At 65.7% G+C, this 89,248-nt stretch carries 87 protein-coding genes and 2 pseudogenes; 45 read left to right on the plus strand and 44 right to left on the minus strand.

What is annotated here, in order from left to right; translation table 11 throughout:
• Positions 1-254: 254 nt before the first annotated feature.
• On the plus strand, positions 255-602 hold the full coding sequence (locus tag ACIPG5_RS22185) for an HPF/RaiA family ribosome-associated protein (RefSeq protein ID WP_176518352.1): 348 nt from the start codon (positions 255-257) through the stop codon (positions 600-602).
• A 60-nt stretch (positions 603-662) separates the two neighbouring features.
• Here ACIPG5_RS22185 and ACIPG5_RS22190 read toward each other — a convergent pair whose 3' ends face one another.
• Together ACIPG5_RS22190 and ACIPG5_RS22195 are read right to left on the minus strand one after the other, a co-directional pair.
• Complete coding sequence (locus ACIPG5_RS22190) at positions 663-1,073, minus strand: response regulator (RefSeq protein WP_236193928.1); 411 nt, start codon at positions 1,071-1,073, stop codon at positions 663-665.
• A gap of 55 nt (positions 1,074-1,128) precedes the next feature.
• Positions 1,129-1,299, minus strand: a complete 171-nt coding sequence (locus ACIPG5_RS22195; RefSeq protein ID WP_176518351.1) for a Flp family type IVb pilin — start codon at positions 1,297-1,299, stop codon at positions 1,129-1,131.
• 294 nt (positions 1,300-1,593) lie between these two features.
• Here ACIPG5_RS22195 and cpaB point away from each other — a divergent pair, with 294 nt between their 5' ends.
• From cpaB to ACIPG5_RS22235, 8 genes are read left to right on the plus strand one after another with little or no spacing between them, the layout of a single operon-like run.
• Positions 1,594-2,538, plus strand: a complete 945-nt coding sequence (gene cpaB / locus ACIPG5_RS22200) for a Flp pilus assembly protein CpaB (protein WP_401378199.1) — start codon at positions 1,594-1,596, stop codon at positions 2,536-2,538.
• A 17-nt stretch (positions 2,539-2,555) separates the two neighbouring features.
• A complete protein-coding gene (locus ACIPG5_RS22205; protein ID WP_401378201.1) occupies positions 2,556-3,815 on the plus strand; it encodes a type II and III secretion system protein family protein in 1,260 nt (419 codons plus the stop codon).
• Positions 3,812-5,002, plus strand: a complete 1,191-nt coding sequence (locus ACIPG5_RS22210) for a pilus assembly protein (RefSeq protein ID WP_401378203.1) — start codon at positions 3,812-3,814, stop codon at positions 5,000-5,002. The genes ACIPG5_RS22205 and ACIPG5_RS22210 overlap by 4 nt, the downstream gene beginning before the upstream one ends.
• Complete coding sequence (locus ACIPG5_RS22215; protein WP_176510901.1) at positions 4,999-6,255, plus strand: CpaF family protein; 1,257 nt, start codon at positions 4,999-5,001, stop codon at positions 6,253-6,255. The genes ACIPG5_RS22210 and ACIPG5_RS22215 overlap by 4 nt, the downstream gene beginning before the upstream one ends.
• Positions 6,252-7,133: a type II secretion system F family protein gene (locus tag ACIPG5_RS22220; RefSeq protein WP_401378206.1), complete on the plus strand. Its 882-nt coding sequence runs from the start codon at positions 6,252-6,254 to the stop codon at positions 7,131-7,133. Before ACIPG5_RS22215 ends, ACIPG5_RS22220 begins: the two co-directional genes overlap by 4 nt.
• 2 nt (positions 7,134-7,135) lie before the next feature.
• Positions 7,136-8,023: a type II secretion system F family protein gene (locus ACIPG5_RS22225; RefSeq protein WP_176510899.1), complete on the plus strand. Its 888-nt coding sequence runs from the start codon at positions 7,136-7,138 to the stop codon at positions 8,021-8,023.
• Between the two features lie 9 nt (positions 8,024-8,032).
• On the plus strand, positions 8,033-8,734 hold the full coding sequence (locus ACIPG5_RS22230) for a tetratricopeptide repeat protein (RefSeq protein ID WP_176510898.1): 702 nt from the start codon (positions 8,033-8,035) through the stop codon (positions 8,732-8,734).
• A gap of 16 nt (positions 8,735-8,750) precedes the next feature.
• The gene (locus ACIPG5_RS22235) at positions 8,751-9,014 is read left to right on the plus strand and encodes a DUF3613 domain-containing protein (RefSeq protein ID WP_236235299.1); all 264 of its coding nucleotides are present in this window, start codon (positions 8,751-8,753) and stop codon (positions 9,012-9,014) included.
• A 10-nt stretch (positions 9,015-9,024) separates the two neighbouring features.
• Here the strand turns inward: ACIPG5_RS22235 and ACIPG5_RS22240 are convergent, their stop codons facing one another.
• On the minus strand, positions 9,025-9,459 hold the full coding sequence (locus tag ACIPG5_RS22240) for a prepilin peptidase (protein ID WP_236235360.1): 435 nt from the start codon (positions 9,457-9,459) through the stop codon (positions 9,025-9,027).
• Positions 9,460-9,534: 75 nt separating this feature from the next.
• Between ACIPG5_RS22240 and ACIPG5_RS22245 the strand changes: the two genes are divergently transcribed.
• Both ACIPG5_RS22245 and ACIPG5_RS22250 read left to right on the plus strand, forming a co-directional pair.
• The gene (locus ACIPG5_RS22245) at positions 9,535-9,978 is read left to right on the plus strand and encodes a TadE/TadG family type IV pilus assembly protein (protein ID WP_176510896.1); all 444 of its coding nucleotides are present in this window, start codon (positions 9,535-9,537) and stop codon (positions 9,976-9,978) included.
• Positions 9,975-12,620: an ATP-binding protein gene (locus ACIPG5_RS22250; RefSeq protein ID WP_401378210.1), complete on the plus strand. Its 2,646-nt coding sequence runs from the start codon at positions 9,975-9,977 to the stop codon at positions 12,618-12,620. The genes ACIPG5_RS22245 and ACIPG5_RS22250 overlap by 4 nt, the downstream gene beginning before the upstream one ends.
• On the opposite strand, the gene ACIPG5_RS22255 is transcribed toward ACIPG5_RS22250, so the two are convergent.
• The gene (locus ACIPG5_RS22255; protein WP_401378213.1) at positions 12,605-14,560 is read right to left on the minus strand and encodes a pilus assembly protein TadG-related protein; all 1,956 of its coding nucleotides are present in this window, start codon (positions 14,558-14,560) and stop codon (positions 12,605-12,607) included. The two genes, ACIPG5_RS22250 and ACIPG5_RS22255, sit on opposite strands and share 16 nt — an antisense overlap.
• Before the next feature lie 171 nt (positions 14,561-14,731).
• Here ACIPG5_RS22255 and ACIPG5_RS22260 point away from each other — a divergent pair, with 171 nt between their 5' ends.
• Positions 14,732-15,034, plus strand: coding sequence for a DUF3509 domain-containing protein (locus ACIPG5_RS22260; protein WP_236235302.1), 303 nt, complete (start codon positions 14,732-14,734; stop codon positions 15,032-15,034).
• Between the two features lie 3 nt (positions 15,035-15,037).
• Here the strand turns inward: ACIPG5_RS22260 and ACIPG5_RS22265 are convergent, their stop codons facing one another.
• Together ACIPG5_RS22265 and ACIPG5_RS22270 are read right to left on the minus strand one after the other, a co-directional pair.
• A complete protein-coding gene (locus tag ACIPG5_RS22265; protein ID WP_401378216.1) occupies positions 15,038-15,334 on the minus strand; it encodes a hypothetical protein in 297 nt (98 codons plus the stop codon).
• 114 nt (positions 15,335-15,448) lie between these two features.
• A complete protein-coding gene (locus ACIPG5_RS22270) occupies positions 15,449-15,919 on the minus strand; it encodes a phosphate-starvation-inducible protein PsiE (protein WP_176510892.1) in 471 nt (156 codons plus the stop codon).
• A 226-nt stretch (positions 15,920-16,145) separates the two neighbouring features.
• Here ACIPG5_RS22270 and ACIPG5_RS22275 point away from each other — a divergent pair, with 226 nt between their 5' ends.
• Entirely contained in the window at positions 16,146-16,409 is a 264-nt protein-coding gene (locus ACIPG5_RS22275) for a YebG family protein (RefSeq protein ID WP_176510891.1), read from the plus strand.
• Between the two features lie 17 nt (positions 16,410-16,426).
• Here ACIPG5_RS22275 and ACIPG5_RS22280 read toward each other — a convergent pair whose 3' ends face one another.
• Positions 16,427-17,446 carry a Glu/Leu/Phe/Val dehydrogenase family protein gene (locus ACIPG5_RS22280; protein ID WP_176510890.1) on the minus strand — a complete coding sequence of 340 codons (1,020 nt, stop codon included), beginning with the start codon at positions 17,444-17,446 and terminating at the stop codon, positions 16,427-16,429.
• A 124-nt stretch (positions 17,447-17,570) separates the two neighbouring features.
• Between ACIPG5_RS22280 and ACIPG5_RS22285 the strand changes: the two genes are divergently transcribed.
• Positions 17,571-18,377 carry a SirB1 family protein gene (locus ACIPG5_RS22285; protein WP_401378220.1) on the plus strand — a complete coding sequence of 269 codons (807 nt, stop codon included), beginning with the start codon at positions 17,571-17,573 and terminating at the stop codon, positions 18,375-18,377.
• Here ACIPG5_RS22285 and maiA read toward each other — a convergent pair.
• From maiA to hmgA, 3 genes are read right to left on the minus strand one after another with little or no spacing between them, the layout of a single operon-like run.
• Positions 18,371-19,003 carry a maleylacetoacetate isomerase gene (gene maiA, locus ACIPG5_RS22290; protein ID WP_401378223.1) on the minus strand — a complete coding sequence of 211 codons (633 nt, stop codon included), beginning with the start codon at positions 19,001-19,003 and terminating at the stop codon, positions 18,371-18,373. The genes ACIPG5_RS22285 and maiA overlap by 7 nt on opposite strands.
• Positions 19,004-19,015: 12 nt before the next feature.
• Entirely contained in the window at positions 19,016-20,308 is a 1,293-nt protein-coding gene (gene fahA / locus ACIPG5_RS22295) for a fumarylacetoacetase (RefSeq protein WP_176510887.1), read from the minus strand.
• 3 nt (positions 20,309-20,311) lie between these two features.
• Positions 20,312-21,613, minus strand: a complete 1,302-nt coding sequence (gene hmgA, locus ACIPG5_RS22300) for a homogentisate 1,2-dioxygenase (RefSeq protein ID WP_236235307.1) — start codon at positions 21,611-21,613, stop codon at positions 20,312-20,314.
• A gap of 114 nt (positions 21,614-21,727) precedes the next feature.
• Here hmgA and ACIPG5_RS22305 point away from each other — a divergent pair, with 114 nt between their 5' ends.
• Positions 21,728-22,510 carry an IclR family transcriptional regulator gene (locus tag ACIPG5_RS22305; RefSeq protein ID WP_176510885.1) on the plus strand — a complete coding sequence of 261 codons (783 nt, stop codon included), beginning with the start codon at positions 21,728-21,730 and terminating at the stop codon, positions 22,508-22,510.
• 231 nt (positions 22,511-22,741) lie between these two features.
• Here ACIPG5_RS22305 and ACIPG5_RS22310 read toward each other — a convergent pair whose 3' ends face one another.
• The 4 genes from ACIPG5_RS22310 to ACIPG5_RS22325 all read right to left on the minus strand — a co-directional run bounded on the left by ACIPG5_RS22310 (position 22,742) and on the right by ACIPG5_RS22325 (position 25,918).
• Entirely contained in the window at positions 22,742-23,656 is a 915-nt protein-coding gene (locus ACIPG5_RS22310) for an SDR family oxidoreductase (protein WP_176510884.1), read from the minus strand.
• 116 nt (positions 23,657-23,772) lie between these two features.
• Entirely contained in the window at positions 23,773-24,678 is a 906-nt protein-coding gene (locus tag ACIPG5_RS22315; protein ID WP_176510883.1) for an alpha/beta fold hydrolase, read from the minus strand.
• A gap of 177 nt (positions 24,679-24,855) precedes the next feature.
• Positions 24,856-25,542 (minus strand): LrgB family protein, encoded by a 687-nt coding sequence (locus tag ACIPG5_RS22320; protein ID WP_176510882.1) that lies wholly within the window; start codon positions 25,540-25,542, stop codon positions 24,856-24,858.
• On the minus strand, positions 25,532-25,918 hold the full coding sequence (locus tag ACIPG5_RS22325; protein ID WP_236235309.1) for a CidA/LrgA family protein: 387 nt from the start codon (positions 25,916-25,918) through the stop codon (positions 25,532-25,534). Before ACIPG5_RS22325 ends, ACIPG5_RS22320 begins: the two co-directional genes overlap by 11 nt.
• Before the next feature lie 97 nt (positions 25,919-26,015).
• Here ACIPG5_RS22325 and ACIPG5_RS22330 point away from each other — a divergent pair, with 97 nt between their 5' ends.
• Positions 26,016-26,888, plus strand: coding sequence for a LysR family transcriptional regulator (locus ACIPG5_RS22330; RefSeq protein ID WP_236235310.1), 873 nt, complete (start codon positions 26,016-26,018; stop codon positions 26,886-26,888).
• Between the two features lie 43 nt (positions 26,889-26,931).
• On the opposite strand, the gene ACIPG5_RS22335 is transcribed toward ACIPG5_RS22330, so the two are convergent.
• Complete coding sequence (locus tag ACIPG5_RS22335) at positions 26,932-27,387, minus strand: flavodoxin (RefSeq protein ID WP_401378230.1); 456 nt, start codon at positions 27,385-27,387, stop codon at positions 26,932-26,934.
• A gap of 104 nt (positions 27,388-27,491) precedes the next feature.
• Here ACIPG5_RS22335 and ACIPG5_RS22340 point away from each other — a divergent pair, with 104 nt between their 5' ends.
• Positions 27,492-27,920 carry a PAS domain S-box protein gene (locus ACIPG5_RS22340; protein ID WP_401378233.1) on the plus strand — a complete coding sequence of 143 codons (429 nt, stop codon included), beginning with the start codon at positions 27,492-27,494 and terminating at the stop codon, positions 27,918-27,920.
• Positions 27,921-27,979: 59 nt separating this feature from the next.
• Entirely contained in the window at positions 27,980-28,597 is a 618-nt protein-coding gene (locus tag ACIPG5_RS22345) for a hypothetical protein (protein ID WP_176510877.1), read from the plus strand.
• Here the strand turns inward: ACIPG5_RS22345 and ACIPG5_RS22350 are convergent.
• Positions 28,582-29,514 (minus strand): MerR family transcriptional regulator, encoded by a 933-nt coding sequence (locus ACIPG5_RS22350; protein ID WP_401378236.1) that lies wholly within the window; start codon positions 29,512-29,514, stop codon positions 28,582-28,584. The genes ACIPG5_RS22345 and ACIPG5_RS22350 overlap by 16 nt on opposite strands.
• Before the next feature lie 218 nt (positions 29,515-29,732).
• Between ACIPG5_RS22350 and ACIPG5_RS22355 the strand changes: the two genes are divergently transcribed.
• From ACIPG5_RS22355 to ACIPG5_RS22370, 4 genes are all read left to right on the plus strand, one after another.
• Positions 29,733-30,293 carry an antibiotic biosynthesis monooxygenase gene (locus ACIPG5_RS22355; protein ID WP_176510875.1) on the plus strand — a complete coding sequence of 187 codons (561 nt, stop codon included), beginning with the start codon at positions 29,733-29,735 and terminating at the stop codon, positions 30,291-30,293.
• A 76-nt stretch (positions 30,294-30,369) separates the two neighbouring features.
• Positions 30,370-31,062, plus strand: coding sequence for a dihydromonapterin reductase (gene folM / locus ACIPG5_RS22360; RefSeq protein WP_286913139.1), 693 nt, complete (start codon positions 30,370-30,372; stop codon positions 31,060-31,062).
• A gap of 10 nt (positions 31,063-31,072) precedes the next feature.
• On the plus strand, positions 31,073-31,369 hold the full coding sequence (locus ACIPG5_RS22365) for a DUF1244 domain-containing protein (RefSeq protein WP_236235314.1): 297 nt from the start codon (positions 31,073-31,075) through the stop codon (positions 31,367-31,369).
• Complete coding sequence (locus ACIPG5_RS22370; RefSeq protein ID WP_401378240.1) at positions 31,362-31,703, plus strand: HopJ type III effector protein; 342 nt, start codon at positions 31,362-31,364, stop codon at positions 31,701-31,703. The genes ACIPG5_RS22365 and ACIPG5_RS22370 overlap by 8 nt, the downstream gene beginning before the upstream one ends.
• Before the next feature lie 115 nt (positions 31,704-31,818).
• Here ACIPG5_RS22370 and ACIPG5_RS22375 read toward each other — a convergent pair whose 3' ends face one another.
• The 3 genes from ACIPG5_RS22375 to ACIPG5_RS22385 form a co-directional block, all read right to left on the minus strand.
• Positions 31,819-32,727 (minus strand): alpha/beta fold hydrolase, encoded by a 909-nt coding sequence (locus ACIPG5_RS22375; RefSeq protein ID WP_401378243.1) that lies wholly within the window; start codon positions 32,725-32,727, stop codon positions 31,819-31,821.
• A 164-nt stretch (positions 32,728-32,891) separates the two neighbouring features.
• Positions 32,892-34,103 (minus strand): enoyl-ACP reductase FabV, encoded by a 1,212-nt coding sequence (fabV, locus tag ACIPG5_RS22380; protein WP_401378245.1) that lies wholly within the window; start codon positions 34,101-34,103, stop codon positions 32,892-32,894.
• Positions 34,104-34,237: 134 nt separating this feature from the next.
• Positions 34,238-35,092, minus strand: a complete 855-nt coding sequence (locus ACIPG5_RS22385) for a LysR substrate-binding domain-containing protein (RefSeq protein ID WP_286914126.1) — start codon at positions 35,090-35,092, stop codon at positions 34,238-34,240.
• 135 nt (positions 35,093-35,227) lie between these two features.
• Here ACIPG5_RS22385 and ACIPG5_RS22390 point away from each other — a divergent pair, with 135 nt between their 5' ends.
• The 4 genes from ACIPG5_RS22390 to ACIPG5_RS22405 are packed head-to-tail and all read left to right on the plus strand — an operon-like array spanning position 35,228 to position 39,356.
• The gene (locus ACIPG5_RS22390; RefSeq protein ID WP_401378249.1) at positions 35,228-36,268 is read left to right on the plus strand and encodes an agmatine/peptidylarginine deiminase; all 1,041 of its coding nucleotides are present in this window, start codon (positions 35,228-35,230) and stop codon (positions 36,266-36,268) included.
• On the plus strand, positions 36,265-37,161 hold the full coding sequence (gene aguB / locus ACIPG5_RS22395; RefSeq protein ID WP_176510867.1) for an N-carbamoylputrescine amidase: 897 nt from the start codon (positions 36,265-36,267) through the stop codon (positions 37,159-37,161). Before ACIPG5_RS22390 ends, aguB begins: the two co-directional genes overlap by 4 nt.
• A 2-nt stretch (positions 37,162-37,163) precedes the next feature.
• Positions 37,164-38,249, plus strand: a complete 1,086-nt coding sequence (locus ACIPG5_RS22400) for an extracellular solute-binding protein (protein ID WP_176510866.1) — start codon at positions 37,164-37,166, stop codon at positions 38,247-38,249.
• 3 nt (positions 38,250-38,252) lie between these two features.
• Positions 38,253-39,356 (plus strand): agmatine/peptidylarginine deiminase, encoded by a 1,104-nt coding sequence (locus ACIPG5_RS22405; protein ID WP_401378253.1) that lies wholly within the window; start codon positions 38,253-38,255, stop codon positions 39,354-39,356.
• 82 nt (positions 39,357-39,438) lie between these two features.
• On the opposite strand, the gene ACIPG5_RS22410 is transcribed toward ACIPG5_RS22405, so the two are convergent.
• Together ACIPG5_RS22410 and ACIPG5_RS22415 are read right to left on the minus strand one after the other, a co-directional pair.
• Entirely contained in the window at positions 39,439-39,978 is a 540-nt protein-coding gene (locus tag ACIPG5_RS22410) for a cytochrome b/b6 domain-containing protein (protein WP_401378314.1), read from the minus strand.
• Positions 39,978-40,244 (minus strand): PepSY domain-containing protein, encoded by a 267-nt coding sequence (locus ACIPG5_RS22415; RefSeq protein WP_236235322.1) that lies wholly within the window; start codon positions 40,242-40,244, stop codon positions 39,978-39,980. Before ACIPG5_RS22415 ends, ACIPG5_RS22410 begins: the two co-directional genes overlap by 1 nt.
• 191 nt (positions 40,245-40,435) lie before the next feature.
• On the opposite strand from ACIPG5_RS22415, the gene ACIPG5_RS22420 reads away from it, so the two are divergent.
• Both ACIPG5_RS22420 and ACIPG5_RS22425 read left to right on the plus strand, forming a co-directional pair.
• Positions 40,436-41,614, plus strand: coding sequence for an acetyl-CoA C-acetyltransferase (locus ACIPG5_RS22420; protein ID WP_401378256.1), 1,179 nt, complete (start codon positions 40,436-40,438; stop codon positions 41,612-41,614).
• 190 nt (positions 41,615-41,804) lie between these two features.
• The gene (locus tag ACIPG5_RS22425) at positions 41,805-43,292 is read left to right on the plus strand and encodes a methylenetetrahydrofolate reductase C-terminal domain-containing protein (RefSeq protein ID WP_401378258.1); all 1,488 of its coding nucleotides are present in this window, start codon (positions 41,805-41,807) and stop codon (positions 43,290-43,292) included.
• Here the strand turns inward: ACIPG5_RS22425 and yjiA are convergent.
• From yjiA to ACIPG5_RS22440, 3 genes are all read right to left on the minus strand, one after another.
• Positions 43,252-44,229 carry a GTPase gene (gene yjiA / locus ACIPG5_RS22430; RefSeq protein WP_401378260.1) on the minus strand — a complete coding sequence of 326 codons (978 nt, stop codon included), beginning with the start codon at positions 44,227-44,229 and terminating at the stop codon, positions 43,252-43,254. The genes ACIPG5_RS22425 and yjiA overlap by 41 nt on opposite strands.
• Before the next feature lie 72 nt (positions 44,230-44,301).
• Positions 44,302-44,499 carry a YbdD/YjiX family protein gene (locus tag ACIPG5_RS22435; RefSeq protein ID WP_008094130.1) on the minus strand — a complete coding sequence of 66 codons (198 nt, stop codon included), beginning with the start codon at positions 44,497-44,499 and terminating at the stop codon, positions 44,302-44,304.
• Between the two features lie 13 nt (positions 44,500-44,512).
• Positions 44,513-46,579: a carbon starvation CstA family protein gene (locus tag ACIPG5_RS22440; protein WP_176515003.1), complete on the minus strand. Its 2,067-nt coding sequence runs from the start codon at positions 46,577-46,579 to the stop codon at positions 44,513-44,515.
• Positions 46,580-46,743: 164 nt separating this feature from the next.
• Between ACIPG5_RS22440 and ACIPG5_RS22445 the strand changes: the two genes are divergently transcribed.
• Both ACIPG5_RS22445 and ACIPG5_RS22450 read left to right on the plus strand, forming a co-directional pair.
• On the plus strand, positions 46,744-47,106 hold the full coding sequence (locus ACIPG5_RS22445; RefSeq protein WP_176515005.1) for a PilZ domain-containing protein: 363 nt from the start codon (positions 46,744-46,746) through the stop codon (positions 47,104-47,106).
• A 263-nt stretch (positions 47,107-47,369) separates the two neighbouring features.
• Entirely contained in the window at positions 47,370-48,887 is a 1,518-nt protein-coding gene (locus ACIPG5_RS22450; RefSeq protein WP_176515007.1) for a nucleobase:cation symporter-2 family protein, read from the plus strand.
• Between the two features lie 114 nt (positions 48,888-49,001).
• Here the strand turns inward: ACIPG5_RS22450 and radA are convergent, their stop codons facing one another.
• Positions 49,002-50,369: a DNA repair protein RadA gene (gene radA / locus ACIPG5_RS22455; protein WP_176515009.1), complete on the minus strand. Its 1,368-nt coding sequence runs from the start codon at positions 50,367-50,369 to the stop codon at positions 49,002-49,004.
• 177 nt (positions 50,370-50,546) lie between these two features.
• On the opposite strand from radA, the gene mscL reads away from it, so the two are divergent.
• Positions 50,547-50,966 (plus strand): large-conductance mechanosensitive channel protein MscL, encoded by a 420-nt coding sequence (gene mscL / locus ACIPG5_RS22460; protein ID WP_176515011.1) that lies wholly within the window; start codon positions 50,547-50,549, stop codon positions 50,964-50,966.
• Positions 50,967-50,999: 33 nt separating this feature from the next.
• Here mscL and ACIPG5_RS22465 read toward each other — a convergent pair whose 3' ends face one another.
• A complete protein-coding gene (locus ACIPG5_RS22465) occupies positions 51,000-51,776 on the minus strand; it encodes a ferredoxin--NADP reductase (protein WP_176515013.1) in 777 nt (258 codons plus the stop codon).
• 210 nt (positions 51,777-51,986) lie between these two features.
• Here ACIPG5_RS22465 and ACIPG5_RS22470 point away from each other — a divergent pair.
• Together ACIPG5_RS22470 and ACIPG5_RS22475 are read left to right on the plus strand one after the other, a co-directional pair.
• Positions 51,987-52,694, plus strand: a pseudogene (locus tag ACIPG5_RS22470) (autoinducer binding domain-containing protein).
• Between the two features lie 97 nt (positions 52,695-52,791).
• Positions 52,792-53,916, plus strand: a complete 1,125-nt coding sequence (locus ACIPG5_RS22475) for a methyltransferase (protein WP_401378264.1) — start codon at positions 52,792-52,794, stop codon at positions 53,914-53,916.
• A 122-nt stretch (positions 53,917-54,038) separates the two neighbouring features.
• Here the strand turns inward: ACIPG5_RS22475 and ACIPG5_RS22480 are convergent, their stop codons facing one another.
• From ACIPG5_RS22480 to ACIPG5_RS22490, 3 genes are read right to left on the minus strand one after another with little or no spacing between them, the layout of a single operon-like run.
• On the minus strand, positions 54,039-54,194 hold the full coding sequence (locus ACIPG5_RS22480; protein ID WP_081663495.1) for a DUF2474 domain-containing protein: 156 nt from the start codon (positions 54,192-54,194) through the stop codon (positions 54,039-54,041).
• Between the two features lie 8 nt (positions 54,195-54,202).
• Positions 54,203-55,210 (minus strand): cytochrome d ubiquinol oxidase subunit II, encoded by a 1,008-nt coding sequence (cydB, locus tag ACIPG5_RS22485; protein WP_176515016.1) that lies wholly within the window; start codon positions 55,208-55,210, stop codon positions 54,203-54,205.
• A gap of 3 nt (positions 55,211-55,213) precedes the next feature.
• The gene (locus ACIPG5_RS22490; RefSeq protein ID WP_176515017.1) at positions 55,214-56,650 is read right to left on the minus strand and encodes a cytochrome ubiquinol oxidase subunit I; all 1,437 of its coding nucleotides are present in this window, start codon (positions 56,648-56,650) and stop codon (positions 55,214-55,216) included.
• A gap of 343 nt (positions 56,651-56,993) precedes the next feature.
• Here ACIPG5_RS22490 and ACIPG5_RS22495 point away from each other — a divergent pair, with 343 nt between their 5' ends.
• The 5 genes from ACIPG5_RS22495 to ACIPG5_RS22515 all read left to right on the plus strand — a co-directional run bounded on the left by ACIPG5_RS22495 (position 56,994) and on the right by ACIPG5_RS22515 (position 62,268).
• Positions 56,994-58,214: an MFS transporter gene (locus ACIPG5_RS22495; protein ID WP_176515018.1), complete on the plus strand. Its 1,221-nt coding sequence runs from the start codon at positions 56,994-56,996 to the stop codon at positions 58,212-58,214.
• Positions 58,215-58,408: 194 nt separating this feature from the next.
• A complete protein-coding gene (locus ACIPG5_RS22500; RefSeq protein ID WP_176515019.1) occupies positions 58,409-59,704 on the plus strand; it encodes an NCS2 family permease in 1,296 nt (431 codons plus the stop codon).
• The gene (gene trmA, locus ACIPG5_RS22505; protein ID WP_401378267.1) at positions 59,701-60,786 is read left to right on the plus strand and encodes a tRNA (uridine(54)-C5)-methyltransferase TrmA; all 1,086 of its coding nucleotides are present in this window, start codon (positions 59,701-59,703) and stop codon (positions 60,784-60,786) included. Before ACIPG5_RS22500 ends, trmA begins: the two co-directional genes overlap by 4 nt.
• A gap of 53 nt (positions 60,787-60,839) precedes the next feature.
• Complete coding sequence (locus ACIPG5_RS22510) at positions 60,840-61,739, plus strand: LysR family transcriptional regulator (RefSeq protein WP_401378269.1); 900 nt, start codon at positions 60,840-60,842, stop codon at positions 61,737-61,739.
• A 103-nt stretch (positions 61,740-61,842) separates the two neighbouring features.
• Positions 61,843-62,268, plus strand: a complete 426-nt coding sequence (locus tag ACIPG5_RS22515; RefSeq protein WP_401378272.1) for a cupin domain-containing protein — start codon at positions 61,843-61,845, stop codon at positions 62,266-62,268.
• A 116-nt stretch (positions 62,269-62,384) separates the two neighbouring features.
• Here ACIPG5_RS22515 and pcaG read toward each other — a convergent pair whose 3' ends face one another.
• Together pcaG and pcaH are read right to left on the minus strand one after the other, a co-directional pair.
• Positions 62,385-62,990 (minus strand): protocatechuate 3,4-dioxygenase subunit alpha, encoded by a 606-nt coding sequence (gene pcaG, locus ACIPG5_RS22520; RefSeq protein WP_401378274.1) that lies wholly within the window; start codon positions 62,988-62,990, stop codon positions 62,385-62,387.
• 10 nt (positions 62,991-63,000) lie between these two features.
• Entirely contained in the window at positions 63,001-63,720 is a 720-nt protein-coding gene (gene pcaH, locus ACIPG5_RS22525; protein ID WP_176515026.1) for a protocatechuate 3,4-dioxygenase subunit beta, read from the minus strand.
• Between the two features lie 222 nt (positions 63,721-63,942).
• Here pcaH and ACIPG5_RS22530 point away from each other — a divergent pair, with 222 nt between their 5' ends.
• The 3 genes and pseudogenes from ACIPG5_RS22530 to ACIPG5_RS22540 all read left to right on the plus strand — a co-directional run bounded on the left by ACIPG5_RS22530 (position 63,943) and on the right by ACIPG5_RS22540 (position 66,942).
• A complete protein-coding gene (locus tag ACIPG5_RS22530) occupies positions 63,943-64,830 on the plus strand; it encodes a neutral zinc metallopeptidase (protein ID WP_176515028.1) in 888 nt (295 codons plus the stop codon).
• Between the two features lie 327 nt (positions 64,831-65,157).
• Positions 65,158-66,087: pseudogene (locus tag ACIPG5_RS22535) on the plus strand (methyl-accepting chemotaxis protein); the annotation flags it as partial.
• Entirely contained in the window at positions 66,079-66,942 is an 864-nt protein-coding gene (locus ACIPG5_RS22540; protein ID WP_371871963.1) for a methyl-accepting chemotaxis protein, read from the plus strand. The pseudogene ACIPG5_RS22535 and the gene ACIPG5_RS22540, both read left to right, overlap by 9 nt.
• A gap of 117 nt (positions 66,943-67,059) precedes the next feature.
• Here the strand turns inward: ACIPG5_RS22540 and ggt are convergent, their stop codons facing one another.
• The 3 genes from ggt to ACIPG5_RS22555 all read right to left on the minus strand — a co-directional run bounded on the left by ggt (position 67,060) and on the right by ACIPG5_RS22555 (position 70,392).
• Complete coding sequence (ggt, locus tag ACIPG5_RS22545; protein WP_401378276.1) at positions 67,060-68,727, minus strand: gamma-glutamyltransferase; 1,668 nt, start codon at positions 68,725-68,727, stop codon at positions 67,060-67,062.
• A gap of 117 nt (positions 68,728-68,844) precedes the next feature.
• The gene (locus ACIPG5_RS22550) at positions 68,845-69,741 is read right to left on the minus strand and encodes a LysR family transcriptional regulator (protein WP_314615596.1); all 897 of its coding nucleotides are present in this window, start codon (positions 69,739-69,741) and stop codon (positions 68,845-68,847) included.
• Positions 69,742-69,801: 60 nt separating this feature from the next.
• Positions 69,802-70,392: an NAD(P)H-dependent oxidoreductase gene (locus ACIPG5_RS22555; protein ID WP_401378280.1), complete on the minus strand. Its 591-nt coding sequence runs from the start codon at positions 70,390-70,392 to the stop codon at positions 69,802-69,804.
• 158 nt (positions 70,393-70,550) lie between these two features.
• Here ACIPG5_RS22555 and ACIPG5_RS22560 point away from each other — a divergent pair, with 158 nt between their 5' ends.
• Positions 70,551-70,865, plus strand: a complete 315-nt coding sequence (locus ACIPG5_RS22560; RefSeq protein ID WP_236235339.1) for a putative quinol monooxygenase — start codon at positions 70,551-70,553, stop codon at positions 70,863-70,865.
• Here the strand turns inward: ACIPG5_RS22560 and ACIPG5_RS22565 are convergent.
• Positions 70,855-71,619 carry a sulfite exporter TauE/SafE family protein gene (locus ACIPG5_RS22565; RefSeq protein WP_401378283.1) on the minus strand — a complete coding sequence of 255 codons (765 nt, stop codon included), beginning with the start codon at positions 71,617-71,619 and terminating at the stop codon, positions 70,855-70,857. The two genes, ACIPG5_RS22560 and ACIPG5_RS22565, sit on opposite strands and share 11 nt — an antisense overlap.
• 78 nt (positions 71,620-71,697) lie before the next feature.
• Here ACIPG5_RS22565 and ACIPG5_RS22570 point away from each other — a divergent pair, with 78 nt between their 5' ends.
• Positions 71,698-72,582 (plus strand): LysR family transcriptional regulator, encoded by an 885-nt coding sequence (locus tag ACIPG5_RS22570; protein ID WP_401378286.1) that lies wholly within the window; start codon positions 71,698-71,700, stop codon positions 72,580-72,582.
• Positions 72,583-72,598: 16 nt separating this feature from the next.
• Here the strand turns inward: ACIPG5_RS22570 and ACIPG5_RS22575 are convergent, their stop codons facing one another.
• Entirely contained in the window at positions 72,599-73,006 is a 408-nt protein-coding gene (locus ACIPG5_RS22575; RefSeq protein ID WP_401378289.1) for a type II toxin-antitoxin system HicB family antitoxin, read from the minus strand.
• Between the two features lie 232 nt (positions 73,007-73,238).
• On the opposite strand from ACIPG5_RS22575, the gene ACIPG5_RS22580 reads away from it, so the two are divergent.
• Positions 73,239-73,583 carry a cupin domain-containing protein gene (locus ACIPG5_RS22580; RefSeq protein WP_176517464.1) on the plus strand — a complete coding sequence of 115 codons (345 nt, stop codon included), beginning with the start codon at positions 73,239-73,241 and terminating at the stop codon, positions 73,581-73,583.
• 177 nt (positions 73,584-73,760) lie between these two features.
• Here ACIPG5_RS22580 and mmsB read toward each other — a convergent pair whose 3' ends face one another.
• Together mmsB and ACIPG5_RS22590 are read right to left on the minus strand one after the other, a co-directional pair.
• Entirely contained in the window at positions 73,761-74,648 is an 888-nt protein-coding gene (gene mmsB, locus ACIPG5_RS22585; protein ID WP_176517465.1) for a 3-hydroxyisobutyrate dehydrogenase, read from the minus strand.
• A 13-nt stretch (positions 74,649-74,661) separates the two neighbouring features.
• A complete protein-coding gene (locus ACIPG5_RS22590) occupies positions 74,662-76,188 on the minus strand; it encodes a CoA-acylating methylmalonate-semialdehyde dehydrogenase (RefSeq protein WP_176517466.1) in 1,527 nt (508 codons plus the stop codon).
• A gap of 132 nt (positions 76,189-76,320) precedes the next feature.
• Between ACIPG5_RS22590 and ACIPG5_RS22595 the strand changes: the two genes are divergently transcribed.
• Positions 76,321-77,271 (plus strand): LysR family transcriptional regulator, encoded by a 951-nt coding sequence (locus tag ACIPG5_RS22595; protein WP_401378293.1) that lies wholly within the window; start codon positions 76,321-76,323, stop codon positions 77,269-77,271.
• Between the two features lie 94 nt (positions 77,272-77,365).
• On the opposite strand, the gene ACIPG5_RS22600 is transcribed toward ACIPG5_RS22595, so the two are convergent.
• The 6 genes from ACIPG5_RS22600 to recC form a co-directional block, all read right to left on the minus strand.
• The gene (locus tag ACIPG5_RS22600) at positions 77,366-77,854 is read right to left on the minus strand and encodes an OmpA family protein (RefSeq protein WP_401378296.1); all 489 of its coding nucleotides are present in this window, start codon (positions 77,852-77,854) and stop codon (positions 77,366-77,368) included.
• 3 nt (positions 77,855-77,857) lie between these two features.
• On the minus strand, positions 77,858-79,129 hold the full coding sequence (locus ACIPG5_RS22605) for a diguanylate cyclase domain-containing protein (RefSeq protein ID WP_401378299.1): 1,272 nt from the start codon (positions 79,127-79,129) through the stop codon (positions 77,858-77,860).
• On the minus strand, positions 79,126-79,692 hold the full coding sequence (locus ACIPG5_RS22610; protein ID WP_401378302.1) for a YfiR family protein: 567 nt from the start codon (positions 79,690-79,692) through the stop codon (positions 79,126-79,128). Before ACIPG5_RS22610 ends, ACIPG5_RS22605 begins: the two co-directional genes overlap by 4 nt.
• 158 nt (positions 79,693-79,850) lie before the next feature.
• Positions 79,851-81,926 carry an exodeoxyribonuclease V subunit alpha gene (recD, locus tag ACIPG5_RS22615; protein ID WP_401378305.1) on the minus strand — a complete coding sequence of 692 codons (2,076 nt, stop codon included), beginning with the start codon at positions 81,924-81,926 and terminating at the stop codon, positions 79,851-79,853.
• On the minus strand, positions 81,923-85,594 hold the full coding sequence (gene recB / locus ACIPG5_RS22620) for an exodeoxyribonuclease V subunit beta (protein WP_401378307.1): 3,672 nt from the start codon (positions 85,592-85,594) through the stop codon (positions 81,923-81,925). Before recB ends, recD begins: the two co-directional genes overlap by 4 nt.
• The gene (recC, locus tag ACIPG5_RS22625) at positions 85,591-89,064 is read right to left on the minus strand and encodes an exodeoxyribonuclease V subunit gamma (protein ID WP_401378310.1); all 3,474 of its coding nucleotides are present in this window, start codon (positions 89,062-89,064) and stop codon (positions 85,591-85,593) included. The genes recB and recC overlap by 4 nt, the downstream gene beginning before the upstream one ends.
• Positions 89,065-89,248 lie beyond the last annotated feature (184 nt).

The following is an 89,248-nucleotide window of genomic DNA, read 5'->3' on the forward strand; positions in this document are numbered from 1 at the left end:
AAGGCGGACAACCATGGCCTGACAGACCGTGGCACGTTGCAACAAATGTAGGAGCGGATTTATCCGCGATGCGCCGCGCGGGCGGCGCGCGATCTAAACCTCACCACTCACCTCACGCCTTACGATTTTTTTTCAAAAAGGACTTGAATTCATCGCACCGTTGCCTGACCTTAGAGTCAAGAGGCGAAGAAATTCCAGGGGCCTCAAGGGCCTAGGCACGCCTCCATGCGAGCAAGCTGAATAAGGATTGAATCATGCAAATCCAGGTCAACAGCAGCAACCATATCGAAGGCAACATCCGTCTCAACGAGTGGGTCCGCAGTACGCTGGAAGCCACGCTCGAACGTTACGAGGAGGACCTCACCCGCATCGAGGTGCACCTGCGCGACGACAACGGTGCCAAACCCGGTCCGCATGACAAACGTTGCCAGATGGAGGCTCGCCCCAAAGGCCACCAACCGATTTCCGTGACCCACACCGCCACCTCGCTGGACCAGGCGGTCGACGGTGCCGCCAGCAAGCTGAACAATGCGCTGGAGCACTTCTACGGCAAGCTGCGCAGCAAGCGCGGCGTCCTGGAGCTGAACGACCCCGACGCCTGATTGCAACAGCAAAAAAACGCCCGGCCAATGCCGGGCGTTTTTCGTTTCTGGGCAATCAGCTCAGTACTTGACCACCTGCAACAGCGGCTGCGGGAACAGGTTGTCCAGCGTCTGCAGCAGGCGTGCGTAATAGATGGGCTTGCGAAAGAAATCCAGCACCTGCAGGCGCAGCAGGTCACTCACATCATCGGCGCCGGCATGGCCTGACATGACGATCACCGGCAGATGCTGGCGGGCGACGTGATCGCGCATGCGCTTGATCAGGCCGATGCCGCTTTCTTCCGGCATGCGCAGGTCGGTGATCACCAAGGCAACGTCGGGGTGCAGGGTGAGCAGCTGCAGCGCCGCTTTCACCGAGCCTGCGGCCAGGCACGAATACCCTTCGTTCTCCAGCAGTTCAGCCAGCTCCAGCAGGTGCTCTTCCTCATCATCCACCAATAGAATTTGCTGAAGCGAGGAAGAGTTCTGCATGTTCGGCTCCTGTTCATCCACACAGATGATGGCGACACCGGCAACGGCGCGCCGGTTACAGAATTCCCTGGATGGTGGTGAACATCGTCTTGATCTTGTCCGAGATCGGCGTGACGAAGCCCGCCAGCACCACCGCCACCATCGCCGCGATGACCGCATACTCGATACCCGACGCACCGTCTTTACGGCGCAGGAATTGTTTGCAGTGACGGACGAACTGTTTCATGACCAGCTCCTTGCGGCGTCATCGCCGGCGACAATGGCGTCAAAGTGACACCCTTTTGCCATCAAAGAATCGCCAAGCTGGAGGCAACCGCAAATATAAAAAAGCATTAGTCATTTAGTGATAATCCCTAGGGATTAATGCGACGTCTTCACTTAACCAACTGTTTTGATTGGGTTTAGCCAAAAACGCTAAAAAAACCCGCGAGCCTCATGGCGAAAGGCGATGGTTGCACTAACGTGCAATAGCGAAATAGTAACTTTTTGCCAGCATTCGTTCACAGCAGGGAGGCCAGAGATGAGCAGTCGCATGACCATGATTCTGGCTGCGCTCTTCCTGTTTGGCGCACTGCTGGCCGGCTACTGGGGCTTCGTGCTGAGCCGCCCCGCAGAACAACCCGTGCCTGCCGCCACCCCGGCTGAACAACCCATCGCCACGGCGCCAGCCCCTCCCCCGCAACCGCCTGAACCGCTGCGTTCACCCATCGTGGTACTGCGCAAGGCACTCCCGGCCAATACCCCGGTCAGCGCAGACGACGTGCTGCTCGAACGCCTGCAGGTGGTACCCGATGGCGCGTTCCAGGCCATCGACCAGGTCATCGGCCGCACCAGCGCAAGGCCCCTGGCAGCCGGCAGCTGGCTGGACGAATCCAGCTTCGAAAACGGCGGGCCGCTGGCGCGGATGATCCGCAGCCACGAGCGCGCCGTTGCCATTGGCGTGGACGAAGTCATCGGTGCTGCTGGGCAGATGGCGCCCGGCGACTATGTGGATGTGCTGCTGTACCTGCGCGAAGACACCAGCAACCCGCAGTCCTCGGCCCAGGTCGTATTGCCCGCCCTGCGTGTGCTGAGCATCGGCGAGCAGATGGGCGTGGCCAACGACGGGCACCCGGCGCAGAGCGCCGAAGCGCTCAAGGCGCGCCGCGAACAGGGCAACCCGGTGATGGCCTCCGGCACCCGCACCGTGGTGCTGGCGGTGCCCGAAGCCTTCGCCAGCCGCCTGATGCTGGCGGCCCAGGTCGGCACCCTGCGCCTGGCCGTGCGCAGCGCCGACGAACAGCGCCTGGCCAGCTACTGGGCCGAGCACGATAACCAACCCCAGGTTGAAACCCTCAACCGTGAACTCTACCGCTTCAGCCAACTGTCCCAGGCGCCCCTGAGCAAACCCGCCGCCGTCACCGCGGTGGCGGGCATGCAGGTGATCCGGGGCGCACAGGCCGCTGGCGAGAAAAACACCCCCTGACACGGCAAGGATGCAGTATGCGCAGTTCCGAGCGTTGCAGTTCAACACGAGTCTTCTACCGTGCGTGCCTCGCGCTGCTGCTGACCGGCGTGCTGGCCCAGGCCAATGCCGCTGGCAAGGGGTGCGAGGCCTACGCCCAGTTACCCTCGGTGATCGAAATGGACGAAGGCCTGCAGCAAGAGCTGCGCCTGCCGCTGGCGATCAGCCGGGTGGCCGTCGGCGAGCCGAAGGTGGCCGATGTGCAGGCCAGTGGCGAGCGCGCCGTGCTGGTGACCGCCGTGGGCCCGGGCAACACCACGCTGATGCTGTGGACCGCCTGCGCCCCCACGCCGCACCGGGCCATGCTGTTCGTCAAGGGCCGGGCCAGCGTCGACATGGCCGAGGGTGGCCTGCCGCCCTCGCTGGATGCGCAGTTGCCAAGCCAGGTCCAGGCCGACATCCGCTTCGTCGAAGTGCGCCGCAGCAAGTACAAGGAGGCCGGCGCCCGCCTGTTCTTCAGCGGCTCGAACAACAGCTTGATCGGCTCGCCCGGCACGGTACCGGGCACCTCGGTGACACCCGGCGCGGTGCCGATCACGCGCCCGGCCATCCCGCTCGACGACGGTGTGTTCAATATCGTCTGGGGCGGCGGCAGCAGCCGATTCCTGGCGGCCATCAACGCCCTGGAGAACAGCGGCTTCGCCTACACCCTGGCGCGCCCCAGCCTGACCGTGCTCAGCGGCCTGACGGCAAGTTTTCTGGCCGGCGGCGAGATTCCGATCCCGGTGCCCAGCGCCGGCAGCGACAACGTCTCGATCGAGTACAAGGAATTCGGCGTGCGCCTGGCGCTGACGCCAACGGTGGTCAGCCGCGACCGCATCACCCTGAAGATCGCCCCTGAAGTCAGCGAACTGGACTACAACAACGCGGTAAACATCGCCGGCACGCTGGTGCCGGGGCTGAGTGTGCGGCGTACCGACACCAGCATCTCGCTGGCCGATGGCGAGAGCTTCATCATCAGCGGCCTGGTCAGCAACGACACCCGCTCCTCGGTAGACAAGCTCCCAGGGCTGGGCAACCTGCCGATCCTGGGCGCGTTCTTCCGTCAGTCGTCGCTGGTGCGCCAGGAAACCGAGCTGCTGATGATCGTCACCCCGCACCTGGTCCAGCCCCTGGCCGCCAATGCCCGGCTGCCGCAGCTGCCCGGCGAAGGCCTGCGCACCTACGACCCCAGCTGGGGCCGGCTGTTCTTCATGGAAAACGGCAATTTCGATGGCGGCAGCGGGTTATCACAATGAACGAGAGCCTCAACCAGACCTTCCTCGGCATCACCCGCAACGAAGAGGACCTGCAATGGCTACAGGCCGCGCTGGCCCCGCTGGGCCAGGTGATAGGCGCCAACGCCGGCAACCTCGACGAGCTGCTGGCGCTGGTCAACGCGACCTTCAGCAACCTGGTGTTCATCGGCCTTGACCGTGAACAGCTGGTTCACCAGTGCGCCTTGATCGAAGGCGTGCTGGAAGCCAAGCCGATGCTGGCCATCGTCGCCCTGGGCGATGGCATGGACAACCAGTTGGTGCTGCACGCCATGCGCGCCGGCGCCCGCGATTTCGTCGCCTATGGCTCACGCGCCAGCGAGGTGGCCGGGCTGGTGCGGCGCCTGGGCAAGCGCATGCCCACCGTCACCAGCAACCCCACCCTGGGCGGGCTGACCGTGTTGTACGGTGCGCAGACCGGCGCCGACGGCGCGCTGCTGACCACCCACCTGGCGCGGGTGGTGCAGGAAAGCGGGCAACAGACGCTGCTGCTCGACCTGGGCATGCCACGCGGCGACAGCCTGGCCCTGCTTGGGCTGGAGGCATCGTTCTACTTCGGCGATGCCCTGCGCCACCTGCGCCGGCTGGATACCACGCTGATCGACAGCGCCTTCACCCGCGACAAGAAAGGCCTGCGCCTGCTCACCTACGCCGAAAACGACGAGCCGCTGCGCCAGACCAGCGCCGCCGAGCTGTACATGCTGCTCAGCGCCCTGCGCCAGCACTTTCAGCACATCGTCGTGAACCTGACCGGCCACGCCGACAGCGAAGCGCTGCGCACCCTGGTCAGCCACTGCGACAAGCTGATCGTCTACACCGACCAGAACATCCTCGACTGCCGGCGCAACCTGGAAGTGCTCGAGCTGTGGCGTGACCATGGCATCAAGCTGGAGCACGCCAGCCTGCTGGTCGACCGCCACCTGAACAACGTCGCCCCCGACCCCGAAAGCCTGGCCAAGCGCTACGCCCTGCCGCTGCTCAAGGTCATGCCCGACAGCGCCGAGCTTCGCCTGAACGCCAAGAACCAAGGGCTGAGCCTGTTCGAACTGGCCCCGCGGGAAAACCTCACGCAAGCCTTGCGCAGCCTGGGTGAACGGCTGGCACAGCGCTCGGAAAACCTTTCGCCACCGGCCTTCACCTGGCTGCGTCGGCTGTGGGGCAGCAGATGAACGGTGACCAGCCCTTTGGCGGCCAGCAGCATGCTTCGGGCGACCCTTACGCGCTCAAGCGCGCCCTGCACCGCTTTGCCATCGACGCCATCGAAGACAGCGGGCGCAACCTGCTCGAAGGCGCGCGCCCGGCGCTGACCCAGTTCGTTCTGGAGCAGGTGGGCGATTACGTGGCGCGGCTGCGCCTGGCGTTGTCACGCTACGAAATGGAGCGCCTGGCCGAAGAGCTGGTCGACGAGCTGACCGGCTTCGGCCCCCTGGAGGTGCTGCTGCGCGACAGCAGCGTCACCGAAATCCTGGTCAACGGCCCGCACCGGGTGTTCGTCGAACGGGCCGGCCAGTTGCAGCAGACCGACCTGCGCTTCATCGACGCCCACCACGTCGAGCGCGTGATGCAGCGCATCCTCGCCCCGCTCGGGCGGCGCCTGGACGAGTCTTCGCCGATGGTCGATGCGCGCATGCCCGACGGCAGCCGGGTCAATGCGATCATCCCGCCGGTGGCGCTGGATGGCCCGTGCCTGTCGATCCGCAAGTTCCGCCAGGACATGCTCAAGAGCGCCGACCTGCTCGCCACCCGGGCCATCGACCAGCACATCTTCGACTTCCTCGAACGCGCCGTCGGCCGGCGCTGCAACATCCTGGTCAGCGGCGGCACCGGCACCGGCAAGACCACCCTGCTCAACATCCTCAGCCAGATGATCGCCCCGCGCGAGCGCCTGGTCACCATCGAGGACGTGGCCGAACTGCAGCTGCACCACCCCCACGTGGTGCGCCTGGAAACCCGCCCACCCAATGCAGAGGGGCACGGCGAGATCAAGGCCAGCGAACTGATCCGCAACGCCCTGCGGATGCGCCCGGACCGCATCATCCTCGGCGAAATCCGCGGCACCGAAGTGCTCGATGTGCTCACCGCGATGAACACCGGGCACGACGGCTCGATGAGCACCGTGCACGCCAACACCGCCCAGGATGCCCTGCTGCGCCTGGAAACCCTGGTTGGCCTGAGTGGCCGGCAGATCGCCGAAAAGACCTTGCGCCAGATGATCTGCGCTGCGCTGGATGTGGTGATCCAGCTGACCCGCCTGCCCGATGGCCGGCGCTGCGTCAGCGAGGTGCTGGAAGTGGTGGGCGTGCGCGACGACGTGTACGTCACCAATACCCTGTTCCGCCTCGACCGCCGCGGCGGCGACGTCTTTTTGCGCGAAGCGCCCAACCCTGCCGGCAGCAAGCTGCGCACCGAAGGTGTGCCGTGATCGGCCCCCTGCTGCTGGCGCTGGCGCCCCTGCTGCTGGGCGTGTCGCTGCTGCTGTTTCGCAAGGGCCTGTACAAGCGCAGCGAACAGCGCATTCTGCAGCGCCTGGGCCAGGCCTTGCAGGTGGTGCGCAGCGGTAATGCGCGGCGCGACTGGCTCGAGCCAATGTTGCAGCGTGCAGGGCTTGGCGCCAGCGACTGGCAACCGCAGCGCTGGCTGTTCGCCTGGCTGGGCCTGGTGCTGCTGGCGCTGCTGGCCGGCGGCTGGATCGCCGCCCTGATGGTGCTGGTGAGCATGCCGCTGCTGGGCTACTTCACCCTCAGCGCCTTGTACCGCCGGCGTGTGCGCCAGCTGGTCGAGCAGCTGCCGGCGCTGCTGGACTACAGCGTGCGCAGCCTCAAGGCCGGGCGCACGCTCAACGACGCGGTGCTCGGTGGCATCGATGGCACCCGCGAACCCTTGCGCTCGACCATGACCCGGGTACGGCGCAACGTGCAGCTGGGCGTGCCGCTGGACGATGCGGTCAACGAATTCGCCGAGCTGTACGACCAGGACGAACTGCGCCTGTTCGCCATGGGCTTGCGCATCAACCAGCGCTATGGCGGCAACACCAGCGAGCTGATGGAAAACCTGATCAAGCTGATCCGCGAGCGTGAACAAGGCGCCCGCCAGCTCAAGGCCATGACCGGCGAAACCCGTATCACCGCGATGATTCTCGGCGCCTTGCCGCTGTGCATGGCCGGTTATTTCCTGATGGCCAACCCGCGCTACCTGCTGGCCATGTGGCAAGACAGCGCCGGGCAGCTGATGCTGTTGCTGGCGTTCGCCCTGCAGGTGCTGGGCTGCCTGGTGCTGTGGCGCATGATGAGGAGCCTCTGAGCATGGCCTTGCTGATCTGCGCCCTGTGCCTGTTGCTCGCGGCCTGCCTGCTGGGCCTGCAGGCCGCCCGCCAGTTGCGCGCCCGCTACCTGATCGGCAGGCGCCTGCAAGGGCGCCTGGCCCGCGATGAGCGCCTGGGCGACTGGCTGCACTGGCTGGGCAGCAGCCGGCTTGGCCAGCGCCTGCAGAAGCTCGACGGTGAAAGCCAGGCCCTGCTCGAGCGTGTGGGCTGGCGCCGCAGCCGCCAGCGGGCGCTGTTTGCCGCCGTGCAGCTGGGCCTGCCGCTGCTGACGGTGCTGCTGACCGTGCTGCTGCAGCAAGGGGTCAGCAGCGGTGAAGGCATGCACTGGCTGATCTGGCCGCTGTGCGCGCTGGGCGCCAGCTACCTGCTGCCCAAGCGCCTGCTGGCCAGCGCGGCAAAACGCCGCCAGCAACGCATTGCCCTGGAAGTGAGCCTGATGATCCCGCTGCTGCGCATCCTCTTCGAGACGGGCCTGGCGGTGGAGCAGGCGCTGCGCGTGCTGAGCCTGGAAGGCCGGGCGCTGGTGCCGGAAATCAGCGAAGAGCTGCGCCAGGTGTTGCACCGGGTGGACTCGGGCCTGGCGCTCGGGCCGGAGCTGGAAAAGGCCGCAAGCGTGCTGGCCGTGGACGAATTCACCGACACCTGCGTGATCCTCCAGCAATTGCTGACCCAGGGCAGTGGCGCGATGAAGTCGCTGCTGGCGCTCAAGGACCTGCTCGACGACCGGCGCCTGACGCGCATGCAGGAGCGGGTCTCGAAGATGTCGGCAAAGATGTCGGCGGTGATGATGGTGTTCCTCTTCCCGGCGTTGCTCATCGTCCTCGCCGGGCCGGGGTTTTCTGCACTGGCGCGGGCCTTGAGCCCCTGAGGAGATTGGATGAAAGCGATCCTGTTGTTCACAAGCCTGCTACTGCTGGCCGGTTGCGCCGGGCAACAACCCGAAGGGCTGCGCCAGCTGTTCGGCAATACCAGCTGCGCCAAGCCCGACGCCGACCAGCAACTGTCGCTGAACCTGGCCGACGAGATGCTCAACGAAGGCCGCCCGCATGCAAGCCTCGCGCACCTGGAGCAGTTGCCGAACAACCTCGACCAGGTGCGCCTGCGCAAAGCCCGGGTTTCCCGCCTGCTCGGGCGCAGCGAGGCCGAGCCGCTGTACCGCAGCCTGCTGGGCGGTTGCCTGGCCGCCGAAGGCGAGCACGGCCTTGGCCAGCTGGCCTCGGCCCGCGGCGACGACGTGCAGGCCCTGCAGAACCTGCAGCGGGCGGCGCGCCTTGCGCCGACCGACGAGCGCGTGCGCAACGACCTGGGCGTCGTATTGATGAACCTGGGGCGCTATGAACAGGCGCGCTTCGAATTCCTCACGGCGGTCGAGCTCAAGGACGACAACCCGCTGCCGGCGGTCAACCTGGTAACGCTGTCGCTGCTGCAGGACAACTGGCAGCAAGCCACCGACCTGGTCGGGCGGCTGCGGCTCAAGCCCGACCAGTTCGCCCAGGCCCAGGACCGCGCCAGCCAGATCAAGGCCAATGGGCGCGGGCCGCTGGCCTCGGCCACTCGCGCCACCGAAATGGTCAACTGAGGGAACGGCGATGCTGATGATCCGCTCTGCGATGCTACTGGCCTGCTGCGCCAGCGTCTCTCTGGCCTGGGCCGACGACACCCCGCGCCAGCGCCCGTCTACGCTGACGGCGACCGAAACCTTGCTGCAGGTGCAGTCCAGTGGCGAGCAGGCATCGACCAAGTTGCAGGTGCAGACGGCACGCGAGCGCGACCTGTCGAAGCAGCGCTGGCTGGACACCTACAAATACGTCATCCCGGACTTCTATCGCTGGGAGCGGGTGAAGTCGAGCAACAACTGAAGCGCGCCTGTCACGCCAGGCACGCACTGGCCAGCACGAACCCCACCAGCACACAGGGCGCGAACGGCTGCTTGTCGCCCGCCTGCCCTGCCCCGCGCCGCCACAGCCGCCGGGCGAGCGCCCATGCCAGCAAGGCCACGCCGGCGCCGATGAAGGTGCCCAGCACGTGCGCCTGGCTGGTGGCCAAGGCCAGCGCGCCAAGCAACTTGACGTCACCGGCGCCAAAGCGCCCGAGCATGTACCCCGGCAGCGTCAGCAGCAGCACGATGGCCAGCGCCCAGCCGGCATCACTGGCCTGGGCGCCGACCCAGCTGCGCCCGGTCACCAACAGCCAGGCCAGCGCGCACGCGGCGATGCCCAGTGTGAGCAGGTTGGAAATCTGCCGCTCCCGCAGGTCTTGCCCGGCACACAGGGCAAGCCACGCCAGCAGGGCAACGCTAGATATTGGCAATTGGCCATCCCTGTTCGTCGAACGGTTCTATGCTGTTACTCAGGACTCATGGTCAGGGTAGACGCAAGCATGCAAGCAGGCCCGGCAACTCGGCAAAAAGGCGCGGCAGCCCTGGAGTTCGTCGCTGTCTTCATGATCTTTTTCTCGGTGTTCTACGGGCTGGTCAGCTACACCCTGCCGATGCTGATGCTGCAATCGTTCAACCAGGCCAGCAGCGAGGCGGTGCGCCGCTGCGTTGCCCTGGACCCGACCAGCGCCACCTACGCCAACGACGTGCAGGTACTTGGCCGCCAGGTGATCCGTGACCAACTGGCCTGGATGCCCGCTGCGCTGGACTTCCAGCCTGCCAGCGACGCGCAGGTGCAGCTGGATGCGAGCAAGCTGCTGAAAGTGACCATCAACTACCCCAAGGCCAAGCTGACCAACGTCCTGCCGCAGCTGGTCATACCGTTGATTGGCGAAGTGCCGAGGTTGCCGGCAACCCTCAAGGCCGAAGCGAGCCTGCAGCTGTGAGCGGCCTGTTCAACCGCTGGCTGAGCAGCCACGCCGCCGAGCCGGCCGCCGAAATGCCCGCGGCCGTCGGCCTGCAGGTATGGCTTGACGCGCACGGCCAGGTGTTGCGCCTGTCCGGCCCCTTGCGCTGTGTGCTGGCGGTGCCCGAACAGGCCCCCACGCGCCTGCACAGCTACCTGTGCCAGCACAGCTGGCTGGTGCTCGAAGGTGAGCCCGTCGACTGGCAAGGCCAGGCGCTGGACCTGGATTTTCACACCGTGCACGGCCACACCTTGCATACCCGAGGCTCGCTGCAGCGCAACGCAGCCGGCTGGATGCTGCAGCTGTTCGATACCGGCGACCTGCTGCGCCAGGGCAACCAGCAGGACCAGTGGCTGAACCGGCGCCAGCTGGCCGCCGACATCAGCCAGGCGGTGCGCGACTGCAGCGAACCCTGGCTGGCACAGACCAGCGCCGAGCAACTGCAGCACCTGGCCATGCACTGGCAGGCCGGCGCGCTGCGGCTGCTGCTGGCGGACGACGCCGGCTGGCGCACCTATGCCAGCAGCGAAGGCGACTGGCCGTGGCCCGATGACGAACGCCTGCACCCCTGGCTGCAGGCGCTGCCTGCGCGCTTTCAGCACGTGGCACCCGACTCGCCCCAGTGGCAGGCATTGTGCGCAGGGGCGCCGCTGGTTCTGTTGCCGTACAGCCACGGCCACCACGTCCAGGCCTGGCTGCTGTGCGCCGGGGCGCCTGCGGTGCCTGCGCCGGAGGCCGCCACGCTGTTGCTGCAGGCGCTGGTCGAGCCCTTGCTGGCGCGCCTGCGCCAGGTGCAGTTGCAGCAGCGCTCGCACCACCTCGATGAGCTGCAACGGCAACTGGGCGCCGGCTGGTGGGAATGGCCGCTGCAGGGGCCGTTGCGCCTGGACCCGGCCTTGGCCGCCAGCCTCGGCCTGCCCTGCGAGGTGAGCCTCGAGCGCTGGCTGCTGCACCTGCACCCGGCCGACCGCGAGGCCGCGCACATGGCCCTGGAGCAAGCCCGCGACGGCGTCGCCTTGAGCCTCAACCTGCGCCTGCCGGAGGCCGACAGCGCGGCCAGCCCACGCTGGCTGCACTGGGTGGGGCAACTGCAGGGCCGCCAGGTCCAGGGCTTTGTGCTGGACATCAGCGCACTCAAGGCCCAGGAGCTTCAGGCCAATGCCGCCCGCGCCCGGCTGGAAAACCTCATCGCCAGTTCGCCCGCGGTGATCTACATCCAGCGTTACGCCGCCGGCGCCCTGCACAGCGAGTTCTTCAGCGACAGCCTGATGCCCTTGCTCGGCTGGGCCAAGGACAGCGAACTGGCGCGCCAACCCGGCCAGGCGGTGCACCCCGACGACCGCCCGCTGTGGCTGGAGCGCACCCGTGGGTTGCTGCGCGATGGCCAGGTGCGCAGCCGCTACCGCCTGCGCGATCACCTGGGCGGTTACCACTGGGTGCTGGACGAAGCGCGCCTGCTGCGCGACGACCTGGGCCAGCCGGTCGAGGTGGTCGGCCTGTGGCTGGATGTCAGCGAAGCCACCGAGGCTGCCGAACGTGTGCGCCAGAGCGAAGAACGCTACCGGGTGCTGGTGGAAGACTCGCCGGCCATGATCTGCCGCTACCGCCCTGACCTGCAGTTGCTGTTCGGCAACCGGCCGCTGGCCGAGCAACTGGAGTGCACGCCCGAGCAATTAGGCGAGATGAACCTGGGGCAATGGATGTCCGACAGCCAGCGCCAGGCATTCGTGCAGCGCCTGGCAACGCTGACCCCGGCGCAGCCATTGAGCAGCGCAGAGGTGTGCCTGCAACTGCCGGGGCACAGGCACGCCTGGTGGGTGTGGGCCGAGCGCGGGCTGTTCGATGAACAGGGCCAGCTGCTGGAAGTGCAAGCGGTGGGGCGCGACAACACGCAGGTGCGCCAGAGCCAGCAGCAACTGCTGCAAGGCGCCAAGATGGCGACCCTCGGCGAGCTGGCCACCGGGCTGGTGCACGAGATCAACCAGCCGCTGAACGTGATGCGCCTGGCCGTGGCCAACACCCTCAAGCGCCTGGAAAGCGGCGCAGTGGATGTCGACTACCTCAACGGCAAGCTGCAGCGCATCGACGCCCAGGTCGAGCGCGCGGCACGCCTGGTCGAACACCTGCGCACCTACGGCCGGCGGTCCGAGGTCGAAACCCAGGCATTTGCCGCCTGGGCCGCAGTAGACGGTGCCGTGGCGCTGCTGGCGGAGGGCCTGCGCGGCAAGGGCGTGGCCTTGCAGCTCGAACAGCCGCAGCTGTGCCCGCAGGTGCTCGGCCACCAGGACCAGCTTGAACAGGTGCTGATAAACCTGATGGTCAACGCCCGTGATGCCCTGCTGGAACGGCAGGCAGCCTCACCCAGAATCAGCGTGAGCCAGCACATCGAGGGGCAGCACCTGTGCCTGCACGTGCAGGACAACGCCGGCGGCATCGACCCGCGCCTGCTCGAGCGCATCTTCGAGCCGTTCTTCACCACCAAGCCGGCGGGGGCCGGCACGGGGCTGGGGCTGTCGGTGAGCCACGGCATCGTCGAGGCCATGGGCGGCCGGCTGGAGGTGTTCAATACCGGCGAAGGCGCCTGTTTCCGCGTGCTGTTGCCGGCCTACAAGACCAGCTGAGCACGGCCGCTGGAGCAACTGAGGTTGGCGCCGACTTCGGCGTTGACCAGGTCGATGCCCAGCACCTTCAGGAGCACGTTGAGCAAGGGGTCGATCAGCGGGCTGAGCAGGTTCTTGATCAGCGGTTCGAGAATGCCTTTGACCGTGGAGAGCACGTTGCCAACGATCACCAACACCTCCCCCAGGCCGCTGTTGACCGTGGGTTTGAACGCCTGTATCTGCACCCCGAGCAAGGTGTCGCTGAGGCTGCCGACCACGTTGTCGTTGATCGTGCGCATGTTCAGGTAGGCCGGAGGCTGGCCGATGTTGGGCGGCTCGCTGCCCGGTGCCTGGAACACCAGCGGGCGCTCGAGCGGGCCGCTGCCCAGCAGCTTGCTGTCGACACGCAGGCCAAGGCCGCCACCGGCGAACGGCACGCGCGGCTCGCAAGTGCCGAGGATCAGCAGCTTGGTACAGCGTTTGGTGCCGATGTCGATCAACGGCAGGGCCTTGATCGCCGTGGTGCCGGTGGTGAAGAACGCCGTGGGGGAATCGAAGCGCCCCACCGCGATCTTCGCCGCCGCGCTCTGTGCCTGGGTGGTGAGCCGCTTTGGCGAGCAGCTGAAGGTGTTGGACGCTTTCGGGTCGAGGCGTGTGGTGGCTTCGGCGACCTCCAGGCCGATGTCCACCTGCAGCTTGTCGGGCACCAGGACGATGTCGGTGACCGTGCACGGCACGCCCAGCAGGCAGAACACCGAATCCAGTGTCGCGGCCAGGTTCAGGCTGAGCAGGTTGCCGAGCACGTTGGTCAGTGGCGCGGCCAGGTCGAGCACCGCGTTGACCAGGCCCAGCACGGAGTTGAGCAGTGGCAGGTCGAGCGAAATCATCGCCCGCACCTGGGCGGTATGCACCCTCAGCTCATCCTTGCGCGGGTCGCCGACGGCCGAGATCTGCTGTGGCTCGATCACTTTCAGCCGCACCCGGCCATTGACCAGGCCGAGCACGTTGAGCGGCAGGTCGACGTTGGCGGCGCTCTCGCTCGCCGCCAGCTGGATCACCCCCTGCACCAGCTGCAGCAACTGGATGCTGGCATCCAGGCCCGCCTGCGCCGTGCCGTTCTGGATATCGAGGATATCGCCCAGCTGCAGCAAGGTGCTGTTGCCCGCCCCCAGCGCCAGCTTGCCCAGGTTGGTCACCACATCGACCGCAGCGCCGCTTTGCTGCAGCACCTTCACCGCCGCTTGCAGCAGCTGCGTGGCGGTGGCGTTGGCATTGAGCAGTTGCTGGTAGTCACCCACCTTGAGGTTGAGGTCGATGGCCAGTTGGTCGAGGTACTTGAGCAGGTTCAGGTCGGTGGCGGCGATGCCTTTCCAGCCGGCCAGGTCCAGCTGCACGCTGCCGCCCAGGGCGCCGAGCAGGGCATTGAGCAGCACCGACTGGCGTGAATCCACCGTGGCCAGGGTGGTGCGGATGCTCAGCATGGCCTGCGGCGGCAACGGCATGGAGGCCACGGCATGGGCGTGCAAGGTGGTGGTCAGCGGCACCCCGGCGCCTTGCATCAAGGTGTAGATACCACCGGCGACGCTGGTGGTGACGGTGTTGCTGACATCCACCCGGATCGCTTCGTTGCGGGTGTTGTCGCTGGTGAAGGTACGCAGGCTGTTGGCGCCGGTCTGCAAGTAGCCGCAGCTGGCCACCAGCGGGTTGCCGGCGGCATGGCCATTGCGCGTGGCTGCGGTGCGGGCGATGGCCGTGGCCTGCGGGCCGCTGCCGGTGCACACGGCGTACTGGCCGGCCGCCTCCAGCGCCGCCATGTCGGCGATGCGTTGCAGTTTGCGCTGTTCGAGGTAGAGGCGGCCGCTGTCGAGCACCACCAGCAGAAACAGCAAGGCCATGGCCAGGGTGGTCACGGCCATCAGGCCAATCGCGCCGCGTTGACGAGCAGCGGAACAGGGAACCACGGGGCACTCCTTTGCAGGCCTGGGGCCAGCCTTTGCAGCATCGGTCAAGGGAGTGTAGCCCCGGTGATGGCGTATTGCCTTACCCCTTGCATGAAGGTGCCGATCAATGGCCCTGAACCAACCCGGCGTTTGCCCGGTCAACTTCTGCAGTCAACTTTGCAGAGCTGGGCCATGCACAACCCATTCGATCAGATCAGCGCCGCCTTCGCCCCCGAATACCGGGTCAACCTGAGCATCGAACGCCTGGACGGCAGCATCATGCTGACCCTCTCCGACGACGCCGGCGTGGTCGCCAAGCGCCTGATCACTCAAGCCCAACGCAATGACCCGCTGCGCCTGCAGCGGGTCATCGACAGCATTCGCCTGGGCCTGGCCATCGAGCTGGGGCAGAACCCGCTGCAGGTGCTCGCGGCCCTGACCCGCGAGCCGGCCCCTGGCGCACGCCCGTTCGCGGCAGCGCGCATCGCCAACTGAGCGTCAGCCCAAGGTCGTCAGCATCCGCCCGATTTCACGCTCCAGGTCGGCGAGGCCCAGGCCCTTGAACCGGTGCGCGCTGTCGAAGGTGTGCGGTTCATGGAACAGGCCGAACAGGCCCGGGTCGTAGGTCGGTTCCTGCTGCTGCTTGAGCCAGTGGATGGACTCGTCGACCAGTGTGCGGCTAGCCACCACACGCAATTGGACGACGTCGGCGACTTCGGTGACATGCACGGCTTCAGGGTCAAGTTTGAGCGCGTACTTGAGGTGGGCATGGACTTGTTCGATGGTCACGTTCATTGCTGTTCTCCTCCAGCGCCCCTCGATCGCGACCGGATGTCACGATTCGTTGCTGGGCGCCGGCGAAGATTCAACACGGCAGGCCGCAAACCTCGGGCCTAGATAGCTAGCCCCTCACTTGCCGTCTTCGACTTCCTTGCCATTGGCATCGAGCACCTTGGTCGACGGGTAGCGGTAGGAGGCGTAGCGCACCACCAGGATCGCGAAGGCCAGCAGCAGGATGCCGCCGCACACGTACAGAAGGCCCACGTCCGGTGCCTTGTGGTGCGACACATCGCCGATCAGCAGGCGCGTCAGCGCGGTGATCGCCACGTAGAGCAGGAAGCGGATCGGCATGTGGTTGGTCTTGAAGTAGATCCCGACCATCGCCCCCAGCTCCAGGTAGATGAACAGCAGCAGGATGTCATCGACGCTGACCCCACCCTTGCCGAGCATGTCGAGGAAGGTCACCACTGCCGCATAGGCGGTGATGGCGCCAATGCCGAACAGCGCCAGGTAGTGGAACCCCTCGACGCACAGATTGCCCAGCGAATCGGCCGAGCCATGCAGCCCCTTGCGCAGCCTTTCGGCCCATTTGATGTTCACGATGTCCAACTCCCCCGATACGACCTGAAGATGATGCGCCAGCTCTGTGACGCTTGTGCCATGCAGTTAAAGGGCCAGGCCCTCGCCTTGGAAGGCGGCCGATTGCCGCAAGGCACCTGTGGGCTAGGCTTTTTTGCAGCAAGGCTTGCGCCTGGGGCGCCGGGCCATTACTGTATGCGCATACAGTAATCGATCAACCAACCGCAAAAAGGCACAGAGGTGATGAATGGCCGTCGAAGTGGTGTACCGCAGCAGCCGCGACCCGGAGCGCTTGTTCATGGATAAGGCCGAAGCAGATCGTCACGACAAGATGCTCGAGCTGGCCGAGCGCCTGGCCGAGGTGTTGCACAAGGCAGTGCCGTCGCTGACCGAGCAGCAGGTCGAGGAAGCCGGCATCTACATGGCCAAGAACCGTGACGTGTTCGCCCGGGCGTTCAAGAGCCAGCCGGATGCATTGGCCGAGCTGCTCGAAGGGGGCGCTGCGCAATAAGCGCTGCCAGGTGCTTGTCAGCCGTACAGCAGGCGCTCGGCGAGCATCTGCGCCACCCGCGCCGGGGAGCGCTTCTCGGCCTGGGCGTGGGCGAACACTTCGGTCAGCCGCGAGGGAATGCGCGCCAGGTGCGCGGTGATGGTGCCAAGGTCTTCGCCGCGGTGCTTCATCGCCACATAGATGAGCCCACCGGCATTGATCACGTAATCCGGCGCATACAGGATGCCGCGTGATTCCAGCTGGTCGGCCACCTGCAAGGTGGTCAGCTGGTTGTTCGCCGCCCCGGCCACGGCTGCGCAGCGCAGTTGCATCACGCTCTGGCCATTGAGCACCGGCCCTACCCCGCACGGCGCGAAGATATCGCAGGGGGTACTGATCAAGGCGTCGTTGGTGACCGGGTGAGCACCGAACTGCTCGACCGCCAGGCGCACGCGCCCGGGGTCCAGGTCGCTCACCAGCAGTTCCGCGCCCGCGGCGTGCAGCTGCTCGGCCAGGGCATAGCCGACATTGCCCAGGCCTTGCACCGCCACCCGCAGGCCTTCGAGGTTGCCGCTGCCCAGGCGCGCCTGGGAGGTTGCCCGGATGCCGGCGAACACGCCCATGGCCGCATGCGGCGAGGGGTCGCCGGAGGCCGTGGTGCTGGTGACATGGGGTGTGCTCTGGGCGATGCAGTCCATGTCCAGAGTCGAGGTGCCGCTGTCCACGGCAATGATGAAGCGCCCCTGCAAGGTATCGATGAAACGGCCGAACGCCTCGAACAGCGCCGCGCGGTTTTCCACATGCGGGTTGCGCATGATCACGGCCTTGCCGCCGCCCAGCGCCAGGCCGGCCAGCGCTGCCTTGTAGCTCATGCCCTGGGCCAGGCGGATGGCATCGGTCATGGCGCTTTCGTCATCGGCATAGGGCAGGTAGCGGCAACCGCCCATTGCCGGGCCCAGGTGCTCGCTGTGAATCGCCACCACGGCCTTCAGGCCAGTGGGCGGGTCGATAAACAGGTGCAGCGACTGGGTACGGGTGCTTTGCATCAGCGCGAACATCGACGGGCTCCCCAACGAGGTGCTCCTACCAGTATAGGCACGCGGCCATCGCCGGCACGCCGGGCGGACCACTGGACGAATGCCGGCGCCGGGGCTAATACTCAAGGGTGTGTGGAGAACCCCGATGAACCCACGTAAAGCCTGCCTGGCCTGCCTGGAACGCGAACCTGTCGCCCTGTTGGAAGCCGCGTTGTGGATTGCCGCCGAGCACGACCGCAAGGCCGAGCCCGCGAGCGCGATTGCCAGCTTGCATGAGCTGCAGCGTGAGGTCAGTACCCGCCTGCCGATGCTGCCATTGAACGAACTGGCGCAGCCGCTGCTGCGCCAGCTCACCGCGCTGGGCTTCCAGCAAGACGAATTTCACCCGCTGCGCCCACAGGCAGCACTGCTGGACAAGGTGCTGCAACGCCGCCGCGGCCAACCCCTGGCACTGGCCATCATCACCCTGGAGCTGGCCCGCCGCCTGTCGATACCGCTGGAAGGCGTGGCATTCCCCGGGCACTTCCTGCTGCGAGTGCCGGGTGCCGATCATTTGCTCGACCCTTGCGGCGGCCGGCGCCTGTACCCCAACGATTGCCGTGAACTGCTGGCCCGCCAGTTCGGCCCGCATGTGCCGCTGACCGCCGAGCACCTGCGCGCGGCCAGCCCGACGCAGATGCTCCAGCGCCTGTCACGCAACCTGCGCCAGCTGCACATCAGCAACGACGACCACCTGGCTGCGCTGATCGACGCCGAGCGCGTCATGCAACTGGGCCCGGTGCAGGTCAGCGACTACATGACTCGCGCATCGCTATATCAGCACCTGGATTGCCCGCAAGCCGAGCGCTTCGACCTGGAGCATGCACTGCTGCTGACCGACGACCCGGTGCAGCGCCTGAAGCTGTCCGAACGGATCGGCAAGCTCCCGACAGCCAACCACTCGCTTCACTGAGCGGGCGTGTCCACCTGGCAGGCCGGATGCGCCTTGGCGAAGGCCGGGTGCTCGCTTGCCAACGCCGCTACCCGGCGAATGCACGGGTAGCCCGCCAGGTCGATGTTGAAACGCTCGGCCGCGTACAGCTGCGGAATCAGGTACACATCGGCCAGGCCCGGCTCATCGCCGAAGCAGAAACCCCGATCGCCGATCAGTTGCTCCACTGCCGCCAAGCCCTGGCCGATCCACTGGCCGATCCACTGATTGATCTGCCCCTCGTCATGCCCGAGCCGGCGTAGCTCATTGAGCACGCTGACGTTGTGCAGCGGGTGCACATCGCAACCGATGATGGCCGCCACACCGCGCACCTTGGCCCGCGCCTCGGCACCCGCCGGCAACAGCGCAGGCTGTGGATAAGCCTCCTCCAGGTACTCGATGATCGCCGGCGACTGCACCAGCAGCTCACCGCCGTCGGTGCGCAAGGCCGGCACCCGGCCCTGCGGGTTCAGCGCGACATAGTCGCTGCCACGCTGTTCGCCCTTGAGCAGGTTGACAGGCAGGGCCTGGTAACCCAGGCCCTTGAGCGCCAGGGCGATGCGCACCCGGTAGGACGAGGTGGAACGGTAATAGGTGTACAGCTCCATGGCCCTGCCCCCTCAGTTGGCCGCGATGATCTTGCCGCGGCATTCACCGAAGCCGATGCTGGCCACGCCATCGCGCTGGCAGCGGGCGCGCAGGATGATCTCGTCGCCGTCCTCGAGGAACTTGCGCAGCTCGCCACTGGCCAGCTCCACCGGCTGCTTGCCACCCACGGTGGTCTCCAGCAGGCTGCCGAAGGCGTCGGGCGTGGCACCGGACAAGGTGCCCGAACCGAACAGGTCGCCAGGCTGCAACTGGCAGCCGTTGACGCTGTGGTGGGCGATCAGCTGGGCCACTGTCCAGTACATGTTCAGGGTGTTGCTCAGTGCCAGGCGCTGGGCCGGCAGGCCCTGCTCGCGCATGCGCTCGGTGAGCAGCAGCACTTCCAGTTCGATATCGAAGGCGCCGCTGGCCTGGTCGCGTGGGTCCAGCAGGTACGGCAGTGGCTGCGGGTCGCCCTCCGGGCGCGCCGGCTGGGCGCAGCGGAACGGCGCCAGCGCTTCGGCCGTCACCACCCACGGCGAGATCGAGGTGATGAAGCTCTTCGACAGGAACGGGCCGAGCGGCTGGTATTCCCAGGCCTGGATATCTCGCGCCGACCAGTCGTTGAGCAGGCACAGGCCCGCCAGGTGCTGTTCGGCCTCGGCGATCGGGATGGCCTGGCCCATGTCGTTGCCCTGGCCGATCCAGATGCCCAGCTCCAGCTCGTAGTCCAGGCGTGCGCAGGGGCCGAAGCTCGGCTCGCTGTGGCCGGCCGGCAGCGTCTGGCCTTTCGGCCGGCGCACCTCGGCGCCCGAGGGGCGCAGGGTGGAGGCGCGGCCGTGGTAGCCGATCGGCACATATTTGTAGTTGGGCAGCAGCGGGTTGTCGGGGCGGAACAGCTTGCCGACGTTGGTGGCGTGCTGGATGCCTACGTAGAAGTCGGTGTAGTCGCCGACCTTGGCCGGCATGTGCATCTGGCAATCGCTGGCCGGGTACAGCGCCGCGCCCAGTGCAGCCTGGTGCTCGCTGTGTTCGCCCAACAGCGCCTGCAGGCGTTCGCGCAGCGCCACGCGGGCGTTGCGGCCGAGGGCGAAGAAGGCGTTCAGCGCCCCACCACGGGTCGCCTCGACGGCGGCCTTGGCCTGGCCGTCGAACAGCCCGGCGGCCAGCACCGCCTCGAGGTCGAGGATGGCGTCGCCGATGGCCACGCCACAGCGCAGCGCTTCACCCGGGCGGCTGAAGATGCCCAGCGGCAGGTTCTGCAGCGGGAAGTCGCGGTGCCCGTTGGCATGCTCGACCCAGCTACGGGCATTGGCGGTCTGGTTCATCGGTTATCTCCGGTTCGGGTTGAAGGTGCTCGGCAAGGTGGCCCAGCAGCTGTCGTAGTCGGCCTGCAATTGCGGGCATTCGAGGGCCTGGCGGCTCGGGCGCAGCACCTGGCTGGTCTCGAACATGAAGGCCATGGTGTTGTCGATCTTGTGCGGCGCAAGGTCGGCGGCGATGGCTTTTTCGCAGGTGTCGGCATCCGGCCCGTGGGCGCTCATCACCCCGTGCAGCGAAGCGCCGCCCGGCACGAAACCTTCGGCCTTGGCATCGTAGGCGCCGTCGATCAGGCCCATGAACTCGTTCATCAGGTTGCGGTGGAACCACGGTGGCCGGAAGGTGTTTTCGGCCACCATCCAGCGCGGCGGGAAGATCACGAAGTCCATGTTGGCCAGGCCATGCACGCTGGTCGGCGAGGTCAGCACGGTGAAGATCGACGGGTCGGGATGGTCGAAGCTGACCGTGCCCAGGGTGTTGAAGCGGCGCAGGTCGTACTTGTAGGGCACGTTGCTGCCGTGCCAGGCGACCACGTCCAGCGGCGAGTGCTGCAGCTCGCAGGCCCAGTGCTCGCCGAGGAATTTCTGCACCAGCTGCACCGGCCCTTCGGCTTCTTCGTAGTGCGCCACCGGGGTGAGGAAATCGCGCGGGTTGGCCAAACCGTTGCTGCCGATCGGGCCGAGGTCCGGCAGGCGCAGCGGGGCGCCGTGGTTTTCCGCGATGTAGCCACGCGCCTGGCCATCGAGCAGCTCGACGCGAAACTTCATGCCGCGCGGGATCACCGCGATTTCCAGGGGTGCGACGTCCATCACGCCCAGTTCGCTGGCGATGCGCAGGCGGCCGTGTTCGGGCACCAGCAGCAGTTCGCCGTCGGCGTTGAAGAACACCCGGTCCATGGAGCGGTTGGCGCGGTAGATGTAGATGCTCACGCCCGCGGGTTTTTCCGACGGCGCGTTGGCCACCATCGGCAGCCAGCCTTCGATGAAGTCGGTCGGCTCGCTGGGGATCGGCTGCGGGTTCCAGCGCAGGCGGTTGGGGGTGACCGCGCCCAGCGGGCCGCCGAGGGGCTGGCGCTCGAGGCGTTCGAAGCGCGGGTGCAGGGCCGAGGGGCGGATGCGGTACAACCAGGTGCGGCGCAGTTCGCTGCGGGCCATGGTGAACGCGGTACCCGACAGCAGCTCGGCGTACAGGCCATAGGGGGCCTTCTGCGGCGAGTTCTGCCCGACAGGCAATGCGCCGGGCAAGGCTTCAGAGGCGAATTCGTTGCCGAAGCCGCTCAGGTACTGAAGGTCGGGGGACGTGTCGCGGTTCATCGAAGCCTCCGGGTTTTGTTTTTATCGTAATCAGATTACGAATAACGTAATTTGCTCCCTGCATGGCGTCAAGCTATAAAGGCGCGACTCGAAGAATCCGGAACCTCCACGCCCATGGCCAAAGCCAGCTCCCCCACCGACACCGGCAAGCAGAAGGTCCGCTCGGCGGAAGTCGGCACCGACATCCTCAAGGCCCTCGCCGAGCTGTCCCCGTCCACCTCGCTGTCGCGCCTGGCCGAACATGTGCAGATGCCGGCGAGCAAGGTGCACCGCTACCTGCAGGCGCTGATCGCCAGTGGCTTTGCCGAACAGGATGCGGCCACCAATCATTATGGGCTGGGCCGGGAGGCGCTGCGCGTGGGCCTGGCGGCGCTGGGCAGCATCGATGTGCTGAAGGTGGCGGCGCTGCCGCTGTCGCAACTGCGCGACGCGCTCAACGAGAGCTGCTTCATCGCGGTGTGGGGCAACCAGGGCGCCACGGTGGTGAGCATCGAGCCTGCGGTGCGGGCCGTTACCGTGGTGACCCAGATCGGTTCGGTGCTGCCGCTGCTCAGTTCGTCGACCGGGCTGGTGTTTGCCGCCTACCTGCCCGAACGCGAAACCGTGGACCTGCGCGAGCGTGAACTGGCCACGCTGCAGCACACCGCCGCCGACTACGAAGCGCTGCTGGCCGGCATTCGCGAACGTGGCCTGCACCATGTGCATGGCCTGCTGATGCCTGGCGTCGATGCGCTGTCGGCACCGGTGTTCAACGCCCTGGGGCAGATTGCTGCAGTGATGACCGTGGTGGGGCCGACGTCGATCTTCCATGCCGATGAACATGGCCCGGCGGCCCAGCGCCTGCTGGCGGCAGCGCGTGACACGAGCTGGCGCATGGGCCATTCGCCACAGGCCTGAAGCGCCTGGGCACTGTTGCCCGAAACGTAAAGGTGAATGTCATAAGCGGCTATTTTTCCCACAGGATCAAGCGCTTATTCTTAACTCACTGGCCGGCATGAAGGGCACTACCCCCCCAGCTCTTCAGGCTTGCGAGGTTCACCGACGTAGATTTTGAAGCTCCTTGATCTAACGTCTCGATTGGCCGCTGCGATTGCAGCGGCTTTTTTTATGCCCGGTGAAAAGCGGCCCTCACGCCAGCGGATACTTCTGCAGGTTGGCCATCATCTGCTGCAGGGCCTGGATGTTGTCCTGCGGGTGCAGCGCGCCTTCGAAATCGCCAATCTGCGCCCAACTCTCGGCCACCTGCTCCGGGGTGAAGCCTTCACGCGGGTCGAAGCCCACGCCCAGGCTGCGCTCCCAGCGCACCTTGCCAATCCAGCCGCCGCCCACTTCGAACAGCGCCCCGCTGTCCTGGCACTGCTCGCTGCCCAGGTACACCACCAACGGGCTGACCAGCTCGGGCTTGAGGCGCTCGAACACCTGCGGCGGGATCAGCCCCTCGGTCATGCGTGTGCCGCCGGTGGGCGCGATGGCGTTGACCAGCACGCCGTGCTTGCGCCCTTCGATGGCCAGGGTGCGGGTCAGGCCATACAGGCCCAGCTTGGCCATGCCGTAGTTGGCCTGGCCGAAATTGCCGTAGATGCCGGACGTGGAGGCGGTGAAGATCACCCGGCCCCAGTTCTGCTCGCGCAGGTGCGGCCAGGCGGCGCGGGTGACCTTGAAAGCGCCCTCGACATGCACCTGGTAGACCTGCTCCCAGTCGGCATCGTCCATCTTGTGGAAGGTTTTGTCGCGCAGGATGCCGGCGTTGTTCACCAGCACATCGACCCGGCCGAAATCGTCCAGGGCCTGCTCGACGATGCGCGCGCCATCGCTGACCGAATCGTGGTTGGCCACGGCGCTGCCGCCGGCGGCGCGAATCTCGGCCACCACGCGGTCGGCTGCCGAAGCGCTGGCGCCTTCGCCGTGGCTGGAGCCACCCAGGTCATTGACCACCACCCGGGCACCGCGCGCGGCGAACAACAGCGCATGGGCGCGGCCCAGGCCGCCGCCGGCCCCCGTGACGATCACCACACGGTCTTGCACAGATACCGGCTCGTTCATGCCCTTGGCTCCAGGTCAGGTTGAATGCAGCGAGTCTGGGCCAACGCCCAGGCGGCGGACAATCAAGCGCACCCACGCTGAATGCCAGGCGATAACGCAGGCCGATGGTCGGCGGCTCAGGACCAGGCGACTTTGCGTGGCAGGTAGCTGAGCAGCTTTTCGCGAAACGCCAGGTAATGGCGCAGCACCAGCGTCGGGGCTTCGGTATGCGGGTAATGGCCGATGCCTTGCAGCTGCACGGTGTCCGCGTTGGGCACCAGCTGCTGGTAGCGCTCGACCATGCGCGCGCCCGACAGCGGGTCGACCACGCCGTTGATCATGCGCAGGGGCACACCGTCGGCCCGCAGCGCTCCGACCCAGCGTTCACGCTGGGCCCTGCGCTCGGGCACGAAGCTCACCAGCTTGTGCAGGATGCGGGTACCGCCGTGCGCGGCAATCAGGCTCCAGCAGTCGTCCAGGGCACTTTCGCTGGGGTGGGTGCAGGGCCCGTAGATCTGCGTGACATTGCGCACCAGGTCATCGCGCTTGAACGAGCGCCCGAACAGCCAGCCCAGGCGGCTGAGCAGCAGCTTCTGCACCAGCAGCACCTGGCAGCTTTCCGGGAACAAGCCGCTGTTGAGGAACACGCAGCTGGCGATGTCGGCGCGCTGCTCGTGGTGCCGGGCCAGCAGCTCCTGGGCCACGCTGCCGCCATAGTCGTGGGCCAGCAGGTGCACCGGCGCGTCGACCTTGAGGTGGGCCAGCAAGGCCTGCTGCAGGTCGGCCTGCTCCAGCAGGCTGTAGTCGTGGTCCAGCGGTTTGGCCGAGTCGCCAAAGCCCAGCATGTCGCAGGCGATCAGGCGAAAATGCTGGGTCAACGGCGCCCACAGGTAGTGCCAGTCCCAGCTGGCGGTGGGGAATCCATGCAGAAGCAGCAGGGGCTCTCCTTGCCCTGCGGTCCAGTAGCGGATGCTCTGGCCCCGGAACGTGAAACTCTGTCCCCGGGTACGCCAGACGCACAATGGTATCTCGGCCAATGGCATCGTATTCGTCCCGGTTGTCTAGCGTTTGAGGGTGTTGGGCAAGGCTGCGGTCATTGCGTGTCACCTCGGCACATACATGTGCTCTCTGTGTCGAGGCCGAGTCTAATCAGGCGCCCCCTCGCTGAAACTTGCGTTGCCAGCCAGCTTGATGACTGAGCGAGTCAGTGGCACGAACGGTCACAGCAGCATCGCCAGCAGGGGCGCGGCGAACAGGTTGAGCAAACCGGTCAGCACCATGACCAGGCCAGCCACGGAACCTTCTTCGCGGCCCACTTCATGGGCGCGGCTGACGCCGGCGCCATGCGCGCCAACACCGAACAGCGCCCCCCGCGCCAACGCCGAGCGCAGCGGCAGCCAGCGCAGCAGTACACCGCCGAACAGGGCACCGAGCACCCCGGTGAACATCACGAACACCGCGGTCAGCTCGGGCACGCCACCCAGGTCATGGGCCAGCGGCATGGCGAACGGCGTGGTGATCGAGCGCGGCACCAGCGACAGGCTGGTCGCGGCATCCAGCGACAGCAGGTGGGCCAGGCCCCAGGAGCTGGCGATCGACGCCGTGCTGCCGGCCAGCATGCCGAGCAGCAACGCCGGCCAATCGCGCGCCAGCATCGCCCGCTGCTGCCAGATCGGCACGGCGAACGCCACCGTGGCCGGGCCCAGCACGCTCATCAGCCAGTGGGTATTGCGGGCGTATTCGGCATAGGCGGTGTGCAGGGGCACAGCCACCGCCAGCAGCAAGGCGGGCACCAGAATCAGCGGCGACACCAGGTAACGCCCGGTCCGCCGGTACAGCCAGCGGCTGCCCAGGTAAGCGAGCAAGGTCAGCGCCAGCCAGAACAGGGGCATGGGTTCAAGGCTCATGGCGCAACCTCCAGCGGCACACCAGTTCGACGGTGACGGCAGTCACCACCATGACCATCAGGGTGCTCACGGCAATCACCAGCAGGATGCGCCAGCCTTCCTCGCGCACCAGGCTGCCGTAGTCGAGCAGGCTCATCAGTGCCGGGATGAAGAACAACAGCATCTCGGCCATCAGCCAGCCGGCGCCCAGTTGCAAGGTGGCGGGTTTGACCACGCCGCAGGCGAACAACACCAGCAGCAACGCCAGGCCCATCACGCCGCCTGGGATTGGCCAGCCCAGCCAGCCGGCGAGCTGGCCGCCGAACCAGAACAACGCCATCAGCACCGCCAGCTCGGCGAGCAGGCGCAGGGGCTTTTTCAGTAACGCGGGTTTCATGGGGGGGGTCCTCTACAGGCCCTTATTTTAGGATTGGGCTGCCCAGGCCAAAAGCGAATTGTTAGACTGATCTGCATTCCATAATGGAATTCGAATGATGGAATTCAAACAGCTACGCAGCTTCATCGAAGTGGTGCAGCGCGGCGGTTTCACCCAGGCCGCGCAGACGCTGCACATCAGCCAGTCGGCGGTGAGCAAGCAGGTGGCTCAGCTTGAGCAGGCGCTGGGGCAGCCGCTGCTCGAACGCCAGGCCTCGCACCTGCACCTGACGGCAGCCGGGCGCATCGTCCTGGAACGGGGCGAGGCGCTGTTGCGCCAACGCCAGGCACTGCTCAACGAACTGGACGACCTTGGCCAGATGGAACGCGGCGAACTGCGCCTGGGCCTGCCGATGCTGGGCAGCGATGCCTTGTTCGCCGGGTTGTTCGCCGAGTACCGGCGGCGCCACCCGAACATTGCCATTCAACTGCTCGAAGGCGGCAGCCGCACGGTCGAGCAGGCGGTGCACAGTGGCGAGCTGGAGTTGGGCGGCAGCCTGACGCCGAACGACCCGGCGTTCGAATACCAGCCGTTCTGCAACGAGCCGCTGGATGCGCTGTTGCCCACGGGGCATGTGCTGGCAGGGTTGCAAGAGGTCGAATTGCGGCAACTGGCCGACACCCCTTTTCTATTGTTTCAGCGCGGTTTCGTGCTCAATGAACGGCTGCTCAAGGCGTGCCAGCAGCAGGGCTTCACGCCCAAGGAAGGCGGGCGCAGCGGCCAGGCGGACTTTCTGGTGGCACTGGTGGCGGCGGGGCAAGGTGTGGTGCTGCTGCCGCGGGTGGTGGCCAAGGCGCTGGAGCGGCCTGGGGTGGTGAGGTTGCCGTTGCGGGCGCCGGACTACCTGCGCTGGGACATCGCCTTCATCTGGCGGCGTGGTGCGTATCTTTCGCGGGCGGCCAAGGCTTGGCTGGAACTGGTGAAGGGATAGGCCTCTGTGGGAGCCGGCTGGCCGGCTCCCGCAGAAAAATGCGTCAGGCTTTCAAGGCCTGGGCAAAGTCGGCCAGCCACGGCTCGGCATCGGTCTCCGGGGTCACGGTCTCGCTGGCATCGAGCTTGAGCATCGCCAGCACTTCGCGCACGCCCAGCTCGGCGAACAGCTCGCGCATCTGCTCGCCACCGCCGCAGTAGGTATCGCCATAGCTGGAATCACCCAGGGCGATCACCCCACCCGGCAGGCCGCGCCAAGCGGCTGGCAGGGTGTCGCGAATAGTGCTGTACAGCGGCATCAGGTTATCCGGCAGCTCGCCCATGCCAGTGGTCGAAGTCACCGCCAGCAACGCGTCGGGGGCAAAGCCTTCAAGGTCCTGCTGGGTAGCACGGGCAGCGTGCCAGGCTTCAAAGCCTGCGGCCTTGAGCAAAGCCTCTGCATGGCGGGCGACTTCTTCGGCGGTGCCGTACACGGAGCCGGAAATAATGGCGACTTTCATCAAGAAGAGGATTCCGAAACTGAGTGAAAACGTAGGATACTAGCATTCGGCGCTGGCAAAAGGCCGCCTCTACCAAAGTCCCCTTTCCGCTCGATGGCCCGGACATGATCAACGCGCAACTGCTGCAATCGATGGTCGATGCCTCCAACGACGGGATCGTGGTCGCTGAACAGGAAGGCGACGACACCATCCTGATCTACGTGAATGCAGCGTTCGAACGCCTGACCGGCTTCAGCCGCGACGAAATTCTCTACCAGGATTGCCGCTTCCTGCAGGGCGATGATCGCGACCAGCTTGGCCGCGCACGCATCCGCAAGGCCCTGGCCGAAGGCCGCCCGTGCCGCGAAGTGCTGCGCAACTACCGCAAGGACGGCAGCGCTTTCTGGAACGAGCTGTCGATTACCCCGGTGCGCTGCGACGCCGACCAGCGCAGCTATTTCATCGGTATCCAGAAGGACGTCAGCCGCCAGGTCGAGCTGGAACGCGAACTGGCCCAATTGCACGCTCGTCGGAATTCCGACGAGCACCCCTGAACCAAGCGCCCTCGGCACGGTCCATCCCGTTGAAGAAATCGTCACCACCGAGTTCGATCATGCAAGCCGATGCGCTCCTGACCCAGGACGAACTGGATTTTATCCAGGACATGCAGCACTCCCCGCAGTTGAACCTGGCCGACCCGGTGTCGAGCCTGCTGGTCAACGGCGACCATCGCATTCAATCGTTGCTGACCCGCCTGGTCGCCAACGAGCAGGTCACCCTGCAGGCGCAGTTCAACAACCAGCAGATCAGCTTCCCGCTGCAACTGGTCGAAGACGAGTTCCACGCCCTGCACCTGCAGATCGGCTCACCGGAAATCTACGAAGACGGCCCGATGCTGCGCCCCTGGCGCCTGTCGATGGACCAGCCGAGCGCGCTGCTCGATGCCCAGGGCCAGCCCAGCGGCCTGCTGGTACGGGATATTTCCTTCAAGGGCGCGCTGGTGGAGATTCGCGGGCTGGCCCAGGCGCCTTCGCGCTTCGACCTGCATTTCGCCCCCGGCGGCATCCCGGCGATCACCCTGCACGGCAGGCTGCGCCGGCGCATCGGCCCTGAACTGGCCGCCTACGACCTCAGCCGCAGCCCGGCCGAAGAAGTCGAGCGCCTGCGCGAGTACATCCTCCAGGCCCACCGCCAGGCGCACCCGGAACTGCACGCTCAAGTATCGAGCTGACCGGCCAGGTACTGTCGCAAACGCCGCCGCATCAAACCCGCTTCTGCGCCGAGGCACGCCACCGGGCTGCCCGCCAGGCGTTCCTGGGCCCCTTCGGCCGCCTCACCGGCCAACAGCAACGGGCACTGCAGGCCCACCACCAGGCGAGTTAGCCGCTTGGTCAGCTCCACAGAAGGCACATGGTTGGAAAACAGCACCACGGCATCCGGCCCGAGGCGCTCGCTGACCAGCGCCAGTTCTTCCAGCGGTTGCCCTGGCATCAACGTGGTCACCGCCACCTCGTCGCTGGCCAGCAGCAGGCCGTTTACCAGCAACTCCAGCTCCAGGCACAGCCCCGGCAACGGCACCAGCAGCACATGATGGCTGCAACGCTGGCGTGACAGCTGCAAACGGGCGAACACCCGGCCGCGCAGGAACTGGTCGAGAAACAACCACTCGCTAGCCCGGCCAAAGGCCGCCTGCCCTGCCGCCAGGTCGTGCCACACCGGCATGAACACCTCGGCGAACACCTGGTCCAGGCTGAGGGCGGCGAACACCTGGTCGAACAGCCGATCCAGGCCCGCGCTGTCGAAGCGATGCACCGCATCGCGCAAGCGGGCCTGCCAGCCTTTGACGGTGTCGCTCACCAGGGCGTGCTGCGCCACCGCCTGGTCGCGGGCAAGGATGCTGCCGACCTTGCTGACCGCGACACCGCGCTCGAGCCAGCCGAGGATACGGCGGATTTCATCGATGTCGGCCTGCGAATACAGGCGATGCCCGCTTTCGGTGCGGGTAGGCAGGATCAGCCCGTAGCGGCGCTCCCAGGCGCGCAAGGTCACGGCATTGACCCCGGTGAGGCGAGATACTTCGCGGATGGGGAAGAGCTGGTGGTGTTCCACACCGACTTCGACTGGCGAAGTACATCCCTGTTTGTTCATCAGCACTGAGCGGCCTGTGCACGGAAGTTGAACGCGCATTCTACAACGTCAGGATAGACCGCAGGACAACAAGCGTTTGCTACAGGATATTTGCAGAACGCGCCCTGCAGCGGATAATCCGCGCCCGATTCTTGCATGCACGCCTGCGTCGCCCACCACCCCGGGCGCCACAGCCTAGGGGCTAGCTACCCGCCAGCCCCGCCGCCAGGAGATACACGATGTCTACCCCACCCGTCACCTTGCTGGTGTCGCGCCGCGCTGCCCATGGCCGCTACCAGGACCTGCTGGCCTGGCTGCACGAAGGCGAACAACTGGCCACCGACTTCCCCGGCTACCTCGGCTCGGGCATCTTCGCCCCGCCCCGTGACAGCGACGAATTCCAGATCATCTTCCGCTTCAGCGACGAACCCACGCTGCACGCCTGGGAACACTCGGCCTCGCGCCGGGCCTGGTTGCAGCGGGGCAATGGCTTGTTCGAACGCCCCAAAGAGAGGCGCGTCAGCGGCATCGACGACTGGTTTGGCACCAACATGGTGCAGAAGCCGCCACGCTGGAAGCAGGCAGTGGCCATCTGGCTGGCGTTCTTCCCGGTGTCGTTGCTGTTCAATGTGCTGTTCGGCCACTGGCTGGCGCCACTGGAGCTACTACCGCGGGTGCTGCTCAGCACCCTGGCCCTGACCCCGCTGATGGTCTACCTGTTCATCCCCCTTTCCACCCGCCTGCTGGCCAGCTGGCTGCACGCCACCCCAGCACCCGGCGCCGCCCTGCGCAGCCGCTGAGGCCGGGGCTACAAGAGGGAAACAGTTCGGGTATGCTGGGCGGCAACGACAGGACAGACAAGTTGACCGCCCGCACATGAACAGCCCCATTCTCATTACCGGAGCCAGCCAGCGCGTCGGGCTGGCTCTGGCACTTGAGCTGGCACAGGCCGGCCACACCGTAGTCAGCGCCAGCCGCAGCGTGCAACCGCAGCCGGCGCACCCGAACATCGTGCAGTTCCAGGCCGACCTGTGCCAGGCCCCCGACCGCCAGGCGCTGATCGATTTTCTGCAGCAGCATTACGACGGCCTGCGTGCGATCATCCACAACGCCTCGCTGTGGCTCGACGACGGCCTGGACAACCTGGACACCATGTTCCGCCTGCATGTCGAAGCGCCCTACCACCTCAACCTGGCCCTGGGCGAGCTGCTGGCCAAGGTGGACAAGGCCGACATCATCCACATCTGCGACGAAACCTCCTCGCGCGGCAGCAAGAGCCACATCGGCTACGCCGCGACCAAGGCCGCGCTGCAGAACATGGTGCTGTCGTTCGCCGAGAAGTACGCGCCCAAGGTGCACGTCAACGGCATCCTGCCCGGCCTGCTGATCCTCAAGGAAGGCGGTGACGAGGCCTACCGCCAGCAGACCCTGAAGAAGGCCCTGCTGGAATTCGAACCCGGCGCCGGGCCGCTGATCGAGACGGTCAAGTACCTGCTCGCCAGCCAGTACAGCACCGGCAGCCAGGTGGTCATCAACGGTGGCCGCCACCTGAAGAACCGCATGACTTGAGAGAAACGCCATGACCCCGCAACAACAACTCGAGCTCGAGGCCGCCGCCTTCCGGCGCCTGGTCGAACACCTGCAAAAGCGCACCGATGTGCAGAACATCGATTTGATGAACCTGTCCGGTTTCTGCCGCAACTGCCTGTCCAAGTGGTACAAGGCCGCCGCCGACGAGCGCCAGCTCGAGGTCAGCCTGGACGATGCCCGCGAAGCGGTGTACGGCATGCCCTATGCCGAGTGGAAAGCCCAACACCAGAAAGAAGCCAGCGCCGAGCAGCAAGCGGCGTTCGAAAAAGGAAAACCTCGTGACTGACCTGAACACCCTGCGCGCCAGCCTGGCCAGCGGCCAACATGCCTTCGCCGACACCTTGGCGTTCGTTGCCGCCCAATACAGTTACCAGCCCCAGGCCTTCGATAACGGCGGCGTGGAAAACGCCGCCGGGCAGAACGAAGGCTCGTGCAAGACCTTGGGCCTGGCCCTGCTGGAGGGCCTGAGCGACCAGGAGGCCCTGCTGGCCTTTGGCGAGCATTACCGCGATGTGCAGGCCACGCCCGAAGGCAGTGACCATGGCAATATCCGTGCGCTGATCAAGCATGGCCTGGCAGGTGTGAAATTCGCCGAGCTGCCGCTGTCGCGCAAAGCCTGATATCGCCAGGGCCGCGGCGCCGCCCAATCGCTGGCAAGCCAGCTCCCACAGGTTCAGCGTTGGTCGCTTTTCTGTGGGAGCTGGCTTGCCAGCGATGAGGCAGGTGCAGGCAACATCAGCTGATGATCTGCCCCGGCCCTCCTGCCATCACCCTCCCACACTCAAGCCATTGCAACGCCACCGGCCACAGGCTGTCGCGAAACCGGTCGTGGAAAAACGCAAAATGGCCAATCTCCTCAACCGAGATATCCACAGGCGCGATGCGCAGGTGATGGCGCTCGGCGCCTTGCAAATAACCCAATAGGCGTTCAGTCGCCGCCACGGTGCCGAACGGGTCGTCGGTCAGGCTGATGGCCAGGGTCGCTGCACGCACCCGGGCAAAGGGTGCCTCCTCCAGCCCGCGCCCGCTGGGCCGGTGTTCATAGCGCGGGGTACGGGTGGTCCAGTCGTGCACCACGCCGGCCGGGGTGTCTTCCATCCAGCCCAGGCGCTTGCCGGGGAAGTAGCCGAACGCACGGGTCAGCAGCGGCATCACCACGTGCCATTTGCCCAGCAACCGCCAGCGCTGGTCGGCGGCGTAATCGCGCCAGTAGGCGAACTGCGCGCCAACCATCAGCACCCGCCGCACCTGCCCGGCAGAGGGCGCCAGGCCCACGGCGCAACCACCGAAGCTGTGCCCCACCACATCCACCGGCTGGCCGGGGAACGCCTGCGCCGCATGCGCCAGCATGGCCTCGAAATCCAGCCGGCCCCAATCGCTCCATGAAGCCTTGAAACCGCGCAAGGAAGGCGGCCGCGATTCGCCGATGCCACGGTAATCGTAGGTCAGCACATCGAAACCCTGGGCGAACAGGTAGTCGGCAAAGCGCGCGTAGTAGCGGCAGCGTACGGAGGTGGCGGCATTGATGATCACCAGCGGGCGCTGGGGGTTGGCCTGGGCGTGGCGCCAGCAGAAGCCACCGAGGCTGTAGCCGTCGGCTGTGGTCTGGCGAAAAAAAGTGGCCGGTTGGGTGAGGCTGCTCATGGCGCGCTTTCCTTTTGTTGTGCGCCAACGCTAGCAAAAAATCTTGTGCCTGTACCGGCCCTATCGCCGGCAAGCCGGCTCCCACAGGTACACAGCAGGCCTTTGGAGGCGATGCTATTGCTGTGGGAGCCGGCTTGCCGGCGATAGGGCCAGCCCGGTTTTGCTTACAGCTCGATGCAGTCGAAATTCACATCGGTGGCCACGTCTTCGTCGTAGTTGACGTCAGCGCGCTCGAAGCCGAACAGGTTGAGGAACTGCTTCTTGTAACCGGCGTAGTCGGTCAGCGCGAACAGGTTCTCGGTGGTCACGGTCGGCCACAGGGCCTTGCAGGCACCCTGCACGTCGTCACGCAGTTCCCAGTCGTCCAGGCGCAGGCGGCCTTTTTCGTCGACTTGGGCAGGCTGGCCGTCGGCGCGGAACATGCGCTCGCGGAACATGCGGTCGAGCTGGTCCTGGGTGCCTTCGTGAACGCCCTTCTCCTGCATGATCTTGAAGACCATCGACAGGTACAGCGGCATCACCGGAATGGCCGAGCTGGCCTGGGTCACCACCGACTTGAGCACGGCCACGTTGGCGCCGCCTTTCACCTCTTTGGCCAGCTTCTCGTTCAGGCGCAGTGCGGTTTCGTCCAGGTCCTGCTTGGCCTGGCCCAGGGCGCCGTGCCAGTAGATCGGCCAGGTGATGTCGCTGCCGATGTAGCTGAAGGCCACGGTGCGCGCGCCTTCGGCCAGCACGTCGGCGCCGGCCAGGGCGTCGATCCACAGCTGCCAGTCCTGGCCGCCCATGACGGTGACAGTGTCGGCGATTTCCTGCTCGGTGGCCGGCTCGATGCTGGCCTCGATGATGGTGTCCTTGTTGGTGTCGATGGCCGTCGACTTGTACGGCTCGCCGATCGGCTTGAGCGCGGAGCGGATCAGCTCACCGGTCTGCGGCAGCTTGCGCACCGGCGAGGCCAGCGAGTAGATGACCAGGTCGACCTTGCCGCCCATTTCGTTCTTGATCAGCTCGATGACCTTGGCGCGGGCTTCGTCGGAAAAGGCGTCACCGTTGATCGACTTGCTGTACAGGCCCTCGGCCTTGGCGAACTTGTCGAAGGCGGCAGCGTTGTACCAGCCGGCGGTACCAGGCTTGGTCTCGGTGCCCGGCTTTTCGAAGAACACGCCCAGGGTGTCGGCCTTGAAGCCGAAGGCGGCGGTGATGCGTGCCGCCAGGCCGTAGCCGCTGGAAGCGCCGATGACCAGTACCTTCTTCGGGCCATCCTCGCGCACGCCTAGCTTGCGGGTGGCTTCGATCTGGTCACGGACGTTGAGCTCGCAGCCCTTCGGGTGAGTCGTGGTGCAGATGAAACCGCGAACCTTAGGATGAATGATGGCCAATGTCTGTACCTCGTCAGGTTTATGCTGGGGAAGCGCCGCCAGGGGCGCTTCCGATTGATCAGAGGGTGAGACTACCCCCGCAGGTTATCCGACACATATTACGGGCTGATCGGGGGGATTCAAAACTGCCCGCGTCATTCCTGGCCCAGCGCGCCCTTGAGCCATTCGAGAAATTGCCTGGCCAGCGGGTCGCCCTGGCTGTCGCGGTGCACCAGGCAGGCCCAGGCCGGGCCGCGCACCCGCTGCGCCGACAGCGCCTGCAGCAGCCCTTGCTGCACCGCCCGGCGGGCCAGCAGCTGGCTGACCAGGGCAACGCCCAGGCCTTCGCTGGCGGCATCCAGCAGCAGGCCCGGGTCGGAGAAGTTCAGCCCCTTGCCCTGCTGGCCGACATCCTCGCCCCCTTCCAGCTGCCAATGGCTCCAGTCCATCTCGCGTTCGCCGTGCAGGGTGGTGCGGCCAGGGGCCGTGGCCAGCGAGGGGTGGCAGGCCGGGTAGAGGTGGTCCTGGTGCAGCACGCTGAAGCTGCATTCGGCCTGGGCGCTGAGGTCATCACGGATGGCCAGGTCGATGGTCTCGGTGGCCATGTCGGGCACCTCGAAGCTGGTGAACAGCCACAGGTCGACCTCTGGGCAGCGCTGATGGAAATCGGCCAGGCGCGGCAGCAGCCAATGCCGGGCGAATGCCGGCGTGGTGTTGACCACCAGCTGGTTGGGCTTGCGGTACTGGTCGAGGCGGCGAATGCCCACTGCCAGGTGCTGCAGCAGCGACTGGGTGGTGCTGAGCAGGTCGTGGCCGGCATCGGTCAGGCTGACGCTGCGGCCACTGCGGTAAAACAGCGGCTGCTCCAGGTAGGTTTCCAGGCTGCGGATCTGTTGGCTGATGGCCGACTGGGTGAGGTTCAGCGCCTCAGCCGCCTTGTGGAAGCTGCCCAGCCGCGCGGCCGCTTCGAAGCCTCTGAGGGCATTGAGGGGTGGCCAGTGTTTGAGCATGATCGATAAGCCCTGCTGATCAGATATGCGCTAAATCTATCGTTTGTCGCTGCCGCTTCATAGCCATAGCATGGTCACCAACACCCGCGACGGCGGGCTTCGTTGATAAAAATCCTTAATAGATCGGAGTTCTCTATGGACCTGTCCCTCGACAGCGGCTGGCGCATGCCTGCCGAATGGGCCCGCCACGCTGCCACCTGGATGATCTGGCCGCACAACCAGGCCCTGTGGGAAAGCGGCTGGCAGGTGAGCCTGGCCGACGTGCAGCGCGATTTTGCCCGGGTGGCCGCCGCCATCGCTCGCTTCGAGCCGGTGAAGATGGTCGTCGACCCTGCGGCCCTGGCCAGTGCCCGCGCCCTGTGCGGCAGCAACATCGAACTGATCGAGCTGGCCGTCGATGACAGCTGGTGCCGCGACAGTGGCCCCAGCTTCATCTGCCACCCACAGCATGGCCTTGCCGGCCTGAGCTGGCGCTTCAACGCCTGGGGCGGCAAATCCGCCCACGGCCTGGACCGCAGCCTGGGCCGACGCATCCTCGACCACCTGGGCCTGGAGGGCTTCAGCACCGCCTTGTGCAATGAAGGCGGGGCCATTCACGTGGACGGCGAAGGCACCTTGATCACCACCGAATCGGTGCTGCTCAACCCCAACCGCAACCCCGGCATCAGCAAGGCCGAATTCGAGCGCTGCTTCGCCCGTCACCTGGGCATCCGCAAGACCATCTGGCTGCCAGGCGACCCGCAGTACGTCACCGGCGACATGACCGATGGCCATGTGGACGGCGTGTGCGCCTTCGCCCGCCCCGGCGTGCTGCTGGTCGATGCCACCCATGACCAGGGTTCGGTGTACGCCGAAGTGGTGCGGGAAAACCGCCGCGCCCTGGAGCTGGCCAGCGATGCCCAGGGCCGCCGTTTCGAACTGCTCGACCTGTACGAAGCCAGCGCCGCAGTCGACCCGGATGCCGAGGTGTTCTGCGCCTCCTACACCAACTTCTACCTGGCCAACGGCGCAGTCATCATGCCGGCCTATGGTATTGCCGCCGACGACGCTGCCGCCGCGCAGCTGGCCCACGCCTTCCCGGATCGGGAAATCGTGCCGGTGCGCATCGACCATATCGCCCACGGCGGCGGCGGCATCCACTGCATCACCCAGCAGCAACCCGAGGTGCAGCCATGAGCCTGCTGCGCATCGCCACCACCCAGATGCCGTGCAGCTGGAACCTGCCGGACAACCTCGAGCGCGCCGAGCAGCTGGTGCGCCAGGCCGCCGCCCAGGGCGCCCAGGTGATCCTGCTGCAGGAGTTGTTTGCCACGCCCTACTTCTGCATCGAACAGGACCACCGCCACCAGGCCCTGGCCCAGCCCTACGCCGACAGCCCGATCCTGCAGCGCTTCGCCGCGCTGGCCGGCGAGCTGGGCGTGGTGCTGCCGCTGAGCTGGTACGAACGGGCCGGCAATGCCTTCTTCAACTCGCTGACCGTCGCCGATGCCGACGGCCGCCTGCTCGGGGTCTACCGCAAGACCCACATCCCCAACGCCATCGGCTACCAGGAGAAGGAATACTTCAGCCCCGGCGACACCGGCTTCAAGGTCTGGGACACCGCCTTCGGCCGCCTGGGCATCGGCATCTGCTGGGACCAGTGGTTCCCCGAAACCGCGCGCTGCCTGGCGCTGCTGGGTGCCGAGGTGCTGCTGTTCCCCACCGCCATCGGCTCCGAGCCCGGCGCCGCCGAGCTGGACTCGCGCGACCACTGGCAGGTCGCCATGCGCGGCCACGCCGCCGCCAACCTGCTGCCGGTGGTGGCGGCCAACCGTGTCGGCGAGGAAGTCGCCGGCAGCGACCCCGGCCTGTCCATGCGCTTCTACGGCTCGTCGTTCATCTGCGACCACAAGGGCGCGCTGCTGGAACAAGCCGACCGCAACAGCAGCGGCATCTGGCTGCACGACCTGGACCTCGCGCGCATGCGCGAGGACCGCCTGAGCTGGGGCATCTACCGCGACCGGCGCCCGGACATGTACGCGCCGCTGCTGACCCTGGACGGCAACCACTCCCACCTTGCGAGGGCCTGACCATGAAACTGCCTCACCTGGCGGCACTCGCCCTGGCCCTGTGCACCGCCCACGCCCAGGCCGAGCAGCCGACGCTGCGCCTGTACAACTGGGCCGACTACTTCGCCGCCGACACGCTCAAGCAGTTCACGGCCGAAACCGGCATCCAGGTGATCTACGACGTGATGGACGGCAGCGAAGTGCTCGAAGCCAAGCTGATGTCCGGGCGCAGCGGCTACGACCTGGTGTTCCCCGGCGACACCGTGGCCGAGCGCCTGATGCGTGCCGGCAGCCTGCAGAAACTGGACCGTAGCCAGCTGCAAGCGCTGGACGACATCGACCCTGGCCTGCGCAAGCTGCATGACCAGTACCCCAAGGCCAGCCAGGCCACGGTGCCCTACACCTGGGGCACCATCGGCCTGACCAGCAATGCCGGCATGATCCGCCAGCGCATGCCCGATGCCCCGCTGGACAACCTCGATTTGCTGTTCAAGCCGGAGCTTGCCGCCAAGTTCGCCGACTGCGGCATCTCGATCATCGACTCGCCCGACGAAGTGCTGGCCGTGGTGCTCAACTACCTGGGCCGCGAACCGCGCAGCGCCAAGCGCGAAGACCTGGCCGCGGCCAGCGAACTGCTCAAGGCGGTGCGCCCGTACATCCGCAAGTTCCAGTCGCAGCCGGTGACCGAGCTGGTCAACGAGAACCTGTGCCTGTCGCTGGGCTACAGCGGCGACGTGATCCAGGCCCAGCGCACCGCCGAGGCCGCCGGCAAGCAGCTGGACTTCCAGTACCGCGTGCCGCGCCAGGGCACCACGGTGTGGATGGACACCATGGCGATACCTGCCGATGCCAAGCACCCGGAATACGCCTATCGTTTCATCAACTTCGTCATGCGCCCGCAGAACATGGCCGCGATCAGCAACTTCACCGGTTACCCCACGGCCAGTGCCAAGGCGCGCGAGGCGGTCGAGCCGCGGCTGCGTGACAACCCCGATATCTACCTCGACGAAGCCACCTATGCCCGGCTGATCCCGGGCCGCGACATCCCCCAGGCCGACATGCGCGCGCGCATGCGGGTGTGGACGCGCTTCAAGACTGCACAGGACTGACCCATGCCAAGCCGTAGAACCTTCCTGCAACTGTCACTGGCCGCAGGCCTGGGCGCCAGCCTCGGCTTGCCCCTGGGTCTGGCCCGCGCCGACCAGGCGGGCCGCTGGTTCATGCCCGACGAGGGCGAGCCGCAGCAGCGCGCCTTCATCGCCTTCGCAGCGCAAGACGCCATCTGGGAGGACTTCACCGCCGACGTGCAAGCGGCCCTGGGCCGCATCGCCCAGGCCATCGCCCGCTACCAGCCAGTGACCGTGTTCTGCCGCGAAAGCGAGCGCGCGCTGGCCGAGCGGCGCTGCGCCAGCGCCAACACCCAGTTCGTCACCTGCGCGCTGGATGACATCTGGATGCGCGACATCAGCGCCAACTTCGTCGTCGACGAGGGCGATGGCCTGGCCGCAGTGGACTTCAACTTCAACGGCTGGGGCAACAAGCAACGCCACCGCAACGACGCCCAACTGGCCAAGCGGGTGGCCGCCCTGGCCGGCGCGCGCTACCAGCGCAGCGAGCTGGTGGGCGAAGGCGGCGCCATCGAGGTGGACGGCCACGGCACCGGCATCATGACCGAGAGCATCTGGATCAACGCCAACCGCAACCCCGGCTGGAGCAAGGCCGAGGTCGAAGCCGAACTCAAGAAGCGCCTGGGCCTGGGCAAAGTCATCTGGCTGCCGGGCATCGCCGGCGAGGACATCACCGATGGCCATGTGGACTTCTATGCCCGCTTCGTGCGGCCGGGCGTGGTGATTGCCAACCTCGACAACGACCCCGAATCCTTCGACTACGAGGTTACGCGCAAGCACCTGGAGATTCTCAAGAAGGCCACCGATGCCGAAGGCCGGGCCTTGCAGGTGCACCTGGTTTCGCCGCCAACGCGCGGGCGGCGCAACAGGTTCAGCAAGAGCGCCGATTTTGCCGCTGGGTACATCAACTACTTCGTCATCAATGGCGCCGTCATCGCCCCGCAGTTCGGCGATGCCCAGGCTGATGAGAAGGCCCGGGCGCTACTGGCCGCGCTGTATCCAGGGCGCGAGATCGTGCAGCTGGACATCGATGCGATCGCCGCAGGTGGCGGTGGCATTCATTGCGTCACCCACCAGTGCCCGGCCTGACGGGCCTCCTCGCCGGCAAGCCGGCTCCCACATTGATCACCGCTGACCCTGTGGGAGCCGGCTTGCCGGCGATTGCGCCACATCATTGTTCATCAGGCATACGCCGCCGACGCCCGGTCAGCATCGACAACGGCAGGTTCTCGCGCAACCGCACACTCTCGATGATCGCCGCCAGCACATGCACGCAAACCAGCGCCAGCACGGCATCGGCCAGAAAGCTGTGCACCTGCATGGGCCAATCGGCCCCCCATAGCGCGTCAACCTCCTGCGAGGCCCAGCCGGTCAGCCCAAGGCCAGTAATGCCTGCGAGCATCAGCAGCATCACCAGCGCACCAATCGGCGAATGCCCCAAGCGATGGTAGGGCTGGCCCTTGAACAGCGCCCGGGCATGGGCCGCCAGGCGCGCAGGGGTTGGCCAGAAATCGGCCCAACGCGCACTTCGCGGCCCAACGAAGCCCCACACCAGGCGCACCAACACGCAGCCCAACGCGTAGTAACCGAGCCACTGGTGCCAGTCGTCACCCTCTTCGTTGAAAAAATAATTGGCAAAGAACACGGTGGCGAACGACAGGTGGCACAGACGCAACAGCGGGTCCCACAGCGTGACGGTCGCGCGTTGCATCATTTGTGGTATTCGGTCTTGACGGCCTTGCCCGAGACCGGGTCATGGTAGATCTCGACCTTCTTGCCCTCCTTGTCGAACCCGTAGATCTCGTAGCAGTTGCCCTTGGTGACCTGGAACTTGTTGATCTTGTAGCCCTGCTCCTTGAGCTGGGCCTGGAATTTTTCCGGGTCCTGCCAGGTGCTCTTGTCGGCGGTGGTGCATTGCGTGGCGGCGAAGGCGGCACTGCTACCCAGCAGCAAGGTGGCGGCAATCAGCATGCGCATGGCGGTGTGCTCCAATCGGTGGGTTGAAAGACGTGGCGGAACGTTTCCAGCTTAGACGAGGCCGGCAGTGGCCTCGTGGCGGCGGGGCATTCATTTGCTTTCCCGATCAATGGCAAAGAAAAACAAACTTAACAAATCAGCCAAAGCCACCGATGCTGGGGCATTACGCCCATTGCCCGGAGAACAACAACATGAACGACGTGGTCATCGTCGCCGCAACCCGCACCGCCATCGGCAGCTTCCAGGGCGCCCTGGCCACGGTGCCTGCCGTGGACCTCGGCGCTGCCGTGATCAAGCGCCTGCTGGAGCAGACCGGGCTGGACCCGGCCCAGGTCGATGAAGTGATCCTCGGCCAGGTGCTCACCGCCGGTGCCGGGCAGAACCCCGCGCGCCAGGCTGCGGTCAAGGCCGGCCTGCCCTACAGCGTGCCGGCGCTGACCTTGAACAAGGTCTGCGGCTCGGGCCTCAAGGCCCTGCACCTGGCTGCCCAGGCCATCCGCTGCGGTGACGCCGAGGTGGTGATTGCCGGCGGCCAGGAGAACATGAGCCTGGCGCCCTACGTGATGCCGTCGGCACGCACCGGCCAGCGCATGGGCCATGGCCAGCTGGTCGACAGCATGATCAGCGATGGCCTGTGGGATGCCTTCAACGACTACCACATGGGCATCACCGCGGAAAACCTGGTGGACAAGTACGGCCTCAGCCGTGAGCAGCAGGACGCCTTCGCCGCCGCTTCGCAGCAAAAAGCCGTGGCCGCGATCGAGGCTGGCCGCTTCAAGGACGAGATCACCCCGATCGTGATGCCGCAGAAAAAGGGCGAGCCGCTGGTCTTCGAGCGTGACGAACAGCCGCGCCCGGGCACCACGGCCGAGGCCCTGGCCAAGCTGCGCCCGGCGTTCAAGAAGGACGGCAGCGTTACCGCCGGCAACGCCTCCAGCCTCAACGACGGCGCCGCCGCGGTGCTGCTGATGAGCGCAAGCAAGGCCAAGGCCCTGGGCCTGCCAGTGCTGGCGAAGATCACCGCCTATGCCAGCGCCGGCGTCGACCCGGCGATCATGGGCATCGGCCCGGTATCGGCGACCCAGCGCTGCCTGGACAAGGCCGGCTGGCAACTGGCCGACCTCGACCTGATCGAAGCCAACGAAGCCTTTGCCGCCCAGGCACTGGCGGTGGGTAAGGCGCTGGAGTGGGATGCCCAACGGGTCAACGTCAATGGTGGGGCGATTGCTTTGGGCCACCCGATTGGTGCTTCCGGGTGTCGGGTGCTGGTGACCCTGCTGCATGAAATGATCAAGCGTGATGTGCACAAGGGGCTCGCCACGCTGTGCATTGGTGGTGGCCAGGGCGTGGCGCTGGCGATCGAGCGCTGATCTTTCTTCGATAGTGGGGGCCCTATCGCCGGCAAGCCGGCTCCCACATGGCCCCCCTGCGGTGTTCGATAGCTGTGGGGGCCGGCTTGCCGGCGATGTCTCATTCAGAGCAGCAGCCTGCGCCCGCAGGCATGACCTGGCCCGCCACCTGTCGCACAATACCACCCTGATCAATCCAGGTGCCCCAGCCATGAGCCTGCTGAAATCGGCGCTGCGCGATAAAACCTTCGTCTGCGTCATGGAGTTCGTGCCCAAGCCTTCGGCGCAACGCTTCGCCGCCATGCAAGCCATCATGGCCCGCGGGCAGCTGTGTGGCTGGCCCATGACCCTGGCCATCGGCGACCGCGTCGCCAGCCCGCTGGACCTTTCGCCACTGGACGCCCTCGCCAGCTTCGACACGCCTTTGCCCGCCCTGCCCCATTTCTCCGGCAAGGACCGCGAACGCCACCACCTGCTTGCGCAATTGCAGCGCATGGACGCCGCCGGCCTCGATCAACTGCTGCTGCTCACCGGCGACCGCCTGCCCGGCCATCAGCCCGGCGAGCGCCCGGTGCGCTACCTGGAATCGGTCGCCGCCCTGCAGATCGCCCGCCAGGCCTGCCCGCACTGGTTGCTCGGGGCGGCGCTCAACCCGTTCAAATACCGCGAGGAGGAAGGCGGCGCGCAGTACCTCAAGGCGCAGAAGAAGCTCGCGGCGGGGGCCGATTTGCTCATCCTGCAATTGGGCTTCGATGCCGGCAAACACCAGGAGGCGTTGCACTGGATGAGCCGCCAGGCCACGCCAAGACCGCTGCTGGCCTGCCTGATGAGCCTGACCCACGGCCGCGCGGCGATGCTCGACCACGTCGCCGGGGTCACCGTCACGCCGTCGATGCGCGCGCTGCTCGAGGCCGAGGCGGCCGAATCCAAGGCCTTCGCCCAGGCACGCAGCGTCGATCGCCTGGCGTTGCAGATCATCGGGGTCAAGCTGATGGGCTACGCCGGGGTGCACCTGTCGGGCATCCACGCGCTGGAGCAACTGCTGGCGCTGGAGGCGCGCCTGGAACACTGGCAGGCGCGTGTTCAGTCACTGGCGCAATGGGCACCCGCCTGGGCCCAGAGCTGGCAGCTGCCGGGCTTGCCCGCCGTGACCTTCCACCCACCTGCGGCCGATTGGCGCGATGGCCAGTCCGTGGTCAGGGCCTCGGCCGGGGAAGCCTTGCGCTATCACCTGCTGCACGGCGCCCACGCCGCGCTGTTCAGCCGCCACAACTGGCTGAGCAAGGCATTCGGCTGGGCCGTGCGCCGGCCCGTTTGGGCGACGGGCAGCGGCGCGCGGTTGCTGCACGGGCTGGAGCGCAGCGTGAAGCGGCCGCTGCTGGGCTGCGATACCTGTGGCCGCTGCCGCCTGGAAGACACCTTGTACATCTGCCCGGAAACCTGCCCCAAGGGCCTGGCCAACGGCCCCTGTGGCGGCACCGCGCTGAACCGCTGCGAGTTTGGCGACCGCGAGTGCATCCACAGCGTCAAGTACCGCACCGCCAAGGCCGTGGGCCAAGCCGCCGTGCTCAGCGAGCGGCTGATCCCGTGCATCGAAGTCGAAAGCCGCCACCGCAGCTCCTGGCCACAGTGGTTCGAGGCCTCGCCAACACCCCGGCTCAACCCTCAGCCAGCGCCTCGAAGCCAGCCCGAATCGTAGCTTCGGGCAGTTCATCGGCGATGAACACCATCACGCTTTCACGCGCCTCGCCCTCGGCCCACTCGGCGTCCCAGTCGAAGCCGTAGAGCTTGAGCACACCCTGGAACACCAGGCGGCGGTCTTCGCCGGCAATGTTGAGCACGCCCTTGTAGCGCAGCAGTTGCGTGCCGTGGGTTTCCAGCAGCTGGTTCATGAAGTCGCTGAGGCGGTCGATGTCCAGCGGGGTTTCAGTGCGCAGCACCAGGGTCGAGATGCGGTCTGGCGTGGCGGGCTTGAGCACCGGGCGCAGGCTCGGCTTGAGGTTGGCGCCCAGGTCGGGGTTGAGGTTGAAACCACGCACATCGAGCAGTTCGGCCAGGTCGATGAGGCCTTGCTCGACAACGCGGATAGCCGCCCGGCCATTGATCCGCCCCAGGCGCTCCTGCAGCGCCGCCACCGCTGCCGGCTCGACCAGGTCGGTCTTGCTCAGCAGCAGGCGATCGGCAAAACCGACCTGGGCCTGGGCGATGGCCTGGGCCAGGTGCAGCTCGGCATGGGCGGCGTCCACCAGGGTGATGATGCCGTCGAGGATGTAGCGCTCGCGCAACGTTTCGTCGATGAAGAAGGTTTGCGCCACCGGCGCCGGGTCGGCAAGGCCGGTGCACTCGATCACCAGGCGGTCGAAGGCGATTTCGCCGGCATCCAGGCGTTCGAGCAGCAGGTACAGGGCGCGGGTCAGGTCGCCATGGATGCTGCAGCACACGCAGCCGTTGGCCAGGGTCATCACCTGCACCGGCTCGTCGCCCAGCAGCTGGCTGTCGATGCCGGCTTCGCTGAATTCATTTTCGATCACGGCGATCTTCAGGCCGTGCTCGGCCTTGAGCATGTACTTGAGCAAGGTGGTCTTGCCGGCACCCAGGAAGCCGGTGAGGACGGTGACGGGAATGGGCGTTTGCACGCAGGTATCTCCTCGGGCTGAAAATGACTGTGGGAGCCCACAGGCTCCCACAGGGTCACGCATGTCGCAGGTTCAACAGCACTTGGGCCCGGACTTGCCGCCGTAGCGCGCTTCCTGGCGTTCGCGGAAGAACGCCTCGTAGCTCATCACCGGCTTGTCCGGGTGCTTGGTCTGCATGTGTTCGACATAGTTGTCGTAGTCGGGCATGCCGACCATCAGGCGGGCTGCCTGCCCCAGGTACTTACCCAGTCGACCCAGGTCGTTGAACATCGCAGCAGTCCTCTCAAGCGTCAGGCAGAGCCTGGAACGGGGTTTCCTTGTCGGTGCGTTCCTTGCGGCCGAGGGCGGCGTAGCCGACCTTGACGGCGAAGAACAGCACGCTGAACACCACCAACAGGAACAGCACGGTCAGGCCGGCGTTGGTGTAGGCGTTGAAGATCACGTGCTGCATCTGCCCGATGTCCTTGGCCGGGGCCAGCACTTGGCCGGCGTCCAGCGCGGTGCTGTACTTCTTGGCCAGGGCCAGGAAGCCAACGGCCGGGTTCGGGTCGAACAGCTTGATCAGGCCTGCGGTGGTGGTGCAGATCAGCAGCCACACGGCCGGCAGCAGGGTGACCCAGACATAGCGCTGGCGCTTCATCTTGATCAGCACCACGGTGCCGAGCATCAGGGCGATACCGGCCAGCATCTGGTTGGAGATGCCGAACAGCGGCCACAAGGTGTTGATGCCACCCAGCGGGTCGATCACGCCCTGGTACAGCAGGTAACCCCACAGTGCCACGCAGCCGGCAGTGCCGATCAGGTTGGCGGTCCACGACTCGGTGCGCTTGAGGGCCGGCACGAAGCTGCCCAGCAGGTCCTGCAGCATGAAGCGCCCGGCACGGGTACCGGCGTCCACCGCGGTGAGGATGAACAGCGCCTCGAACAGGATCGCGAAGTGGTACCAGAAGGCCATGGTGTTCTCACCCGGCAGCACCTGGTGCAGGATCTGCGCGATACCTACCGCAAGGGTGGGTGCACCACCGGCGCGGGCGAGGATGGTGTGCTCGCCGATGTCGCGGGCGACCGCTTCGAGCTGCTCCGGGGTGATCAAAAAGCCCCAGCTGCTGACCGTCTGCGCCACCGAGGCGACGTCGGCACCGACCACCGCGGCCGGGCTGTTCATGGCGAAGTACACGCCCGGCTCGATCACCGAGGCGGCGACCATGGCCATGATGGCGACGAACGACTCCATCAGCATGCCGCCGTAGCCGATGTAGCGGGCGTTGGCTTCGTTGTCGAGCAGCTTGGGCGTGGTGCCCGAGGAGATCAGCGCGTGGAAGCCGGACACCGCACCACAGGCGATGGTGATGAACAGGAACGGGAACAGGGTGCCCTTCCAGACCGGGCCGGTGCCGTCGGTGAACTGGGTCAGCGCCGGCATTTTCAGCTCGGGCATGGTCACCAGGATGCCGATGGCCAGGGCAATGATGGTACCGATCTTGAGGAAGGTCGACAGGTAGTCACGCGGCGCCAGCACCAGCCAGACCGGCAGCACGGCGGCAACGAAACCGTAGCCCACCAGCATCCAGGTGATCTGCACGCCGGTGAAGGTGAATGCCGGGCCCCAGACCGGATCTGCGGCAATCTGGCCCCCCAGCCAGATCGACCCCAGCAGCAGCAGCACGCCGACCACCGAGATCTCGCCGATGCGGCCCGGGCGGATGTAGCGCATGTAGATGCCCATGAACATCGCGATCGGGATGGTCGCCATCACCGTGAACATGCCCCATGGGCTCTCGGCCAGGGCCTTGACCACGATCAGCGCCAGCACCGCGAGGATGATGATCATGATCAGGAAGCAGCCGAACAGGGCGATGGTGCCGGGGATGCGGCCCATCTCCTCGCGCACCATGTCGCCCAGCGAGCGGCCGTTGCGGCGGGTGGACAGGAACAGGACCATGAAGTCCTGTACCGCACCGGCCAGCACCACGCCGGCGATCAGCCACAGTGTGCCGGGCAGGTAGCCCATCTGCGCGGCGAGTACCGGGCCGACCAGCGGGCCGGCGCCGGCGATGGCGGCGAAGTGGTGGCCGAAAAGAATGTGCTTGTTGGTCGGGACGTAGTCCAGGCCGTCGTTGTTGAGCACCGCGGGGGTAGCTCGACGTGGGTCCAGTTGCATCACCTTGGTGGCGATGAACAGGCTGTAGTAACGATAGGCGACCAGGTAGATGGCGACCGACGCGACCACGATCCACAAGGCGTTGATCGCCTCGCCGCGACGCAGGGCAACCACACCCAGCGCGCAAGCCCCTATGACTGCCAGCGCCAGCCACGGAATGTGGCGTAGCAGGCTATTATTGTTGTTCATGGTTTACTTCCAGCTGGTGGATTGGAAAAGACCGCCCATCGAGTCTAGGGCGAGTCATCGCGCATTGCCACACTTGCTTTGGACTAGAGCCTCTGCGGCCAGATTGCGGTACCTGATGCACATACCCACTAACTATAGTCAGGATGTCACCCGAGGACCCGCCCATGAGCGATCACGACGAACGCAGGCGCTTCCAGCGCATCGACTTCGACGCCCCCACCGAACTGCGCCAGGGCGACCGCCGCTGGCCGGTAAAACTGCTTGATCTGTCGCTCAAGGGCCTGTTGGTCGAGTGCCCCAGGCCATGGGACGCCGACCTGAGCCAGGACTTCGATGCGATCATCCACCTCGACCGCGCCGTGCGGGTGCAGATGCAGGTGGAACTGCGCCATGAAGAGCCCACCCGGCTGGGCTTCGTCTGCCTCTACATCGACATCGAGTCGATGTGCCACTTGCACCGTCTTGTGGAACTGAACGTGGCCGACAGCACCGAAATGATGCGTGAGCTGCGCCAACTGATCGAATAATGGAATGTCTTAGCTAGCTAATAGCTTTCCCACCTTGCGTTTCCTGTCTACCCAGACAGCTTTAAGCCTGGGTAGCAGCACTTTGTACACAGCCCTCTAGCACAGCTTTCAGCGACTTGGTACGCGATCTGCATTGCGGTTCAGGCCACACCGCAACGCTGCCTGTGCGCGCTCCGATCAAAATATTGTATACAATTCCTGTAGCAATCATTTGCAGGAAGTGTCTACAGTAGCGGCACAACAATAAACAGAGAGCCTGCTCAATGACTACGTCCCCTAGCACGTCTCCCGCCAAGCGCCCCGAGGACGAAAACCTCGGCCTTGGTGCCAACCTGGCATATGGTCTGCAGCACGTGCTGACCATGTATGGCGGGATCGTCGCGGTACCCTTGATTCTCGGGCAGGCCGCCGGCCTGAACGGTGCCGAAATCGGCATGCTGATCGCAGCTTCGCTGTTTGCCGGCGGCCTGGCCACGCTGCTGCAGACGCTGGGCCTGCCGTTCTTCGGTTGCCAGTTGCCGTTGGTACAAGGCGTGTCGTTCGCAGGCGTTGCGACCATGGGTGCGATTCTCAGCAGCGAGGGCGGTGGTGGCCTCCCCGGCGTGCTGGGTGCGGTCATGGCGGCCTCGTTGATCGGCTTCCTGATTACCCCGGTGTTCTCGCGCATCACCAAGTTCTTCCCGCCGCTGGTGACCGGCATCGTCATCACCACCATCGGCCTGACCCTGATGCCCGTGGCCGCACGCTGGGTGATGGGTGGCAACAGCGCATCGCCGGAGTTCGGCAGCGTGGCCAACATCGGCCTGGCGGGGCTGACCTTCGCCATCGTGCTGCTGCTGAGCAAGCTGGGCAGCGCGACCATTTCGCGGCTGTCGATCCTCCTGGCCATGGTCATCGGTACCCTGATTGCCTGGGCGCTGGGCATGACCGACTTCAGCAAGGTCGCCGAAGGCCCGATGTTCGCCTTCCCCACGCCGTTCCACTTCGGCATGCCGACCTTCCACATCGCCGCGATCCTGTCGATGTGCATCGTGATCATGGTGACCCTGGTGGAAACCTCGGCCGACATCCTCGCGGTGGGTGAGATCATCGACACCAAGGTCGACTCCAAGCGCCTGGGCAACGGCCTGCGTGCCGACATGGCGTCGAGCATCCTGGCGCCGATCTTCGGCTCCTTCACCCAGAGCGCCTTCGCCCAGAACGTCGGCCTGGTGGCCGTGACCGGGGTCAAGAGCCGCTATGTGGTGGCCACCGGTGGCGTGATCCTGGTGGTGCTCGGCCTGCTGCCGGTGATGGGCCGGGTGATCGCCGCGGTACCGACGCCGGTATTGGGCGGCGCAGGCATCGTGCTGTTCGGCACGGTGGCGGCCAGCGGTATCCGCACCCTGTCGAAGGTCAACTACAAGAACAACGTCAACCTGATCATCGTCGCCGCCTCGCTGGGCTTCGGCATGATCCCGATTGCCGCGCCGACCTTCTACCACCAGTTCCCAAGCTGGTTCGAGACCATCTTCCACTCCGGTATCAGCTCTTCGGCGATCATGGCCATCCTGCTGAACCTGATCTTCAACCACTTCACCACCGGCAACTCGGACCAGCAGTCGGTGTTCGCCGCCGCCTACGAGCGCACCATCCAGTACTCGGACATCTCGGAGCTGCGCGATGGCGACTACTTCAAGGATGGCAAGCTGTTCGATGCCGATGGCAACGAAGTGCCGGTCATGGAACTGGACGAGCATGGCAATGCGGCGCCCAAGCGAACGCCGGTCGCCGAGCATTGACCACTGACTGAGTGGTAACCGAGGGGAGCCGATGCGCATCGTCGGCTCCCCTTTTTGTTTGCCTGCACTGGCCAGTGTGGGAGCCGGCTTGCCGGCGATAGAGCCGCGAGTGAATTACTCGAACAAGGCGTCCAGGGCCTGTTCCAGGCGGGTCACGGCAATCACCTGCAACCCCGGCGGCGGCTCTTTCGGTGCATTGCCCTTGGGCACGATGGCGCGCTTGAAGCCATGCTTGGCCGCTTCCTTCAGGCGCTCCTGCCCGCTCGGCACCGGGCGCACCTCGCCAGACAGGCCGATTTCGCCGAACACCAGCAAGCCATGGGCCAACGGCCGGTTGCGCAGGCTGGACATCACCGCCGCCAGCAAGGCCAGGTCGGACGCGGTCTCCAGCACCTTCACCCCGCCCACCACGTTGAGAAACACGTCCTGGTCATGGGTGGGGATGCCGCCATGGCGGTGCAGCACCGCCAGCAGCATGGCCAGGCGGTTCTGGTCCAGGCCCAGGGTGACGCGCCGTGGGTTGGCCAGGTGGCTGTCATCGACCAGCGCCTGCACTTCCACCAGCATCGGCCGGGTGCCTTCCCAGGTGGCCATCACCACGCTGCCCGGCACTTCTTCCTGGGTACGGTTGAGGAAGATCGCCGAGGGGTTGGAGACTTCCTTGAGGCCGCGGTCGGTCATGCCGAACACACCCAGCTCGTTGACCGCCCCGAAGCGGTTCTTCACGGCGCGCAACAAACGCAGGCGGCCATCGGACTCGCCTTCGAAATACAGCACGGTGTCGACCATGTGCTCCAGCACTCGCGGGCCGGCCAGCGAGCCTTCCTTGGTGACGTGGCCAACCAGGAAGATCGCCGTGCCGCTCTGCTTGGCATAGCGCACCAGCAGCGCCGTGCTCTCGCGCACCTGGGCCACGCCACCGGGGGCCGACTGCAGTTGCTCGGTGAAGATGGTCTGGATCGAGTCGATGACCATGACCCGCGGCTTCTCCAGCCGCGCCGTGGCGATGATGGTTTCGATGCAGGTTTCGGTCATCACCTTGAGCTGGTCCTGGGGCAGGCCCAGGCGCCGCGAGCGCATGGCCACCTGCTGCTGCGATTCCTCGCCGGTGACGTACAGCGCCGGCATGCCCACGGCGATGTTGCACAAGGTCTGCAGCAGGATGGTCGACTTGCCGATACCCGGGTCGCCGCCAATCAGCACCACCGAGCCATCCACCAGGCCACCGCCGAGCACGCGGTCCAGCTCGGTGCTGCTGGTGGTGAAGCGCGGGATTTCCTCGACGCTGACCTCGGCCAGGGTCTTGATCTGCGCCTGCTGGCCGGTCCACCCGGCACGCCCGCTGGGCGCCGCGGCGCCGGCGCTTTCGATCATGGTTTCGACCAGGGTGTTCCAGGCCCCGCATTCGCCGCACTGGCCGGCCCATTTGGGGAAGGTCGCGCCGCATTCGGTGCAGCCGTACAAGCGCTTGGCCTTGGCCATGGGCAGGTTCTCCTGGAAAAAACCGCCATGATAGCCGACAGCGACGTGCCTCGAACGCCTCGAGGAGCGACAAAACTATTCGTTCTAAGCGCAGTCACTACCCCTGAACACCACGCATGAAGCGTTTTAGTGGCTTACACTGCGTTAACCTCACCATTTGCAACAAAGGAATCGAAAATGGGCATGATCAGTGAGTTCAAGGCCTTCGCGGTCAAGGGAAATGTCGTCGACATGGCGGTCGGTATCATTATCGGCGCGGCGTTCGGCAAGATTGTCTCCTCCTTCGTCGGTGACGTGGTCATGCCGCCACTGGGGCTGTTGATCGGTGGCGTGGACTTCAGTGACCTGGCCGTTACCCTCAAAGCCGCCGAAGGCGACGCACCGGCGGTGGTGCTGGCTTATGGCAAGTTCATCCAGACCATCATCGACTTCCTGATCGTGGCGTTCGCCATCTTCATGGGCGTCAAGGCGATCAACAAGCTCAAGCGCGAAGAAGCCGTGGCCCCGAGCGTGCCGCCGGCGCCGACCCCGCAGGAAACCCTGCTGACCGAGATTCGCGACCTGCTCAAGACGCAGAACCAGAACCGCCTGCCCTGACGTGAAAAGGGGCGCCTTGCGCGCCCCCTTCGCTTACCAGTAGTTTTCCACCGCCACCTGCCCTGGGCGCTTGCTCAGGCTCAGTTGCAGGTCGCGTGCCTTGAGCACCTTGCGTGTGTCGTCGATCATCTGCGGGTTACCGCACAGCATGATCCGCGAGTGCTCGGGCGACAGCTGCAACCCTGCCGCCTTCTCCAGCTCGCCGTTCTCGATCAGGGTGGTGATCCGCGCGTTCAGCGCACCTGGATGCGGCTCGCGCGTGACCACCGGGATGAACTGCAGTTTGCCGGCAAACTCGGCCAGGTAGTCGCGCTGCTCCAGCCCGGCGATGTCGTCGACGTAGGCCAGCTCCTTCGCCTCGCGCACCGAATACACCAGCTTGATGTTGTCGAAGCGCTCCCAGGCCTCGAAGTCCTGCAGGATCGACATGAAGGGCGCAATGCCGGTACCGGTTGCCAGCAACCACAGGTCGCGGCCGCCGACGAAGCGGTCGAGGGTCAGGTAGCCGAATGCCTGGCGGTCGATGAACAACGTTTCACCCTCACCCAGGCGGCTCAGTTCACTGGTGAACTCCCCACCCGGCACGACGATGGAAAAGAAGTCCAGGTACTCGTCATGGGGCGCGCTGACCATCGAATAGGCGCGCCACACCACGCTGCCATCGGCCTTGGTCACCCCCAGCCGGGCAAATTGGCCGGCACGGAAACGGAACCCTGGATCGCGCGTGACCCGCAGGCTGAACAGGTTGGGCGTCAGCGGCTGGACATCGAGCAGGGTCTGGCGGGTGTACTTGTCGGCGCTGGCGGTCATGTGGGGCTCCAAGAAAGGCATGCGCCAAGTGTCTCGCAAAGCGGCCAGGATAAAAACCGTTGGAGTGTAGGGGCACCGAAAATCGCGGGCTGAAACGTTTGCACAAAAACCGTGAGCGCTATAACAAAAAAACCCTACACAACCGTCAGGCTTTTCCTACAATCTGACGGTGCTAACGGATTGGATCCGTACGGACCAAGGGAGTAACAGATGCTTCTCTGGAATCAAGAGCATCTCCAGCAACTGAGCAGCGAGAGTACGCCACAGCGAGTTTTCGACCTGGCAGTGCAGCTGGCACAGGACCTGGAGATGGAGTTTCTGGGCCTGAAACTTAGCCTGCAACTGGCGGCACAATCGCCCAAGGTCTTCCTGTACAGCAACTATCCGCCCGAGTGGATCGAACGCTACCAGCGCGACGACTTCTACAAGCAGGACCAGGCAGCCGTGCGCAGCCACAGCTCGACCATGCCCGTGCTGTGGAGCGACGACCTGTACCGTGAAGCGCCGCAGTATCGCGAGGAAGCCTGCGGGCACGGCCTGCGCCATGGCTGGACCCAGTCACTGCATGACCTGCGCCACAACGAAAGCCAGATCAGCGTTGCCAGGCCGGTGGGCGAAGTCAGCATGGGCGAGCTTTATGACAAGGCCGGCAAGGTGCAGTGATTGTGCCACACCTTGCACGCGATCATCTGCGAGTACCACCAGAACCAGCTTTGCCCGCCGACGCCGAAGATGTCCGAGCGCGAGCTGGAAGTGCTGAAGTGGTCTGCTGCAGGCAAGACCGCCGCCGACGTGGCCTGCATCCTGTCGTTGTCGCAAAGCACGGTGAACTTCCATATCCGCAGCGTCATCAGCAAGACCAATGCCTCCAACAAGGCAGGGGCGATCGCCATCGCCGCCATGCGCGGGCTGATCTAACAGCCATTTCTGCGACCTTGCGCAAAGCTCTGTAGAATCGCGTACCCAAACCCGTGGCGATCCGCCGACGGGCAGATCCGTACCCGAGCCAGACGCCATGCCCCTGTTGACCACCCCCTACGCCGAACTCGACCTGATCCGCCAGCCGGATCAGGCCAACGACCCCCTGCAGGCCTTCGATGCCGCCGACGAGTACTTGCTCGAGCAACTGCACGGGCAAGCACCGGGGGCCGATTGCCGGGTGCTGGTGCTCAACGACAGCTTCGGCGCCCTGGCCGCCAGCCTCGAAGGCCACGTGCAGGTGGTCAGCAGCGGCGACTCGCACCTGGCGCGCATGGCCCTGGAGAAAAACCTCGCCCGTAACGCCAAGGCCTTCGACAGCGTGCCGTTCGTGCCGGCCAGCGAACACTGGCAAGGCCCGTTCGACCGGGTGTTGCTGCGCGTACCCAAGACCCTGGCCCTGCTCGAAGAGCAGTTGATCCGCCTGCAGGGCCACCTGGCCCCCGGTGCCCAGGTGATCGCCGGCGCGATGATCAAGCACTTGCCGCGCGCCGCGGGCGACTTGCTGGAGCAGTACATCGGCCCGGTCCAGGCTTCGCTGGCGCAGAAGAAGGCGCGCCTGCTGACTGCCACCCTGGCCGCGCGCCCGGCTGCCGTGTCGCCCTACCCCAGCCGCTACCGCCTGGATTCGCCAGCACTCGAGCTGCTCAACCATGCCAACGTGTTCTGCCGCGATGGCCTGGACATCGGCACCCGCGCCTTTCTTCCACACCTGCCGAGCGGCCTGGGCAACGCCCGCGTCGCCGACCTGGGCTGTGGCAACGGCGTGCTGGCCATCGCCAGTGCCCTGGCCAACCCCGAGGCGCACTACACCTTGGTGGACGAATCGTACATGGCCGTGCAATCGGCCCGGGAAAACTGGCAGGCGGCCTTGGGTGATCGGGAAGCGACGGTGATGGCGGGTGACGGCCTGGCTGGGGTGGAAAAACAGTCGCTGGACGTGGTGCTGTGCAACCCGCCGTTCCACCAGCAGCAGGTGGTCGGCGATTTTCTCGCCTGGCGCATGTTCCAGCAGGCGCGCGAGGCGCTGGTGGTGGGGGGAGCGTTGTATATCGTCGGCAACCGGCACCTGGGCTATCACAGCAAGCTGGCGCGGTTGTTCCGGGGGGTGGAGCAGGTGGCGGCGACGCCGAAGTTCGTGATTCTCAAGGCCCGCAAGTAGGTTTCAAGGGCCCAATCGCCGGCAAGCCGGCTCCCACAGGTACTCCACGGTGTTCAAGCCTTGTGGGGTACCTGTGGGAGCCGGCTTGCCGGCGATTGGGGCGCAAAGCGCCCCCTTCCCTATCAATGGGTGGTCAGCCCGGCGGCGCCCATGAACAGGCGCATCACATACGCCGCCACCCCCAACGCTGCCACGCTCATCGCCCAGATCAGCAGCAACCAGCCCAGCCGCTGCCACAAGGGTTTCTTCTCTTCCAGGCCATGCTTGCCAGTCATCATGCGCCCTCCTAGTGATAGCCGTCTTCGTGGGTGACCTTGCCGCGGAACACGTAGTAGCTCCAGAAGGTATACCCAAGGATGAACGGCAGGATGAACAACGTGCCCACCAGCATGAAACCTTGGCTCTGCGGCGGAGCGGCAGCGTCCCAGATCGAGATCGACGGCGGGATGATGTTCGGCCACAGGCTGATGCCCAGGCCGCTGTAGCCAAGGAAGATCAGCACCAGGGTCAACAGGAACGGCGTGTAGTGGGCATTGCGTGCCACCGCCTTGAGCAGGCCGTAGAAGGTCACCAGCACCAGGATCGGCACCGGCATGAACCAGATCAGGTTGGGCATGCTGAACCAGCGGTCGGCGATTTGCGGGTAGGCGATCGGCGTCCACAGGCTGACGATGCCGATCACCACCAGCAGCACCAGCGCCAGTGGCTTGGCCAGGTCATGCATCTGCTGCTGCAGCGGCCCTTCGGTCTTCATGATCAGCCAGGTGCAACCGAGCAGGGTGTAGGCCACGATCAGCCCCAGGCCGCTGAACAGGCTGAACGGGGTCAGCCAGTCGAGCGTGCCGCCGGCGAAGTGGCGGTCCACCACCTTGAAGCCCTCGATGAACGCGCCCAGCGCAACGCCCTGGAAGAAGGTCGCCACCAGCGAGCCCCAGATGAACGCCTTGTTCCAGATATGCCGCTTGTGCGCCTTGGCCTTGAAGCGGAACTCGAATGCCACGCCGCGGAAGATCAGGCCGATCAGCATCAGGATCAACGGCAGGTAGAGCGCTTCGAGCACCACCGAGTAGGCCATCGGGAAGGCGCCGAACAGGCCGGCACCGCCGAGGATCAGCCAGGTTTCGTTGCCGTCCCACACGGGGGCGACGGTGTTCATCATCACATCACGGTCCTGCTCGCCCTTGACGAAGGGGAAGAGCATGCCGATGCCTAAGTCGAAACCATCCATCACCACGTACATCATGACGCCGAAGATGATGATCACGGCCCAGATCAGCGGAAGGTCGATACCCATGGCTCAGTTCTCCTTGCTCAGGCTGGGGGCTTTGGCGTCGTGGCCATCATCGGCGGCGGACAGCGGCCGTGCCGGTGTGCGTTTCTGGCCGGGGCCGCCTGGGGTGTGCTCGTCGCCCTCGCCGGTTTTCGGCCCTTTGCGCACCAGGCGCATCATGTAGCCCAGGCCCGTGCCGAACAGCGCGAAGTAGACCACCACGAACGCCACCAGGGTGAAGCCGAGCTGGGTATAGCTATGGTTGGACACCCCCTCCGAGGTGCGCATCAGGCCGTACACCACCCAAGGCTGGCGGCCGATTTCAGTGGTGAACCAGCCTGCCAGGATGGCGATCAGGCCGGACGGGCCCATCCACAGCGTCAGGTACAGGAACGGACGCGAGCTGTACAAGGTGCCGCGCTTGCGCAGCCACAGGCTCCACAGGCCGACCAGGATCATCAGCATGCCCAGCCCGACCATGACCCGGAACGACCAGAACACGATGGTCGAGTTGGGCCGGTCCTCGGGGGCGAATTCCTTCATCGCCGGCACCTGCTTGTCCAGGCTGTGGGTGAGGATCAGGCTGCCAAGCGCCGGGATCTCGAGCTTGAAGTGCGTGGTCTCGGCCTTCATGTCCGGGATGCCGAAGAGGATCAGCGGGGTCGGCTCGCCCGGCACGTTTTCCCAGTGGCCTTCGATCGCGGCAATCTTCACCGGCTGGTGCTTGAGGGTGTTCAGGCCATGGAAGTCGCCGATCACGGCCTGCACCGGGGCGACGATCAAGGCCATCCACATGGCCATCGACAGCATCTTGCGAATCGCCGGGTTGTCACGCCCGCGCAGCAGGTGCCAGGCCGCCGAGGCGCCGACGAAGAACGCCGTGGCGACGAACGCGGCCGTGGCCATGTGCATCAGGCGGTAGGGGAACGAGGGGTTGAAGATCACTGCCAGCCAGTCCACCGGCACCACGCGGCCATCGATGATTTCGTGGCCTTGCGGCGTCTGCATCCAGCTGTTGGAAGCCAGGATCCAGAAGGTCGACACCAGCGTGCCCACCGCCACCATCACCGTGGCGAAGAAGTGCAGGCCGCGGCCCACTCGGTTCCAGCCGAACAGCATGACGCCGAGGAAGCCGGCTTCGAGGAAGAAGGCAGTCAGTACTTCATACGTGAGCAACGGCCCGGTGACGGCGCCGGCGAAGTCGGAGAACCGGCTCCAGTTGGTGCCGAACTGGTAGGCCATGACCAGGCCGGAGACCACGCCCATGCCGAAGTTGACGGCGAAGATCTTCGACCAGAAGTGGTAGAGGTCACGGTAGACCTGGTTGTGGCTCCTCAGCCACAGGCCTTCGAGGACCGCCAGGTAGCTCGCCAGGCCAATGGTGATGGCCGGGAACAGGATGTGAAAGGACACGGTAAATGCAAACTGGATTCGGGCGAGATCTAGGGCCTCTAAACCGAACATAGTGCTTCCTCTTCAGATAATCCGGCGTTCGGGCTCGTGGCCCTGGCGCCTACTGCCCCCACGGTTATCGAGTGCGGCGCGTTGGAATTGTTCTGTGCAATCGCAGGGAATCGGGCCCAAAGGCCAATCGTTGAAACTGGAACGATTGATCCAGATCAACGAATGCTAGGAAGCATAGTCCCGAATGGCCCGCCGGGACGTGTGGTTGATTGCCGCGTGACCGGTTGCCCCACCCCCTGTTGCCGCGCCTGAAAAAGTGCCGACCCCGGCAAACAGTAACGGTTTGTTACAAACAGATGATACGCTGCCGGCCCCTCTACTGCGCCGAGGCCACAGGTTTCCGATGTCCGATTCCACACCGCAGTTGTTGCGCCAGCACCGCCCGTTCATGGCCTTCTGGCTGGCCCGCGTGTTCACCGCCAGCGGCTTTCAGATGCTCACCGTGGCCATCGGCTGGCACCTCTACCAACTGACCGGCAATGTGCTCGACCTGGGCCTGGTGGGCCTGGTGGAATTTGCCCCGCGAGTGCTGTTCATGCTGCACACCGGGCATGTCGCTGACCGCTATGACCGGCGCAAGGTGGCCGCGCTGTGCCAGACCTTGCAGGGGCTGATCGCCCTGGTGCTGGCGCTGGGCAGCGCCACCGACAACGTCAGCCGCGAGCTGATCTTCGCCCTGGCCTTCCTGCTCGGCGCCGCCCGCTCGTTCGAGATGCCGGCGACCCAGGCGCTGCTGCCCAACGTGGTGCCGCCGGGGCTGTTCCCGCGGGCGGTCGCGGCATCGGCGTCGGCAACCCAGGCGGCGACCATCGTCGCCCCGGCGGTGGGCGGCTTCCTGTATGCCTTCGGCAGCATTTGGGTATACGGCCCTACGGTTGCGCTGTACGCCATCGCCTGCGCGCTGATGCTGGGCCTCGACTCGCGCCAGCAGGTGCCCCAGCGCGGCCGTGCCAGCCTGGAATCGCTGCTGGCCGGCATCCGCTTCATCCGCAGCCGGCCGGACATCCTCGGGGCGATTTCCCTCGACCTGTTCGCCGTGCTGCTGGGCGGCGCCACCGCGCTGTTGCCGGTGTTCGCCAAGGACATTTTGCTCACCGGGCCCTGGGGCCTGGGGCTGCTGCGCTCGGCGCCGGCGGTGGGGGCGTTGCTGATGTCGTTGTGGCTGGCGCGCTTCCCGGTCGAGCGCAAGGTCGGGCGCACCATGTTCACCGCCGTGGGGGTGTTTGGCGTGGCGACCATCGCCTTCGGCCTGTCGACCTCGTTCTGGTTCTCGCTGGCGGTGCTGGTGGTGCTGGGCGCGGCGGACATGATCAGCATGGTAATCCGCGGCGCCTTCGTGCAATTGGAGACGCCCGATGAGATGCGCGGGCGGGTGAGCGCGGTGAACGGGTTGTTCATCGGTGCCTCGAACCAGCTCGGCGAGTTCGAATCCGGGGTCACGGCGCACTGGTTTGGAACAGTGCCGGCGGTGGTGTTGGGGGGCGTGGGCACCTTGGTGGTGACCGGGGTGTGGATAAGACTGTTCCCGGGCCTGGCCAGGCGCGACCGCCTGCACAATGGCTGATGGCCCTGACGCCTGCAAGCACCGCGCAGGGCTTGCCGGCGATAGGGCCCAACGGCCATAGGCCCCTGCCATCCTTGCTGGTATGATGCGCGGCTTTTTTCCTCCCCACACAAAACCACGGCAACCGGTACGGTCTGTGCTTTGCTGATGGGGTCGATACATTCACGGCGCCGGGGGCGCCTTGGGGAGCGGGCATGCTGGAAAGGCTGTTTCAACTAAGAGCACACAACACCAACGTGCGCACCGAGATACTTGCGGGCGTCACCACCTTCCTGGCCATGGCCTACATCCTGTTCGTCAACCCGAGCATCCTCGGCGAAACCGGCATGGACAAGGGCGCGATCTTCGTCGCTACCTGCCTGGCCGCGGCCATCGGTTCGACCACCATGGGCCTGATCGCCAACTACCCGATCGCCCTGGCGCCGGGCATGGGCCTGAACGCCTTCTTCACCTACACGGTGGTGCTGCACATGGGCCACACCTGGCAGGTGGCGCTGGGCGCGGTGTTCCTGTCGGCGGTGATGTTCTTCCTGCTGTCGATCTTCCGTATCCGCGAATGGATCGTGAACAGCATCCCGCTGCCCTTGCGCTCGGCCATCGCCGCGGGCATCGGCCTGTTCCTGGCGTTCATCGCCCTGCATAACGCCGGCATCGTCGTCGATAACCCGGCTACCCTGGTGGGCCTGGGCGACCTCAAGCAGCCGGCGCCGATCCTCGCCACCCTGGGCTTCTTCCTGATCGTCGGCCTGGAAGCGCTGAAAGTGCGTGGTGCGGTGCTGATCGGCATCCTCGCGGTCACCGTCGCTTCCATCGCGATGGGCGTGACGCCATTTGGCGGGATCGTCTCCATGCCGCCGTCGCTGGCGCCGACCTTCCTCCAGCTGGACATCGCCGGTGCTCTGGACGTGGGCCTGGTCAGCGTGATCTTCGCCTTCCTGTTCGTCGACCTGTTCGACAACTCCGGCACCCTGATCGGCGTGGCCAAGCGCGCCGGCCTGATGGGCAAGGACGGCCACATGCCGAAGATGGGCCGTGCCCTGATCGCCGACAGCACCGCGGCCATGGCAGGTTCGCTGCTGGGCACCTCGACCACCACCAGCTACATCGAATCGGCCGCGGGCGTGAGCGCCGGTGGCCGCACCGGCCTGACCGCCATCGTGGTCGCCGTGCTGTTCCTGCTGGCGCTGTTCTTCGCCCCGCTGGCCGGTAGCGTGCCGGCCTTCGCCACCGCACCGGCGCTGTTGTTCGTTGCCGTGCTGATGGCCTCGGGCCTGGCCGAAATCAACTGGGACGACGTCACCGAGGCCGCACCGGTGGTGGTCACCGCCCTGGCCATGCCGCTGACCTACTCGATCGCCAACGGCATCGCCTTCGGCTTCATTGCCTGGACTGCCGTCAAGCTGATCTCCGGCCGCCACCGCGACCTGAACCCGGCGCTGGTGATCCTCTCCATCCTGTTCGTGATCAAGCTGGGCTGGTTCAACGCATGAGTGCTGTCTTCGACCCAAGCGCCTACGACGCGCAGCTTCAGGCCAAGGTCGCGCGCCTGCGCGATCTGCTGGCCCCCTTCGGCGCGCCGGAGCCGGCGGTTTTCGACTCGCCGCGCGAGCACTATCGCCTGCGCGCCGAGTTCCGCCTGTGGCGTGAAGACGGCCAGCGCCACTACGCGATGTTCGCCCCGGGCGATAAGCACAAGGCCATCCTGATCGATGAATTCCCCATCGCCAGCGAGCGCATCAACCAGCTGATGCCGCGCCTGAAGGCGGCCTGGCAGGCCAGCGAGGCCCTGAGCAATCGGCTGTTCCAGGTGGAGTTCCTCACCACCCTGGCCGGCGATGCGATGGTCACCCTGTGCTACCACCGCCCGCTGGACGAGGCCTGGGAAGTGGCTGCGCGCGAGTTGGCCGAAACGCTGGGCGTGAGCCTGATCGGCCGTTCCAAGGGCAAGCGCCTGGTCATCGGCCGCGATTACGCGGTGGAGAAGCTCGACGTCGCAGGCCGTGTGTTCAGCTATCGCCAACCGGAAGGCGCGTTCACCCAGCCCAACGGCGCGGTGAACCAGAAGATGCTGAGCTGGGCATTCGAGGCCATTGGCGAGCGCGACGACGACCTGCTGGAGCTGTACTGCGGCAACGGCAACTTCACCCTGCCGCTGGCCACCCGCGTGCGCCAGGTGCTGGCCACTGAAATCAGCAAGACCTCGGTCAATGCCGCACTGAGCAACCTCGACGAGAACGCGGTAGCCAACGTGCGCCTGGTGCGCCTGTCGGCCGAAGAGCTGACCCAGGCCCTGAACGAGGTGCGCCCGTTCCGCCGGCTGGAAGGCATCGACCTGAAAAGCTACGACTTCGGCACCGTGTTCGTCGACCCGCCGCGCGCCGGCATGGACCCGGACACCTGCGAACTGACCCGGCGTTTCGAGCGCATCCTGTATATCTCGTGCAACCCCGAGACCCTGGCGCAGAACATCGCCCAGCTGCAAGATACCCACCGTATCGAACGCTGTGCGCTGTTCGACCAGTTCCCCTACACCCACCACATGGAAAGCGGGGTGCTGCTGGTTCGGCGCTGATCCGCGATGCCGTGGGGCCTGCCCGGCCCCACGGCACGCCGCCAGGAGAGTGGATGGACCAGTTCAGTGCCATGCAAAGCTTCCGCCGGGTCGTCGACCTCGGCAGCTTCAGCGCCGCCGCCAGCCAGGCGGGCGTCTCCCACACCGTGCTGTCGCGCCAGGTCAAGCAGCTGGAACGCCAGCTCGGCACGCAATTGCTCACCCGCACCACCCGCCGCCTGCACCTGACCGAGGCCGGCGCGCTGTTCTATCGCCACTGCGTGCAGATCCTCGAGCAGATGCAGGCCATGGCCCTGGAGCTTTCCGAACACCAGCAACAGCCCAGCGGCACGCTGCGCCTGGGCGTGGCCACGGCGTTCGGCGAGCTGGAGCTGGGGCGCTGGTTGCCGGATTTCGTCGAGCGCCACCCGCTGCTGCAGATCGAACTGCACTGCAGCGATCGCTTCATCGACCTGCTGGAGGAGCAGATCGATGTGTGCCTGCGGGTCACCGACCACTTGCCCGACTCCAGCCTGGTGGCACGCCGCCTGGCGAGCAGCGAGGTGATGCTGGTGGCCGCCCCGGGTTACCTCGAACGCCACGGCGCGCCGGGCAACCCCGACGCGCTGGCCAGCCATGCCCTGCTCGGCTACAGCCAGCTGCTGCACCCTCAGCGCCTGCAACTCACCAGCGCCGGTGGCGAACAGCGCGACATCCACATGCCACGGCGCCTGAGCGCCAACTCGCCGATGGCCCTGCGCGCCGCTGCCATCGGCGGCCTGGGCATTGCCAGCTTCGATCGCTTCATCGTCCACGATGCCCTGCAGGACGGGCGCCTGGTGCCGGTGCTGGAGCACTGGAAGCTGCCCGCGCGCAGCCTTTACGCGGTTTATCCACAGAGCCGCTACCTGGCGCCCAAGGTGCGGGCGTTGCTGGACTATGTGCAGGTTTACTACGCGCAAGCGAGGTGGTGATTTGTGCGATATGTGCACAGGTCATGGCTGAGTTGGCAGGTATTTGTGCGCGGCTTGTTTGATTAGCCTTCGTTGCACTTTCACTCAACGAAGGAGTTTCACCATGAAAACAGTCATCGCGGGTTTGCTGCTCACCACCCTGGCCGTCGGCGCCCATGCGGCGGAAAAAACCATTTCGGTGACCGACAGCGCGGCCTTGAAATGGCAGGACGTGCCCAATACCAAAGGGGCTGTCAGCTATGCCAACGTCGAGGGCGATATCTTCGGCAAGGGGCCTTACTCGGCCTATGTGAAGTTCAGGAAGGGGACTGATAATGGCCTGCACCAGCACAGCCAGACGTTGCCGACGGTGGTGCTGAGCGGGACCTTTTATGCGGTGATCGATGGCAAGCGCACCGAGTATCCGGCGGGGGCTTACTACAAGTTGCCGGCAGACTTGGTGCATGAGAGTGGCTGTACTGCTGCGGCGGATTGCCTGTTGTTTCAGTATCAGGCCGACGCGTTCGACTTGAAGCCGGTGAAGGGCTGAAATCCTGGGGCTGCTTTGCAGCCCTTTCGCGACACAAGGCCGCTCCTACAGGCGCCGCGCTCATCTGTAGGAGCGGCCTTGTGTCGCGAAAGGGCCGCAAAGCGGCCCCACCCCCATCAGAAGTCGAAGAACACCGTCTCCCCTTCCCCCTGAATCCGGATATCGAACCGATACGCCGTTTTCCCCTCCACTTCACAGCGCTCTGCAATCAATGTCTCACGCCGCTGCGGCTGCTCGATCAGGTTGAGCACCGGGCACTTGGCGTTGGCCTCGGCCTCGTCATCGAAATACAACCGCGTATGCAGGTGAATGTTGATGCCGCGGGCAAACAGGCTGAGGTTGATGTGCGGCGCCATCGGCACGCCCGCCGCATTGTTCACCACACCTGGCTTGACCGTGTGCACAGTCCATTCGCCGGCATCGAAGGTAGTGGCGGTACGGCCAAAACTGTTGAAGGCGTTTTCCAGGTGGTAGGCATCCTGGTACTGGCCATCGGCATCGGCCTGCCAGATTTCCAGGAACGAATCACGCACCAGGTGGCCATTGCCGTCATACACCTGGCCGATCAGCAGGATATGCTCGCCCGCAGCATCCGGCTTGGCCAGGCGGTTCCAGATTTCCTGGTCGCGGGTCGGGTTGCCGGCCGCTTCCAGGGCCAGGCCGATGTGCACATAGGGGCCGGCGGTCTGCGAGGGGGTTTCCGGCAGCAGTTCGATTGGCATGGCGGGGTCCTCAGCAGTTTTCGAAGTGGGTCTTGCGCTGGCCGCGCAGCACGATGTCGAAGCGGTAGGCCAGGCAGTCCATGGGGTTGGCATGGCTCATGTCGAGCTTGGCGATCAGTTGCTGCACCGCGTCGGGGTTGGCGATCGACTTGACGATCGGGCACATCGGGATCAGCGGGTCGCCCTCGAAGTACAGCTGGGTGATCAGCTTGGTGGCGATCGACGGGCCGCTGATGGCGAAGTGGATATGCGCCGGGCGCCAGTCGTTCGGGCCGTTGCGCCATGGGTACGGGCCGGGCTTGATGGTGCGGAAGCTGTAGTAGCCGTCGCGGTCGGTCAGGCAACGGCCGACGCCGCCGAAGTTCGGGTCCAGCGGCGCCAGGTAGCGGTCGTTCTTGTGCCGGTAGCGGCCACCGGCGTTGGCCTGCCACATCTCCACCAGGGTGTTGGCCACCGGCTTGCCGTACTGGTCGACGACCCGGCCGGCGACGATGATGCGTTCACCGATCGGCAGGCCACCGTTGTTGAAGTTCAGCAGCAGGTCATGGTCATGGGCGCCGAAGCCCAGGTGGGAAAAGTCGGGGCCTGTGGTTTCGCTGATCGACTGGGGAATGCTGACCAGCGCCTGGCGCGGTGAGCGGGCGATGGATGTCTTGTAGTCGGGCGTCAGGGCCTTGGGGTGCCAGTTGCGATCACGGATCACGAAGCGGCTGGTGTCCTGGGCGGGCATGCCGGGTTCCTCTCTTGGAATTATGGATATTTCCCATCGGGGCTTCTTCGAAGCCCAATCGCTGGCAGGCCAGCTCCCACAGGGACTTGCAGTTTCAGATAGGTTGCGGGGGATGAACATTGAATTCAGGCATCAGAGGCATAACCAAATGGTTATGAATTAGTGCCTTTGGCCGCAGTGAACTAATCTATTGCTTTGTGTTTCACGCTCTGGAGAGCCCTTATGGAATGGCGAAAAGGCCGACGCAGCGACAACGTGGTCGATGCCCGTGGTGAAGGTGGCGGCGGCGGTGGCATGCGCTTTGGCGGCGGCAAGGGGCTCGGGCTTGGGGCGATCCTGCTGATCGTCGGCATCGGCTGGCTCACCGGCCAAGACCCGCTGCAGATCCTCGGCCAGCTCACCGGCCAGATGGAGCAGCAACAGCCCGCTCCCAGTGGCGCCAGCAACCAGGCGCCCGCGGCCAATGACGAACAGGCGCAATTCGTCGCCTCGATCCTGGGCGACACCGAAGACACCTGGAAGGCCCTGTTCTCCCAGGCCGGCAAGCAGTACCGCGACCCCAAGCTGGTGCTGTTCAGTGGCCAGGTGAATTCCGCCTGCGGTTTCGCCTCGGCGGCCGTGGGCCCGTTCTACTGCCCGGCGGACCAACGGGTGTACCTGGACATGTCGTTCTTCCGCGAAATGGAAACCCGCTTCGCCGCCGCCGGCGATTTCGCCCAGGCCTATGTGATCGCCCACGAGATCGGCCACCACGTGCAGACCTTGCTCGGCGTTTCGGCCAAAGTCGACGCCGCACGGCGCAACGGCCAGCGCATGGAAGGCGACAACGGCCTGCTGGTGCGCCAGGAGTTGCAGGCCGACTGCCTGGCCGGGGTGTGGGCCTACCAGGCGCAAAAGCGCTTGAACTGGCTGGAGCCAGGTGACGTCGAGGAAGCGCTCAATGCCGCCAATGCCATTGGTGACGACCGCCTGCAGCAACAGGGCCAGGGGCGTGTGGTGCCAGACTCGTTCACCCATGGTACGTCGGCCCAGCGGGTGCGCTGGTTCAAGGCCGGGTTCGCCCAGGGTGAGGTGAACAGCTGCGATACCTTCAGCGCGCGCAGCCTTTGACATTGCGTGGGGCCGCTGGGCGGCCCATTCGCGGGCAAGCTCGCTCCCACATAGAGTTACATTTCTGCTGAAAAAGCGTTTCAGCTTCCCCTTCCCTTGCCGATAACCCCTGCACGATTGAGCGGGCATCCAGAACAACAACGCCTCGCGATCGACGATCAAGTGAGCGAAAATTTTCTGGAGAGCGTGCATATGAACAGGTGGTTCGCCAACATCAGCGTCAACCTCAAACTCGGCCTGGGCTTCGGCCTGGTGCTGGTCCTTACCGGCCTGCTGGCCCTGACCGGCTGGACCAGCCTGGGCAGCCTCATCGACCGCAGCAACTGGATGGGCGATATCGCCCAGCTCAACAAGGACCTGACCGACCTGCGCATTGCGCGCCTGCAGTACATGATCGCCAACGGCGACGACGCCGCAGCCGCCAACACCCAGGCCAAGCTCGATGCCTTCAGCAAGCAGCAGGCCTACCTGGCCAGCACCTTCAAGAGCCCGGAGAACGTCAAGCTGCTCAACGAACTGGGGCAGACCATCAGCGAGTACAAGCTCTCGCTGAACAAGATGCGTGCCGGCTACGACAACACCCAGGCCGCCCGCGACGCCATGAACCTGTCCGCCGGCAAGGCCGACCAGGCCATGGACAGCCTGGCCCAGGACGTCATGTCGCGCCCTGAAGCCGACGGCGTGCGCCTGGCCCAATACCAGCTGATCAGCAAGGCGCGCCAGCAACTGCTGCAAGTGCGTATCGACGTGCGCGGCTACATTGCCGACAACACCGCGGCCAACGAACAAGCCGCGCTGCGCCAGCTCGATGCGGCGCTGTCGGAAACCGCCGAGCTCAAGCGCCAGCTGCCAGCCGAAGCCACCCGCGTGCAGCAATTCGAGCAATCGGTGCAGGCCTACCGCGATGCCGTGCGCCAGTTCCGTGATGCCGTTGCCGCGATCACCACGGCGCGCGCCGAAATGACCGTGCAGGGCGCCGATATCGTCAAGCGCAGCGACGCGCTGTACAAGATCCAGCTCGAGCGCCGCGACGCCGAAAGCGCCCAGGCCCGCAGCCTGCAGGCCATCGCCACGCTGCTGGCACTGCTCGCCGGCGTGCTCGCCGCGGTGCTCATCACCCGCCAGATCACCCGCCCGCTGCAAGAGACCCTGCACGCCGTGGAGCGCATCGCCGGCGGCGACCTCACCCACGACCTGCGCGTCACCCGCCGCGACGAAATCGGCGTGCTGCAGCAAGGCATCGCGCGCATGGGCACCACCCTGCGCGACCTGATCAGCGGCATCCGCGATGGCGTCACGCAGATCGCCAGCGCCGCCGAAGAGCTGTCGGCGGTGACCGAGCAGACCAGCGCCGGCGCCAACAGCCAGAAGGTCGAAACCGACCAGGTCGCCACTGCCATGCACGAAATGGCCGCGACCGTTCAGGAAGTGGCGCGCAACGCCGAGCAGGCTTCGCACGCCGCCACCGGCGCCGACGACGAAGCGCGGGCGGGCGATCGTGTGGTCGCTGAAGCGATCAGCCAGATCGAGCGCCTGGCCGAAGAAGTGCACCGCTCCACCGAAGCGATGAACCTGCTGCAACAGGAAAGCCAGAAGATCGGCAGCGTCATGGACGTGATCAAGTCGGTGGCCGAACAGACCAACCTGCTGGCGCTCAACGCCGCCATCGAAGCGGCTCGTGCCGGCGAGGCGGGCCGTGGTTTTGCCGTGGTTGCCGATGAAGTGCGCGGCCTGGCCCAGCGCACCCAGAAATCCACTGAAGAGATCGAGGAGCTGGTCGCCGGCCTGCAGCACGGCACCCAGCAAGTGGCCAATGCCATGCACGGCAGCCGCACCCTGACCGACAGCAGTGTGGAGCTGGCGCGCAAGGCCGGGGCTTCGTTGGAAAACATCACTGGCACGGTGTCGAGCATCCAGTCGATGAACCAGCAGATTGCCGCGGCGGCCGAGCAGCAGAGTGCGGTGGCGGAAGAGATCAGCCGCAGCATCCTCAATGTGCGGGATGTGTCGGAGCAGACCGCGGCGGCCAGTGACGAGACGGCGAAGTCCAGCGTGGAGCTGGCTCGCCTGGGTGGGCAGTTGCAGATGCTGGTGAGCCAGTTCCGCGTCTGAGGTTGGGGTTTTGGGGCCGCTTTGCGGCCCTTTCGCGACACAAGGCCGCTCCTACAGGTCAGCGCATGGCTGTAGGAGCGGCCTTGTGTCGCGAAAGGAGGGCAAAGCCCTCCCAGATTACTTGACGATCATCCCCACCCCACGCCCACGCGGGTCGGAAGCGGTCTCCAACTGTGCCCCATTGACCCGGATCGCCTGGATATCGCCCATCTCCCAGCCCTGGTCCTCCAGCACATAGCCCATCTTCTTCAGCTCATCGGCCACCGGCCCGGTCAACGGCGCATAGCTGTCGAAGTAGATGGTGTCCTTGGGCAGCAGCTGATGGTGCACGCGCTGCGCCGCCACCGCCTTGTCCAGCGGCATGCCGTAGTCGTACAGGTTGTTCATCACCTGGAAGATCGAGGTGAAGATCCGCGAGCCACCCGGCGTGCCGATCACCAGCTCGACCTTGCCATCGCGGGTCATCAGGCTCGGGCTCATCGACGACAGCATGCGCTTGCCCGGCTCGATGGCATTGGCATCACCGCCGACCACGCCAAAGGCGTTGGCCGCACCTGGCTTGGCGCTGAAGTCGTCCATCTCGTCGTTGAGCAGGAAGCCCGCGCCCTTCACCACCACGCCGCTGCCGTAGTCGAGGTTGAGGGTGTAGGTGTTGCTGACGGCGTTGCCCTGCTTGTCGACGATCGAGAAGTGCGTGGTCTGGTGCGGCTCCAGGCCCGGCTTCACATCATCGGTTGCGGAAATGGCCTTGGGGTTGACCTGGGCGGCGCGCTTGGCCAGGTAGTCCTTGGCGATCAGCTGGTCGACCGGCACCTTGGTGAAGGCCGGGTCGCCCAGGTAGTCGGCGCGGTCGGCGAACACCCGCTTCTCGATCTCGGCCAGCAGGTGGATGTACTGCGCCGAGTTGTGCGCCACGCCCTTGAAGTCCGCCGCGCGGTCTTCCTTGATGCCCAGCAACTGGGCCAGGGCGACGCCGCCGGAGCTCGGCGGTGGCGCCGTGTACACCACGTTGCCGCGCCAGCTCAGGGCCATCGGCTCGCGCCACACGGCCTTGTAGTCCTTGAGGTCTTCCTTGGTGATCAGGCCCTTGTCGGCCTGCATCTGCGCCACCAGCAGGTCGGCGGTCTTGCCCTGGTAGAACTCGCTGACGCCCTTGTCGGCGATGCGTTCGAGGGTCTGGGCCATTTCCGGCTGCTTGAACAGCTCGCCCACCTTCATGTTGCCGAAGTAGTCGTTGAAGTTGGTGGCGGTCTTGAACAGGCCTTGGGCATCGTTGCGGTACTGGTACTGTTTTTCGGCGATCTTGAAGCCGTTTTTCGCATAGCCGATGGCCGGGGTCAGCAGCTCGCTCCAGGGCAGCTTGCCGAACTTCTGGTGCGCTTCCCACAGGCCCATCACCGTGCCCGGCACGCCGGCGGCACGGACGCCGACCAGGCTGAGGTTCTCGATGACCTCGCCTTTTTCGTCCAGGTACATGTTGCGGCTGGCAGCCTTGGGCGCCACTTCGCGGTAGTCGAGGAAGTACGGTTTGCCGTCGACGAACAGGGTCATGAAGCCACCGCCGCCGATATTGCCGGCCTCCGGGTAGGTCACGGCCAGGGTGAAGGCGGTGGCCACCGCGGCGTCCACCGCGTTGCCGCCCTTCTTCAGGATATCGGCGGCTACCTGTGCGCCATATTGATCGGGCGCGGCCACCGCGCCACCTTCCAAGGTCACCGCATAGGCCGAAGAACAGCTCAGGATCGCGGCCCCGAGCGCCAGGGACTGGAACAGGACAATACGCATGACACTTCCTTGGTGTTGTTTTTGTTGATCAGTCAGTAAGGCCGAAGCCGGCCGACTGTGCAATCACACGTAGGAAATTTCGCCGCCCTTGGGCAGGATCTGTCGCGTTCAGGCAACTCAGCAAGCGTACATGGCCAGCTTGCGCTGGATGAAATCGAGGAAGCACTGGATGCGCAGGGCCAGTTGCGTGTTGCGGTAGTACACGGCGTGGATCGGCTGGCGGTAGCCGTTGTTGGCCTCGTCGAGCAGCACCTGCAGGCGCCCGGCGCGGATGTCTTCGTGGGTCATGAAGTGCGACAGGCTGACGATGCCCTCACCGGCCAGCGCCAGCTGGCGCAGGGTTTCGCCGCTGGAGGCCAGCAGCGCCGGGCGGATCGGCCAGCGGTCGCCCTGGGCATGGCGCAGTGGCCAGTGGTTGAGCGATTCGGGCTGGCTGAAGCCGAGCAGGCAGTGCTGGCTGAGGTCTTCGACACGCGCGGGCGTGCCGTGCTGCTCCAGGTAGGCCGGGCTGGCCAGCACCTGCACCGGGCTGCAGCCCAGCGCGCGGGCATGCAGGCTGGAGTCGGCCAGCTCGCCGATGCGGATGGCAACGTCAGTGCTCTGCTCCAGCAGGTCGATGATCAGGTCGTCGGTGTTCAGTTCCAGCTCGATACCGGGGTACTGGCGGCGAAACTCGCCGATCCACGGCAGGATGGCATGCAGCATGAAGGGGGCAGCCGCATTGATGCGCAGGCGGCCGGAGGCGGTTTGCCGGTGCATCGACAGGCGCTCCTCCATGTCGTCCATCTGCTCCAGGATCAGCCGCGAGCGCTCGAGGAAAAAGCGCCCTTCCTCGGTCAGGTCCATGCGCCGGGTGGTGCGGTTGACCAGGGTGGTACCGAGCTTGGCCTCCAGGCGCGACAGGGTGCGGCTGACCGCCGAGGGCGTCTGGCCGATCTGTTCGGCGGCCGCGGAGATCGAGCCGCAGTCGATCACGGCGACGAATACCTGGAGTTCTTCGGATCGGGTTTTCACATGGCCGCCTGTGTCTGCTGTTCGCGCTGATAGATAGCCGCTTGCTGGCAGCAAGTCCAGTCAAACAGCCTGGCCGAACACCTTGTCCAGGTGCGCCTCATAGGCTGCCAACGCTGCCGGTACGTCCGGGCGCTTCATCACATCCACCGCGAGGAAGGTCGGCAAGCCGCTCATGCCAAGGAACTGGTTGGCCTTGTGGAACGGGTAGTACACCGCATCCACACCCTTGCCTTCGAAGAAGTCGCTGGGGTCGTCGAATGCCTGCTGCGGCGCGTTCCAGGTCAGTGACAACATGTACTGCTTGCCTTGCAGCAAGCCGCCGCTGCCGTATTTTTGCGATGCATCGGAACGGGTGCGGCCATCGTTGGCGTAGAGCCTGCCGTGGCCGGCGGTGAAGACCTCGTCGATGTACTGCTTCACGGTCCAGGGCGCGCCCATCCACCAGCCGGGCATTTGATAGATGATCACGTCGGCCCAGAGGAATTTCTCCACCTCGGCCTGTACGTCGTAGCCACCGTCGATGAAGGTTTGCTGCACGTCGAAACCGGCACGGTCCAGGTGCGCCAGCGCGGCGTCGTGCAGGGTCTGGTTGAGGCGGCCGTCGGAGTGGGCGAACTGTTTGCCGCCATTGAGCAGAAGAATCTTTTTCATGCTGACCTCGCGTCAAGGAATCAATGGCCGGCAGATTAGGCATTCGTGGGCACGGGAAACAGCAGGTGCGGGGCAAAATACAATTGACCTGAAGTCACGAATGCACGAACTATTCTTGCCGTAGAATCGTTTCATCTTCCTCCCACGAGTCGTTACCCATGAGTGAGCAACACGCCTTCATCCTCAAGGCCAAGACCCGCCCAGAAATGGCCGAAGCTTTCGAAACCCTGTTCCGCGCCTATGTGGAACCAAGCCGCCAGGAACCCGGCTGCATCGAGTACCACATGCTGCGCGACAAAGAGGACCCGAGCCTGTTCGTGTTCTATGAGGTGTGGGCCGACAAGGCCGCCCTGGACGTGCACTCGGCGCTGCCGCACATGGCCGCGTTCTTCGAAAAGCGCATGGACTACCTGGAGCGCGATTTCGACATCCAGATGATCGAGATGCTCAGCGCCTCCTCCGCTAGCCGTTGACCATCAGGTGGCCGCCCAGCACGGCCAGGCCGATGAAGAAGCAGCGTTTGAACAGCGCCGCACTGATGCGCTGGCGCAACCACTGGCCGGCCAGCATGCCCAGCAGTGCCGGCGCCAGCATCAGCAGTGAAGCCCCCAACGCCTGGCCGCCCAGGGCATCCTGCCCGGCCAGGCCGCAGGCCAGCGCCACGGTGGACACGGTGAACGCCAGGCCCAGCGCCTGGATCAACGCATCGCGGTTCAGGCCCAGGCTCTGCAGGTAAGGCACGGCCGGTAACACGAACACGCCAGTGGCTGCAGTGACCACACCGGTCAGCAAGCCGCACAGCGGCCCGAGCCAGCCTTCCCGGTTCGCGGCCACCCGTAGTTGTGGGCCAAGCAGCCCGTACAGCGCGTAGATCACCAAGGCGCCGCCCAGTGCGTGCGCGGCCCAAGGCCCACTGTCGATACCCAGCCAGGTACTGCCGGCCAGCGTGCCGACGAAGATCATCACCAGCATCGGCCCCAGCCGCCGCAACAATGCCGGCAGGTGCCCACCGGCTGCCAGTTGCCAAAGGTTGGTGAGGGTCGAGGGCACGATCAGCAGTGCCGCAGCCTGCGCCGGGGGCATAGCCAGCCCGAGCAGGCCCATGGCGATGGTCGGCAGGCCAAGGCCGATCACCCCTTTGACCGCGCCGGCCAGCAGGAAGGTAACGATCACCAGCACAGTGAGCGCCGGGCCTATGTTCTGGTAGAAAGCGATCAAGGTATTCATGGCCGCCATCATGGCCTGCGCCGAGCGGGCTGAAAATCTGCCATATACTCAGCCAGACTCTTGCCAGGACAGAGGCTGATGCACTTCGACCTGATTGACCTTGCGCTGTTCCAGCACACCCTGGAATGCGGCAACATCACTGCCGGCGCACGCCGCAGCCATCTTTCGCTGCCCGCGGCCAGCGCGCGCATCCGCGCCATGGAAGCCTCGCTGGGTACCGCGCTGCTCGAACGCAACCGCCGCGGCGTGCAGCCAACCCCCGCAGGCCAGGCGCTGCTGCAGCATGCACGGCAGATCGGCCAGCAGGTCGAACGCCTGCAGTTCGACCTGGCCCAGTACGCCCAAGGCCAGCAAGGCCAGGTGCGGCTGCTGTGCAACACGGCGGCGTTGACCGAATACCTGCCGGAGCTGCTGGCCAGCTACCTTGCCGACAACCCTGGGGTGAGCGTCGATGTGCAGGAGCTGCCGAGCCTTCGCATCGTGCAGTCGATCACCCAGGGCATGGCCGACCTGGGCGTCATCTCCACGGCCGCGCCCAGCACGCACCTGCAGACCCTGCCATTTCGCGACGACCCGCTGGTGCTGGTGACCCCGCTCGATCACCCCCTCGCCGCGCAGCCAGCGCCAAGCTTCATCGACAGCCTCGCCCATGGCCATGTCGGGCTGGGCGCGAACAGTGCCCTGGCGCTGTACCTGGAGGAACAGGCCCTGCGCGAAGGGCGGCGGATGCAGGTGCGGGTGCGGGCCGAAGGGTTCGATGGAGTGATCCGCATGGTGGCAGGTGGGGCCGGGGTCGGCGTCGTGCCGATGGCATCGGTGAAGCGTTGGCAGGGCGTGCTGGGGCTGCATTGGGTAGCGCTTGCAGAAGCGTGGGCCAACCGGCGGCTGTTGTTGTGCGCGCGGGATTTTGCCGGGTTGCCGGGGTATGCAGCGGGGTTGGTCGAGCGCTTGGTCAGGGTTTGAGGACCAGGCGCCACGTTCAGTGCGCGAGCGCCAACTCGCGCAACGCGGCCGTGGCCAGGAAGCCGGATCGGGAGGCATACCGAGCGTCACGCTTAACTTTCTCATCGATTCGCTGCAACAGGTTTTCCGGCAATGTCGCATTGAAGCGCACGGCCTTGCCCAGGTACGGGGTCACATCGAAATCCACGACAGCCCAGACGCCGCCCGCGTAATCGGGATTGGCCACGTGAACGTCAACTTCCTGTGCTTGCGGCAGTGCCTCGTTATCAGCCACCAACCCTTCAAAATGCAGCGCCAGCGCCTCCTGAACATTCTCCAGCGCTTGGGCGACGCTCTCCCCGGCGGAAAAGCAGCCAGGAACATCGGGAACGGTCACTCCGTAATCGGAGTCGGTGTCTTTGTGCAGTACGACCGGGAATTTCATTGTGCGTCTCCACTAATGTGCGAGCGGTTGAATCCACTAAGCGCAGTACACACTATGCACACATTAGGCGACCAGCGGATGGATAGGGTAGATAGGTAGGGTCATGCCTAAAGCCTTGTAGGAAACTGAGACATAGCGCGGCCAGACAGCTAAAGGTCGAGCCCAGGCAACTGCGGCGTAGCCAATGGCCCTATGGTGACCCGTCATTCAGCCAGTCACCAGGAGTTGTGCCATGTCCGATTTCATCACCGTTATGCGCGAAACCTGCCCCACGCCGGTCGTGGACGCGACCAAGTGGAAGCGCATCGGCGGCGACCCGCACACCGTCAACCTCAATGCCTACCTGTCGGCCGACGGCAGCAAGATCATGGGCACCTGGATCTGCACGCCCGGCAAGTTCGAAGTCAACTACGAGAAGTGGGAGTTCTGCCACTTCCTCGAGGGCTACTGCATCATCACCCCGGAAGGCGAGGCGCCGAAGCATTTGAAGGCGGGTGATGTGTTCGTGATCGAACCGGGGATGAAAGGCACCTGGGAAGTGGTCGAGACCGTGCGCAAGTATTTCGTCTTCGCCTGACAATCTGGCCTTATCGCCGGCAAGCCGGCTCTCACAGGGACCAGCGCTGTTCATGTGGGAGCCGGCTTGCCGGCGATAGGGCCGCCCAGACAAAAAAAATCGCAGGTCAGGCGCCCTTCCCTCTGGTGCGCAGTTACAGAGGGAAAGCCGTCCGGCCCGCGATGAAGTCCTCGCTCGTCAATCCTTCTTGCGGTACCCCTCGACGATCGCCGAGAAGTCCTTGCCACCTTCACCACGCAGGCTCATGGCCTGGTACAGCTGCTGGGCCACGGCGCCGAGGATCACCGGCTGGTGCGCCTGGCGTGCGGCCTCGGTGGCCAGGCCCAGGTCCTTGAGCATCAGTTCGGCGCCAAAGCCGCCGGTATAGCCGCGCGATGCCGGCGCCGTGTCGATGATGCCCGGCCATGGGTTGTAGGTGTCGGAACTCCAGCAACGGCCGGTCGAGCTGTTGATGATGCCGGCCAGCACCTTGGTGTCGATGCCCAGCGCATTGCCCAGGGCCATCGCCTCGGACACGCCGATCATCGAGATGCCCAGCAGCAGGTTGTTGCAGATCTTGGCGATCTGGCCGGTGCCGACCTCGCCGCAATGCACGATGTTGCGGCCCATCTGCTCCAGCACCGGCTTGAGCGTGGCGAACAGCTCGGCGCTGGCACCGACCATGAAGGTCAGGGTGCCCGCCGCCGCGCCACCGGTGCCGCCGGAGACTGGCGCATCACCCATGTCCACACCCTTGGCCGCGGCGGCCTTGGACACTTCCCGGGCGGTCTGCGGGTCGATGGTGCTGCAGTCCACGGTGGGCGTGCCGGGGCGCACGCCGGCCAGCACGCCGTCGTCGTTGAGGTAGACGCTGCGCACATGGGCCGCAGCCGGCAGCATGGTGATGACCAGCTCGCTGCTGGCCGCCGCTTCCTTGGGCGAGGCGCTGACCTGCCCGCCCAGTTCGGCGAGCTCGGCCAGCACGGTCTTGTTCAGGTCGAACAGGTGCAACTGGTGCCCGGCCTTGATCAGGTTGCGGGCCATGGGCGCGCCCATGTTGCCCAGGCCGATGAATGCGATACGCATGGCGAACTACTCCTTAGCGCAAGCTGATGGTGGTGTTCACACCGTCGTTGACGCTGTCGTCATCGAACCAGCGGGCGGTGACGGTCTTGGTCTGAGTGTAGAACTGCACCACTTGCTTGCCGTATGGGCCGAGGTCGCCAAGCTTGGAGCCGCGCGAACCTGTGAAGCTGAAGAACGGCACCGGGACTGGAATCGGGATGTTGATGCCGACCTGGCCGATGTCGATTTCGCTCTGGAACTTGCGCGCCGCCGCGCCGCTTTGCGTGAACAGGCCGGTGCCGTTGCCGAATGGGTTGGCATTGACCAGGGCGATGGCCTCGTCGAGGGTGTCGACTTCCAGGGTCACCAGCACCGGGCCGAAGATTTCCTGGGTGTACACCTGCATGTCGGTCTTGACCCCGGAGAACAGGGTCGGGCCGACGAAGTTGCCCTGCTCGTAGCCCGGCACCTTCACGTCACGGCCATCGAGTTCGAGCTTGGCGCCTTCCTTGATGCCGCTTTCGATCAGGCCCAGCACGCGCTCCTTGGCCCGCTTGGAAACCACCGGGCCAACGTCGGTGCCCGGCTCGCTACCGGCATTGACCTTGAGCTTGCTGGCCGCCGCCTTGATGTCCGGCAGCCATTCCCGCGCCTTGCCCACCAGCACCGCCACCGAGGTGGCCATGCAGCGCTGGCCGGCAGCCCCGAAGGCGGCCCCGACCAGGGCGTTGATGGTTTGCGTGCGGTTGGCATCAGGCAGCACCACAGCGTGGTTCTTGGCGCCCATCATCGATTGCACGCGCTTGCCGTGCTGGCTGCCCAGGTTGTACACGTGGGTGCCGACTTCGGTGGAGCCAACGAAGGAAATCGCCTTGATGTCCTTGTGGGTGCAGATCGCGTCCACCACTTGCTTGCCGCCGTGCACCACGTTGAGCACACCGGCCGGCACGCCGGCTTCCAGCGCCAGCTCGACCAGCATCATGGTCGACAGCGGGTCCTGTTCGGACGGCTTGAGCACGAAGGTGTTGCCGCAGACGATCGCCATCGGGAACATCCACAGCGGGATCATCGCCGGGAAGTTGAACGGGGTGATGCCGGCGCACACGCCGATCGGCTGGCGCAGGGTGTAGGTGTCCACGCCACCGGCGACGTTCTCGGCGAACTCGCCCATCTGCAGGGTGCCGATGGAGGCCGCGTGCTCGACCACTTCCAGGCCGCGGAAGATGTCACCTTCGGCATCGGCCAGGGTCTTGCCCTGCTCGGCGCTGAGGGTCTGGGCGATGCGCTTGGTGTGTTCGCGGATCAGCGCCTGCAGCTTGAGCATGATGCGCATGCGCGCGCCGATCGGGGTGTCGCGCCAGGTCTTGAAGGCGCGCTCGGCGGCAGCCACGGCGGCGTCCACTTCTTCGACGGTGGCAAACGGCACCCGCGCCAGCACTTGCTGGGTGGCCGGGTTGACGATGTCGCGCCACTCGGTGGTTTTCGATTCGACCCACTGGCCGTCGATCAGCAGCTTGACCTGCTCGACCTGGGTCTTGGTGGGGGACTGTGGTGCGTTCATCTGGGTTCTCCTTGGAATTATTGTCAGGACGAGATCGCCAGCGCCGGGCAAACGCGAGGTGGCGTCGTGGGGCTTTTTTCGAGTATAGATGTGCAAACATCCAACAAGAACGCACAAAAAAACCGGATCAACATGCAAAAAGACCTGACCTCCCTCAGTGCGCTGAACTGGGACGACCTGAAGTTCTTCCTCGAGGTGGCGCGCACCCGCAAGGCCAGCAGCGCCGCCAAACGGCTGAGCGTCGACTACACCACGGTGTCGCGGCGCATCACCTCGCTGGAGGGTGCGCTGGGCACATTGCTGTTCGAAAAGTCCCGCACCAACGGCTTCGTGCTGACCGCCGAGGGGCAGCGCCTGCTGGGCTATGCCGAGTCGATCGAAAGCACCCTGCACATGGCCTGCGAGCAGGTATCCGGCTCGGGCGTGGCGCTGTCGGGGCATGTGCGCATGGGCTGCACCGAGGGCTTCGGCAGCTTTTTCGTCACCCCGCAACTGAGCCATTTCGTCGACGCCTACCCGGCGATTTCGGTGGACATCCTGCCGCTGCCGCACTTCATCAGCCTTTCAAAGCGCGAGGCGGATATCGTCATCGCCCTGGAGCGGCCGGAACATGGGCCCTATGTGTGCTGCAAGCTGTGCGACTACCGGTTGCGGCTGTATGCCACCCAGGGCTACCTGGACAGCCACGCGCCGATCCGCCAGGTCAGCGACCTGGTGGGCCACCCGTTCATCAGCTATGTGGACGACCTGGCGTTCAGCTCGGAGCTGCTGTACTTGGCCAACCTGATCCCCAATGCCAGCGCGCACCTGCGCAGCACCAGCGTGATCGCCCAGTACACGGCGGCGTTGCAGGGGCGCGGCTTGGCGATCTTGCCGTGCTTCTTGGCGGCGCAGGATCCGCGGCTGGTGACGGTGTTGCCGGAGGAGATCGAGGTGACGCGGCAGTTCTGGATGTACTGCCGGGAGGATTTGCGCAAGTTGAAGCGGATTACCCTGTTATGGGATTACATCCGTGGGGTGACCGAGGCGAATGCGCCGTTGTTGATGGGCGAGACCCGTGAGATGCGCTTCGCCCAAGATTGAAAGGGCTGCCCCAAGAAGTTGGACACCAATCCAACCCTTGGGGGCAGTCCACTCGGTGGGAGCCGGCTTGCCGGCGATGAACGCAACGCGAATCTCAGTAGGACGCCACCACGATCGACACCCGGCGGTTCTCGGTACGCCCGGCAATGGTCCGGTTGTCCGCCACCGGCTGGCTGCTGCCCAGCCCGCGGGTGACGATGTTCTGCGCCGGCATGCCGACGCCGATCAGCGCCTTGGCCACACTCTGCGCGCGGCGCTCCGACAGTTGCTGGTTGTACGCCGCCTTGCCCGAAGCATCGGCATGGCCGTCCACCCGCACACCCTGGATCCCTACCCCCAGCAACGCCTTGCCGATGCGCTCGACAATCGCCTCGCTCGGGCTGTTGAGGCTGTCCAGGTCGCTGCCGAACAACACCTTGCCCGACAAGTCGAACGCCCAGCCCTCCTCGGTCGGGGCAAAGCCTTCGCGCTTGAGCACGGCAATCTGCTCGGCGGTGAGCCCCTTGGGCGTGCTCTGGCAGCCGCTCAGCGCCAGCAAGGCCAGCAGGATTGCGAGGACGGGATAACGCAAACGATGAATCACGGTTCAGCTCCTGTTCTTGAACTCGGCGGCGGACCGTTCCGTCTGCGCCGCTTGCCATTGGCCACGGCGCTTGCGCTTGGCCTGGTACATCGCCGCATCGGCGGCATTGAGAAGGCTGGCAGGGTCGCTGCCATCCTCCGGGTAATAGGCGATACCGACGCTCAGCGAGGTGGTCAGGGTGCCGCCCTCGTCCAGCTGCATCGGCAGCTGCATGCTGGCGATGATCTTCTCGGCGATGCGTTCGGCGTCCTCGCGCGACTGCAGCGGCGTGAGCAAGATCGCGAACTCATCACCGCCCAGCCGCGCCACCAGGTCGTGCTCGCGCAGTTGCGCGCGCACGCGGTCGGCGATGTTGATCAGCACCTCGTCGCCCACGGCGTGGCCGAGGCTGTCATTGATCTGCTTGAAGTGGTCGCTGTCGAGGAACAGCAGCGCCAGGTGGTCGCGCTGCCGGGCAGCGTTGCGCAGGCTGCGGTTGAGCCGGCCTTCGAAGAAGGCACGGTTGGGCAGGCCGGTGAGGCTGTCATGGCTGGCCTGGTGCGCCAGCACCGCATTTTCGTTCTGCAGGTGGCTGTGCCAGACCTCCAGCTCGTCGAGCAGGGCATTGAAGTCGTTGCCCAGTTCATTGAGCTCGGCGATCGGCGCTTCCGGCACGCGCCGGTCGAAACTGCGCTCGCGGCGGGCGGCGTGGGCGACGCTGGCCAGGCCGCGCAATGGGCGGACGATATCGCCGAGCATGCGCTGCGACAGGTACAGGGCGACGAAGGCGCTGAGCACCGTGCAGAACAGGATGCCGGCAAGCCCGCCAAGCAGGAACAGCAGCAGGCTGCGGCCCTGGGCGATCAGCTCGATGTGCCCCACCTGCTGTTGCTGGTGATAGATCGGCAGGTTGACCGGCTGGTCCAGCAGCGCCGTGGCGACCTGGGCTTCCAGGTGCGCGAGCATGCCATCGTCGCTGCGCTGCCAGTGCGCCAACGCCTCGCCGTCGTTGTTGAACACCTTGGCGTCCGCCACCTCCTCGGTACCGGCGATCAGCGCCAGCGCTTCGTTGGCGGCGGCGCTGTCGTCGAAGACCACGGCGGCTTCCACGGTGTAATTGATGGAGCGGGCAATCAGGTGCACGTTGTGGTTGGCGTAGACACGCAGGGCCAATACGCCCAGCAGGGTCAGCGAGATGCCGGCAAGGCCCACGGCCAGCAAGGCCACGCTGAGGTGGCCACGGCCCAGCACCGAGCGCAGGGTCGGGCGCACCACCGGCTTTTTCCCCACCTTCATGGTTGCACCGCCCGGCGCCGCGACAGCTGCAGCACGCTGGGGTGGATACGCACGCCGGAGCGCGCCACGGAGTCCAGGTTGACCTCGAAGGCCACTTGCTGGTCGCTGACCCGCAGGCAGAACAGGCTGCCAACGGTGCAGGGGTCGTCGGCTTCGCTGATGCTCAGCACCGGGTGACCGTTGATGGCCTGGAACAGGCGGTCACGCTGGCCGGGGTCGAGCTTGCCGATGTAGACGGCGTCGCAGGCCTCGGCGAGCTGCCGGTCGTCGGCCAGCAGGCGGCGCACCAATAGCGGTTGGCCAGCCCGTTGCACGTTGCTCTTGATCAAGTCGTCGGCATATTCGGTGGGGCCGACCAGGCACAGGCGCAAAGGCGTCGGCTCGGTCGGCCAGCGGGCGTAGCTGAGAATGCCCAGCACCACCTGGGTCACGGCCTTGGCGCGTTGCTGGGCTTGGGCGGAAGTGGCGGAGCCGTCCGCGAGGGCGGGGCCGGCCAACAGCAACAGGGCGGCCAGCAACAGAGAAAGCGCACCGCCTGTCAACCGCTCCCTGGCCCCTGTCATGTGAGAATTCTCTCAAAACCCTATATGAACTCGGCGCAACGATAGCACAACGCTGGCCTCCTGGAGGAGCGCAGCCTTGTGTCGTCTTGGATGGCCCCATCGCCGGCAAGCCGGCTCCCACCGGGTACTGGGTGGGGCCTGGCTTGCCGGCGACGGGCTCAGAGCTGCTCGAGCATGAGGCCGGAAATACGCCGGACCTTGCGCAACACAGCCTCCTCGAAAATGCCTTGGCGTGGCTCGATCAGGCTGAAGCAGTGCTTGGCCCGGGTGATGCCGGTGTACACCAGCTCCTTGGTCAGCACCGGGTTGAGCGCATCCGGCAGCACCAGCGCAGTGTGGCTGAACTCCGAGCCTTGCGACTTGTGCACGGTCATGGCGAACACGGTTTCCACCTCGTTGAGGCGGCTGGGCAGGACGAAGCGCACGCCGCCGTTGCCGTCGTTGCGCGGGAAGGCCACGCGCAGCAGCGGCTCGCCCTGCTCGTCGGGCAGGCGCAAAGCGATACCGATATCGCCGTTCATCAGCCCCAGGCCGTAATCGTTGCGCGTGACCAGCACCGGGCGCCCTTCGTACCAGGGTTGCTGGCTGTCGATCAGCCCGGCGTTGTGCAGCACCCGCGCCACCCGCTCGTTGAGCCCTTCCACCCCCCAGGCGCCCTTGCGCACCGCGCACAGCAACTGAAAGTCTTCGAAACTGTGCAACACCTTGGCCGCCCATTGCTCCCAGCGCGGGTCGTCGAAAGGAGTGCCGGGTGCCGGGCGCAAGCGGCCGATGGTACGCAGGTAGCTGCGATAGCCCTGCGGCCCGTCGGCGCCGCGGTTCAGGCCATCGAGCAGCAGGCGGTCGAAGGCGCGGTCCTGCTCGCCGCGCAGTGCCAGCCCGAACACATCGCTGGGCGGCAGGGTCAGCAGGTCGCGCGCCGCCTGCGCTTGCTGACGGTTGACCAGGCGGGCCAGCTGGCCGATGCCACTGCCTTCGCCAAAGCGCCGGGAAAAACGCAGCATCACCACTTGCTGGGCCAAGGGCTGGCGCTGTTCATCACCGGCCTTGAGGCCACTGCCGGCCAACGACTGGCCGCCGATCTGCTCCAGCCAGGCTTGGGTCTTTGGCGAATAGCAGCCCTCTTCGGCATCACGGCACAGGTCGCCCAGCACCGCGCCGGCTTCGACCGAGGCCAGCTGGTCCTTGTCGCCGAGCAGCACCAGGCGGGCCTTCGGTGGCAAGGCATCGAGCAGGTTGGCCATCATCTCGAGGTCGATCATCGAGGCTTCGTCGACCACCAGCACATCCAGGGGCAGCGGGTTGCCGGCATGGTGGCGGAAATGCCGCGACCCCGGGCGGCTGCCGAGCAGCCGGTGCACGGTGCTGACATCGGTGGGGATCTGCCCGCGCACCTCGGCGCTCACCTGCAGGCGCTCGACCTGCTGGCCGATCGATTCGGTCAGGCGCGCCGCCGCCTTGCCGGTGGGGGCCGCCAGGCGGATGCGCAAGGGCCTGCCCTGCTCCACCGCCGGGGCCTGCAACAAGGCCAGCAAACGCACCACCGTGGTGGTTTTGCCGGTGCCGGGGCCGCCGGTGATGATGCTGAAACCGGCGCGGGTCGCCAGGGCACAGGCCAGCTTCTGCCAGTCGACCTGGCCCGCCAGGGCGCCCGCGTCGAACAGCTGCGCCAGGCGCGCCGGCAGATCGGTGGGCGTTGCCTCGTGCAGGCTCAGGCGCTGGCGCAAGGTGGCATCGATGCGCCGTTCATAGCTCCAGTAGCGGCGCAGGTACAGGCGTTCGCCGCTCAGTACCAGTGGCCGTGCCTGCTGCCCGGGGTTATCGGCGGCGGCCACCAGCGCACTGGCGGCGATGCGCTGCAGCCAGGTGCGCAGGTCGAGGTTGGCGAGCAGTTGGGAAGGCAGCAGCAAAGGGCCGCTCAAGGCGTCGCCCTCCGGCGGCAGCGACAGGGCGAAGTCCGGCTCGGCGAGGGTTTGCTGCAAGTCGAGGCAGACATGGCCGTGGCCAAGCTGGTGGCTGGCCAGGGCGGCCGCCAGCAGCAGCAAGGGGTCGCTGCCGGGCGCACGCTCTTCGAGGAAGGACACGAATGCCCGGTCCAGCGCCCGCAGCCAGCCACGCTCAACCCAGCGGTCGAGCAGCTGCAGCAGGTCGCCGCTGCTGTGCTGTGGCTGCAGCGCCTGCAGGTGTTCGGCGTTCAGCGGCGTGGGCAAAAGGTCGTCGAGGGTTCGGCTCATGGCGCGACTCCGGCAAACAGGTCCTGCTGTTGTGGCTGATGAACGCCACGGAACAGTGCGTCGAGCGCTTCGATCAGCGCGCGCGGGGGCTTGGCGAAGTACACGCCATGGCCACTGCGGCTGGCGCCACGCAGGAAGATGAACATGGCGCCGCCGACATCGCGGTCGTAGTCGTAATCCACCAGCCGCGCGCGCAACTGGCGATGCAGGGCCAGCAGGTACAGCACGTACTGCAGATCGTAGCGGTGTTCGAGAATGGCCTTTTCCATGGCCTGCGCGTCGTAGGCCAGGATGTCCGGGCCGAGCCAGTTGGATTTGTAGTCGGCCACGTAGTACCGCCCCTGCCATTCGAACGCCAGGTCGATGAAGCCCTTGAACATGCCATTGAGCAGGGTCGGCTGGGCCGCCGGGCGGGCTGCGCCGGCGTGGGTGTGGCGAAGCACCAGTTGGTCGAGTTGCTCGGCGTCGACCTGATGGCTGGCGAACCAGAACTCCATTTCGATCTGGTACTGCTGCAGCTGGGCCAGCGTCACGCTTGCATCCTGGGCCGGCAACGGCTCGTTGAGCAGTTGCTGCAACCACTGGCTGAGGGTGGGGATCCAGCCCGTCCAGTCGCGGCGGTTGCAGCGCTGGCCGACCGTGCGTTCGATCAGCCCAGGGTTGCCGGCGACTTCGGCAAAGCCTTCTCGGCCGGCCCATTCGAGCAGGCCATGAAGGAAGGTGCCGGGGTTCGGGCCACGCGGGAAGCGATGGATATCGCCACCCTCTGCCGGGGCTTCACGCACCAGCTGGGCATCGACCACTTCGTCGTCGAGCAATTGCTGGGCCTGGGAGCTGTCGGCGCCGAGGGTCTGTTCACCGACCCGCAGCGCACTGTAGGAGGCGATCCACCAGTGTTCGGACGCTGCGCGTCGCGGCTTGCGCGCCGGCAGCAGCTCGCGCTCGGCATGGGGCGGCTGGTAGCGCTGCTCGTCAGGCTCGGGCAGGCCTGGGCTAGCGATGTGCGGGCAATCGCACAGCAAGCCCTGCAGCCATTCCGACAACTGCGCCGAAGCCGCCAACGGCAGGCCGCCGCCCAGCAGGTAGCCCAGGGCCGAACGGTGCAGTTGCGAGCTCTTCTGGCTACCGCGCTTGAGGTCGGCGACACCCAGCCAGCAGGCGTGCTGGGCACGTGTGAGGGCGACGTAGAGCAAGCGCAGGTCTTCGGCCAGGCGTTCGTCGTCAGCCTGGGCGATCTGCTCCTGGTCCGGGGTCAGGGTGAGTTGCACATTGCCGAGGCTGTCGTGCCAGGCCAGCGGCAGGCGGCTGCCATCCACCGGTTTGCTGGTGCAGATGAACGGCAGGTAGACCAGTGGGTATTCCAGGCCCTTGGACTTGTGGATGGTCACCACCTTGACCAGTTGCTCATCGCTTTCAAGGCGCAGGATCTGCTCTTCGCCGGCCTGCCCGGCGTTGGCCAGGTGCTCGGCCAGGTGGCGAATCAGCGCTTGTTCGCCATCCAGCTCGCCGGCCGCCTGCTGCAGCAGCTCGGCCAGGTGCAGCAGGTTGGTCAGCACCCGCTCGCCATCGCTGCGGGCGATCAGGGTGCGCGGCAAGTGGAAGTCGTGCAGCAGGTGGCGCAGCATCGGCAACACGCCCTGGCGCTGCCAGGTGTCGCGGTAGCGGCGAAAACGCATCACCCAACCTTCCCAGACGCGCTCGTCCTGGTTCAACTGGTCCAGTTCGGCCAGCGACAGGTCGAGGGTCAGGCTGGCCAGGGCGGCCTTGAGCAGGCGTTCGGAATCGGGTTCGGCGCAGGCCTTGAGCCAGGCCAGCAGGTCGTGGGCTTCCTGGGCGGCGAATACCGAGTCCTTGTCGGAGAGGTAGACGCTGCGCACGTCGCGGGCCGCCAGTTCAGCGCGCACCAGCTGCGCCTCGAAGCCATCGCGCACCAGAATGGCGATGTCCGAAGGCAGGCACGGCCGCAGCTCGCCCTGGGCATCGCGAAAACCGCTGACGCCGCGCTGGCCGCCATTGAGCAAGGCGACGATGTGGCTGGCACAGCTGGCCGCCAGCTGCTGGCGGTACAAGGTGCTGGAGACGGGCTCATCGCTTTGCAGCTGCCAGCATTGCAATGCAGCAGTGGGCTGGCCGTCGATCAGCAGCGTTTCGCTGCGGCCCTTGGCGCGTACTTCGATGAACGGCAGCGGGTTGTCACCGTTTTCGCGGAACAGGAATGCCCCCCGCCCTTGCTCACGCCCTTCGGCCTGCAGGAACACGCGGTTGACCGCAGCCACCATCGCCTGGCTGGAGCGGTAGTTGGTGTCCAGGCTGTGCAGGCGGCCGGCGGTGGCGCGGCGGGCGGCCAGGTAGGTGTAGATGTCGGCGCCGCGGAAGGCATAGATCGCCTGCTTGGGGTCGCCGATCATGAACAGGCCGGTTTCCGTGCGGTTCTCGCCGATGCGGTAGATGCTTTCGAAGATGCCGTACTGAACCGGGTCGGTGTCCTGGAATTCGTCGATCAGCGCCACCGGGAACTGCTCGCGAATCAGCCCGGCAAGGCGCTCGCCGGCCTCGCTGGCCAGGGCGTGCTGCAGGCGCAGCAGCATATCGTCGAAGCCCATTTCGGCACGGCGGCGCTTTTCCACTTCGAAACGCGCCGATACCCAGGCCGCGGCATGCTCGAGCAGGCGCGCATCGGGGCTGGCCAGCGCCTGCAACTGTTGGGGCAGGCCCTGCATGGCCAGCAGCGCCGGATGCTCAGGCGGCGCGCCGACCTTCCACGCTTCGGCCATGCCGGCCGGGGTCAGGCGGGTGAAGCCGGTGCCCAGGTCGAGCTCCACTTCCTGCTCATCACCGGCCCAGGTGCGCAGCTTGTCGAACCAGGGCTCGAAGAAGCGCGCCTGCAGCTTGCGCCCATCCGCTTGTTTGCCAGCGACTGCGTCGCGGCAGATCTGCTGCAGCTCGTCAGCCCATTGCAGCCAGGGCGCCTTGAGCTGCTGCAGCTGATCGATGCGCTGCTGCAGCGCGGCGTCGATCAGGGCTTGTGGCTCCTGTTCGTCCTGGTGCAGGCGCACCCGGCCGAACAACGGGCGGATGCGCGGCAGCAATGCGTCCGGGCTGCCCCAGTGGTTGCGCACCCAGTTCAGCGCCTCGCCATGCATGCCATAGCAGAAGCGCCGCCAGTAGTCGCGCATGACCTGGCCGAGCAAGTCGCTGTGGTCGGTTTCCAGGCTCTGGGTGAACAGGCTGCCGCTGTCGAAGGCATGCTCGCGGAGCATGCGCTGGCACCAGCCGTGGATGGTCGACACCGCCGCTTCGTCCATCCACTGCACCGCGACCTCCAGGCGGTTGGCACAGCGGGGCCAGAGCGCCTCGGGGTAGTCGTCACGCAGCTGGTGCAGCAGAGGGTCGGCGGCTTGCAGTTCGCCCCGGAAAAACCGCGCAGCCTCGGCCAGGCGGGCTCGAATACGCTCGCGCAGCTCCTTGGTGGCAGCGTCGGTGAAGGTCACCACGAGGATCTGCGGCGGCAGCAATTCGCGGCCAAAGCCTTGCTCGCCGCCATGGCCGAGGATCAGGCGCAGGTACAGCGCAGATATGGTGAAGGTCTTGCCGGTGCCGGCACTGGCTTCGATCAGTTGGCTGCCGTGCAGGGGGAAACTCAAAGCCAGGGGACGGGCCTGGGTCATGCGCCACTCTCCGGGTTGCCCAGTGTTTGCCAGGCTGCGCTGAATAACGGGCGGTACAGGGTTTCGCACCAGCCTTCGAAGGTTTCGTCGGCGCTGAGCGCGCTGAAGTCACGGAACTGCCGGGCCAGGGCCAGGCTTTCGCTGCGCTCGCCGAAGCTGGCGCGGCCATCGCCTTCGTAGGCCTTGATGGCGGCGGCGAGGGCTTTGTCCGGGTCTTGCTGGGCCAGCCAGGCGAACGCGGTCTTGGCGGCAACCGGCAGCGGTGCGTTCATCGCCGCCTGGCGGGACACCAGCAGATGGCCCAGCAGTTCGGCAGCCTCGCCTTGTGGCAGTGGCGCGAGCAGCAGGGTGATGTCGCTGGCCAGCAGTGCGCTGTGCAGCGGGTATCCTGCGGCGCAAGCCGCCAGGTGCATGACCCAGCTGGGGATCAGCCGATGCCACTTGAGGGTGCGCCCGGCGCTGATGGTATTGGGCACCGTGGTGATGCTCAGCAGGCTTTGGTCTTGTGCCTGGTAGACCCGGCCCAGCCAACCCTCGAGCCGGTGATCGGCGTGCTGGAAGTGGATCGGCAGCGCGCCCTCGACCACGCTGGGCCAGCGCTGCAGGAGCTGGCGATGGCGCTGGAGCAGGTCGGGCAGCGGCTGGATCAGCTCGGCCTGCAGGATTTCACCAAACCCGGCCAGCGGCAGCATGCCGCACGCCTGCAGGCGGCGCGCCTGTGCCTGCAGTGCATGCTCGGCCTGCTCGGGGTCGGCCAAGGCTGCGCCGAGCAGGCTCTCGCTGGCGCTGTAGCGTTGCAAGGCGTCGAGCACGAAAGGCTCTTCGTCCGGCGTCGGGGCTTCCAGCGCCTCGAAGAACACCTTCAGCCGTTGGCTGAAGAAATGCCGTACAGGGTGGCGGAGAAAATCCTGCAGCTGCGTGAGGGTCAGGGCTTCGTCACTGGCATAGGGGAGCAGGCCCGCATCTGGCGGCGCTTGCCCATCGGCCTGCTGGTGCAGCAACTGCCACTCATGGGCATAGCTGAACAATGCGCTGCCTTTCTGGAAGTAGCGTGGGCTGAAGGGCTGCAGCGGGTGCTCTTGGGTCAGCGCATGCAGCAGCTGCTCGCCGGCCTGCGGGGCATCGGTGGTGCCGGCCGGGCGCCATCCGGCGGCCAGATGGTCGCGCAACTGGCCGATCAGCACCGAGGCCGGGCGCTCGCTGTTGTCGCGAATGCTACGGCCGACCCAGCTGATGTAGAGCTGATCGCGTGCCGACAGCAGGGCTTCGAGCAGCAGGTAGCGGTCATCCTCGCGGCGCGAGCGGTCACCTGGGCGGTAGTCGCTGGCCATCAGGTCGAAGTCCAGCGGCTGCTGGGCGCGCGGGTAGTCGCCATCGTTCATGCCCAGCAGGCAGACCACCCGGAACGGGATGGCGCGCATGGGCATGAGGGTGCAGAAATTCACCGAGCCGGCGAGAAAACGCTGGGACAACTTGCCCTGGTCCAGCCCCGACAGCCACGCCTCGCGAACCACGGTGAGGGGAAGCAGGTCTTGCAGGGCAACACCTTCGCAGACTTCCAGCCAGCTATCGCGCAGCTCCTGCAATTGCATCAGCAAGAACTCGTCGTGCTCGCCCTCGGCCAGGAAAAATACCTGCAGCAAGGCTTGCAGGCGGTCCCCCCATTGCCCGGCGGTCGCGGGCTGGGACAGGGCCTGGTAGGCCACATCGAGGGCATCGAGCAATGCCACCAGCGGGCCGATCAGCGCAGCATCCAGGCCGCCGATCTCGTCATACGGCTCGATGCCGTCGCAGCCCTCGCCCACGCCCACGGCATAACCAAGCAGCATGCGGCGCAAGCCGAAACGCCAGCTGTTCTGCTCAAGGCCTGCGGGCAGGCCAAGGGTGGCGCGCTGTTCGGCATTCAGGCCCCAGCGGATACCCGCGCCTTCGATCCAGCGATGCAGCGTTGGCAGGTCGCCTTCGCGAATGGCGAAGCGCGCGCGCACGGCAGGTACATCGAGCAGGTCGAGCACTTCGCTCACGGCGAAGCGGCTATCGGGCAGCTTGAGCAGATGCTCCAGGGCAATCAGCAAGGGATCGCGCCCGCGCTGGCCCTGGTCGGTGAGGGTGAAGGGGATGTAGCGCGGGTCTTTGCGTTCCAGCTGGCCGAATACGGCGCGGATGTGCGGTGCGTAGGTGTCGATCGCCGGCAGCATGACGATGACATCCCGCGGGCGCAGCGTGGGGTCGGCACTGAAACGGGCGAGCAACTGGTCGTGGAGGATCTCCACTTCCCGTTGCGGGCTGTGGGCAACGTGGAAGCGCACCGAGCGGTCCTTGGCGAGGTCGACTTCGGGCCAGCGCTGGCGGGTTTCGGCGAGGGGGCGCAGTTCGAGAATGTCGTCCTGCAGCTGGTTGAGCAGCGTGGTGGGCTGGCCCTCGCTGAACAGGTCGATGCGCCCTTCGCTGAAGGCGCCCTGGTAGCTGCCTGGGTCGTCGTAGCTGTCGAGCAGGTTGATGTAGTCACGGCCCTGTTTACCCCAGGCGGCCAGCAGGGGATGGGCATGCTGGTGCAGTGATTCGTCATCGAGCTGCAGGGGCATGCCTTGCTTGCGTTGCTGGCGTTTGTACTGGTGGCGCAGCAAGTCCTTGTCGGCAACGATATCGCCCCAGTGATGGCGGCAAGGGTTGTGCACGCACAACAGCACCTGGCTGAAGCGGGCAAGGCCTGCGAGCGCTTCCAGCGCCTGGGCGGGCAAGGACGAGATGCCAAACACGATCACCCGCGAAGGCAGGCCGGCAGGTGCCTGCTCAAGGGTGTTGATGCGCTCGATGAAGCGCTGGTGGACCCCGGCTCGGCTCTGGGCCATGCCCTGTTCGCCGACATCTTCGAGCAGCGCCCGCCACAGTTCAGCCTGCCAGCGGTTGCCCGGGGCCAAGGGTTTGCGTTCGCTGCGGGCGGTGTTGAGCACGTGGTTGCCGGCGGCCCAGTCCTTCAGCCAATCGGCGCGGTAGACCTGGTACTGGTCGAACAGGTCGGCCAGGCGCTCGGCCAGCTGATAGCGTTTGCGCAGGTCACTGTCGTCGGTGAGGAACCGGCGCAGGGGCTCGAAGTGGGGGCGTTCGATCAGTTCCGGGAGCAGGCGCATCAGGCGCCAGGTCAGCGGGGCCTTGTCGAGCAGCGAGACTTCGGGAATCTCTTCGCGGCCCAGCACTTTTCTGTACAACTGCCACATGAAGCTACCTGGCAGTTGCACGTCGATGGCGGCAGCTATGCCGCAACCGCCCAGGTCGTCTTCCAGTGGGTCTTCGGCCAGGGCGAGCTTGAGCCATTGGGCAATGCCGTTGCTCTGTACCAGCGCGATTTCGTTTTCCAGCGGAGCCAGGGGGTAACGGCGCATCCAGCTCACTACCAGGCTGCGCAGGTCGTCCAGGCGGTTGCCGTGGACAATCATGAAGCCTGGGTGAAGTGAAGTGGTGCTGGCCATTCAAGGTCCTCTGGCGGGCGTTGCGAAATGAGGGGGAACGATATCACGGCTGGTAAACAGCTAGAAAAGACAAAACCCCTACCTGCTCGCGCAGATAGGGGTTTTGCGAAATGAATCTTGACGATGACCTACTCTCACATGGGGAAACCCCACACTACCATCGGCGATGCATCGTTTCACTGCT

The sequence above is a fragment of the Pseudomonas sp. NPDC087029 genome, assembly GCF_044745345.1.
Taxonomy (GTDB): Bacteria; Pseudomonadota; Gammaproteobacteria; order Pseudomonadales; family Pseudomonadaceae; genus Aquipseudomonas; species Aquipseudomonas faucium.

Bases quoted from the DNA above. Each gene is read 5' to 3' on its own strand.
- ACIPG5_RS22185 (WP_176518352.1), top strand. From the start codon at position 255: ATGCAAATCCAGGTCAACAGCAGCAACCATATCGAAGGCAACATCCGT.
- ACIPG5_RS22190 (WP_236193928.1), bottom strand. From the start codon at position 1,073: ATGCAGAACTCTTCCTCGCTTCAGCAAATTCTATTGGTGGATGATGAG.
- ACIPG5_RS22195 (WP_176518351.1), bottom strand. From the start codon at position 1,299: ATGAAACAGTTCGTCCGTCACTGCAAACAATTCCTGCGCCGTAAAGAC.
- cpaB (WP_401378199.1), top strand. From the start codon at position 1,594: ATGAGCAGTCGCATGACCATGATTCTGGCTGCGCTCTTCCTGTTTGGC.
- ACIPG5_RS22205 (WP_401378201.1), top strand. From the start codon at position 2,556: ATGCGCAGTTCCGAGCGTTGCAGTTCAACACGAGTCTTCTACCGTGCG.
- ACIPG5_RS22210 (WP_401378203.1), top strand. From the start codon at position 3,812: ATGAACGAGAGCCTCAACCAGACCTTCCTCGGCATCACCCGCAACGAA.
- ACIPG5_RS22215 (WP_176510901.1), top strand. From the start codon at position 4,999: ATGAACGGTGACCAGCCCTTTGGCGGCCAGCAGCATGCTTCGGGCGAC.
- ACIPG5_RS22225 (WP_176510899.1), top strand. From the start codon at position 7,136: ATGGCCTTGCTGATCTGCGCCCTGTGCCTGTTGCTCGCGGCCTGCCTG.
- ACIPG5_RS22230 (WP_176510898.1), top strand. From the start codon at position 8,033: ATGAAAGCGATCCTGTTGTTCACAAGCCTGCTACTGCTGGCCGGTTGC.
- ACIPG5_RS22235 (WP_236235299.1), top strand. From the start codon at position 8,751: ATGATCCGCTCTGCGATGCTACTGGCCTGCTGCGCCAGCGTCTCTCTG.
- ACIPG5_RS22245 (WP_176510896.1), top strand. From the start codon at position 9,535: ATGCAAGCAGGCCCGGCAACTCGGCAAAAAGGCGCGGCAGCCCTGGAG.
- ACIPG5_RS22260 (WP_236235302.1), top strand. From the start codon at position 14,732: ATGCACAACCCATTCGATCAGATCAGCGCCGCCTTCGCCCCCGAATAC.
- ACIPG5_RS22265 (WP_401378216.1), bottom strand. From the start codon at position 15,334: ATGAACGTGACCATCGAACAAGTCCATGCCCACCTCAAGTACGCGCTC.
- ACIPG5_RS22275 (WP_176510891.1), top strand. From the start codon at position 16,146: ATGGCCGTCGAAGTGGTGTACCGCAGCAGCCGCGACCCGGAGCGCTTG.
- ACIPG5_RS22280 (WP_176510890.1), bottom strand. From the start codon at position 17,446: ATGTTCGCGCTGATGCAAAGCACCCGTACCCAGTCGCTGCACCTGTTT.
- ACIPG5_RS22285 (WP_401378220.1), top strand. From the start codon at position 17,571: ATGAACCCACGTAAAGCCTGCCTGGCCTGCCTGGAACGCGAACCTGTC.
- maiA (WP_401378223.1), bottom strand. From the start codon at position 19,003: ATGGAGCTGTACACCTATTACCGTTCCACCTCGTCCTACCGGGTGCGC.
- fahA (WP_176510887.1), bottom strand. From the start codon at position 20,308: ATGAACCAGACCGCCAATGCCCGTAGCTGGGTCGAGCATGCCAACGGG.
- hmgA (WP_236235307.1), bottom strand. From the start codon at position 21,613: ATGAACCGCGACACGTCCCCCGACCTTCAGTACCTGAGCGGCTTCGGC.
- ACIPG5_RS22305 (WP_176510885.1), top strand. From the start codon at position 21,728: ATGGCCAAAGCCAGCTCCCCCACCGACACCGGCAAGCAGAAGGTCCGC.
- ACIPG5_RS22310 (WP_176510884.1), bottom strand. From the start codon at position 23,656: ATGAACGAGCCGGTATCTGTGCAAGACCGTGTGGTGATCGTCACGGGG.
- ACIPG5_RS22315 (WP_176510883.1), bottom strand. From the start codon at position 24,678: ATGCCATTGGCCGAGATACCATTGTGCGTCTGGCGTACCCGGGGACAG.
- ACIPG5_RS22320 (WP_176510882.1), bottom strand. From the start codon at position 25,542: ATGAGCCTTGAACCCATGCCCCTGTTCTGGCTGGCGCTGACCTTGCTC.
- ACIPG5_RS22325 (WP_236235309.1), bottom strand. From the start codon at position 25,918: ATGAAACCCGCGTTACTGAAAAAGCCCCTGCGCCTGCTCGCCGAGCTG.
- ACIPG5_RS22330 (WP_236235310.1), top strand. From the start codon at position 26,016: ATGGAATTCAAACAGCTACGCAGCTTCATCGAAGTGGTGCAGCGCGGC.
- ACIPG5_RS22335 (WP_401378230.1), bottom strand. From the start codon at position 27,387: ATGAAAGTCGCCATTATTTCCGGCTCCGTGTACGGCACCGCCGAAGAA.
- ACIPG5_RS22340 (WP_401378233.1), top strand. From the start codon at position 27,492: ATGATCAACGCGCAACTGCTGCAATCGATGGTCGATGCCTCCAACGAC.
- ACIPG5_RS22345 (WP_176510877.1), top strand. From the start codon at position 27,980: ATGCAAGCCGATGCGCTCCTGACCCAGGACGAACTGGATTTTATCCAG.
- ACIPG5_RS22350 (WP_401378236.1), bottom strand. From the start codon at position 29,514: ATGAACAAACAGGGATGTACTTCGCCAGTCGAAGTCGGTGTGGAACAC.
- ACIPG5_RS22355 (WP_176510875.1), top strand. From the start codon at position 29,733: ATGTCTACCCCACCCGTCACCTTGCTGGTGTCGCGCCGCGCTGCCCAT.
- folM (WP_286913139.1), top strand. From the start codon at position 30,370: ATGAACAGCCCCATTCTCATTACCGGAGCCAGCCAGCGCGTCGGGCTG.
- ACIPG5_RS22365 (WP_236235314.1), top strand. From the start codon at position 31,073: ATGACCCCGCAACAACAACTCGAGCTCGAGGCCGCCGCCTTCCGGCGC.
- ACIPG5_RS22375 (WP_401378243.1), bottom strand. From the start codon at position 32,727: ATGAGCAGCCTCACCCAACCGGCCACTTTTTTTCGCCAGACCACAGCC.
- ACIPG5_RS22385 (WP_286914126.1), bottom strand. From the start codon at position 35,092: ATGCTCAAACACTGGCCACCCCTCAATGCCCTCAGAGGCTTCGAAGCG.
- ACIPG5_RS22390 (WP_401378249.1), top strand. From the start codon at position 35,228: ATGGACCTGTCCCTCGACAGCGGCTGGCGCATGCCTGCCGAATGGGCC.
- aguB (WP_176510867.1), top strand. From the start codon at position 36,265: ATGAGCCTGCTGCGCATCGCCACCACCCAGATGCCGTGCAGCTGGAAC.
- ACIPG5_RS22400 (WP_176510866.1), top strand. From the start codon at position 37,164: ATGAAACTGCCTCACCTGGCGGCACTCGCCCTGGCCCTGTGCACCGCC.
- ACIPG5_RS22405 (WP_401378253.1), top strand. From the start codon at position 38,253: ATGCCAAGCCGTAGAACCTTCCTGCAACTGTCACTGGCCGCAGGCCTG.
- ACIPG5_RS22410 (WP_401378314.1), bottom strand. From the start codon at position 39,978: ATGCAACGCGCGACCGTCACGCTGTGGGACCCGCTGTTGCGTCTGTGC.
- ACIPG5_RS22415 (WP_236235322.1), bottom strand. From the start codon at position 40,244: ATGCGCATGCTGATTGCCGCCACCTTGCTGCTGGGTAGCAGTGCCGCC.
- ACIPG5_RS22420 (WP_401378256.1), top strand. From the start codon at position 40,436: ATGAACGACGTGGTCATCGTCGCCGCAACCCGCACCGCCATCGGCAGC.
- ACIPG5_RS22425 (WP_401378258.1), top strand. From the start codon at position 41,805: ATGAGCCTGCTGAAATCGGCGCTGCGCGATAAAACCTTCGTCTGCGTC.
- ACIPG5_RS22435 (WP_008094130.1), bottom strand. From the start codon at position 44,499: ATGTTCAACGACCTGGGTCGACTGGGTAAGTACCTGGGGCAGGCAGCC.
- ACIPG5_RS22440 (WP_176515003.1), bottom strand. From the start codon at position 46,579: ATGAACAACAATAATAGCCTGCTACGCCACATTCCGTGGCTGGCGCTG.
- ACIPG5_RS22445 (WP_176515005.1), top strand. From the start codon at position 46,744: ATGAGCGATCACGACGAACGCAGGCGCTTCCAGCGCATCGACTTCGAC.
- ACIPG5_RS22450 (WP_176515007.1), top strand. From the start codon at position 47,370: ATGACTACGTCCCCTAGCACGTCTCCCGCCAAGCGCCCCGAGGACGAA.
- radA (WP_176515009.1), bottom strand. From the start codon at position 50,369: ATGGCCAAGGCCAAGCGCTTGTACGGCTGCACCGAATGCGGCGCGACC.
- mscL (WP_176515011.1), top strand. From the start codon at position 50,547: ATGGGCATGATCAGTGAGTTCAAGGCCTTCGCGGTCAAGGGAAATGTC.
- ACIPG5_RS22465 (WP_176515013.1), bottom strand. From the start codon at position 51,776: ATGACCGCCAGCGCCGACAAGTACACCCGCCAGACCCTGCTCGATGTC.
- ACIPG5_RS22475 (WP_401378264.1), top strand. From the start codon at position 52,792: ATGCCCCTGTTGACCACCCCCTACGCCGAACTCGACCTGATCCGCCAG.
- ACIPG5_RS22480 (WP_081663495.1), bottom strand. From the start codon at position 54,194: ATGATGACTGGCAAGCATGGCCTGGAAGAGAAGAAACCCTTGTGGCAG.
- cydB (WP_176515016.1), bottom strand. From the start codon at position 55,210: ATGGGTATCGACCTTCCGCTGATCTGGGCCGTGATCATCATCTTCGGC.
- ACIPG5_RS22490 (WP_176515017.1), bottom strand. From the start codon at position 56,650: ATGTTCGGTTTAGAGGCCCTAGATCTCGCCCGAATCCAGTTTGCATTT.
- ACIPG5_RS22495 (WP_176515018.1), top strand. From the start codon at position 56,994: ATGTCCGATTCCACACCGCAGTTGTTGCGCCAGCACCGCCCGTTCATG.
- ACIPG5_RS22500 (WP_176515019.1), top strand. From the start codon at position 58,409: ATGCTGGAAAGGCTGTTTCAACTAAGAGCACACAACACCAACGTGCGC.
- trmA (WP_401378267.1), top strand. From the start codon at position 59,701: ATGAGTGCTGTCTTCGACCCAAGCGCCTACGACGCGCAGCTTCAGGCC.
- ACIPG5_RS22510 (WP_401378269.1), top strand. From the start codon at position 60,840: ATGGACCAGTTCAGTGCCATGCAAAGCTTCCGCCGGGTCGTCGACCTC.
- ACIPG5_RS22515 (WP_401378272.1), top strand. From the start codon at position 61,843: ATGAAAACAGTCATCGCGGGTTTGCTGCTCACCACCCTGGCCGTCGGC.
- pcaG (WP_401378274.1), bottom strand. From the start codon at position 62,990: ATGCCAATCGAACTGCTGCCGGAAACCCCCTCGCAGACCGCCGGCCCC.
- pcaH (WP_176515026.1), bottom strand. From the start codon at position 63,720: ATGCCCGCCCAGGACACCAGCCGCTTCGTGATCCGTGATCGCAACTGG.
- ACIPG5_RS22530 (WP_176515028.1), top strand. From the start codon at position 63,943: ATGGAATGGCGAAAAGGCCGACGCAGCGACAACGTGGTCGATGCCCGT.
- ACIPG5_RS22540 (WP_371871963.1), top strand. From the start codon at position 66,079: ATGGGCACCACCCTGCGCGACCTGATCAGCGGCATCCGCGATGGCGTC.
- ggt (WP_401378276.1), bottom strand. From the start codon at position 68,727: ATGCGTATTGTCCTGTTCCAGTCCCTGGCGCTCGGGGCCGCGATCCTG.
- ACIPG5_RS22555 (WP_401378280.1), bottom strand. From the start codon at position 70,392: ATGAAAAAGATTCTTCTGCTCAATGGCGGCAAACAGTTCGCCCACTCC.
- ACIPG5_RS22560 (WP_236235339.1), top strand. From the start codon at position 70,551: ATGAGTGAGCAACACGCCTTCATCCTCAAGGCCAAGACCCGCCCAGAA.
- ACIPG5_RS22565 (WP_401378283.1), bottom strand. From the start codon at position 71,619: ATGAATACCTTGATCGCTTTCTACCAGAACATAGGCCCGGCGCTCACT.
- ACIPG5_RS22570 (WP_401378286.1), top strand. From the start codon at position 71,698: ATGCACTTCGACCTGATTGACCTTGCGCTGTTCCAGCACACCCTGGAA.
- ACIPG5_RS22575 (WP_401378289.1), bottom strand. From the start codon at position 73,006: ATGAAATTCCCGGTCGTACTGCACAAAGACACCGACTCCGATTACGGA.
- ACIPG5_RS22580 (WP_176517464.1), top strand. From the start codon at position 73,239: ATGTCCGATTTCATCACCGTTATGCGCGAAACCTGCCCCACGCCGGTC.
- mmsB (WP_176517465.1), bottom strand. From the start codon at position 74,648: ATGCGTATCGCATTCATCGGCCTGGGCAACATGGGCGCGCCCATGGCC.
- ACIPG5_RS22590 (WP_176517466.1), bottom strand. From the start codon at position 76,188: ATGAACGCACCACAGTCCCCCACCAAGACCCAGGTCGAGCAGGTCAAG.
- ACIPG5_RS22595 (WP_401378293.1), top strand. From the start codon at position 76,321: ATGCAAAAAGACCTGACCTCCCTCAGTGCGCTGAACTGGGACGACCTG.
- ACIPG5_RS22605 (WP_401378299.1), bottom strand. From the start codon at position 79,129: ATGAAGGTGGGGAAAAAGCCGGTGGTGCGCCCGACCCTGCGCTCGGTG.
- ACIPG5_RS22610 (WP_401378302.1), bottom strand. From the start codon at position 79,692: ATGACAGGGGCCAGGGAGCGGTTGACAGGCGGTGCGCTTTCTCTGTTG.
- recD (WP_401378305.1), bottom strand. From the start codon at position 81,926: ATGAGCCGAACCCTCGACGACCTTTTGCCCACGCCGCTGAACGCCGAA.
- recB (WP_401378307.1), bottom strand. From the start codon at position 85,594: ATGACCCAGGCCCGTCCCCTGGCTTTGAGTTTCCCCCTGCACGGCAGC.
- recC (WP_401378310.1), bottom strand. From the start codon at position 89,064: ATGGCCAGCACCACTTCACTTCACCCAGGCTTCATGATTGTCCACGGC.